The sequence below is a fragment of the Kineococcus sp. R86509 genome, assembly GCF_042466365.1.
Taxonomy (GTDB): domain Bacteria; phylum Actinomycetota; class Actinomycetes; order Actinomycetales; family Kineococcaceae; genus Kineococcus.
Genome location: NZ_JAXHCE010000001.1, coordinates 2573124 through 2685653, shown reverse-complemented (window position 1 = coordinate 2685653; position 112530 = coordinate 2573124). Strand labels below are relative to the sequence as shown.

General features: G+C 72.7%; 125 protein-coding genes, 1 tRNA gene and 1 pseudogene (2 of these 127 running past the window's edge). 65 read left to right on the top strand and 62 right to left on the bottom strand.

Annotated features, from left to right (window positions below; translation table 11 throughout):
• Positions 1-137, top strand: the final stretch of a protein-coding gene (locus SJY07_RS13190; RefSeq protein WP_380159710.1) for a hypothetical protein. Its footprint begins 583 nt before the window's first position; only the last 137 of its 720 coding nucleotides appear in the window; its start codon lies beyond the left edge, outside the window; it ends in the stop codon at positions 135-137.
• A gap of 468 nt (positions 138-605) precedes the next feature.
• Here the strand turns inward: SJY07_RS13190 and SJY07_RS13185 are convergent, their stop codons facing one another.
• The 4 genes from SJY07_RS13185 to SJY07_RS13170 all read right to left on the bottom strand — a co-directional run bounded on the left by SJY07_RS13185 (position 606) and on the right by SJY07_RS13170 (position 3900).
• On the bottom strand, positions 606-1136 hold the full coding sequence (locus SJY07_RS13185; protein WP_380159708.1) for a hypothetical protein: 531 nt from the start codon (positions 1134-1136) through the stop codon (positions 606-608).
• A gap of 150 nt (positions 1137-1286) precedes the next feature.
• On the bottom strand, positions 1287-2264 hold the full coding sequence (locus SJY07_RS13180) for a hypothetical protein (RefSeq protein WP_380159706.1): 978 nt from the start codon (positions 2262-2264) through the stop codon (positions 1287-1289).
• A complete protein-coding gene (locus SJY07_RS13175) occupies positions 2261-3217 on the bottom strand; it encodes an NAD-dependent epimerase/dehydratase family protein (RefSeq protein ID WP_380159704.1) in 957 nt (318 codons plus the stop codon). Before SJY07_RS13175 ends, SJY07_RS13180 begins: the two co-directional genes overlap by 4 nt.
• Entirely contained in the window at positions 3214-3900 is a 687-nt protein-coding gene (locus SJY07_RS13170) for a MerR family transcriptional regulator (RefSeq protein WP_380159702.1), read from the bottom strand. The genes SJY07_RS13175 and SJY07_RS13170 overlap by 4 nt, the downstream gene beginning before the upstream one ends.
• Positions 3901-3985: 85 nt before the next feature.
• Between SJY07_RS13170 and SJY07_RS13165 the strand changes: the two genes are divergently transcribed.
• The 5 genes from SJY07_RS13165 (at position 3986) to SJY07_RS13145 (ending at position 10688) form a co-directional block, all read left to right on the top strand.
• Positions 3986-4408, top strand: a complete 423-nt coding sequence (locus SJY07_RS13165; protein WP_380159700.1) for a PadR family transcriptional regulator — start codon at positions 3986-3988, stop codon at positions 4406-4408.
• Positions 4405-5154 (top strand): hypothetical protein, encoded by a 750-nt coding sequence (locus SJY07_RS13160; protein WP_380159698.1) that lies wholly within the window; start codon positions 4405-4407, stop codon positions 5152-5154. Before SJY07_RS13165 ends, SJY07_RS13160 begins: the two co-directional genes overlap by 4 nt.
• 57 nt (positions 5155-5211) lie before the next feature.
• A complete protein-coding gene (locus tag SJY07_RS13155; protein WP_380159696.1) occupies positions 5212-7380 on the top strand; it encodes a diguanylate cyclase domain-containing protein in 2169 nt (722 codons plus the stop codon).
• Positions 7381-7524: 144 nt separating this feature from the next.
• The gene (locus tag SJY07_RS13150; RefSeq protein ID WP_380159694.1) at positions 7525-10305 is read left to right on the top strand and encodes a PAS domain S-box protein; all 2781 of its coding nucleotides are present in this window, start codon (positions 7525-7527) and stop codon (positions 10303-10305) included.
• Positions 10239-10688: a sensor histidine kinase gene (locus SJY07_RS13145; protein ID WP_380159692.1), complete on the top strand. Its 450-nt coding sequence runs from the start codon at positions 10239-10241 to the stop codon at positions 10686-10688. The genes SJY07_RS13150 and SJY07_RS13145 overlap by 67 nt, the downstream gene beginning before the upstream one ends.
• A gap of 60 nt (positions 10689-10748) precedes the next feature.
• On the opposite strand, the gene SJY07_RS13140 is transcribed toward SJY07_RS13145, so the two are convergent.
• Positions 10749-11954: a Gfo/Idh/MocA family oxidoreductase gene (locus SJY07_RS13140; RefSeq protein WP_328293793.1), complete on the bottom strand. Its 1206-nt coding sequence runs from the start codon at positions 11952-11954 to the stop codon at positions 10749-10751.
• Positions 11955-12092: 138 nt separating this feature from the next.
• Between SJY07_RS13140 and SJY07_RS13135 the strand changes: the two genes are divergently transcribed.
• Positions 12093-12254, top strand: coding sequence for a hypothetical protein (locus SJY07_RS13135; RefSeq protein WP_328293794.1), 162 nt, complete (start codon positions 12093-12095; stop codon positions 12252-12254).
• A 21-nt stretch (positions 12255-12275) separates the two neighbouring features.
• Here the strand turns inward: SJY07_RS13135 and SJY07_RS13130 are convergent, their stop codons facing one another.
• The 5 genes from SJY07_RS13130 to SJY07_RS13110 all read right to left on the bottom strand — a co-directional run bounded on the left by SJY07_RS13130 (position 12276) and on the right by SJY07_RS13110 (position 16058).
• Positions 12276-12557 carry a hypothetical protein gene (locus SJY07_RS13130; RefSeq protein ID WP_380159689.1) on the bottom strand — a complete coding sequence of 94 codons (282 nt, stop codon included), beginning with the start codon at positions 12555-12557 and terminating at the stop codon, positions 12276-12278.
• Positions 12554-12946, bottom strand: a complete 393-nt coding sequence (locus SJY07_RS13125; RefSeq protein WP_328293796.1) for a hypothetical protein — start codon at positions 12944-12946, stop codon at positions 12554-12556. Before SJY07_RS13125 ends, SJY07_RS13130 begins: the two co-directional genes overlap by 4 nt.
• Positions 12947-13184: 238 nt before the next feature.
• Positions 13185-14822 (bottom strand): hypothetical protein, encoded by a 1638-nt coding sequence (locus SJY07_RS13120; protein ID WP_380159687.1) that lies wholly within the window; start codon positions 14820-14822, stop codon positions 13185-13187.
• 185 nt (positions 14823-15007) lie between these two features.
• Entirely contained in the window at positions 15008-15673 is a 666-nt protein-coding gene (locus tag SJY07_RS13115) for an HAD family hydrolase (RefSeq protein ID WP_380159685.1), read from the bottom strand.
• Between the two features lie 109 nt (positions 15674-15782).
• Positions 15783-16058 (bottom strand): hypothetical protein, encoded by a 276-nt coding sequence (locus SJY07_RS13110; RefSeq protein WP_380159683.1) that lies wholly within the window; start codon positions 16056-16058, stop codon positions 15783-15785.
• 180 nt (positions 16059-16238) lie between these two features.
• Here SJY07_RS13110 and SJY07_RS13105 point away from each other — a divergent pair, with 180 nt between their 5' ends.
• The 5 genes from SJY07_RS13105 to SJY07_RS13085 all read left to right on the top strand — a co-directional run bounded on the left by SJY07_RS13105 (position 16239) and on the right by SJY07_RS13085 (position 19981).
• Complete coding sequence (locus SJY07_RS13105; RefSeq protein ID WP_380159681.1) at positions 16239-16559, top strand: hypothetical protein; 321 nt, start codon at positions 16239-16241, stop codon at positions 16557-16559.
• A 275-nt stretch (positions 16560-16834) separates the two neighbouring features.
• Entirely contained in the window at positions 16835-17365 is a 531-nt protein-coding gene (locus SJY07_RS13100) for a SigE family RNA polymerase sigma factor (RefSeq protein WP_380159679.1), read from the top strand.
• Entirely contained in the window at positions 17362-17973 is a 612-nt protein-coding gene (locus SJY07_RS13095; RefSeq protein ID WP_380159677.1) for a hypothetical protein, read from the top strand. Before SJY07_RS13100 ends, SJY07_RS13095 begins: the two co-directional genes overlap by 4 nt.
• A 77-nt stretch (positions 17974-18050) precedes the next feature.
• Positions 18051-18578 (top strand): GNAT family N-acetyltransferase, encoded by a 528-nt coding sequence (locus SJY07_RS13090; protein ID WP_380159675.1) that lies wholly within the window; start codon positions 18051-18053, stop codon positions 18576-18578.
• 866 nt (positions 18579-19444) lie between these two features.
• Complete coding sequence (locus SJY07_RS13085; protein ID WP_328293803.1) at positions 19445-19981, top strand: DUF1440 domain-containing protein; 537 nt, start codon at positions 19445-19447, stop codon at positions 19979-19981.
• A gap of 157 nt (positions 19982-20138) precedes the next feature.
• On the opposite strand, the gene SJY07_RS13080 is transcribed toward SJY07_RS13085, so the two are convergent.
• The gene (locus SJY07_RS13080; RefSeq protein ID WP_380159672.1) at positions 20139-21323 is read right to left on the bottom strand and encodes a hypothetical protein; all 1185 of its coding nucleotides are present in this window, start codon (positions 21321-21323) and stop codon (positions 20139-20141) included.
• Positions 21324-21439: 116 nt separating this feature from the next.
• Here SJY07_RS13080 and SJY07_RS13075 point away from each other — a divergent pair, with 116 nt between their 5' ends.
• A complete protein-coding gene (locus tag SJY07_RS13075) occupies positions 21440-22192 on the top strand; it encodes a hypothetical protein (protein WP_380159670.1) in 753 nt (250 codons plus the stop codon).
• On the opposite strand, the gene SJY07_RS13070 is transcribed toward SJY07_RS13075, so the two are convergent.
• The gene (locus SJY07_RS13070; RefSeq protein ID WP_380159668.1) at positions 22174-22632 is read right to left on the bottom strand and encodes an arsenate reductase ArsC; all 459 of its coding nucleotides are present in this window, start codon (positions 22630-22632) and stop codon (positions 22174-22176) included. The two genes, SJY07_RS13075 and SJY07_RS13070, sit on opposite strands and share 19 nt — an antisense overlap.
• A gap of 143 nt (positions 22633-22775) precedes the next feature.
• Positions 22776-25409 carry a SpoIIE family protein phosphatase gene (locus SJY07_RS13065; RefSeq protein ID WP_380159666.1) on the bottom strand — a complete coding sequence of 878 codons (2634 nt, stop codon included), beginning with the start codon at positions 25407-25409 and terminating at the stop codon, positions 22776-22778.
• Between SJY07_RS13065 and SJY07_RS13060 the strand changes: the two genes are divergently transcribed.
• The 3 genes from SJY07_RS13060 (at position 25397) to proS (ending at position 29039) form a co-directional block, all read left to right on the top strand.
• Positions 25397-26158, top strand: coding sequence for a VOC family protein (locus tag SJY07_RS13060; protein ID WP_380159664.1), 762 nt, complete (start codon positions 25397-25399; stop codon positions 26156-26158). The two genes, SJY07_RS13065 and SJY07_RS13060, sit on opposite strands and share 13 nt — an antisense overlap.
• A 537-nt stretch (positions 26159-26695) precedes the next feature.
• On the top strand, positions 26696-27436 hold the full coding sequence (locus SJY07_RS13055) for a hypothetical protein (RefSeq protein WP_380159662.1): 741 nt from the start codon (positions 26696-26698) through the stop codon (positions 27434-27436).
• Between the two features lie 175 nt (positions 27437-27611).
• Complete coding sequence (proS, locus tag SJY07_RS13050; RefSeq protein ID WP_380159660.1) at positions 27612-29039, top strand: proline--tRNA ligase; 1428 nt, start codon at positions 27612-27614, stop codon at positions 29037-29039.
• A 14-nt stretch (positions 29040-29053) separates the two neighbouring features.
• Here proS and SJY07_RS13045 read toward each other — a convergent pair whose 3' ends face one another.
• Together SJY07_RS13045 and SJY07_RS13040 are read right to left on the bottom strand one after the other, a co-directional pair.
• A complete protein-coding gene (locus tag SJY07_RS13045; protein WP_380159659.1) occupies positions 29054-31447 on the bottom strand; it encodes a diguanylate cyclase domain-containing protein in 2394 nt (797 codons plus the stop codon).
• 76 nt (positions 31448-31523) lie between these two features.
• On the bottom strand, positions 31524-32006 hold the full coding sequence (locus SJY07_RS13040) for an SRPBCC family protein (RefSeq protein ID WP_328293812.1): 483 nt from the start codon (positions 32004-32006) through the stop codon (positions 31524-31526).
• 115 nt (positions 32007-32121) lie between these two features.
• Here SJY07_RS13040 and SJY07_RS13035 point away from each other — a divergent pair, with 115 nt between their 5' ends.
• Together SJY07_RS13035 and SJY07_RS13030 are read left to right on the top strand one after the other, a co-directional pair.
• Complete coding sequence (locus SJY07_RS13035; RefSeq protein WP_380162535.1) at positions 32122-32316, top strand: hypothetical protein; 195 nt, start codon at positions 32122-32124, stop codon at positions 32314-32316.
• Positions 32253-32507 carry a GNAT family N-acetyltransferase gene (locus SJY07_RS13030; RefSeq protein WP_380159656.1) on the top strand — a complete coding sequence of 85 codons (255 nt, stop codon included), beginning with the start codon at positions 32253-32255 and terminating at the stop codon, positions 32505-32507. The genes SJY07_RS13035 and SJY07_RS13030 overlap by 64 nt, the downstream gene beginning before the upstream one ends.
• Before the next feature lie 286 nt (positions 32508-32793).
• Here the strand turns inward: SJY07_RS13030 and SJY07_RS13025 are convergent, their stop codons facing one another.
• On the bottom strand, positions 32794-33789 hold the full coding sequence (locus SJY07_RS13025) for a Gfo/Idh/MocA family oxidoreductase (RefSeq protein ID WP_380159654.1): 996 nt from the start codon (positions 33787-33789) through the stop codon (positions 32794-32796).
• Between the two features lie 92 nt (positions 33790-33881).
• On the opposite strand from SJY07_RS13025, the gene SJY07_RS13020 reads away from it, so the two are divergent.
• The 3 genes from SJY07_RS13020 to SJY07_RS13010 all read left to right on the top strand — a co-directional run bounded on the left by SJY07_RS13020 (position 33882) and on the right by SJY07_RS13010 (position 36488).
• The gene (locus tag SJY07_RS13020) at positions 33882-34901 is read left to right on the top strand and encodes a LacI family DNA-binding transcriptional regulator (protein ID WP_380159652.1); all 1020 of its coding nucleotides are present in this window, start codon (positions 33882-33884) and stop codon (positions 34899-34901) included.
• Entirely contained in the window at positions 34898-35293 is a 396-nt protein-coding gene (locus SJY07_RS13015) for a YchJ family protein (RefSeq protein ID WP_380159650.1), read from the top strand. The genes SJY07_RS13020 and SJY07_RS13015 overlap by 4 nt, the downstream gene beginning before the upstream one ends.
• A 70-nt stretch (positions 35294-35363) precedes the next feature.
• Positions 35364-36488, top strand: a complete 1125-nt coding sequence (locus tag SJY07_RS13010) for a Vms1/Ankzf1 family peptidyl-tRNA hydrolase (protein ID WP_380159648.1) — start codon at positions 35364-35366, stop codon at positions 36486-36488.
• An 82-nt stretch (positions 36489-36570) separates the two neighbouring features.
• Here the strand turns inward: SJY07_RS13010 and SJY07_RS13005 are convergent, their stop codons facing one another.
• Positions 36571-36966, bottom strand: coding sequence for a hypothetical protein (locus tag SJY07_RS13005; protein WP_328293818.1), 396 nt, complete (start codon positions 36964-36966; stop codon positions 36571-36573).
• Positions 36967-37092: 126 nt separating this feature from the next.
• Between SJY07_RS13005 and SJY07_RS13000 the strand changes: the two genes are divergently transcribed.
• The 8 genes from SJY07_RS13000 (at position 37093) to SJY07_RS12965 (ending at position 42810) form a co-directional block, all read left to right on the top strand.
• Complete coding sequence (locus SJY07_RS13000; protein WP_328293819.1) at positions 37093-37572, top strand: DUF2975 domain-containing protein; 480 nt, start codon at positions 37093-37095, stop codon at positions 37570-37572.
• On the top strand, positions 37572-37814 hold the full coding sequence (locus SJY07_RS12995) for a helix-turn-helix domain-containing protein (protein ID WP_380159645.1): 243 nt from the start codon (positions 37572-37574) through the stop codon (positions 37812-37814). Before SJY07_RS13000 ends, SJY07_RS12995 begins: the two co-directional genes overlap by 1 nt.
• Positions 37815-38108: 294 nt before the next feature.
• Positions 38109-38288 carry a hypothetical protein gene (locus SJY07_RS12990; RefSeq protein WP_380159643.1) on the top strand — a complete coding sequence of 60 codons (180 nt, stop codon included), beginning with the start codon at positions 38109-38111 and terminating at the stop codon, positions 38286-38288.
• A 273-nt stretch (positions 38289-38561) separates the two neighbouring features.
• Positions 38562-38945 carry an ATP-binding protein gene (locus SJY07_RS12985; RefSeq protein ID WP_380159641.1) on the top strand — a complete coding sequence of 128 codons (384 nt, stop codon included), beginning with the start codon at positions 38562-38564 and terminating at the stop codon, positions 38943-38945.
• A gap of 129 nt (positions 38946-39074) precedes the next feature.
• Positions 39075-40886, top strand: a complete 1812-nt coding sequence (locus SJY07_RS12980; protein ID WP_380159639.1) for a SpoIIE family protein phosphatase — start codon at positions 39075-39077, stop codon at positions 40884-40886.
• 286 nt (positions 40887-41172) lie between these two features.
• A complete protein-coding gene (locus SJY07_RS12975) occupies positions 41173-41439 on the top strand; it encodes an AbrB/MazE/SpoVT family DNA-binding domain-containing protein (RefSeq protein ID WP_380159637.1) in 267 nt (88 codons plus the stop codon).
• Complete coding sequence (locus SJY07_RS12970) at positions 41436-41948, top strand: PIN domain-containing protein (RefSeq protein WP_380159635.1); 513 nt, start codon at positions 41436-41438, stop codon at positions 41946-41948. The genes SJY07_RS12975 and SJY07_RS12970 overlap by 4 nt, the downstream gene beginning before the upstream one ends.
• Before the next feature lie 82 nt (positions 41949-42030).
• The gene (locus SJY07_RS12965; protein ID WP_380159633.1) at positions 42031-42810 is read left to right on the top strand and encodes a TSUP family transporter; all 780 of its coding nucleotides are present in this window, start codon (positions 42031-42033) and stop codon (positions 42808-42810) included.
• 287 nt (positions 42811-43097) lie between these two features.
• Here the strand turns inward: SJY07_RS12965 and SJY07_RS12960 are convergent, their stop codons facing one another.
• Both SJY07_RS12960 and SJY07_RS12955 read right to left on the bottom strand, forming a co-directional pair.
• Positions 43098-43490: a type II toxin-antitoxin system VapC family toxin gene (locus tag SJY07_RS12960; RefSeq protein ID WP_328293827.1), complete on the bottom strand. Its 393-nt coding sequence runs from the start codon at positions 43488-43490 to the stop codon at positions 43098-43100.
• A complete protein-coding gene (locus SJY07_RS12955) occupies positions 43477-43707 on the bottom strand; it encodes a hypothetical protein (RefSeq protein ID WP_380159630.1) in 231 nt (76 codons plus the stop codon). Before SJY07_RS12955 ends, SJY07_RS12960 begins: the two co-directional genes overlap by 14 nt.
• Positions 43708-44116: 409 nt before the next feature.
• On the opposite strand from SJY07_RS12955, the gene SJY07_RS12950 reads away from it, so the two are divergent.
• Entirely contained in the window at positions 44117-45202 is a 1086-nt protein-coding gene (locus SJY07_RS12950) for a CDP-glycerol glycerophosphotransferase family protein (protein ID WP_380159628.1), read from the top strand.
• Positions 45203-45336: 134 nt separating this feature from the next.
• Here the strand turns inward: SJY07_RS12950 and SJY07_RS12945 are convergent, their stop codons facing one another.
• The 10 genes and pseudogenes from SJY07_RS12945 to SJY07_RS12900 form a co-directional block, all read right to left on the bottom strand.
• The gene (locus tag SJY07_RS12945; protein WP_380159626.1) at positions 45337-45843 is read right to left on the bottom strand and encodes a putative immunity protein; all 507 of its coding nucleotides are present in this window, start codon (positions 45841-45843) and stop codon (positions 45337-45339) included.
• A gap of 263 nt (positions 45844-46106) precedes the next feature.
• A pseudogene (locus SJY07_RS12940) lies at positions 46107-46196 on the bottom strand (VapC toxin family PIN domain ribonuclease); the annotation flags it as partial.
• Positions 46197-46218: 22 nt separating this feature from the next.
• A complete protein-coding gene (locus SJY07_RS12935) occupies positions 46219-46695 on the bottom strand; it encodes a hypothetical protein (protein WP_380159624.1) in 477 nt (158 codons plus the stop codon).
• A 106-nt stretch (positions 46696-46801) separates the two neighbouring features.
• Positions 46802-47311 (bottom strand): DinB family protein, encoded by a 510-nt coding sequence (locus SJY07_RS12930; protein ID WP_380159622.1) that lies wholly within the window; start codon positions 47309-47311, stop codon positions 46802-46804.
• Between the two features lie 153 nt (positions 47312-47464).
• Positions 47465-47899 carry a type II toxin-antitoxin system VapC family toxin gene (locus tag SJY07_RS12925; RefSeq protein ID WP_328293833.1) on the bottom strand — a complete coding sequence of 145 codons (435 nt, stop codon included), beginning with the start codon at positions 47897-47899 and terminating at the stop codon, positions 47465-47467.
• Positions 47896-48357, bottom strand: coding sequence for a type II toxin-antitoxin system Phd/YefM family antitoxin (locus SJY07_RS12920; RefSeq protein WP_380159620.1), 462 nt, complete (start codon positions 48355-48357; stop codon positions 47896-47898). The genes SJY07_RS12925 and SJY07_RS12920 overlap by 4 nt, the downstream gene beginning before the upstream one ends.
• Before the next feature lie 206 nt (positions 48358-48563).
• Positions 48564-48980, bottom strand: coding sequence for a PIN domain-containing protein (locus SJY07_RS12915; protein WP_380159618.1), 417 nt, complete (start codon positions 48978-48980; stop codon positions 48564-48566).
• Entirely contained in the window at positions 48977-49237 is a 261-nt protein-coding gene (locus tag SJY07_RS12910) for a type II toxin-antitoxin system VapB family antitoxin (RefSeq protein WP_328293836.1), read from the bottom strand. The genes SJY07_RS12915 and SJY07_RS12910 overlap by 4 nt, the downstream gene beginning before the upstream one ends.
• Before the next feature lie 300 nt (positions 49238-49537).
• Entirely contained in the window at positions 49538-50275 is a 738-nt protein-coding gene (locus tag SJY07_RS12905) for a hypothetical protein (protein ID WP_380159616.1), read from the bottom strand.
• A gap of 446 nt (positions 50276-50721) precedes the next feature.
• The gene (locus SJY07_RS12900; protein ID WP_380159614.1) at positions 50722-51933 is read right to left on the bottom strand and encodes a hypothetical protein; all 1212 of its coding nucleotides are present in this window, start codon (positions 51931-51933) and stop codon (positions 50722-50724) included.
• A 320-nt stretch (positions 51934-52253) separates the two neighbouring features.
• On the opposite strand from SJY07_RS12900, the gene SJY07_RS12895 reads away from it, so the two are divergent.
• Positions 52254-52961, top strand: coding sequence for a metal-dependent hydrolase (locus SJY07_RS12895; protein WP_380162305.1), 708 nt, complete (start codon positions 52254-52256; stop codon positions 52959-52961).
• A gap of 13 nt (positions 52962-52974) precedes the next feature.
• On the opposite strand, the gene SJY07_RS12890 is transcribed toward SJY07_RS12895, so the two are convergent.
• The 7 genes from SJY07_RS12890 to SJY07_RS12860 all read right to left on the bottom strand — a co-directional run bounded on the left by SJY07_RS12890 (position 52975) and on the right by SJY07_RS12860 (position 59364).
• On the bottom strand, positions 52975-53196 hold the full coding sequence (locus tag SJY07_RS12890) for a LysR family transcriptional regulator (RefSeq protein WP_380159612.1): 222 nt from the start codon (positions 53194-53196) through the stop codon (positions 52975-52977).
• A gap of 101 nt (positions 53197-53297) precedes the next feature.
• Entirely contained in the window at positions 53298-53660 is a 363-nt protein-coding gene (gene mnhG / locus SJY07_RS12885) for a monovalent cation/H(+) antiporter subunit G (RefSeq protein ID WP_380159610.1), read from the bottom strand.
• Positions 53657-53935 (bottom strand): monovalent cation/H+ antiporter complex subunit F, encoded by a 279-nt coding sequence (locus SJY07_RS12880; RefSeq protein ID WP_328293841.1) that lies wholly within the window; start codon positions 53933-53935, stop codon positions 53657-53659. Before SJY07_RS12880 ends, mnhG begins: the two co-directional genes overlap by 4 nt.
• On the bottom strand, positions 53932-54534 hold the full coding sequence (locus tag SJY07_RS12875) for a Na+/H+ antiporter subunit E (protein ID WP_380159608.1): 603 nt from the start codon (positions 54532-54534) through the stop codon (positions 53932-53934). The genes SJY07_RS12880 and SJY07_RS12875 overlap by 4 nt, the downstream gene beginning before the upstream one ends.
• On the bottom strand, positions 54531-56120 hold the full coding sequence (locus tag SJY07_RS12870) for a Na+/H+ antiporter subunit D (RefSeq protein ID WP_380159606.1): 1590 nt from the start codon (positions 56118-56120) through the stop codon (positions 54531-54533). Before SJY07_RS12870 ends, SJY07_RS12875 begins: the two co-directional genes overlap by 4 nt.
• A complete protein-coding gene (locus SJY07_RS12865) occupies positions 56117-56554 on the bottom strand; it encodes a Na(+)/H(+) antiporter subunit C (protein WP_380159604.1) in 438 nt (145 codons plus the stop codon). The genes SJY07_RS12870 and SJY07_RS12865 overlap by 4 nt, the downstream gene beginning before the upstream one ends.
• Positions 56551-59364: a Na+/H+ antiporter subunit A gene (locus SJY07_RS12860; protein ID WP_380159603.1), complete on the bottom strand. Its 2814-nt coding sequence runs from the start codon at positions 59362-59364 to the stop codon at positions 56551-56553. The genes SJY07_RS12865 and SJY07_RS12860 overlap by 4 nt, the downstream gene beginning before the upstream one ends.
• Positions 59365-59459: 95 nt before the next feature.
• Between SJY07_RS12860 and SJY07_RS12855 the strand changes: the two genes are divergently transcribed.
• From SJY07_RS12855 to SJY07_RS12835, 5 genes are all read left to right on the top strand, one after another.
• Positions 59460-59870, top strand: a complete 411-nt coding sequence (locus SJY07_RS12855) for a helix-turn-helix domain-containing protein (protein ID WP_380159601.1) — start codon at positions 59460-59462, stop codon at positions 59868-59870.
• Positions 59867-60703, top strand: coding sequence for a DUF1524 domain-containing protein (locus tag SJY07_RS12850; RefSeq protein WP_380159599.1), 837 nt, complete (start codon positions 59867-59869; stop codon positions 60701-60703). The genes SJY07_RS12855 and SJY07_RS12850 overlap by 4 nt, the downstream gene beginning before the upstream one ends.
• A 107-nt stretch (positions 60704-60810) precedes the next feature.
• Positions 60811-62397, top strand: coding sequence for a methyl-accepting chemotaxis protein (locus tag SJY07_RS12845; protein WP_380159597.1), 1587 nt, complete (start codon positions 60811-60813; stop codon positions 62395-62397).
• Positions 62398-62649: 252 nt separating this feature from the next.
• Positions 62650-63015 (top strand): NAD-dependent epimerase/dehydratase family protein, encoded by a 366-nt coding sequence (locus SJY07_RS12840; RefSeq protein ID WP_380159595.1) that lies wholly within the window; start codon positions 62650-62652, stop codon positions 63013-63015.
• Positions 62967-63554 carry a DUF1731 domain-containing protein gene (locus tag SJY07_RS12835; RefSeq protein WP_380159593.1) on the top strand — a complete coding sequence of 196 codons (588 nt, stop codon included), beginning with the start codon at positions 62967-62969 and terminating at the stop codon, positions 63552-63554. The genes SJY07_RS12840 and SJY07_RS12835 overlap by 49 nt, the downstream gene beginning before the upstream one ends.
• 18 nt (positions 63555-63572) lie before the next feature.
• Here the strand turns inward: SJY07_RS12835 and SJY07_RS12830 are convergent, their stop codons facing one another.
• Positions 63573-64856: a hypothetical protein gene (locus tag SJY07_RS12830; protein ID WP_380159591.1), complete on the bottom strand. Its 1284-nt coding sequence runs from the start codon at positions 64854-64856 to the stop codon at positions 63573-63575.
• 88 nt (positions 64857-64944) lie between these two features.
• Between SJY07_RS12830 and SJY07_RS12825 the strand changes: the two genes are divergently transcribed.
• From SJY07_RS12825 to SJY07_RS12805, 5 genes are read left to right on the top strand one after another with little or no spacing between them, the layout of a single operon-like run.
• Entirely contained in the window at positions 64945-65685 is a 741-nt protein-coding gene (locus SJY07_RS12825) for a hypothetical protein (RefSeq protein WP_380159589.1), read from the top strand.
• Positions 65682-66287, top strand: a complete 606-nt coding sequence (locus SJY07_RS12820; RefSeq protein ID WP_380159587.1) for a hypothetical protein — start codon at positions 65682-65684, stop codon at positions 66285-66287. The genes SJY07_RS12825 and SJY07_RS12820 overlap by 4 nt, the downstream gene beginning before the upstream one ends.
• 53 nt (positions 66288-66340) lie before the next feature.
• Positions 66341-67099: a hypothetical protein gene (locus tag SJY07_RS12815; protein ID WP_380159585.1), complete on the top strand. Its 759-nt coding sequence runs from the start codon at positions 66341-66343 to the stop codon at positions 67097-67099.
• The gene (locus SJY07_RS12810; protein WP_380159583.1) at positions 67096-67716 is read left to right on the top strand and encodes a hypothetical protein; all 621 of its coding nucleotides are present in this window, start codon (positions 67096-67098) and stop codon (positions 67714-67716) included. Before SJY07_RS12815 ends, SJY07_RS12810 begins: the two co-directional genes overlap by 4 nt.
• Positions 67709-68008 (top strand): hypothetical protein, encoded by a 300-nt coding sequence (locus SJY07_RS12805; RefSeq protein WP_380159581.1) that lies wholly within the window; start codon positions 67709-67711, stop codon positions 68006-68008. The genes SJY07_RS12810 and SJY07_RS12805 overlap by 8 nt, the downstream gene beginning before the upstream one ends.
• Before the next feature lies 1 nt (position 68009).
• Here SJY07_RS12805 and SJY07_RS12800 read toward each other — a convergent pair whose 3' ends face one another.
• Together SJY07_RS12800 and SJY07_RS12795 are read right to left on the bottom strand one after the other, a co-directional pair.
• Positions 68010-70448: an ATP-binding cassette domain-containing protein gene (locus tag SJY07_RS12800; protein WP_380159579.1), complete on the bottom strand. Its 2439-nt coding sequence runs from the start codon at positions 70446-70448 to the stop codon at positions 68010-68012.
• A 78-nt stretch (positions 70449-70526) separates the two neighbouring features.
• Positions 70527-71462, bottom strand: coding sequence for an asparaginase (locus SJY07_RS12795; RefSeq protein ID WP_380159577.1), 936 nt, complete (start codon positions 71460-71462; stop codon positions 70527-70529).
• A gap of 111 nt (positions 71463-71573) precedes the next feature.
• Between SJY07_RS12795 and SJY07_RS12790 the strand changes: the two genes are divergently transcribed.
• Together SJY07_RS12790 and SJY07_RS12785 are read left to right on the top strand one after the other, a co-directional pair.
• The gene (locus SJY07_RS12790) at positions 71574-72878 is read left to right on the top strand and encodes a glycosyltransferase (protein WP_380159575.1); all 1305 of its coding nucleotides are present in this window, start codon (positions 71574-71576) and stop codon (positions 72876-72878) included.
• 55 nt (positions 72879-72933) lie between these two features.
• Positions 72934-74028, top strand: a complete 1095-nt coding sequence (locus SJY07_RS12785; RefSeq protein WP_380159573.1) for an excalibur calcium-binding domain-containing protein — start codon at positions 72934-72936, stop codon at positions 74026-74028.
• Positions 74029-74047: 19 nt separating this feature from the next.
• Here the strand turns inward: SJY07_RS12785 and SJY07_RS12780 are convergent, their stop codons facing one another.
• Entirely contained in the window at positions 74048-74965 is a 918-nt protein-coding gene (locus tag SJY07_RS12780; RefSeq protein ID WP_380159571.1) for a threonine/serine dehydratase, read from the bottom strand.
• Positions 74966-75028: 63 nt separating this feature from the next.
• Between SJY07_RS12780 and SJY07_RS12775 the strand changes: the two genes are divergently transcribed.
• Both SJY07_RS12775 and SJY07_RS12770 read left to right on the top strand, forming a co-directional pair.
• Positions 75029-76591: an AtzH-like domain-containing protein gene (locus tag SJY07_RS12775; RefSeq protein WP_380159569.1), complete on the top strand. Its 1563-nt coding sequence runs from the start codon at positions 75029-75031 to the stop codon at positions 76589-76591.
• Between the two features lie 155 nt (positions 76592-76746).
• On the top strand, positions 76747-77037 hold the full coding sequence (locus SJY07_RS12770) for a hypothetical protein (RefSeq protein WP_328293862.1): 291 nt from the start codon (positions 76747-76749) through the stop codon (positions 77035-77037).
• A 2-nt stretch (positions 77038-77039) separates the two neighbouring features.
• On the opposite strand, the gene SJY07_RS12765 is transcribed toward SJY07_RS12770, so the two are convergent.
• From SJY07_RS12765 to SJY07_RS12715, 11 genes are all read right to left on the bottom strand, one after another.
• On the bottom strand, positions 77040-77459 hold the full coding sequence (locus SJY07_RS12765) for a hypothetical protein (protein WP_380159566.1): 420 nt from the start codon (positions 77457-77459) through the stop codon (positions 77040-77042).
• 111 nt (positions 77460-77570) lie between these two features.
• The gene (locus tag SJY07_RS12760) at positions 77571-78164 is read right to left on the bottom strand and encodes a class I SAM-dependent methyltransferase (protein ID WP_380159564.1); all 594 of its coding nucleotides are present in this window, start codon (positions 78162-78164) and stop codon (positions 77571-77573) included.
• Between the two features lie 90 nt (positions 78165-78254).
• Positions 78255-78680 (bottom strand): hypothetical protein, encoded by a 426-nt coding sequence (locus SJY07_RS12755; protein ID WP_380159562.1) that lies wholly within the window; start codon positions 78678-78680, stop codon positions 78255-78257.
• Positions 78681-78736: 56 nt separating this feature from the next.
• A complete protein-coding gene (locus tag SJY07_RS12750; RefSeq protein ID WP_380159560.1) occupies positions 78737-79327 on the bottom strand; it encodes a hypothetical protein in 591 nt (196 codons plus the stop codon).
• Positions 79328-79409: 82 nt separating this feature from the next.
• Complete coding sequence (locus tag SJY07_RS12745) at positions 79410-80216, bottom strand: metallophosphoesterase (protein ID WP_380159558.1); 807 nt, start codon at positions 80214-80216, stop codon at positions 79410-79412.
• 14 nt (positions 80217-80230) lie between these two features.
• Positions 80231-82111: a Stk1 family PASTA domain-containing Ser/Thr kinase gene (gene pknB / locus SJY07_RS12740; protein WP_380159556.1), complete on the bottom strand. Its 1881-nt coding sequence runs from the start codon at positions 82109-82111 to the stop codon at positions 80231-80233.
• Positions 82112-82192: 81 nt separating this feature from the next.
• The gene (locus SJY07_RS12735) at positions 82193-83653 is read right to left on the bottom strand and encodes a peptidoglycan D,D-transpeptidase FtsI family protein (RefSeq protein ID WP_380159555.1); all 1461 of its coding nucleotides are present in this window, start codon (positions 83651-83653) and stop codon (positions 82193-82195) included.
• Positions 83650-85023 (bottom strand): FtsW/RodA/SpoVE family cell cycle protein, encoded by a 1374-nt coding sequence (locus tag SJY07_RS12730; protein WP_380159554.1) that lies wholly within the window; start codon positions 85021-85023, stop codon positions 83650-83652. Before SJY07_RS12730 ends, SJY07_RS12735 begins: the two co-directional genes overlap by 4 nt.
• On the bottom strand, positions 85023-86399 hold the full coding sequence (locus tag SJY07_RS12725) for a PP2C family protein-serine/threonine phosphatase (protein WP_380159552.1): 1377 nt from the start codon (positions 86397-86399) through the stop codon (positions 85023-85025). The genes SJY07_RS12730 and SJY07_RS12725 overlap by 1 nt, the downstream gene beginning before the upstream one ends.
• A gap of 3 nt (positions 86400-86402) precedes the next feature.
• Positions 86403-86885: an FHA domain-containing protein gene (locus SJY07_RS12720; RefSeq protein ID WP_380159550.1), complete on the bottom strand. Its 483-nt coding sequence runs from the start codon at positions 86883-86885 to the stop codon at positions 86403-86405.
• Between the two features lie 28 nt (positions 86886-86913).
• Positions 86914-87618, bottom strand: a complete 705-nt coding sequence (locus tag SJY07_RS12715) for a DUF3662 and FHA domain-containing protein (protein ID WP_328293873.1) — start codon at positions 87616-87618, stop codon at positions 86914-86916.
• Between the two features lie 167 nt (positions 87619-87785).
• On the opposite strand from SJY07_RS12715, the gene SJY07_RS12710 reads away from it, so the two are divergent.
• A tRNA-Leu gene (locus SJY07_RS12710) sits at positions 87786-87869 on the top strand.
• A gap of 55 nt (positions 87870-87924) precedes the next feature.
• Here the strand turns inward: SJY07_RS12710 and SJY07_RS12705 are convergent.
• Positions 87925-88845: an SDR family oxidoreductase gene (locus tag SJY07_RS12705; RefSeq protein WP_380159548.1), complete on the bottom strand. Its 921-nt coding sequence runs from the start codon at positions 88843-88845 to the stop codon at positions 87925-87927.
• An 80-nt stretch (positions 88846-88925) separates the two neighbouring features.
• On the opposite strand from SJY07_RS12705, the gene SJY07_RS12700 reads away from it, so the two are divergent.
• The 7 genes from SJY07_RS12700 to SJY07_RS12670 all read left to right on the top strand — a co-directional run bounded on the left by SJY07_RS12700 (position 88926) and on the right by SJY07_RS12670 (position 93745).
• A complete protein-coding gene (locus tag SJY07_RS12700) occupies positions 88926-89576 on the top strand; it encodes a TetR/AcrR family transcriptional regulator (RefSeq protein ID WP_380159546.1) in 651 nt (216 codons plus the stop codon).
• A 55-nt stretch (positions 89577-89631) separates the two neighbouring features.
• Positions 89632-90063: a PPOX class F420-dependent oxidoreductase gene (locus tag SJY07_RS12695; protein WP_380159544.1), complete on the top strand. Its 432-nt coding sequence runs from the start codon at positions 89632-89634 to the stop codon at positions 90061-90063.
• A gap of 9 nt (positions 90064-90072) precedes the next feature.
• On the top strand, positions 90073-90693 hold the full coding sequence (locus tag SJY07_RS12690; RefSeq protein WP_380159542.1) for a hypothetical protein: 621 nt from the start codon (positions 90073-90075) through the stop codon (positions 90691-90693).
• Positions 90694-90782: 89 nt separating this feature from the next.
• Positions 90783-91721, top strand: a complete 939-nt coding sequence (locus SJY07_RS12685) for a carbohydrate kinase family protein (RefSeq protein ID WP_380159541.1) — start codon at positions 90783-90785, stop codon at positions 91719-91721.
• A 1-nt stretch (position 91722) separates the two neighbouring features.
• Positions 91723-92367, top strand: a complete 645-nt coding sequence (locus SJY07_RS12680; protein WP_328293879.1) for a class II aldolase/adducin family protein — start codon at positions 91723-91725, stop codon at positions 92365-92367.
• Positions 92368-92489: 122 nt separating this feature from the next.
• Positions 92490-92735, top strand: a complete 246-nt coding sequence (locus SJY07_RS12675) for a PspC domain-containing protein (protein ID WP_328293880.1) — start codon at positions 92490-92492, stop codon at positions 92733-92735.
• Between the two features lie 179 nt (positions 92736-92914).
• The gene (locus SJY07_RS12670) at positions 92915-93745 is read left to right on the top strand and encodes an SDR family oxidoreductase (protein ID WP_328293881.1); all 831 of its coding nucleotides are present in this window, start codon (positions 92915-92917) and stop codon (positions 93743-93745) included.
• Between the two features lie 3 nt (positions 93746-93748).
• Here the strand turns inward: SJY07_RS12670 and SJY07_RS12665 are convergent, their stop codons facing one another.
• The gene (locus tag SJY07_RS12665; RefSeq protein ID WP_328293882.1) at positions 93749-95383 is read right to left on the bottom strand and encodes a tetratricopeptide repeat-containing diguanylate cyclase; all 1635 of its coding nucleotides are present in this window, start codon (positions 95381-95383) and stop codon (positions 93749-93751) included.
• Between the two features lie 66 nt (positions 95384-95449).
• Here SJY07_RS12665 and SJY07_RS12660 point away from each other — a divergent pair, with 66 nt between their 5' ends.
• Positions 95450-97099: a P-loop domain-containing protein gene (locus SJY07_RS12660; protein ID WP_380159537.1), complete on the top strand. Its 1650-nt coding sequence runs from the start codon at positions 95450-95452 to the stop codon at positions 97097-97099.
• A gap of 65 nt (positions 97100-97164) precedes the next feature.
• Complete coding sequence (locus SJY07_RS12655; protein WP_380159535.1) at positions 97165-99372, top strand: putative bifunctional diguanylate cyclase/phosphodiesterase; 2208 nt, start codon at positions 97165-97167, stop codon at positions 99370-99372.
• Here the strand turns inward: SJY07_RS12655 and SJY07_RS12650 are convergent.
• Entirely contained in the window at positions 99336-99590 is a 255-nt protein-coding gene (locus tag SJY07_RS12650) for a hypothetical protein (protein WP_380159533.1), read from the bottom strand. The genes SJY07_RS12655 and SJY07_RS12650 overlap by 37 nt on opposite strands.
• A gap of 150 nt (positions 99591-99740) precedes the next feature.
• On the opposite strand from SJY07_RS12650, the gene SJY07_RS12645 reads away from it, so the two are divergent.
• On the top strand, positions 99741-100025 hold the full coding sequence (locus tag SJY07_RS12645) for a hypothetical protein (RefSeq protein ID WP_328293886.1): 285 nt from the start codon (positions 99741-99743) through the stop codon (positions 100023-100025).
• On the opposite strand, the gene mscL is transcribed toward SJY07_RS12645, so the two are convergent.
• On the bottom strand, positions 100022-100447 hold the full coding sequence (gene mscL, locus SJY07_RS12640) for a large conductance mechanosensitive channel protein MscL (protein WP_380159531.1): 426 nt from the start codon (positions 100445-100447) through the stop codon (positions 100022-100024). The two genes, SJY07_RS12645 and mscL, sit on opposite strands and share 4 nt — an antisense overlap.
• 47 nt (positions 100448-100494) lie before the next feature.
• Between mscL and SJY07_RS12635 the strand changes: the two genes are divergently transcribed.
• The gene (locus SJY07_RS12635; RefSeq protein ID WP_380159529.1) at positions 100495-101625 is read left to right on the top strand and encodes a lycopene cyclase family protein; all 1131 of its coding nucleotides are present in this window, start codon (positions 100495-100497) and stop codon (positions 101623-101625) included.
• 3 nt (positions 101626-101628) lie between these two features.
• Here the strand turns inward: SJY07_RS12635 and SJY07_RS12630 are convergent, their stop codons facing one another.
• Entirely contained in the window at positions 101629-102237 is a 609-nt protein-coding gene (locus SJY07_RS12630; protein WP_328293889.1) for a YceI family protein, read from the bottom strand.
• A 78-nt stretch (positions 102238-102315) separates the two neighbouring features.
• Positions 102316-102969: a DAK2 domain-containing protein gene (locus SJY07_RS12625; RefSeq protein ID WP_380159527.1), complete on the bottom strand. Its 654-nt coding sequence runs from the start codon at positions 102967-102969 to the stop codon at positions 102316-102318.
• Between the two features lie 84 nt (positions 102970-103053).
• Here SJY07_RS12625 and SJY07_RS12620 point away from each other — a divergent pair, with 84 nt between their 5' ends.
• From SJY07_RS12620 to SJY07_RS12610, 3 genes are all read left to right on the top strand, one after another.
• The gene (locus SJY07_RS12620) at positions 103054-103563 is read left to right on the top strand and encodes a GNAT family N-acetyltransferase (protein WP_380159525.1); all 510 of its coding nucleotides are present in this window, start codon (positions 103054-103056) and stop codon (positions 103561-103563) included.
• Between the two features lie 204 nt (positions 103564-103767).
• Positions 103768-104016, top strand: a complete 249-nt coding sequence (locus tag SJY07_RS12615; protein WP_380159522.1) for a hypothetical protein — start codon at positions 103768-103770, stop codon at positions 104014-104016.
• A gap of 52 nt (positions 104017-104068) precedes the next feature.
• On the top strand, positions 104069-105913 hold the full coding sequence (locus SJY07_RS12610) for a glycoside hydrolase family 15 protein (RefSeq protein WP_380159520.1): 1845 nt from the start codon (positions 104069-104071) through the stop codon (positions 105911-105913).
• A gap of 10 nt (positions 105914-105923) precedes the next feature.
• On the opposite strand, the gene SJY07_RS12605 is transcribed toward SJY07_RS12610, so the two are convergent.
• On the bottom strand, positions 105924-106298 hold the full coding sequence (locus SJY07_RS12605) for a DUF427 domain-containing protein (protein ID WP_380159518.1): 375 nt from the start codon (positions 106296-106298) through the stop codon (positions 105924-105926).
• 112 nt (positions 106299-106410) lie between these two features.
• Between SJY07_RS12605 and SJY07_RS12600 the strand changes: the two genes are divergently transcribed.
• Entirely contained in the window at positions 106411-107451 is a 1041-nt protein-coding gene (locus SJY07_RS12600; RefSeq protein WP_380159516.1) for a GGDEF domain-containing protein, read from the top strand.
• Between the two features lie 2 nt (positions 107452-107453).
• Here the strand turns inward: SJY07_RS12600 and SJY07_RS12595 are convergent, their stop codons facing one another.
• Entirely contained in the window at positions 107454-107969 is a 516-nt protein-coding gene (locus SJY07_RS12595) for a GNAT family N-acetyltransferase (protein WP_380159514.1), read from the bottom strand.
• Between the two features lie 287 nt (positions 107970-108256).
• On the opposite strand from SJY07_RS12595, the gene SJY07_RS12590 reads away from it, so the two are divergent.
• Positions 108257-108475, top strand: a complete 219-nt coding sequence (locus SJY07_RS12590) for a DUF4287 domain-containing protein (protein WP_328293897.1) — start codon at positions 108257-108259, stop codon at positions 108473-108475.
• 1 nt (position 108476) lies between these two features.
• Here SJY07_RS12590 and SJY07_RS12585 read toward each other — a convergent pair whose 3' ends face one another.
• Together SJY07_RS12585 and SJY07_RS12580 are read right to left on the bottom strand one after the other, a co-directional pair.
• Positions 108477-109043 (bottom strand): cysteine hydrolase family protein, encoded by a 567-nt coding sequence (locus SJY07_RS12585; protein WP_380159511.1) that lies wholly within the window; start codon positions 109041-109043, stop codon positions 108477-108479.
• Between the two features lie 40 nt (positions 109044-109083).
• Complete coding sequence (locus SJY07_RS12580; protein WP_380159509.1) at positions 109084-109374, bottom strand: hypothetical protein; 291 nt, start codon at positions 109372-109374, stop codon at positions 109084-109086.
• Between the two features lie 111 nt (positions 109375-109485).
• Here SJY07_RS12580 and SJY07_RS12575 point away from each other — a divergent pair, with 111 nt between their 5' ends.
• The 3 genes from SJY07_RS12575 to SJY07_RS12565 are packed head-to-tail and all read left to right on the top strand — an operon-like array spanning position 109486 to position 111316.
• Positions 109486-110046, top strand: a complete 561-nt coding sequence (locus tag SJY07_RS12575) for a hypothetical protein (protein WP_380159507.1) — start codon at positions 109486-109488, stop codon at positions 110044-110046.
• Positions 110047-110090: 44 nt separating this feature from the next.
• Entirely contained in the window at positions 110091-110618 is a 528-nt protein-coding gene (locus SJY07_RS12570) for an RNA polymerase sigma factor (protein WP_380159505.1), read from the top strand.
• On the top strand, positions 110615-111316 hold the full coding sequence (locus SJY07_RS12565) for a hypothetical protein (protein ID WP_380159503.1): 702 nt from the start codon (positions 110615-110617) through the stop codon (positions 111314-111316). Before SJY07_RS12570 ends, SJY07_RS12565 begins: the two co-directional genes overlap by 4 nt.
• 3 nt (positions 111317-111319) lie before the next feature.
• Here SJY07_RS12565 and SJY07_RS12560 read toward each other — a convergent pair whose 3' ends face one another.
• Positions 111320-112530, bottom strand: the 3' portion of a protein-coding gene (locus SJY07_RS12560) for a nucleobase:cation symporter-2 family protein (protein ID WP_380159501.1). It continues 169 nt past the right edge of the window; 1211 of the gene's 1380 nt are visible here — the last part of the coding sequence; its start codon lies off the right edge, out of view — the gene reads right to left on this strand; it ends in the stop codon at positions 111320-111322.

The window sequence follows — 112530 nt, the reverse complement described above, 5'->3', positions numbered from 1 at the left end:
CGTTCGAGATCGTCGTGGAAGCCACGTCAGTCCTGTTCAGCGGGCGGGTCGCGAGTTTCGGCGGCGTTGACAGAACCACCTCAGCACGCCACGGGAGGATCAAGGGCTGCGAGGAACCCTCAGCCCGCGTGTCCTGACGGGCCGCCGCGGAACTGTCCGGTCGTTGCGGCTGTCGGTTGCGCGTGGGTGCCCCGGCCGCAGGTGTGGTCGTCGGGAACGATGACGTGGTGACCGAGCACGGCCACTTCGGGCGATCCGTTGCGTCGCCGTCAGCACCGGAGCGCCAGGAAACTCAACTCGATCAACGACTGCGGCCTGACGCGCCACCTGCCGGTGGCGCCCCGGTCACCGGCGGGTCAGGACGTTGCCGGCTGTCGATCTTCGTCCAGAGGAACGCCCTGACCGAACGTCTCGGACCGGCGAGCACCGGTGCGAGGGGGGCTGGTCGTGTCGGGGTCGACACGTCACGACCAGCCCCTGGCCCACACCCGAGGGGGGCGAGGCGCGGGCCGGTCATCAGTTCATCCCGTGACCGCGGCGTTGGCCACCTGACGCTTCGCGCACCGTGCCCACGACCTGGACCAGCTGGCGCTGCGGCCCAGGGTTCAGCGGCTGGACCAGGTGCAGCTCTTCCGTCCAGGCTGAGGTTCCACGGGGAAGGTGAAGCTCTGCAGGAGGTAGCCGTCGGCGGGGGTGGGGTTCAGGAACACCTGAGTGGGGGCTCCGTAGCCGGCTTCGGCGAGTACCTGGCCGTGGGTGTCGTAGGCGGTCAGGTAGGCGGAGCTGCCCCGGGTGGAGCGGTGCGCATCGGGTCGACTGAGGACGTCGGCGGCTCTGGCCATGGCGCGTACCTGCCAGACGTCGAGGATCCCGGCTTCGGGGAGGTGGGCGGTGAGTTCCTTCGCCTGGAGGGCGAGGTCTGCCTGGGCCGCGTCCAGGTCTGAGATGAGTCCCACCGTGTCTGAGTCGTGGTCGAGGATGCTCGTGACGTAGCAGTCGGCGGGGATGTACTCCGCAGAGGCCCGCAGCGATGAGAGCGCCGGTGTGGAGATGTCCTGCTGGACTTGTCCACCGGAGAGGAACAGCAGGGGGAGGGCGGCGGCGACGGTCGTCGTGGTGCGTGTCGCGCTCAGCATGCGTGCCTCTTCGACCGTTGCGTCTCGGTGCTTGAGGGTGCCGCCTGAGTGCTCCCTGCGGGTGAGCGGTCGTGGTCCTCGCCATGACCGTGCACTCCACGACCGTGACGTCGGGGACCGACCCCGCAGGGGTTCCGGTCCCCGGCGCGATCACGTCGGCCCCGGGGTGGCCGCGCGCCGCGCGGGCCGCGGCGCGGGGAGGAGAGCGGGGTGGGGCCGGCGGACCACGAGGACGGTCGTGGTGACGACCGCGGCCAGGGCGAGTCCGCACCCGAGGACCAGGACCACCCCCGTGGGGTGGACGACGGACTGCCCCCGCCACGCCTGGACGGTGAGGAGGACCGTGGCGGCGGCGTAGACCACGGCCGCGGTGAGGCTCAGGTGCCGCCGCGTGGTGGGCGAGTCCGGCCGGGTCAGGCGCCGGCCCGCGGCGCGGGTCAGGAGGGCGAGCAGCGGGAGGACCTGCAGGGCGTGGATCCCGACGAAGTGGGCGACCCGGAAGTCACCGCCGTTCGTGCTCCACCCCAGCAGCGGGAGGCCGGGTCCGCCGTCGGGCACGCCGACGGCGTGGGCCCCGATGATCCCGGTCGGGGCGCTGAGCTGCGCCGGCGTCGGGGCGGTCATGAGGAAGGCGACCCCGATGCCGACGAGCGCGACGAGCACCCCGCCCCGCAGCGCGAGGGTCAGGGCCGGGTCCTCGAAGCGGACGAGGAAGACGGCCGCGGAGGTCACGAACGTGGCGAGGTACATGACGGTGATCGAGACGGCCATCACCGCCCAGACGGTGGCGTGCAGGCCGTTGCTGACGTTGAAGTGGCTGGTGGTGCCGGTCGCGGCGGCCCAGACGATGAGCACCTGCTCGACGACGAGGGTGACGGCGATGACCGTGCCGAGGGCGCGGGTCAGCGAGCGCCACCGGGGCAGGTGGGCGATGAGCCAGGCCCAGGTGAGCGTGTAGAGCAGGATCGAGAGCGAGAACTTCAGCGGTTTCGCCCAGGCCGGGGCGCCGAGGATCTCGCGCGGGTCGACGACGAGTCCGACCGCGCTGACGAGCGCGCAGACGCCCATGAGCGCGGCGACGGTCATCAGCGGGGGGTGCCACGCGTGGGCGCGGCGCCAGGTGGTCACGACAGCGACGCCGTCCGCGGTCGGACCGCGTCGAGGCTCGCGGTGATGCCGTCCACGACGGGGGTGGGGGAGACGCCGAACGTCGTCTCGTAGGCCGTCGAGTCGAAGACGTAGGGGGCGCGGTACTGGTAGCTGAGTTCCAGGGTCTCTCGGGCGGCGGTGTTGACGAGGGCCCCGATCCGCATGGTGGTGGAGCTCATGACCCCCAGGGGGACGTCGGCCGGCGCGGTCGTGCCCGCCGCGACGTCGACGGCCGTCCGGACGTACTGCCGGCCGGTGAGGGCGGGGGCGGTGGGCAGGTGCCAGGTGCGTCCCCGGGCCCGGTCGTCGGTGCCGAGGACGGTGAGGGCCCGGCCGATGTCGGGGGTGTAGGTCAGGGAGTGGGGCTGGTCGGCGTCGTAGAGCCAGGTGCTCCTGCGGCCGGCGGCGACCTTGTCGAGGACGAAGCCGTTGAAGACGCTCGTCGTGGCGCCGGGACCGTAGAAGTCGGCGCTGCGGCCGACGGTGACGTCGACGCCGCGGGCGGCGGCCCGGGCGAGCAGGTCCAGCGCGGCGGCGCGCACCCGGCCCTTCCTGCCGCCGGGTCGGACGGGGGTGTCCTCGGTCATGGGGCCGTCGACGGGGCCGTAGGCGTAGACGTTGTCGAGGTAGACGAGGTGGGTGCCCTGCTCGGCGGCGGCGGCGACGTTGTCCAGGATCACGGGCCACTGCCGGGCCCAGACCCGGGAGGAGTAGGGCAGTCCCGCGACGAGGTAGGCGACGTCGGCGCCGCGCAGGGCCCGGTGGACGTCGCCGTGGTCGAGGAGGTCCGCGACCAGCGGGACGACCCCGTCCACGTTGGTGGGGTGCCGGCCGACGGACGTCGGGGTGTGGCCGGCGGCGACGAGGGCCCGAAGGGTCTCGCGGCCGACGACGCCGTTGCCGCCGAGGACGACGTGGGTCGATGCGGTCATGGCGTGGCTCGTTCCGTGAGGGGGTCGGGGTCGGGCTCGGGGGAGACCGGTCCTGGTGCGGCGACCGGGAAGAGGTGGTGGGTGGCGTTCTCCTGGGCGAGCCGGCGCAGGCCCGCGAGGAGCGGGTCGCCGAGGACGGTCCCGACGACCATGAGCTCGGCGACGGCGTCGCGGCCCTCGCGGTGGGTCAGGGCCCGCAGGTCGGCCTCGGCCGCGGTGGCCGCGGCGTCGGCGTAGGCGTGCAGGTAGGTGTCGGGCGCGTCGAAGTCGATGGCGCGCAGTCCGTCGAGGGCGCGCGCGGCCGCGTCGTAGCCGGGGTTGTCGGCGCTGACGGCCCAGCCGCGGGCGGCGACGACGGCTTCGACGGCGCGCCGGGCGTCGTCGCTGGGGGCGGAGTCCTGGGTGCGGGGGCCGCTCATGGCGTGCTGCGCGACGCCGAAGGTCTCGGCGAGGGGGGCGGAGTCGGTGTCCAGGGCGGTGATGACGTCCTTCGTGGCGGCGACGGAGAGGTTGCCGGTCTCGAGCAGCGCGCGGATCAGGCGGACGCGCTGCACGTGGGAGTCGTCGTAGGACACCTGGTTCGGTGCGGTCCGGACGCCCGCGGGCAGCAGCCCTTCCCGTTGGTAGTACTTGACGGCGGAGAGCGGGACGCCGGCTCGGTCGGCAAGAACGGATATTCGCACTATCGGATAGTAGCACTATCCACTTACGCCGGACCCGGTCGCCAAGTAGGTTGCTTCCCGAGCTAGGTAGTGTCACGATCTTCTGGTGACCACCCCGGAGGATCCCGCCCAGCCGTGGCCGGCGCAGTGGCTGCGCGGAGTCCTGGACCTCGCCGTCCTCGCCGTCATCGCCCGCGAGGAGACCTACGGCTACCGCATCGCCAACGACCTGCACGACCTCGGCCTCGGCACCGTGAAGGGCGGCACCCTCTACCCCCTCCTGGCCCGCCTGGAGGAGACCGGAGCGGTGGACACCACCTGGCGCGAGGGTGAGTCCGGCCCCGGCCGCAAGTGGTACGCCGTCACCGCCGCGGGCCGCGACCGCCTGCACCGGGAGGGCGCCCGGTGGCGCGACTTCGCGCACCTCACCAGCGGACTGGTCGGCGAAGCCGACGAACCGGTCCCCGACCCCGCCCCGCCCACCTCGCAGGACACCCCGCAGAACCTCGACGCAGGAGCGCAGCGATGACCGAACCCACCCGTGCCGCCGACGTCCACACCACCGCTCACGTGTCCCCGGACGCTCGCGCGGTGGAGCGCTACTGCGACGACCTGCTCCTGGCCCTGCGTCTGCGCGACGTCCCCGGGGACCGCATCGGCGCGGTCCTGGCCGAGGTCCGCGACCACCTCACCAGCAGCGGGGAGGACCCGGTCGGGTCCTTCGGGACCGCGCAGGACTACGCCGCAGCCCTCACCCCGGAGGGGGCGGCACCGACGCGGAGCACGCAGCGGCTGGAGACGGCCCGCAACGCCGTGGGTGTGGCCGGTCTGCTGTGGGTGGCCGAGGGCGGTACCGCTCTGCTGTCCGGGGAGCCGGCGGTGCTGACGGAGTTCCAGGTCGTGCCCCCCGTGCTGATCGCGCTGGTCGCCCCGCGAGTGCTCGACGCCGTCGTGCAGGCCCGCCGCCCCGCCCTGTTCGGCTGGGGCACGCTCGTCACCGCCGCCGTGCTCGCCGTCGCCCTCGTCCACGTCTGGACGGGTCCGCTCCTCAGCGTCACCCTGCCGCCGGCGGCTCTGCTCGTCCCCGGTCTGGTCGTCGCGGCGGCGTGGATCGCCACCACGGCCCGTGCGGTGGACCCCGTGGTCGCTCCGCTGCAGGACGCGGTGAGCGCGCGCCGGCAGCGGCGCCGGGGCAGCGCCTCGTTCGTCGCGCTGATGCTGCTCCCGCTCCTCGTCCCCGTCGTGGTCGTCCTGGCCCTGCGCCACCTCGGCTGACCGGTCCGAGCCCGGGACTCGATCAAGGCGGGACCGTCCGGGGCCGATGAGTCGGGGGTGAACCGGGAAGACTGGCTGGCCCTGGCGCAGGCGAGCGTGCAGGAGGACGTCGCCCGGTCCGAGGCCGTCCCGGCGCTTCCCCGACCCGTCCTCGCCCTCCCGACCGCCTCGACGGGTCCGACCCCGCTCCCGGCGCCGGCGGCGGCGCGGCTGGCGGCCCTGCACGAGTACGGCCTGCTCGACGCCCCCGCCGACGACGAGCTCTCCGCCGTGGTCCGGGCGGCGGCGCTGGTGGCCGGGGTCCCGCACGCCACGCTCAACCTCATCGACGAGAACCGCCAGTGCCAGCTGACCACCGTCGGCTTCGACGGCGCGGACTCCGCCCGCACGGACTCCATGTGCGCCCTGCACTTCGAGGCCGGCGAGGTCGTCCACGTCCCCGACGCCTCCCAGGACCCCCGGTTCGCACGCAACCCGTGGGTGGACGGGCGGATGGCGCACGTGCGCCTCTACGCCTCCGCCCCGCTGGTCAGCCCCGCCGGTCACGCCCTGGGCTCGCTCTGCGTCTTCGACACCGTCACCGGCCGGCTCAGCGAGCAGCAGCTCGGCGTCCTGCGCGACCTCGCCGGGGTCCTCGTCGCCCTCTTCGAGCGTCGCCGCCAGGCCCGGCGCGCCGTGGAGGAACGCCGCCAGGCCTTCGAGCAGCGCGAGCAGGCCGCGGAGGCCCGCGAGCTGGCCATGCTGGCGATGAACGAGTCCGAGGCGCGCTGGGAACTCAGCGAGGTCGTCGCCGAGACCATCGAGGTCGGCCTCGTCGTCGTCGACGCCGACGGGCAGGTCGGTTCCCTGAACCGGGCCATGCGCCAGTGGCAGGGCAGGTCCGCGACCCCCTCCGAAGCTCCCGCGACCTTCTTCGCCGCCGACGGGACCACCCCCCTGAGCACCCGTGAGCTGCCGTGGCTGCGGGCCCTGCACGAGGGTGCGGTCGAGGGCGCCGAGATCGTCCTGGCCGCGCCGGGGCAGCCGCGCCGCACCCTGGTGTGCTCGGGACGGGCGATGCGCCGCATGGACGGGACCCCGCTGGGGGCGGTGGTCGCCGTCAACGACGTCACCCACGCCCGGGAACGGGAGCAGGCCCTGGCCGCGGCCCACGCGGACCGGGCGGCCGCGCACACGACCATCGAGGAGGCCCACGCCGCGCTGGCCCGGCACAGCCGACGGGTGCAGGCCCTCGCGGACGCCTCCCGCGCCCTGGCCGTCGCCGCCGACCCGCAGGAGTCCGTCTGCCGGTCGCTGCAGGAACTCACCGGCGCCGACGCGGCCTACCTGCTGCGCCCGGACACCCGGGACGGGATCGCGGGGTTGCGCGCCGTCGTCACCTCGGGCTTCGCCTCCGACCTCAGCTCGCCCCTCGGCGCAGGGGCGGGGGCCGGCGGCGTCTTCTACCGCGACGCCGAGTCCTCCCTGGCCGCGACCTGCTTCGCCACCGCCACCCAGGTCTTCGTCGCCGACGTCGGCAGTGACCCCCGGACCGCCCTGCGCGTCGTCGCCTCCACCGGGGTCGTGTCCGGGCTCTGGTACCCGGTGGTGCTGTCCGGGCAGCGGACCGTGGGTGTCCTGGGGGTGTTCTGGCGGACCCCGCTGGCGGACCTGCCCGAGCACGTGCTGCCGGTGCTGCAGACCCTGTCCGGGGAGCTGGCCCACGCGCTGGAGCGCGCGGACCTCGTGCAGCGCCTGGCCTCGGCCGCGGAACGCGACAGCCTCACGGGGCTGGCCAACCGCCGCCGCTGGGACGAGGCGATCACCACCGAGGTCGCCCGCGCCGCCCGCAGCGGTGAACCGTTGAGCCTGGTGCTGATCGACCTGGACCACTTCAAGGACTACAACGACACCCACGGCCACCTCGGCGGGGACGCCCTGCTGCGCGAGTTCGCCGCCGCCGCCGGCGACTGCCTGCGCGAGGTCGACACCCTGGCCCGGTGGGGCGGGGAGGAGTTCGTCGTCGCCCTGCCCGGCTGCACGGCGGAGGCCGCGGCGGTGGTGGCCGACCGCATCCGCGCCGCGGTCCCGCGACGCCAGACCTGCACCGTCGGCGTCGCGCAGTGGCAGCCCGGGCTGCTGGCCGAGGACGTCGTCGCCCACGCCGACGAAGCGCTCTACCGGGGCAAGCAGAACGGGCGGAACGCCACCGTCGTCCACACCGCGGGAGTTCCGGCCGGCTCGTAGCGGCCGAAGCCGGTGTCACTTTCCGTCACTCCCCGTCGAGGTGGACCCGGTGGCGGACACCCCTACAGCCCAGGGGCGCGGAGGCCGAAGGGGTGAGGGCCACCGGCATCCCGGCTGCGTGGCGCGCTCAGCCAGGAGGCCCCCGTGTCCACCCCTCGTGTCGCACCGCGCCGCTCGGGCGCAGCTGCCGCGAGCGGGGTCCCGCTGACGACGGGGGCGGTCCTGCGCAGCGTCGCGTTCGCGGTCGTGTTCGGCTTCTCGGTGTTCCTGGGGCGCCTCACCCTCATGGACGGCACCAGCCTGAGCCTGGTGTGGCCCGCCGCGGGGGTGGCCGCGGCCTGGTTCTGCGCCCAACGGCGCGCCGGGACCCGCGGGCTGGACGTCGCGCTGCTGTCCGTGACGACGTTCGTGCTGAACACCCTCACCGGCGCCCCTCCGGTGCTCGCGGTGTGCTTCGTCGCCGCGAACCTCGCCCAGGTCCTCACCTTCGCCGTCCTGTTCGCCCGCTGGTGCCCGCAGGCCTGGGGCGCGGGGGGCCGTGAGCCGCTCACCGGCATCGCGCAGCTGATGCGCATGCTCGCCGCCGCGGTGCTGGCCACCGGGGCCGGAGCCCTGCTGGGCCCGACGTCGGTGTGGCTGCTGACGGGGAACTGGTCGTGGCTGACGGCCCTGGTCTGGATGACCCGCAACACCGCCAGCGTCCTGCTCGTCACGGCCGTCGCCTTCCGCGTCGGCTGCGTGCTCACCGCCCGTCGCGACGCCCGGGACGCCCGGGACGACACCCTGGGAGCCGCCCCGCGCGTCCTGGTCCAGGTGCGCTGGCCGCGGGGGTGGCAGCTGGTGGAGCTGGCCGCCGCCCTGGCGTGCTCGGCGGTGGCCTACGCGCTGATCTTCGGCCGCTACGACGGCCTGCCCATCGCCTTCCCACTGGTGGCCCTCTCGGCCTGGGTGGCGTTGCGCTTCGACACCACCATCGTCGTGGTCCACGACCTGGCCATGGGGGTGGTGGCGGTCGTCCTCACCCTGGCCGGCAACGGCCCGTTCGCCATGATCGCCGACGACGCCACCCGGGCCGTCGTGGTGCAGCTCTACGTGGTGATGCTGGCCGTGCTGGGGTTGTCGCTGGCCATGGGCCGCGACGAGCGGGACGTCCTGCTCGCACGGATGACCCTCTCCACCGCCGCCAGCCGGGAGCTGGCCGCCGAGGCCGCCGTCCAGCGCGCGCTGGCCGAGGAGGCGCGTGCCCTGGCCGAGGAGGCCCGCCGTGAGGCGGTGCGCGCCACCGCCGAGGCCGAGGCCCGCGGGGAACTGGCCCAGGCCGTCCTGGAGTCCGTCGAGGTGGGCATCGTCGTCGCCGACGCCGACGGGCACCTCACGATGCTCAACCGCGCCGCGCAGACCTGGCACGGCCTGGACGCCGACGCCGGCCTGGACCCCGCCGAGCACGCCGGGCGCTACGACCTCTTCACCGGCGACGGCACCACGCCCCTGGCGGCGGAGGACGTCCCCCTCGCCGAGGTCCTGCGCACCGGCGGCGTGCGGTCGGCCGAGATCGTCGTCGCGCCCACCGGCCGCCCGGCGATCACCGTGACCTGCTCGGGACGGCGCATGCACCGCGCCGACGGCAGCGCCCTGGGGGCGGTGGTGGCCATGACCGACGTCAGCGCCGACCGCGCTCTGCGTCGCGAGCTGGAAGCCGCCCGCAGCCGGGCCGACGAGCAGGCCACGCTGCTGCAGGCCGCCTTCGAGGCGTCGATGGTGGGCAACCTCCACCTGGCCCTCGACGGCACCGTCCTGCGCGTCAACCCCGCCGCCGCCGCCCTGGTCGGTCGCACCCCCGCGGAGCTCGTGGGTCAGGACTGGAGCCCCCACCTGCACCCCGAGGACCGCGAGGTGCGCCGTGGGGTCCTGCGCGACCTCATCGCCGACACCGCCCGCCGCGCCGCCGACACCGCGGCCCACGGTGGCGACGTCGCGTCGATCCCCGCCGCGACCGTCGACGGGGAGGTCCGCTACCTGCACCGCGACGGGCGCACCGTCCACACCCAGGCCTCGACCGTCGTGGTGTGCGACGCCGCGGGGCAGCCGGCGTACCTGGCCAGCCAGCTCCTCGACGTCAGCGACCGGGCGGCGGCCGAGGAGAGCGTGCGCCGTCAGCGCGACGTCTCCACCCGCCTGCTGCGGGCGCTGAGCGACCTCGGGGAAGGCGTCCTGGTCGAGCACGGCGAGCAGATCACCTACGTCAACGACGCCATGGCGCGCCTGACCGGTCGCCGCACCCCGGGTCTGCTGGCCCTGCCGACGTCCCTGCTGCTGGTGCCGGAGGCGGAGCAGGACGCGTGGACCGCGCGCCGCGCCTCCACCGTCGGGCAGGTCGGCGCCTCCACGCCGCTGGTCACCGCCCTGCGCCGCGGCGACGGGACCGTCGTGCCGGTGGAGGTCACGACCGTGCCGCTGCCCGACGCGGGCGGGCACGCCACCCTGACCCTGGTGCGCGACCTCTCCGAGCGCCTGCGCGCCCAGAGCGCCCTGGCCGCCTCCAACGAGCAGCTGCAGGAGGCCAACCGCCTCAAGGACGACCTCGTGGCGACCCTCAGCCACGACCTCCGCCAGCCGCTGTCGACGACCATCGGGTTCGCGGAACTGCTGCTGGACGACTGGCAGGAGCTGCCCGAGGCCGACAAGCGGCAGTACCTCACCCGCATCCAGAAGGCCGGCCGGTGGGCCAACGACCTGCTCGAGGACATCCTCACGATGGCGCAGCTCGACGCCGGGGCACCCACCCCCGCACCACCCGCGTCCACGTCCCGAGCCTGGTCGCCGACGTCCTCGACCGCTCGGGCCACGACGGGTCGACGGTGGACAGCACCGGCGTCCAGGACCTCACCGTCCTCGCCGACCGCGGTCACCTCGAGCAGGTGCTGACCAACCTGGTCTCCAACGCCGTCAAGTACGGCGCGACGCCGGTGCGCCTGGTCGCCCGCCGCCGCGGCGAGCTCGTCGCCCTCGACGTCGTCGACGCCGGTGCGGGAGTGCCCGAGTCCTTCGTGCCGCACCTCTTCGACCGCTTCGCCCGCGCCACCACCGGGGCCGCGGTGGACAAGAAGGGCACCGGGCTGGGTCTCTACATCGCCCGCGCCCTGGCCAACGCCAACGGCGGGAACCTCACCTACCAGCCCGCCGCCGGGGGTGGCGCCCGCTTCACCCTCACCCTCAACGCCCTCACCGTGGACGCCGCGGACAGCGACGACAGCGACGACAGCGGGGACCCGCGGCGAGCGCTGGAACAGGCGCTCGGGACGTCCTGACGCATCGTGCGGCCACCTCCCACCCGGACGCACGCGCGCCCGGGTGGGAGGTGGCACCGCTCAGACCGGGTCGCCGAAGTCCGGGACGGGCAGGCGCGCGCCGTCCTGCTTCGCCGACTCGTTGGCCACGATCCCCGGGAGGGTGAACCGGGCCGCGACCCACGCGTTGACCGGCGGGTGGACGCGGTCGCGGACGGCCACGACGAAGTCGTCGGCCAGGAAGTGGTGGGCTCCCTCGTGCCCGTTGGGGGCCCCTTCGAACTCCTTCGGCAGCCGGCTGCGGTCGTGCACCTTCGCCGTGCCGGACCGGAAGCTGCTGAGCAGCGCCGGGTCGATGTCGCTCATGTCCTCGGGGACGTCGGAGTGCTCACCGGCCCGCAGCTCGTCGCTGATGTCGACGGTGCTGCCCTTGTGGTAGTCCTCGCCGTCGGACTTCACGGTGACGACGGTGCTGGTGACGGACTGCTCCATGACCTGTTCGGTGCCGTAGAAGCGGAACCGCGACTCCGGACCGTTCCAGTACCCGACGCGACGGAACTCGTTGGTCCGCATGACCCCGCCGTCGGCGAGGGTGAAGAGCGCCGACATGTTGGAGAAGTCGTTGTCCCAGCGCGAGACCGCCTTGTCGAAGACGCCGTCGTCGCGGGTGTCGCTGATGCCGGTGCAGCTGACGCTGACGGCGTGGGTCGGCCAGGCGCCCAGCACGCCGCCGATGGCGTGGGTCGGGTAGAGCATGGGCGGGTAGCTGGCCGTCTCCTTCCAGTCCTCCCCGCCGCTGTACTGGTAGGCGGCGTAGAAGCCGTTGTCCATGTCGTGGACGTAGTCGCCCTCGCCGTAGAACACCCGGCCGAACTCACCGGCCGCGATGTGCTCGCGGGCCCAGACGGTGGCGGGGTTGTAGTAGCTGGTCTCGCCCATCATGTAGACGAGCCCCGTCTCGCGGACCGCGGCCACGATGGCCTCGACGTCGTCGACGGTCGTCGCCATCGGCACCGCGGAGTAGACGTGCTTGCCGGCGGCCAGCGCCTGGCGGACCAGGGGACCGTGCGACCAGCGCTGGGTCATGATGGCGACGGCGTCCACGTCGGAGGCCAGCGCGTCCTCGAAGCTCTCGAAGGACCCGGCGAGGCCGTGGGTCTCGACGTGCTGCTGCGCACGCTCGGGCACGACGTCGGTGACCCACACCTCTTCGACGTCGGGGTGCAGCTGCCACAGAGCGATGAAGCTCCGGGCGAACTGGCCGGTGCCGATGACAGCGATCTTCACGAAGGACTCTCCTGTGAGCCGAGGGGACGAACGGTGAACCCCCAGGATGATCCACACCGTCGCCGGCGGCGAGGTCGGGGGCGTGCGGCGCGCCGCTGCGGAGAGCATCGTGTCGCTCGTGGACGGACGGTGGTGGCGGTGAGCGGGTTCGCCCGGTGGTTGCCCGACGGGGTCGCGCGGCTCGTCCGGGCGCTGCGTCCGGCGCGCACCAGGCCGGTCAAGCAGACGAGGGTGGCGCGGGAGCTCAGGTACCTCGACCCGCCCGACGCGGCTCCCACCGGGGTGCGGGAGCGGCGCTGACGGTTCCGGGCACGCCCCGGCTCAGTGCGGACGTCGCCGGTTCCCGCCGCGCACCACGAGGAACAGACCCCCGACCACGGCCCCGTACGCCCCCCAGCGCAGCGCGACGTGGTTCAGCAGCACGTCCCACGTGTCGGAGCCGCCGGGACCGGAGGGTCGGTGGGCCGCCGCGACACCGTGGAAGGCCACCCCGGCGACGGTCAGGACGACCCCCGCCACCAGCAGCAGCGTCGTCCGGGCCCGGCGCCGCGGGCGGTGGTCCCCGTCGGTGCTCGCCCCCGGATCCTGACGCGCGACCCTCACCGCTCCGCCCCGTCCACCGGCGCGCCCCGCTGGACCAGACCCACGGCGTCGGCCAGCCCCAGCCGCGGGTCGGCCCGGCGCAGCGCGCGCACCTGCTCCACCCGCGGAGCGTTGCCCGCACCGGCCGCGGCGAGGGTCTCGGAGACCCGCTGCGGCGACCACTGCTGCGCGGCCTGCAGGGAAGCCAGCACCCGACGACGCTTCAACGGCAGGGACAGCAGGACGATCCCGACCACCAGCGGGAGCAGCCCCTGCCCCCACTCACCCCGCACGCAGGCGCCGGCGCCGAACCCGACGAGGAGGACTCCCGCCACCGCTGCCGCCCAGCGGACCACCGTCAACGTCACCAGCGGCGACACCCTGGGCTCACCGTCTCCACGTCGGATCACGAGACGACGCTAGCGAATCCGCCCTGGCGCTCGCGGAGACACTCCCCGCCGCTCACCCGGGTGTCGGGCCGGCCACCGCGTTCCCCAGGTCTCCCACCCGGCAGATCACCTCACCGGTCCGCAGCACGCCCAGACCACGGTGTCGTGATCTCGCTGGGAATCCCCGCAAGATCACGGATCAGGAGGGGGAGGTGAGGATGTCACCGCAGCGGAGGACCGGTCCTCGGTGGCGAAGGGCTCAGCGCGGCGAACTCGGGAAGAACCGGGCCGCGGCAGCAGCGAGGACACCTGCACGCTCATCGTCACCAGCGGTGAAGGCAGCCGTCCACAGCGTCTCGGTCGCCGCGCGGAGGGCATCGTCGTCGACGGCTTGGCGGATGACGGGCAGCGTGAAGTGCCACCCGGAGCAGTTGGCCATCCCGTCGACGACGACGAGGTGGTCGCTGACGCGCGGGTCGTCCCCGATCAGCGCCCACTCTCCGCCCTCGCGGTCGAAGGGGGCCGGCAGCGCCCCGCTCCGATCGACCGCGTCCAGAGCAGCCACCACCTGCGGGAGAACGGTGAGCCCGGCGTTCTCGCACGCTAGACGCGCCGCCCAGCGGGCCACCGCGCGCTGCACCTCGGGGTCGGCCGAAGCGATCGCTTCGGCCAGGGCACGGTCGGCGTTCCCCAACGCCCACGCCTGCACCCCGAACAGCCGGGGGCTGGGCAGTTCCCCCTCCCACAGCGAGCGGTGCATCCAGTAGTGCTCGGGGTCGAAACCATCCGGCACCGCCTCCTCCGCCTCCTCCAGCTCCCCGGCCGGCACACGGGGGTCGGGAACCGGGTCCTGGCCGTGACGAGCCGTGGACTCCGCCTCCAGCGCGCGCAGCGCCTCCCCGGCCTCGCGGACCAGGACGTCGACGCGGTCGTCGCCGAAGACGCTGTGAGCGGCGGACAAGGTGCTCACCGCCGCGTCCAGAGCACCACCCCACGTGGCGTGCAGGAGGGTGAAGAGCGCCTGGCCGCTCTGCTCGGTGTCGGAGTGACCGTGGGCGGTGACCGTGCGCCGCGGAGCGCGATCGTCAGCATCCAGCCGGGCGTACATCGCGGCAGGCTCGTCGAAGGGTGCGGGAAGCTCCTCGTCCCGGTGCAGGGCGGCCAGCCCGGCCGCGATCCAGTCCAGTCGGTCCAGGCCCGCCTCGCGGCACGCGCGCTGCGCGGCCCAGTACGCCACGGCCCGCTGGACCCCGGGTTGCGCGGCGCCCAGAGCCTCAGCCAGGTCCCGGTCGCGTTCGACCAGCCACGGCGCACCCCAGACGTCGATGAGCCGCTCGCTGGGCGGGTCGTCTCCCCACACCGCCTGGACGTGCATCGCCCTGGCCTTCACGGGGTCCTGCGTGGTGTGCCGGTAGGCCGCGATCTCGCTGCCCTGCCGCAGGATCACGTCCGGACCGGGCGCTGCGGGCCAGAACACGAGTTCGTAGGAGTCCAGGAGCGGCTCGTCCTCCATCACCACGTCGGCGGCGCTGCCGGCGTCCATGCCCTTGGCGCACAGCCGCACCCGGTAGCCGGGTTCCTCGAGGCGGAAGGTGCACACCGCGTCCGAGAGGCACCCGGCGATGCTGACGTCCGGATCGTCGGGGTGGAAGGAGACCTCGACGGCGTCCTCCCACTCCTCACCGATCGGCGGGGCCTGGTCGGTCACCAGGACACGAAGACCGACGGCGCCGGTGTGCACGCCGACCATCATGGTCAGCGCACCGGGCAGACCGGCTCCCATGAGTCCGTTGACCTGCCCGTCGAACGCGCCGTCGTAGGTGCCGTAGGAGTCCCCCGAGGAGACGTAGGCCTGGCTGTAGGAGACGTGCATGCGTCCCTCGAACACGACGCGCACGCCGACCTCCGCACCTGACACCGTCCACCGCACCCCACGGTGGACCGCGCCGATCGTGCAGCACCGCCACCCCTGAACGCCGCTGATCCACGCGGCACCACTCCAACGCCGCAGCCACGACCACCCGCCACGACCACCCGCCACGGCCGGTCGACGACCTGATGGTCAGGACTGGTCGAGGACGCTCAGCGCCGTGGCGGCGGGTGCGGGGCGTCCAGCCAGGTGCTCAGCAGCGGTACCACGGCGCGCAGGTCGCCTCCCTCGGCCTCCACGTGAGCGGCAGCGGAGGCGGCCGGGGTGGCGTTGAAGGCGATGGCCAGACCGACCGCGGCGAACAGGGGCAGGTCGGAGCGACTGTCACCGACGGCGGCACAGCCCGCCGGTGCCACACCGAGCTCGGCGGCCACGGTGAGGGCGAAGTCCCGCTTCCCCTCCTCGTCGAAGTGTTCGGCGACCTCACCGCTGTAGCGCCCGTCGACCACGGCCAGGACAGGGCCGCTGGCGCGGGTGAAGCCGAACCGCTCACACAGGTAGGTCCCGACCGGCTGCCACGCGAGGGTGGTCAGGACCGGGGCCAGGTCGTGGTCTCGGCACCAGGCCACGGTTTCGGCGATGCCCTCGACCAGCGGCAGAGACTCCAGGAAGCCGTGCACCTGCGCCGGGGTGTGACCGGCCCAGCCGCGGGCGTCGCGGACGGAGACCTCCCGGTTGCTGAACGTCCCGGCGGCGTAGCCCGCTTCCGCCTCGCGCACCACATCGGCATGACCGAGCAGGTCCGCCAGGTGCTGCCCGCTGCTGGTCCGCGGTACCAGGGTCCCGTCGATGTCGAAGAACACCGCTCCACGCACCACGTCTGGAGGCTACGGACCAGATCGACAGCACCTGTGCCGGCCTGGCGAACGTCCGCACACGCCGATCAGGGCGACCTGAGGCACTCCTCGGATCCTGGCCAGAGTCGCCCTACCGACTCCCCACTGCCGGCTTCCGGCGGGCCTGGCGCCTGCGTCGTTGCCACTCCGCGGTCACCAGGATCAGCGAGGGGCAGAAGATCCACAGCGACAGGCGGACGGCTTGCTCGACGGAGGAGTGCAGCGCGAAGAGGGTGACGGCTGCGAAGAGCAAGGCCAGTACGAACGGCACCGCGAGCAGCCACCGTCGACCGGACCCACGCGGCAGGAGCAGGTTCACGCCCCCAGCATCACCCACCGCGAGCCCGCCCAGGTCCTCATCGCTCATGAGTTCCTCGCCACCCCTCCGTCACGTTGAGCTGCTACCTCGACACGTCGCGACTCCTCGGTCATCCCGCGGTGCGCGCGGGCGCAGGCGACGACCGGCCGGGCGGCGGTTCGGTGATCAGGACGTGGAGTCTCTGGTCGGAGCCGGGCAGCGCCGTCGGGCTCAGCGCAGGATCGGTTCGTGGGACGGACACGGGGGAGCTGGCTCGGTGTCGCGGCAGGGGCGGTCCTGGCGGTGGTTCTGACCGGCTGCGGCGGGGGTGGTGACCTGTCCTTCCGCAACGACGGACCCGACGACGTGAGCGTCGTCTCCGACGGCCAGACCTCCACCGTCGACGCGGACGGCGGGATGGTGATCCTCGACGCGGGATGCACGGACGGGGACGTCCTGGTCACCTTCCCCTCGGGCAGGACCGTCACGCTCGCGGGCCCCGTGTGCCCGGACCAGGAAGTCGTCATCCACGACCAGGAGGTCGATCTGCGCACCCGCGCCGACGGCTGAGCCGACTGCGCGGTCATCGTGCGGTCGCCCGGCCGCACCTCGAGGGACGACGGGAACGACGCTGTGATCGCCGGGTCGCGACCTGCCCGGAGCGATCAGCAGGAGACTCAGGCCGAGGAGGACCGACATCGAACCCGGTGCGAGAGAACGACGATCATCCGGTGCGACGAGCACCACGGTCGCGACTCCCACCAGCGCCACGACCACTGCGAACAGCGCGGAGGCGTGCAACCTGGCGGTCGGCCCGTGCGTGCAAGGGGGTAGGAGGTGGGTGCGTGAACGCCACGACGAGTGAGTCCTTCGAGGACTTCGTCGTCGCCTCGGTCCCGCGGCTGCGGCAGGTGGCCTACGCCTGCTGCCACGACTGGCACCGAGCCGACGACCTGGTCCAGGACACCCTCGAACGCCTCTACGTCGTCTGGGGCCGGGTGACTCGGCACGGTGACGTCTTCGGCTACGCACGAGTCGTCCTGGTGCGCCGCTTCATCAGCGAACAGCGCCGCCCGTGGCGACGACGCGAGCACTCCACCGGCCGTGTCGAGGACCACGACGTCGCGGCCACCGACGTGGACACCGGTCAGCGTCTGGACCTGCTGGCCGCACTCGCCGCGCTGCCCCCACGACAGCGGGCGGTGGCCGTGCTGCGCTTCGTCGAGGACGTCGACGTGGCCGAGGTCGCCGAGATCACGGGATGCAGCGAAGGCACCGTCAAGAGTCAGACCAGCCACGCCCGGCGGGCCCTGCAGCAGCGGCTGCGGCCACCCTCGGCACCCTTCGTGCCCACGGACGAGGTGAGTCCCCGATGAACCCTCCCGGCACCCGACCTGGACCGGACGAGGTCGCCGCGCAGCTGCGCGCGGCCCTGGCCGCGGCACCCCCGCCGGCCTCGCGCATCACCCCCGCCGGGGTCACCCGAGGCGGGAGACGCCGCAAGCTGCGCCACCAGGTCCTGCCCCGCTCGCTGGCAGCAGCGGTGGTGGTGGCTGCGGTCACCGGTGGGCTGCACTTCGTCGGCGGGAGCAACGCCGTCCTCCTGCCCGCCTCCAGCGCACCGTCCTACACGCCCTCGGCGACCACGTCACCGGAAGACGTCGTACGGACGTACCTGCAGGCCCTGCAGCGGCACGACGAGTCCACCGCGCGGGCGCTGGAGACCTCGAGGTTCGCCGGCCGGAGCGACTGGGCCGAGGATCCCCCGCAGATCAACGACGTCGAGGTGGGAACCAGCCTCCGTGAAGACCCCACGGGCACCGCAGCCGAGGGGCACGCCCAAGCCGTCTTCGTTCCCGTGACCTTCACCCTGCACGGCGCGGGCGACGAGACCATGCCGGACGGCCCCACGTCGTGGGGTTACCTGCTGATGCGCGACAGCGACCAGGACCCCTGGCTCATCCAGGACAACGGCGACGGCTGAACCACGCCTCAGTCCGTGGACGCCGGCGACTCCACGGTCGTCCCGCGTCCGTGTCGGCAGCACGGGACAGTGGGCGCGTGGATCTCCTGCGCGTCCCCGACCCCGTCCCGACCGACCTCCTCGCCGGCCTCGTGGAGGTGCTGCGGGACGCCGTCCAGGACGGTGCCAGCGTCGGCTTCGTCCGCGTCCCCGACGTCGTGGACGCCGAGCAGTGGTGGCGCCGGTACCTCGCGGGCGGGTGGACGTGGGTCGCGGTCGAGGAGGTGCAGGGAACGACACGGGTCGCCGGGACCGTCAGCCTGCGCCTGGACCAGCCCGAGAACGCCCCGCACCGCGCCGAGCTGACCAAACTGCTGGTCCACCGCGACTTCCGGGGGCGGGGGCTCGCCTCCCGCCTGGTGACCGCGGCGGAAGAGGCAGCTGTGCGAGCGGGGCGAACTCTGCTGGTGCTGGACACCGAGACGGGGAGCCCCGCGGAGGGCATCTACGAACGGTGGGGCTGGCACCGCGTCGGGACCATCGAGGGGTACGCGGTGAACCCCGACGGGGACGTGAGGGGCACGACGTTGTTCAGCAAGGTGTTGGACGAGCCGCTGGATCGGTGAACGACCGACACCAGGGCGTCGAGGCGCACCCGCCGCGATCCACAGCAACGGCTCACTACGCGGTGGCAGGGCGTACCGCCCCAGGGCCTGGTCGAGGTCCCGCCAGCAGGACCAGACCCACCAACGACCTCACGGTCACCCCGCTGACCAGGACGTCGCCGACCTCACCGTCTCGTTCGTGGGCATTCACCGCCGTCTGAACACGCGGCTACGTAGCGGACGTGCACGTCAACGGTGCCGACCTGAGCGGTCTCTGCAACGCGCTGAACGACGTCCTCCATGGACCGGAAGCCATCGAAGCGTGGGAGTTCCAGACGCGCTCAGGAGTCGACCGCGATGCAGCGGTACTGCTGCTCGCCAGGCTGAGCGATGAGTTGTCGACCCGAACTCAGGATGGGTGGTCGGTCGCGGGACGCTCGGTCATGGCGATGTCGTGGCGTTCGCCCAAGCCGTCGCACCCATCGCTGTCACCACGTGATGTCACCCGTGGGTGCGCCGATCCGGTCGTCAGAGCGACCGGATCGGCGCACCCACGTCGTCCCCCACGACGGCAACCGCCCGCTGCCGCGCAACCTCACGGTCATCCCGCGATCTGGGCGCAGTCGTGGACGGTCGGATGATCCTGCGGCCCGCGCCGCTTCACGCCGGGACGTGGTGCGGCAGCACTGCTCCCCGGCACCGGGGCCCGGACCCGGCGTACGCCGAGGGGTTGGAGGATCGGGCACGGGATGCAGGAACGTCACCGGTGAAGCGCTCATCGCCGTCCACGCTCACCGCGCCGCCGTCCAGGCCGACACCGCCGCGCCCCGAGATCCACGGGGATCCACGAAATTGCTTTCGCTGCCTCGATCGGGTAGCCACACCTCGTGAAGACATCGCGGTTCGCGCTCGACGTGGCGACGGGTTTCCTGGCCGGCTGGGTGGCGGTGCGGGCGAAGGCGAAGGCCGAGTCCACGCTGCAGGGCTGGGGCGAGAAGCTCCTCCCGCCCGCACCCGGTCAGAAGGAACTTCCCGGTGCCGACCCCGCGGGCCACGGCGACCGCATGCCCCCCTCGGTGCTGTACCGGCGTCTGGTCGACCTGCGCGGCGGGAACGGCGATGCCCTGGAGGGCGACGACCTGGAGGCGGGCGCCGTCTGGTTCCACCGCGCCCTGGCCTACGGCTACCCCGTCGCCTACTCCGTGGTGTCGCGGCGGGTGCCGCTCGCGCGGGCCGGGGCGGGGACCCTCGGCGGCGCCGCGCTGTTCGGCGCCTTCCACGCGACGCTGCTGCCCGTGATGGGCGTGCAGGCCCCGGTGTCGGACCTGCCGAGGGCGTGGTGGGTCTGGGAAGGCGGGTCGCACGTGGTGTTCGGCGTCGCCGTGGACGTGGTCGTGGGGGCGGTCCGGCGCGTCACGGGCTAGCCGCGATCCTTCGTCGGTCGACGGCTGAGGTCGGCGATGGGCTCCGGCGTGATGCTCCTCGCGCCACGCATGCCCCTGGCGACTTCACCCCCCACATCGAACAGCCTGCAGCCTCACGGTCGTCCCGCGGTGCGCGGGCGCGCTGTGCTGGGTGGGCTCAGCTCGGCAACCGGAAGAACCATCCGTCGGCGGAATCGACACTGCCCTCGGCCCCGGGCAGCACCCGCCCACCCCACCGCACCACGACGTCACCGACGAGTCCCACCGCACGCCCCGCCTCCCGCGGACCAGGCACGGCGGGGAGCTTCGCCCACTCCCCGTCCGGGCCCAGCAGCGCGGTCTGACGATCCGACACCACCAGTACGTCACCACCACCACGGGTCAAGGCCACCGGCTCGGCCATCGACCCCTCACCGGGCAGGGAGGCGAGCTCTTCGACGTGAGCGGTGTCCACGGCGACCGACGCGAGGACGACGTCCTGCCCGAAGGTGACCCCGACCACCCGCCGCCCGTCCCACAACAACTCGTCGAAGCCCACCCAGTGACCCGGTGAGCGGTCCACCGCCCGGCCGGGGTCTCCGTCGACGCCGGCGGCGGGTCCGATCGCCCACTCCGCGACCTGGTCCCACCCGCCCTGCGGTGACCAGGTCACCACTCGCCGGCACGCCTGCTCGTCGGAGCAGCCCGCACCGATCGCCTTGACGATGATCACCAACTGCGTCCCCGTCCACACGCTGACCAGCTCCTGCTGGTAGGCGTCGGGCAACGGCCACGGATCCACCCTCCACCGCCCCGTGTCGGCGTCGAAGGAACCCACGGCCACCGGCTTGCGCACACGGTCGTCCTCGGTGGCGTTCGACCAGCCGGCGACGACGAACGTACGACCCACCCAGCGCCCGCTCTCCCCGGGGGTCAAGGGCAGTGGCGAGGGTGCCTGGGCGACGTCGAAACCCGTGGGCCCGAGCCACGGCTCCAGGAACGGGCCCCTGCCGTAGCTGTCGACCCCGTGCAGTGCCGGCTGCGGGGTCCAGGTACCGGTCGCCGCCGACCAGGACGCGCCGTCGTCGCGGAAGCTGGGGACCGGTCCCGCGCAGCTGCCTCCGTCGCCGCACGGTGCCGGGGTGGGATCGGGGTAGACGTAGCCACCGGCGACGGCGAACTGCCCGTCCCGCACCGTGCTCGCGGCATCACCTCGGGCACTGAGCGGCGCCGGTGCCATCTTCGTCCAGGCGCCGCTCAGGACGGGAACGTCCCACGTCGGCTCCGGCGGCACTGCGGACTCCGGCGCGCTGCGGCAGGCCGTGGAGGACAACGCCAGGAGCGACACCAGCGACCACGCCACCACACCTCGCCCCCACCTCATGGGGAGTGGACGAGACCCGGCGGCGTCGGGTTCCACCCCCCGCATCGGCCCACGTGCTGCGCTCGGCCGACCCCCCCGTGAGGCACTGTGGACACGTGAACCCCAGCGTCAAGACCGCGGGCGGCTGCGCCGGCGTCGCCGTCGTCCTGATCGCCCTGCTGACGGGCTGCTCGTCGTCGACCCGGACCGCAGCCGAGGGGGCCGCCACCGGAGCTGCCACGACCCCGGCCCCCACCACCGCGTCCACCCCACCCGTCCAGGACCCTGACGCGCCGCGCCTGGAAGCGGTGAGCACCACCAGCACCGACGCGACCGTGGAAGCCGACGGCGAGGGGTGCGCTCGGATGGGCCAGGGACGCGCCGCTCACCGCGCCGGTGACGACGGGCCCGACCCCCACGCCCTGCCCGCAGGAGCCACCGACCACCTGCGCCGGGTCTTCGCAGCCTCCACCGACGTCTCCGACGCCACCGCCTACCGCGAGGACGACGGTGACAGCATCTTCATCTGCACCGGCTACACCCTCCGCGAGGACTCCAGTGGAGCCATGTCAGCCGTCATCCCCGTCCCGGCCGCCACCTCGGTGATCGCCACCGTGGCCGGCGCCGGCGGCGGGTACAGCCCGGGTGAGAACGTCGTGGACTACTACGGCTACGCCTCCGACGACGTCGCTCACGTCGTCGTCACCACACCCGACGGCCGGCGGCACCTCGCTGCGGTCGAGGGTCACGTCTGGTGGGCCGCACCCGTGGTGGACGAAGCGGTAGCGGCCCGCTCGCAGGAGGGCACCTGGCAGGCGCTGGACCACGCCGGCGCCGTCCTCGCCGAGGGTCAGACCCGACCCGTCTGACCTCGAGCAGGCGACCCCACGGTCGAGGTGGCGGTGCCGGCGGGCAGCAGGTCAGCCAGGAGCGCCTGGACGCGGGCGCGGATCTCGTCGCGGATCGGACGGACCGCCTCGATGCCCCGCCCGGCGGGGTCCTCCAGGACCCAGTCCTCGTAGCGCTTGCCCGGGTAGAACGGGCACGCGTCGCCGCAGCCCATGGTGATGACCGCGTCGGAGGCCTGCACGGCCTCGGGGGTGAGGACCTTGGGCTGCTCGGCGGTGATGTCGATGCCGACCTCGGCCATGGCCCGGACCGCGGTGGGGTTGATCTGGTCGGCGGGCGTGGAGCCGGCCGAGCGGACCTCGACGGCCCCACCCGACAGGGCCGTCATGAACCCCGCGGCCATCTGCGAACGGCCGGCGTTGTGCACGCAGACGAAGATCACACTCGGCTTGTCACTCACAGATCTCTCCTCGGTCATGGCTCTCACCTCTCGGAAGCTGCTCGCCGGGCCCCTCCGACCTGGCCGCCCGTCCACCACCGGCACCACACCGCCCTCGGTGGTCAGCACGTCCAGCACCTCGGTGTGGCCACGACCGGTCGAACTCATCGTGGACGCTCGGACTCCTCGGCGTCGGGCCGTAGCACCAGCAGGGCGACGTCGTCCTCGACGCGGTCGCCGACCTGGGCGAGCAGGGCATCGCAGATCTGCTCCGGGGGCAGGTGAGCCACTTCAGCCGCAGCACGCGCCAACCAGTCCAGGCCGTCCTGCAGCCAGGCCCCACGCCGTTCGACGAGGCCGTCGGTGAAGAACAGCACGGTCGATCCCGGGGCCAGGAGCAGCTCGTGGTCGGCGCGGGAGGTGGCGGGGTCCAGGCCCAGCAGCAGGTCTGGTGCGGTGTCGAGGTAGCACGTGGTGCCGTCGGGAGCGAGGAGCAGCGGGGGCAGGTGACCGGCGTTGGACCAGCGCAGGGTGCGCAGGCCCGCTGCCTGCTGCGGGGGGCTCGGGTGGACCTGGGCGAGGACGACGGTGGCCATCTCGACCACCCCCAGGTCGTGGGCCGCCTGGTCCAGCACGCTCAGGATCGCGGCGGGCGGTCGACCGAGGGCGTAGCCGATCCCGCGCAGCAGGTTGCGGAACTGCGCCATCGCGGCCGCGGCGTGGCGGTCGTGGCCGGTGACGTCACCGATGACCAGGCTGGTGATCCCCTCGGAGGTCACGAAGGCGTCGTACCAGTCCCCTCCGACCTGCACCTGACTGGCTGCGGGCACGTAGCGCACCGCGACCTGCAGGTCGGCCGGCGCAGTGGGGCCGCTGAGCAGGGAACGCTGCAAGGTCTCGGAGAAGCGGGCGACCTCCGCACCGGCTTCACGTTCGGCGTCCCGGGCCCCGATGCGTTCCAGGGTCTGGGCGACCAGCGTCGCGCAGGCCGCCAGCAGGTCCCGATCGCTCTGCGGCCAGGGGTGGGGGTGGGGGTAGGTCACCGACAGGCAGCCCAGCAGCTGACCGCGCGCGTGCAGCGGGACCGCGGCGGAAGCCTCGACGCCACCGGCGGCGTAGGAGTGCGCCGCGCCGGGGACCGCCGCGAGGCTCTGGGCCCGGTCGGTGTGGAAGAACGGCACCCCGGTGACCGCGGTGCGGACCGCAGGCAGGTCGAAGTCCACCGGCAGACGCCGCAACCGGTCACGGATGCATTGGTCGTAGGCGTCGGTGGTCGTCAGGACCCGCACGTGGGAGTCCCCCGCCTCACGCAGGCACAGGACCGCGCCGTCGGCCTGCAGCAACGACGCCGCCCGCTCGGTGAGCACGGTGACGACCTCCTGCTCGCTGTCGGCCTCGCCCAGGGCCCGGGCGAGGGCGACCAGAGCCGCCTGCTGCGCGGTCGCGGCCCGCTCGGCCTCCCGGGCGGCCAGGCGCTGCAGGGTCTGGGCGCACTGGGCGGCGTAGGTCTCCAGCAGCTCCAGCTGCCTCTCGTCGAACGACTGCGCCTCGCGCCAGCCCAGCGTGAGCACGCCGATGACCGCCCCGTCGGCACGCAGCGGCAGCGAAGCCCACGCCTGGCAACCGGTGACCACGTTCGCAGCCACCACGTGGGGGGAGAAGGCCTCGCACGCCGCCTGGTCGCCCAGCAGCATCCGCTGTCCGGTCCGGGCGGTCACCGCGACCGACAGTTGCGCGTCCACCGGGAGACGGGCGAAGTCCGAGCGGGTGTCCTCGACGAGGTTGTCGGTGATGTAGGACAACAGGTACCCAGGGTCGGTGGGGTCGGGAACGGCGATCGAACTACCCTGCGCGTCCAACGCCGCCAGACCCCGGCGCGTCATGACGGTGACGACATCGCCGATGTCCTCGGCGTCGGCCAAGGCCAAGGCGGTCTCCCCGAGCGCAGCCAGCCGGCGGGTGCTGCGCTCAGCGGCCTCCTGGGCCGCGTGGCGGGCGGTGATGTCGAGGAAGAAGACCGACAGACCCTCCGCTCTGGGCCAGACCCGGATCTCGAACCACGCGTCCAGCGGCTGGGGGTAGTACGCCTCGAAGGCGGCCGGCTCCCCGGTGCTGAGCGCATCGCGGTAGGTGGCCTCGATGACGGTGCCCCGCGCCTGGGGGAACAGGTCCCACACCACCTGCCCCACCGCCTCCTGACGCGTGAACCCGATCAAGGTCTCAGCCGGGCCGTTGACGTAGGTGAAGCGCCAGTCGCGGTCCAAGGAGTAGAACGCCGCCGACATCGTCTCCAGGATCTGGATGGTGCGCGCGGACTCGGCCTGCGTGCCCGCCGCGCCGGGTGCGCCCACCGCCGCGGGCCCGCCCTCCCGTCCTTCGACCACCCCGACCACCGCGGTTACGGTGCCGCCGTTGCCGTTGCCGTTGCCGTTGCCGTTGCCGTTGCCGTCGCCGTCCTGGCCGACCACGCTGCGCCCTCGCACGGCGACACGACGGCGCACTCCGTCGCGACCTGAGATCGAGTACTCGCCGCTCCACGTCCCGGCCGTCACCACCGCTCGTGTCAGAGCGGTGGTCGCCGCGGTGGCCTCGTCCTCGTCGAGACGGGCGAGGAGGTCACCGCCCCGGCCGGTGAAGTCGGCCCGGTCCACGCCCACCAGATCCAACAGGCGGTCATCGACGACCAGCTCCTGACTCGGCAGGTGCAGGACGAAGGTGCCGACCCCGCTGGTCTCGAGCACGAGGTCACTCACGCTCTCCCGCGCAGCCTCCTGCGCGGCGGTCCGTGCTGCGTCCACGCTGCCTCCCGTCCGGTGTCGTGCACCTCGTCGTGCCCAGAGGTCGGGTCCGGACTCACCGCGCCCGCGGTACGGGCGAAGAGCGTCGCACTGAGTCACCGGAGCAATCTTGCCCGCCCCGTCCCTCCAGCGCTCACCACTTCCTCACCCGCCACCACGGCATCCGCTGCGGCTCCACCGCCCTGGCCCCCGCCGACCCTCGCTCCCTGCACCGACTGCGGCGCCGCTACCGCTGTGGTCGTCGAAGTGCACTCGCCCGGAGCAGGAGCGGCGAGACCTCGGCTCGGCTGTGCCAGGTCCTGCTCCTCACAGGACGTCGCGGTCTTCCGGCACCGCCGGAGGAGGCGACGCTCGCGCGGTGTCAAGATCGCTGCGTGCAGCGCTATCCGCAGGGAGAACTCGTCATCGTCCTGGACACCAGTGACCTCGACCGATCGGCGGACTTCTGGACGACGGTCCTGGGTTACCGGCGCGACAGCTACGGAGGAGGGCCCTACCTGAGCTTGAGTCCGTCCGGTGGAGAGGGCGTGGAACTGCTCCTGCAGCGCACGACGGATCGCAAGACAGAGAAGAACCGGGTGCACCTCGACCTGCGGACGGAGGACCTGGAAGCTGAGGTCGCCCGAGTCGAAGCGGCCGGCGGCGTGCTCCTGACGTCCGAGGCTGTCGTCGAGCACGGTTGGCGTTGGCACGTTCTCGCCGACCCGGACGGCAACGAGCTGTGCGTGCTGCAACCGCCCAGCAGCTGACGCTCTCCTCCAGCCGCGGCTCCTCCGGTGCGGGGTCCGGCGCAGGAGGCCTTCGTCACCAGTGCGTGTCAGGTCCCCCGGTCGATCGACCACCCGCTCCGGCGGAGCTGACGTCCCCGCGTCGTCGGACGGCGCCGGGAGCGTCACCAGACACGCCTGGTCAGACTCATCCACCCTCCCGCACGGACCGCGGAGGCAGTTCGAGACCCGCATCGAGCGTCGGGACGCGGATGCCCCCGTCGAGGTGGGGGCATCCGCTGGTCCTCCACCGGCGCGGCGGCCGACAGCTGGATTCCCTGGACGGCTCCGATGCGGTGGAGCAGTGTCAGGTCTTCGCTCGCCGGGGAAGGCCCGCCGAGCATCCACGCGTTCTCTGCGTCGAACCGGTACGCCGCGCCCACCAGCCCACGTCCAGCCGAGCCCTGGCCGCACACCAGCCACGAGACACCGGCCCCGACGACGGCGAGACTGCGGGTGCGTCCCCCACCGACGCGATCACCGGCGAGGAGGCACGGCATGGGTCGACGAGCACGAGCGGTGCGGCGAGTCGCGGGCCTGACCGCGGCCGCGTACGTCCTCTGCGGTTGCGGAAGCACCCCGGGCAGCTCCCCTCCCCCCGAGGACGGCAGCCGACCCGCGCTGGTGCTGACGCCTGCTCAGGAGAGCGCCGTCGCGGCGCTGACCGCGCCGGAGTTCTCCCGTCGCGGGGACCCGCTGGCGCTGCTCGACAGCGTCGCCGACCTCGTGGGTACCACCCTGGCGTGCGACGAGGTCGCGGAGCACCTCGACGTCCCCGTCCCCAGCTTCCCGACGTTGCAGGAACGCGGTTTCACCCCCGTCTGCGGCAGCTCCGAGGGTGCCGCCGTCTTCGAGCACCCGGTCCCCTCGGCGGCCGATCCACCGGCACCGTCGGCGGATCCGGCCGCCGACGTCCACGGCGTGACCGTCGCCTACCTGCCCCCGGGTGTGGACGCCGACGGCACGCCCTTCGCCGAGGCCCGCAGCGAGGGACTGGTGTGGATGACGATCCTCTACGGCGGGGACACCGCCCAGCCGCCGACCGCTGCGGCGACGAGTGAGCCTTCCCGGTCCGACTTCACCCGTCTGCGGTGGCGCAGCGGCACCGTGCTCGGGGTCCAGTACGTGGACTCCGGGGACACCCACCTGGCCTGGCGCAGCACCGCGGCCGACCACGTCTTCGACGTCAGCGTGAACACGTCCGGCGACCCGGTGGCCGGTGTCGCCCTGCTGGCGGACGGGGTGGACCTGCCCACCTGAACCCCGGTGCGGCCGGCGACGCGCACTCAGCGATCGCCAGCCCGCCCGCCCCGGTCTCCTCCCGGTCAGCCGGTGGCAGCTCCAGGGCCCGCGCGGTGCTCGCGGCCGACCTGCGCCACGGTCCCGCGAGAAAACCCGGGCGACGACGGACGCGTCCGACCTAGGCTCGCTGCCCATGGCACCGGTCACCTACGAGCGAGGTCCGGTCCTGACCCCCCGGGCCCAGGACTTCCCGCGCTGGTACCAGGACGTCGTCGACAAGGCGGAACTCGCCGACAACGGTCCCGTCCGCGGCACCATGGTCATCCGGCCCTACGGCTACGCCCTCTGGGAGCGGGTCCAGGCGGAGGTCGACGCCCGGATCAAGCGGGCCGGCGCCGAGAACGTCTACCTGCCGTTGCTCATCCCCGAGAGCTACCTGCAGCGTGAGGCCGAGCACGTCGAGGGGTTCAGCCCCGAGCTGGCCGTCGTCACCCACGCCGGGGGCAAGGAGCTGCCCGAGCCGCTGGTCGTGCGTCCCACCAGCGAGACCGTCTTCGGTGAGTCGATGGCCAGGTGGATCCAGGGCCACCGCGACCTGCCCCTGCTGCTGAACCAGTGGGCGAACGTCGTGCGCTGGGAGCTGCGCCCGCGCCTGTTCCTGCGCACCACCGAGTTCCTGTGGCAGGAGGGGCACACCGCCCACGCCACGCGGGCCGACGCCTCGGCCTACGCCCGCCGCATCCACCTGCAGGTCTACCGCGACTTCTTCCACGACGTCCTGGCGCTGCCCGTGCACGTCGGGCTCAAGACCGCCCGGGAACGCTTCGCCGGCGCCGTGAACACCCTGGCCTGCGAGGCGATGATGGGCGACGGCAAGGCGCTGCAGGTGGCCACCAGCCACGAGATGGGCCAGAACTTCGCGACCGCCTTCGACATCCGCTACGCCGACGCCGACGGCGGGAGGCCCCTGTGCTGGACCACCAGCTGGGGTCTCAGCACCCGGGTCGTCGGCGGGCTCGTCATGGGCCACGGGGACGACAGGGGTCTCGTGGTTCCCCCGGCGCTGGCCCCCACGCAGGTCGTGGTCGTGGTGGTGAAGGAGGACGAGGCCAGCCTCGGCGCCGCCCGGCGGATCCAGGAGCAGCTGTCGGCGGCCGGGGTGCGCGTGAAGGTCGACCGCCGCACCGATCAGGGCTTCGGACGCCGGGTCACCGGCTGGGAGCTCAAGGGCGTGCCCGTCCGGCTGGAGGTCGGACCGCGCGACGTGGGCGAGGGCGTCGTGACCCTGGTCCGCCGCAACAGCGGTGAACGACGGCGTCCCACCCTGGAGGCGGTCGCCTCGCTGGTGCCCGCGCTGCTGCAGCAGGTGCAGGGCGACCTGCTGCAGCGCGGCCGGCAACGCCTGCGGGACCGCACCGCGGACGTGTCCTCGGTGCCGGAAGCGGCCGAGGCGGCACGGACCGGGTTCGGGCGGATCCCGTGGCGCACCCTCGGCGTCGACGGGGAGGCGGAGCTGGCCCGGAACGCGGTGACGGTGCGGTGCCTGCAACGGCCCGACGGCTCCCTGCCCGAGGCCGACGACGAGGACGACCTGGTCGCCGTCGTCGCCCGGAGCTACTGACCGCGACCGAGCCGTCAGGGGTGGCTGAGCGGACGGTTCCCGTGCCGGTGGGCGCGGTTCTTGCCGCCGCGCTTGGCGTCGTACATCGCCTCGTCGGCCTCGGCGAGGACCGCCTCGGCCAGCGCACCCACGCCGTCGGTCCCGTCGGTGTCCTGGCTGCCGCCGATCGGGGTCACGGCGTGCACCCCGGCCGGGACGCAGGCCGACGTCATCCCGATGCTGGCCCCGACGGTGAAGGTGCCGCGCGTCAGCACGACGGGCGCCCGCAGGCTCGCGAGCAGGCGTTCGGCGATGGCCGACAGGTCCTGCTCCTCGGTCAGCCCGGGACAGACGACGGCGAACTCGTCCCCGCCGAGGCGGGCCAGGGTGTCTCCCGGGCGCAGGCAGGTGGAGAAGCGGTCGGCGACCTCGCGCAGCAGGTCGTCCCCGGTGGCGTGCCCGGCGGCGTCGTTGACGGCCTTGAACCCGTCCAGGTCGCAGAACAGGACTCCCACCCTGGTGCGGTCCCGGCTGGTGGCGGCCAGGGCGTGGGTGAGCCGGTCGTGCATCAGGGTCCGGTTGGGCAGCCCGGTCAGGGGGTCGTGCAGGGCCTGGTGCCGCAGGAGGTCCTCAGCGGCCCTGCGGACGGTGATGTCCTCGATCAGGCACAGCAGGTAGGGCTCGTCGTCGGGTCCACCGCTGGTGGCCGCGTTCCACCCGGAGTCGGTGAGGACGGTCGCCGACAGCAGGCCCCAGCGGGTGCTGCCGTCGGCGTGCCGGTAGCGCTTCTCCACCCGGGCCTCGTGGGCCCGGCCGTCGAGGAAGGGGGCGAACGCGGTGACGCACTCGCCCCGGTCCTCGGGGTGGGTCAGGGCGTGGTGGTCGAGCTGCAGCAGTTCCCACGCGGCGAAGCCCGTGAACTCGCTCAACGTGGCGTTGACCTGCAGGATCTGCGCGGCGTCCCGGCCGGTCAGCCCGACGATCATCATGCTGATCGGTGCGGTGTCGAACGCGGCGCGGAACCGGCGTTCGGAGGCGGCCAGGCGGGCCGCGGCGGCCCGTTCGGAGGTGACGTCGCGAGCGGCCAGGACCACGCCCCCGGCCCAGCGCTGCCCGGTGGCCGGGGGCAGCGGGTGGGCGCTGAGGTTCAGCAGCCGGCCGGCGGGGACGGCCGGCGTCGTGACGAGCACGTCCGCGTTCTCGACCGTCTCCCCGCGCAGGGCACGCGAGACGGGCAGGTCCGGTACCGGCCAGGGCCGGCCGTCGGGGTGGCGCATGGAGAAGAACTCCGTCCACCGCTCCTGCGCGAGGTCGAGAGGCAGGTCGGGGAAGAGCGACATCGCGGCGCGGTTGCGCAGCAGGGCCGCACCCCGGGCGTCGTAGACGCTCAACCCGTCGCCGGTGGTCTCGAAGACCTCCCGCAGCAGGGCGGCCTGCTCGGCGGCTTCCTGCTGGGCCCGGCGCAGGCCGGCGACCAGGTCGGCGCGCTCGTCCCGGATCAGGGCCAGGACCAGGGCGGCGAGCCCGATGACGGTGACGAAGGCCTGGGCCAGCAGCACCCGGGTCGCGGGGGAGTCCACCGCGAACGGTCCACGCCCGGCCATGGTCGCGGCCACGACCCAGATCCCGATGAGCAGGACGTGGCCGGTGGTGGTCGTGGTGTGGAAGCGCAGCGCGATCCACATGCTGAACGGCAGCAGCGCGAAGGCGAGCGGCAGGTGCTCGGTCTGGGTGAAGACCACCGTGTACGCGGCGACCACCACCACGGTCGCGGCGACGATCTCCGTGCCGCTGCGCCAGCCGGTCCGCCAGCGCCGGCCCCGGTCCGCCAGTCGCAGGGCGAAGGCGGCGAAGACGAAGGTGCTGGCGGCGTTGCGCACCAGCCACGCCCCGGCCGCCGGGAGCAGCGGGGTGCCGGCGCTGAGGTGCAGCGCGAGCGGTCCGACGCAGGCCGCCGCCGCCGACCCGGCCACCGACCCCAGGACCAGGGCGGTCAGGTCCGCGGGGTTCCGCAACCGCCACGGCGCGCTGCCGCCGCGACGGTGCCAGCGGTACGTCACGAGGCACGAGGTGGCGGCCTGCACGCCGTTGGCCACCGCGAACGCGGCCCCCAGCAGCGCTCCGGCGCCGGTCGCGGCGTTCAGCAGCCCCGAGAGGACGGCTACCGCCGCGACGGTCAGGACCCGGCCACGGCGCTGGTGCCAGCAGCAGGCGACCCACACGAAGCCGACGGCGGCCGCCGGCCAGACCAGCGACAGGGTCGAACCCGGCAACCGGGTCGCCCGGCCCGCCACGACCGCCCCGGCGTAGGCCACCGCGAACGCCAGGTGCATCGCCGCGGGGTGCACCCGCCACCACGTCACGACGGAGGCGTCGATCCGGTCCCCGGTGCCGGGGGCGCTCGGGGTCAGCGGCGCGGGCTTCTCCACACCCTGACGTCGGCAGCGGACCCCCACCGCTTGAGGCGGGCACCTCCGCGACGGCGTGCTCCCGGTGCCGCCACCATCACCCGTGACCTGTCGGCGCGGCCGGTGCTGACCGTTCGAGGTGCGCGGCCAGGGCGCGCAGCCGCCGCCCGGTCTCCCACCGGAACGCCCGCACGGCGACGGCCTCGACGACGCGGGACAGCGGGGCGGGGGCACCGGTGAACGTCAGCGTGTAGACGACCTCGCTGCGCCCGCCCTCGAGGTCGCGGTGGCGCATCGAGGCGGCCCACGCGGCGAAGAACGGCGACCGCGAGGTCAGGGTGACCGCCGCCAGGTCGGGGCGGCGGAAGGTCACGTAGCGCGTGCGGAAGGTCAGCCCACCGAGGGTCCAGCGGGCCTGGCAGACGGCGTCGACGCCGCGGTCGGGAGCGGCACCGCCGACCGTGTACGCCGCGCGCAGCAGGGTGTCCCAGCGCAGCCGGTTCGGGTAGTCGTGCACGACGTCGAAGGCCACGTCGGCGGGGACGGGCAGGACCTGCCGGACCACGGCGTGGGCGCTCACGTCCTCCAGCGTGGCGTTCGGGGGCCTGCCCCGCACGTCCTCGCCGGGTCGGACCGCGTCCGCCCGCCTCGGGGCCCTCGCCCCCGCGGGACGAGGGGCGCAGCGGAGTGGTCGCGTGGATCCCCTCCGTGTCCGCGACCCCGTCCCGGCCGACCTCCTCACCGGCCTCGTGGACGTCCTGCGTGACGTCGTCCCGGACGGCGCCAGCGTCGGCTTCGTCGGTACCTCGAGGGCGGGTGGACGTGGGTGGCGGGAACGGTCAGCCTGCGCCTGGACCAGCCCGAGGACGCCCCGCACCGTGCCGACCTGACCGAGCTGCTCGTCCACCGCGACTTCCGCGGGCGTGGACTCGCCTCCCGGCTCATGGCCGCGGCCGAGGGAGGGGCGGTGCGGGCGGGTCGGACCCTGCTCGTGCTGGACACCGAGACGGGCGCCCGACGGAGGGCCTGTACGAGCGCTGGGGGTGGTGGCGGGCCGGGACCATCGAGGGCCACGCGGTGAGTCCCCGGGGAGAGCTGCTGGGCACGACGCTGTTCTCCAAGGTGCTGCCGGGGGCCGCGGACGTCGTCGGCGGACCCGTGGACCGTCGACGGTGACGCCCGGACCGTCCTGTCACGACGAGGACGGCGGGGTGAGCCAGGCACGGCCGCCGTAGCGGTGTCCCCTCCGGCTGAGCAGCGACCACCGCTGAGACCCCGGTCCGGATGGACGGTGGCCTGCTCGTGGACCTCGCCCGCCTCGGCGTCGAGCGGCACTTCCAGGACCGCACCACCCGTCGGGCGTCCGGTCAGACCCGGACCGGCGTCCCGCTCGCGAGCGACTCCTGCGCGGCGTCGGCGACCCGGGACGCGGCGACGGCGTCCTCGGGTCGGCACAGTTCCCCGTCGATCCCGCGGACGAGGTCCGCGAAGGCGGCGATCTCGGCGCGGTAGGCGTCGGCGAAGCGTTCGGCGAACGTCGTGTGCGGGGTTCCGGTGGGGAACTCGACGCCGGGTTCGGCCGAGCGCAGCGCGCTCCGTTCGTCGAGGCCGACGAGCAGCGACCCGGCGGAGCCCTGCAGTTCCAGCCGGACGTCGTGGCCCGCCCCGTTGTAGCGGGAGGCGGTGACGACGGCGAGGGTCCCGTCGTCGAGGGTGCAGACGGCGAGGGCGGTGTCGACGTCGCCCACGGCCCCGATCTCGGGGTCGCCGTTGTTGCTGCCCCGGGCGTAGACCTCGACGACCTCCCGGCCGGTGATCCAGCGGATGACGTCGAAGTCGTGGACGGAGCAGTCGCGGAACAACCCGCCCGAGGTCGCGAGGAACGACACCGGCGGCGGGGTGACGTCGCAGGTCACGGCCCGGATCGCGTGCAGCCAGCCGAGCTCGCCGGTCGAGTGCGCGCGTTTGGCCTCGAGGTAGCCGGCGTCGTAGCGGCGCTGGTGACCGATGCGGACGACACCGTCGTGGGCGGCGATGAAGTCCAGGACGGGCAGCGACAGCGCGACGTCCGGCGCGACGGGTTTCTCGGAGAACACCGGGATGCCGGCCTCGACCCCGGCCCGGATGAGCTCGGGGTGCTGCGCGGTGCCGGTCGCGACGATCAGACCGTCGATCCCGGAGGCCAGTAGGGCGTCGACGTCGACGGCGGCCTCGACCCCGAGTTCGTCGGCCACGGACCGCGCGCGGACGGCGTCGACGTCGGCGACGGTGAGCCGGCCCACGCCGGGGGTCGTGACGACGTTGCGCGCGTGCATGACGCCGATGCGGCCCACGCCGGCGAGGCCGAGGTGCAGGTCGGACAAGGGGACTCCTTCAGGACGTCATCGTCGTTGGACCGGTCCAACGCCCTCTACGATCGACCCACCACCAACCCGATGTCAAGGAGCGTAGAGGCGTGAGCGATCCGGGGGGACGACCCACGATCCGCAGCGTCGCCGCGCGCGCCGGGGTCTCCAAGTCGCTGGTCTCGCTCGTGCTGCAGGAGAGCCCGAAGGTCTCGCCCGAGCGCCGCGCCGCCGTGCTCAGCGCGATGGACGAACTCGGCTACCGCCCCGACCCGACCGCCCGCAGCCTCGCGCAGGGCCGCACCCGGGCCGTCGGGCTCGTCCTCGACGACCTGCGCAACCCGTGGTTCGTGGACGTCCTCGACGGCCTGCGGCCCGTGCTGCGCGCAGCCGGGCTGCGGCCGGTGCTGGCCGAGGTCCGCAGCGAACCCGAGGCCCCGCAGACCTTCGCCGACCTGCGCGTCGACGGGCTCGTCGTCATCGGCACCCTGCCCGACCTCACCCTCGTCGAGGAGGTCGCGGTGCACCTGCCGGTCGTGCTGGCCGGCACCCGCACCCCGCCCGGGACCGACCTCGACGTCGTCGCCGGGGACGACCCGGCCGGGGTGGGGCTCGTCGTCGAGCACCTGCTCGCCCTCGGCCACCGCCGCATCGCCCACGTCGGCGGGTCCGGGCCCGTCGGCCGGCTGCGCCGCGAGGCCTTCGAGGCGGCCGTCCGGGCCGGCGGCGGGACACCCCTGGTGGCCGTCGCCGAGATGACCGAGGACGCCGGTCACCGCGCGGGTCTGGCCCTGCTCGGCGACGCCCGACGTGCCGCCGAGCGGCCGACCGCCGTGCTCGCCGCGAACGACGCCTGCGCCGTCGGGGTCCTCGCCGCCGCGGCCGACCTCGGCCTCGACGTCCCCGCCGACGTCTCCGTCGCCGGCTACGACGACACCTCGCTGGCCCGGCTGCGGGCGGTGTCGTTGACCAGCGTCGACAACGCCGCCCGCGAGGTCGGCCGGATCGCGGGGGAGCGCCTGCTGGCCCGCCTCGAGGACCCCGAGCTGCCCGTCGGCCTGCGGCTGGTGGCCCCGCGTCTCGTCGTGCGCTCCACCACCGCCCCGCCGCCGGGCAGGATGACGGGGTGACCACTCCCGAGGGACCGTGCCCGTGCGGCTGGGGCGAGCCGTTCGCCGGGTGCTGCGGCCGGTACCTGGGGGGCCGGGCGGCGCCGACCGCGGAAGCGCTGATGCGCTCGCGCTACACGGCCTTCGCCGTTGGCGACCGCGAGCACCTGCTCCGCACCTGGGACCCCGCCACCCGACCCGACGAGCTCGACCTGGACCCCGGCGTCGAGTGGCGCCGCCTCCTCGTGCTCGCCACCACGGGCGGTAGCCCCTTCGACGACACCGGGACCGTCGAGTTCGAGGCGCACTACCGCCAGGCGGGCCGCCGCGGTGTCCAGCACGAGAACTCGGCCTTCACCCGCGTCGCCGGCGTCTGGCTCTACGTGGGGCCGGTGGAAAACCTGGTCGCGTGATCGCGCTCCGGTTGAAACTCTGAGTCACGGGTAAGAGCGTTGAGCACCATCCGCGATGAGGAGGAGTCCCGTGAAGCTGGACTGGCTCAAGGACCTGGCGCTGGACCCCGGTCCGCACGTGTCCGTCTACGTCGACGCGACCCGCGATCGGGCGACCGGCGCCCACGACATCGACCTGCGCTGGCAGGACGCCCGGTCGGCCCTGGCCGGCCAGGGCGCCCCCGAGACCGCGTTGAGCGCGCTCGACGCCGTCGCCACCGAACCGACCGGGGTCGGCGGCCACGTCGGACGCGCGATGCTCGCCACGAAGGAGGGGCTGCAGCTCGACGTCGTGCTGCTCGCCCCGCCGCTGCGCGAGGAGGTCAGCACCGGTCCCGTCGCGCACCTCATGCCGCTCGTGCGGTCGAAGGCGGACGACGTCCGCTACGTGCTCGTCGAGCTCGACCGTGCCGGCGCCGACATCACCCTCACCCGTACCGGTGCGGTCCAGGGGGCCGAGGTCCACACCGTCGAGGGGGGACATGACCTGCTGCACAAGGGATCCGGGGACAACCGCGCCGAGCACCGCTACCAGCGCTCCGTGCAGGACTCCTGGGACCACAACGCCGCCGCCGTCGCCGCCGACCTCACCGACCTCGTCCGCCGCGAGCACCCCGAGGTCGTGCTGCTCACCGGTGACGCGAAGGCCGCCGCCGCGCTGCGCGAGAAGGCCCCCGCCCCGCTGCGGGCCCTGCTCCGCGACGTCAAGGGCGGCTCGCGGGCGGCCGGCACGCACGAGAAGGCGTTCACGGCCGCCGTCACTGAGGTCCTCGACGTCGTCCGCTCGGCGCGGCGCCAGACCGTCGTCGACGACTTCGTCCAGGAACGCGGCCGGGCGGGCCGGGCCGTCGAGGGGATGGCCGCGGTCGTCTCCGCCCTGCGCCAGGGGCAGGTGGCGACGATGCTGCTGCTCGACGACCCGAGCTCGACGGAACTCCTCTGGGCCGGCCGGGGACCGCTGGAGATCAGCACCACGACGATGGACCTGCACGCCATGGGTATCGAAGACGCCGTGCAGGTGCGCGCCGACGCGGCCCTCGTCCGCGCCCTGGCCGCCTCCGACGCCGAGATCCACCTCGTCCCGCTCCCGGAGGAGGACGGTGAGGCGCCCCTGGTCACGATGGCCGACGGCATCGGCGCCCTCCTGCGCTACTAGGGCCCGTCCTGCGGGTCGTGGACAGCCGTGATCCTGCCCGGAACGCGGGAGCACGCAGCTCGCGGGTGACCGCGACGTCGGGCTACGACGCGTCGGCGGTCAGGTCCAGGGCGCCGGGGAAGGCCAGAGCGAAGGTGACGCCCCCATCGGCTTCCAGGCTGGTGGGGGTCACCTCGTCCTGGGTGATGTGCAGGCCGAACTCGGGCATCGAGACGTCCACGGTGTACGTGCCGGGGCCGAAGGTCTTGGTGATGCGGCCGGCGTCGTCCAGGGTCGCGGTCCCGACCGCGCTGCCGCCGGCGAAGAAGGTGACCTCTGCCCCCGCGGCCGGTAGGTCTCGACATTCCTGCTGGCGGCACAGGTGCAGGGTGGTCTCCACCGTGACCTCGCCCGTCTTCTTCCCCGAACAACCGGCCGAGGCGGCGATCAGCAGCAGGGGGAGCAGGAGCGGGAGCGCGCGGCGTGCGGGGTGGTCCACGTGAGCAGAGTGGCAGGACGGCAGCCGGTCCACCGGGGAACGATCGTGCGCGAGCAGGTTGGGCCATCTACGCCACCGACGCTTGTATCTATTGCTCTTCGATAGATACCGAGTGATGATCGACAGGTGAACGGCCGCGTCATCAACGCCCTGCGTCTCTGTCTCGTCGTCCTGGGTCTGGGTGCCCTCTTCGGTCAGGTCGTCTACGTCCCCGTCGCCGCCTCGCAGTCAGCGCAGGAGCACCCCGAGCTGGCCTACCTGGCGGTGCCCTACGCGATCGCGATGATCGTGGTCCTGGTCTGCGTGCAGGCTGCACTGATCGCGGTGGGGAAGCTGCTCGCGATGGTCGAGCACGGATGGATCTTCAACCCGGAAGCCCTGCGGTGGGTGGACGTCATCATCGTCTCGGCGGCAGCAGCGACCGTCATCACGGTGGCGACCGTGACTCACCTGATCAGCTGGGTCGGGGTCGGCGGTCCGTTCGCGGTGCTGGTCCAGGCCGCGTCGTTGGTCGGTGGAGTGAGCTTCGTCCTGCTGATGATCGTCATGCGCGGTCTGCTGGCTTCGGCGACGGTGCTGCAGAGCGAGATGGCCGAGGTCGTCTGATGGCGGTGGTCGTCGACCTCGACGTGATGCTGGCGCGGCGGAAGATGTCGGTGGGTGAGTTCTCCCGCCGGATCGGTTTGACGCCGGCGAACGTGGCCGTGTTGAAGAACGGGCGGGCCAAGGCGGTGCGGTTCTCGACCCTGGATGCGACGTGCCGGGTGCTGGAGTGCCAGCCGGGTGACGTCTTGCGCTGGGTCCCGGACGCTGTCGACGAGGTCGCAGAGGCGATACCGGTCGACTGAAGCCGATCGCCCGTCGCACCGTCGAGCACGCCCCACGCTGGCGGAATGACCATCCGCTCCCCGGCGGTGTGCGGGTGATCGTCGTGCTGGACTCGCTCGCTCATCGCACGTGCGCGACGTCACCGGCAGTCAGGACCACCCGTAGCGCGGGATGACCGTGCGGTCGGTGGTGCCTGCGCGGGGCCTGCTGAGCGCCGAAGTCGTCCGGGTGCGCTCTGGTGGTACGAGCAGTGATCATCAGCGCCACGATGTGCCTCAGCTCGGCCTGTCGCCTTCTCGCCACCAGGAGCATCCATGACCAGCAAGCAGCGCACCTACACCCTCATCGGAGCCGTCGTCGGTCTCGTCGTCGGGTTGCTGCTCTACACCGGCGACCGGTCCACGGCAGCGGCGGTCGCCCTCGCGGTGGGGCAGGCCGTCGTCGCGGGCGCAGTGGGCTACTTCCTGGCCCGGGACGGGCAGAAGACCCGCTGAAGCCCGGGCGATGAGCCCGAGCACCCGCTGTCGACGTTCGCCCTCTCGTGTCGAGGGCGTCGACGGGCTGGACCCGGTGGCGGCTGGTCGAGGATCGGGTGCGCACTCGGCGAACGCGTGGGGTGGGCTACGACTGCCTTCCCGTGCGCACCGGATCGCGGGATGACCGTGCGCTTCGCGCGCACCGAGGGACCGCCCGACGAGCGGGAGCGGTAGTGACTGATTGTTACGTCGAGCCGACCAAGAGTAGGAAGCCGTGGGAGACTCACTGTCGTGTGCACGATCACCCCGTCCGCGAAGGTGATCTTGCCGCTTGACTCCCATGCCCCCAAGGTCGCGCGCAACTTTCTGACTCAGGCCCTCTGTGTGGCGCACCACGCTGGAGTGCGTGACGAAGCTGAGCTCCTGGTGTCCGAACTCATCACCAACGGGGTCCGCTACGGAGCTGCGCCCCTGGTGATGCAGCTCATCTGCGAAGGCCCAGCAGGGCTACGGATCTCAGTCAGTGATGCTGGCCCCGGCGAGCCAGCGCCCCGCCAGGCCGGCATCGACGACGAGAGCGGACGGGGGATGACCTTGGTTGACGTCCTCAGCAAGGAGTGGGGCGTCGAAGCCAGCGAGGCAGGGAAGACGGTCTGGTGCTGTCTTGCCTCATGAGTGGGCCAGCCACCCCGCCGCAACCGGAACATCGAGGCAGATGACCGCCAGCGTCGGCGACACCGACCAGAATGGCCGTGACGAGCCTGGCATGGCGCCAGATCATCTGGTGCGTGAGGAGTCCGCGTGATGAGCGAGCAGCCGGTGAACACAGCCTCCGAGGTGGAACGGCTGCGCCTGGAGCAGATCCTCGATGCCATGGCCGTGGGCTACCTGGCCATGGACGCTGACTGGCGCATCACCTACGTCAACGCTCAAGCCGTCAAGGCCCTGGGTCTGCCTCGCGAAGGACTGGTCGGCGGCATCATCTGGGAGCTGTTCCCCGCCACAGTCGGCTCCGACTTCGAAGCCGGCTACCGCCGCGCGGCTGAGACCGGTGAGCTGTTCACCTTCGACTCCTACTACCCCGCCCCCCTGGACGCCTGGTACGAGGTACGCGCTGTCCCGGAGAACGGCGGCGTGGCGCTGTACTTCCTCGACATCACCGCCCGCAAACACGCTCAAGACATCGTCGAGCAGTCCGCGCTGCGCCTGCAGTTGCTGGCCACGGTGACCACCGAGCTGACCGAGACCTTGGACGCAGAACAGGCCGTAGCTCGGCTGGCGCAGCTGGTCGTACCGACCCTGGCTGACTGGTGTGTCATCACCCTCGTCGAGGACGACACCGCAGCCAGCACCCCCACCACCGCCCGGGCCTCGCGGACCGTGGACCTACGCCGTGGGTTGCGCGATGTGGGCTGGTGGCACCGCGATGAAGCCGCCCGCCCGCTGGTGCAGGCCTACGCCGCGCACCGCATCAGCGAGCTCAACGACTCGGCTTTTCTGCTCCAGGCCCTGCGTGATGCCCGACCGGTCCTGGTCACCGATTCCACCGCCGCCATGACCGCAGTCCTCGACCCTGACGGCCAAGCCCACCGCCTGCTGGCCCAGCTCGCACCGCATTCCTCGGCGATCTTCCCGCTGCGCGGGCGGGGCCGCACCGTGGGGTTGATGACCCTGTTCAACAACGCCGAGCGGTCCCCAATCGCCGTCGAAGAAGTAGCAACAGCTGCAGAGGTCGCTGCCCGAGCGGGCCTGGCGTTGGACTCCGCACGCCTGTACCGCCAGCAACGCAACCTCGCCGAAGGTCTACAGCGCTCACTGCTGACCGCACCCCCGGAGCCCGACCACGGCCAGCTCGTCGTGCGCTACCTGCCGGCCGTCGAAGCCGCCCAAGTGGGTGGGGACTGGTACGACGCGTTCTTGCAGCCCGGCGGAGCCACCGTGTTGGTCATCGGTGACGTCGTGGGCCACGACGTGCAAGCGGCTGCGGCCATGAGTCAGGTCCGCACGATCATGCGCGCCTTCGGTGCCCTGGGCGATGACTCCCCAGCAGAGATCCTGGCCAAGACCGACCGGGTGATGGCCAACCTGCAGGTGTCGACGACAGCGACCGCCATCGCGGCCCGCGTCGAGCAGACCCTGGACGAACGCGCCCGTGGGGTGACCCGGCTGCGCTGGACCAACGCCGGGCACCCACCGGCGATGGTGATCCATGCTGACGCCAGCGTGCAGCCCCTGGTCGGGCTCAGCACCGACCTGCTGTTGGGCGTCGTGCCCGACGTTGAGCGCGACGAGTCCGAAGTCGTCCTCGATCGTGGCGCCACGGTCCTGCTCTACACCGACGGCCTCGTCGAGCGCCGCGATCAGTCCCTGCAGGTGGGACTGGAACGCCTGCAGGCAACGCTGGAGGAGCTGGCCGCTCAGGATCTCTCACTCGATGATCTGCTCGACCACCTGCTGAAGCAGATGGTGCCTGCGCACCCTGAAGACGATGTGGCGCTCATTGCGGTCCGTTTGCATCGCCAGGATCGGCCCCGCCCCGTCGAAGCTGGTCCTCAACGAGTGCCGGATCACGTGCCTGCGGAGCCGACCACCCCTGCAGGTGACCCGACCAACTAGGCCCGTGTACGCCGTCTTTGGTATTCGGTGTCTCTTGCCGCCAGCGGGCCTAGACGTCACGAGTGCACGCGCTTGTCGACGTGTTTCGTAATAGGAGCGCTTCCGTGTCCCACTGATGATGATCTTGCGGACATCGACATGACCGCGACGTCACCGACCACGCACAACGCGGGATGACCGTGGAGTCGCCTGGTCTTGTCGCTGTTGGTCTGGATCGGTGAAGCAGGCGGCCGCAGGGAGTGGGCCATCGAGACGCTCGTCCCACCAGCGAGCGCATGGTGGGCTCATGAGGGCGCAGGCATTAAAGATCGACTCCAAGCGGCGAACAGTCGTGCCCGCCGAGGTCCTCGCTGCGGCAGGCATCACCGAGGGCTCCGAGCTGATCCCGCGCGCCGAAGGTCCTGGCCGCATCGTCCTCGAGACCCGCGCTGCCATGCAGGCCCGTGTTCGTGCGAAGTACCGACGCACGGGTGGCGGCGTGTCCACTCAGCAGGCGTGGGCCGAGTACCACGGCGAAGAGACCGATGCCCTCGCCGAGAAGGGTGTCGAGTGAGCGAGGGTTCTCGCGCCGTCATCGCCAGCTCACCGCTGGGAACACCGCTGCTGCTCGACGCGTGCGCCGTCTTGTCCTGGCTCGATCCGGACGCTCAGGAGACGGCTGACAGTCGCGCCCGCATCGACGACGTGTTCGCGGCCGTCGACCTGACCGTCGTCAACGTCACGGTCCCCACCGTGGTCGAGGTGGCGACCGTCCTCAGTCGGAAGTTCGAACTGGAGGAGGAAGCGCGCAGCATCGGCGAGGATCTCAGCAGTGCAGGGATCCACATCGTCCCGTTCGGCCTCGCAGAAGCCGCACACATCGCGGAGGTCCTCCACGCGGAGAAGGTCACCCGGCAGGCCGAGCTGGATGCGGGCCGCGAGGTCGGACGACTCTCGCTCGGCGACCGCATCGCCATGGCCGCCGCCGAAGCCCGAGGCGACTCGCTCGTGACGACGGACCAGTTCGTGATCCAGGTGTCAGAGCGCATGGGGTCGAACCCCTACGACTACCGCGCCGGCTGAGTCGTGCAGCACGTTGCGAAGGCGCCACGGTCGAGAGCAACGGTGTGCTTCCGCGAGTTGCAGGGTCCGCGCGGACGGCGGGATGACCGTGCGGGACAGCGGCCGCTGCGCGGTCTGGGACGATCCCGCGGTGCTGATGGGCGAGGCCGTGTGGTTGACGGTGGCGGTAGTGGTCTGCGTCGGCGTGGCCTCATCAGCGCAGGTCCTCAGCGGTATGGGGTTCGCGCTGCTCGCCGGACCTTTGCTGGCACTGGCCCTGGGCACCTCTGACGGGGTGCGCTTGAGCGTGGCCCTGTCGATCGTCCTCAACGTCGTCGTCTTGGCCGGCTCGTGGCGCCTGGTGCGCTGGGGTGATGCGCTGCGCCTGCTGGTACCCGCGGCGCTGCTGGTCCTGCCCGCGCACCTGCTCAGCGCGCGACTGGGCGGGATGTGGACGTCCGTGGCGGCTGGGGTCGCGGTTCTGGTGGGGGTGGGGTTGATCGCTTCGGGGCGACGGGCGGGGTGGGTGGACGGCCCGGCTGGTGCGGTGGCTGCGGGGGCGGGCAGCGGGGTGCTCAACGTCCTCGGTGGGGTCAGCGGGCCGCCGGTGGCCCTGTTCGTGGCCCATCGTGGTTGGGAGCCGAAGGTCAGCACCGCGACCCTGCAGGCGTACGCCTTGCCTCTGAACGTGGTGACCCTCGCCGTCCTCGGCCTGCCCGCGGTCCAGCTGGGCAGCCTGCTGGGAGCCGGGGTCGGTCTGGTGGTGGGGGCCGCGTGTGCGTGGCGCTTCGTGGCGCGGATCAGTGCTGCCACGGTGCGCAGTCTCGTTCTCGTCCTCGCCGCGGTCGGTGGGGTGCTGCTCATCACCCGCGCCCTCACCTGAGCCAACCATCCGGCGGTTCACCGGACATCGTCAAGCCCGCGACGTCGCTGCCGGCTCCGGACCGCGCACACCGCGGGATGACCGTGACGTCGGTGCAGCGGGGCGACCCCCGTCGTGGGGGAAGACGTGGGTGCGCCGATCTGGTCGCCCGGGTGACCGTTTCGGTTCACCCACGGGTGACCTCATGTGGTGACAGCGGTGGGTGCGACGGCCAGGGCTGAACGCGCAGCCATCGGCATGTGCGGATGTCGATGACTTCTTGCTCGGCGGTACGTGGGGCACTGGGGTCAGCGCAGGACCTCCACCTCGCAGGTGATGCCCGGTGCACGGGACAGGCGGGCGTCGGCGGTGACGAGGACGACGTCCAGGGCCTCGGCCAAAGCGACGTAGGCGGCGTCGTAGCTGGTGACGGTGTGCCTCAATTCCCAGCAACGACGCAGCAGCGGCCGGTGACCGGCGCGGCGCAGGGGCAGGTCGACGAGGTCGTTCAACGCCAGGTCGGCGCGGCGATCGGGGAGGCGTCCGCCCGCAGCGGCGCGGCGCAGGACGGAAGCCACCTCCAGGTCGATCACTTCGGGGGCGGTGAGCACCTCGCTTCGTAGACGGTCCCGGGCCCGGTCTCCGTCAGGTCCGTCGTCGGCCAGGGCGGGAGCGAGGACGCTGGCGTCAACGACGATCACGGTCGTCGTGCACCGCTGTCACGGCGTCACGGAAGGACAGGCTGCCGCCGGCTCGGCCGCCGGCGCGCTCGAGCACTTCGTCGAGGGTGGGGGTGCTGGCGTCCTCGACGAGCTTGGTGAGGAGGTACTCCTGCAGGGACTGGTGGGCCCGGGCGGCGCGGCGGCGCAGGACGGTGTGCGTCTCGTCGGGGACGTCCTTGATCTGAACGCTCGGCATGGCGCCATTTTGGCGCTACCGATGCCAATGTGCAATCGCGAGGCCATCGTCATGAGCGCGACAGCGCGGTCATCGGCGCTTCCGTGCGTTCGCGACGTCAGTCCTCGGTCGTCCTCAGCAGGCGGTGGGTGGCACGTCGGAGCTCGGGCAGGACGATCGTGAGCCTCGCAGCCCTTCAACGGATGCACCGCTGCGCGGGGTGGCCCCGCTTCCCGCGCCTGACCCGATGACCGAGCACGAGGCGCCGGGTCGGGTCTCTGGCGGTCGCGACCCTCGACCACGGTGGAGCTCGGTCCGCAGTCGGACCACCAGGTCCTCACCGGCCTGCACGAACCCTGTCGAGCGGTTAGCGTCGGCGCACAGCGCGGGACATCCCGCCCGGGACGAGCACGGTGGGGGCGGGAGATCGGTGAAGGTCGTCTGGAACGCTGACAACGGCCGCTACGCCGACAACCCGCGGGCGCTGCACGAGGCCTGGACCGCCCGCGGCGGTGACGGCGTCGACCACCTCTGGCTCGCCTCCTCCCGCCAGGCCGCGACGTTCCCGCCCGGCGTGGCGACCGTGCCGATCGGGACACCGCAAGCCGTCGCGGCGCTCGAGGCGGCGGACGTGCTGGTCTCGAACACGCACATCCAGCTCGACCGGTGGCGCAAGCGACCCGGGGCGGTGTACCTGCAGACCTGGCACGGGACACCGTTGAAGCGCATCCACCGCGACGCCGCGTTCCAGCCCCCGGACGACGTCATGGCCGAGCTGGACGACGACATCGCCCGCTGGGACCTGCTCGTCACCCCGAGCGCCGAGGGGACGCGGTTGCTGCGGGCCGCGTTCGCCTACCGGGGCCGGGTGCTGGAGACCGGCTACCCGCGCAACGACGTGCTCTCCGCGCCCGACCGCGCCGCCCGGCGCGCTCGGGTGCGCGCCGAGCTCGGCCTCGCGGAGGGCACGACGGCCGTCCTGTACGCGCCCACCTACCGCGACGACGAGGCCGCCCCGGGCGTCGACGCCCCGCTGGGGCTGGACGTCGGGGCCCTCGCCCGGCGCCTCGGCGACGACGCCGTCGTCCTGCTGCGCCTGCACCACTACATGGGCCACCAGAGCCGTCCCGCCGGCGGTGGGCGGGTGCAGGACGTGGGCGCGTACCCCGACATCTCCGACCTGTACCTGGCCGCCGACGTCCTGGTCACCGACTACTCGTCGTCGATGTTCGACTTCGCGGTCACGGGCAAGCCGATCCTGGTCTTCGCCTACGACCTCGCGCACTACCGCGACCGGCTGCGCGGCTTCACCCTCGACCTGGAGGCGGAGGCGCCGGGCCCGGTCCTGCTCGACCAGGAGGCGCTGACCGCGGCGCTGCTCGACCTGCCCGCGGTGGCCGCTGCGCAGGCGGGACGCTACGCCCGGTTCGTGCAGCGCTTCTGCGCCCTGGAGGACGGCCGTGCCAGTGAGCGCGTCCTGGAGGCGCTGTGGGCCGAGGGTCTGCCGCCCGGCTGACACCGCCGACGGGACTCGCCGACCGGACGCGGCACCGACGGCATCGTGGGGGTCGCGCCCGGACCACGAGCACGCCGCCCGACTGCGCGTGTCCGCCCTCCGCCCCGTCGGCCAGACCGCACCGCGAGGTCTCGTCAGTCGTCGAAGACGGACCAGCAGATCGCGTCGCGTCTGGCTTGGTCCTCGAGCACCAGCTCCCGGATGCGCTCCGGGAGCCGCTCCCGCTGCCAGTCGCGCTCCAGCCGTCCGGTGGGATCGGCCGTGCCCGCTGCCCGTGCCGCCTTGATCGCGTAGGCGGCGGCGCCGAGGTCGTGCTCGGGCACGTGAGGCACGCACGCGGCCTGGCCGGCGGCGTAGGCGGCGCAGCGGGCAGCCCCCCGCAGCGGGCGAGCCGCTCCCATCGCGTGCCCACCGCGAGCTCGGGCGTCCATCATCTGCACGCTGCCCCCGGCCCAGGCGCGTGCTGCCTCGATGGCCTCGCGGGGGCGGGTGTCCGCGGGCTGTTCGACCTCGAAGAGGTGCAGCACGTGGTCGGCGCAGTCAGCGGCCCACAGGGCGATGAGCCGGTGGTCCTCGTCGGTGAGTTCTCCGCCACGGCGGATCGTGACCAGTCGCGGGTCGCGGACCTTCGGGAGGATCACGTGACCAGCGTGCCAGCAGCGGGGCAGCCGGGGACGACCTTCCGGTACAGCCGGCGGTCATCGTCGTGGGTGGACGTCGCGTGCGGCACTGAGGTCAGCGCACGACGTCCACGTCGCAGGTGGTGCCCGGTGCACGGGACAGATGGGCGTCGGCGGTGACCAGACGATGTCCAGCACCTCGGCCGGCGCGACGTGGGCGGCGGCGTAGCTGGTGAGGGTGGGGCGCAGTTCTCGGCAGCGGTGCAGCGGCGGCCGGTGAGCGCCTCGCCGGGCAGACGATCCCGGGCCCGGTCTCCGTCGGGTCCGTCGTCGGCCAGGGCGGGGGCGAGGACGCTGGCGTCGACGACGATCACGGTCGTCGTGCACCGCCCGGGATCACTCGGATGCCGTCGCACCGGCCTCGTGCGCTCGGTGGGTGGCGCCGCTCAACGGGGCGTAGGCGTAGAGGTCGGACCTGCGCTCGTCGTCGCCCGGCCTGGCAACGGCGGGCAGCGGCGGCAGGCCGAGCTGCTGACGCAGAGACGGGCAGGAGGGATCCACTCCGTGGTTCCCGTAGTGCACCTCGATGCCGGGCAGCTGCCGCTGCAGTTCCAAGGCCAGCTGCAACCCTTCCTCGGCCCACTCCGCTTCGCTCTGCTCGGCCCGCCACTGGAAGTCGGTGACCGCCAGCTGGCCGTAGGTGTCGTTCCACGCGCTCAGGCGGGCGAGCAGGGCGGCGTCGGCGCCCATGTCGACCAGGACTGAGGGGTCCAGGCCACCGACTTCGCCTGGTGAGTTGTCCCAGACGTAGGCGTCCTCGACGTGCTCCGCAGCGATGGAGATGACCGTGGGCCGGTACGGGTCGGGTGGCACCTCCGAATCGTGGCACCTCCTGAGCCACAGCCCGCAGATCGTCATGACCGCGAGGTCGACGACGCTCTGCGCCGCCATGTCTTCGAGCAGTCTTGGGTACGGCCGGTCATGGATCGAGTTGAGTGGCTCCGTCGGTGAGTTCACGGCTGATGTCGAGATGGCCGCTGTGTCGAGCCGACTCCTGCAGCAGGTGCATCAAGACCCAGGCCAAGGTCGGATGGACATCGGTGTCTCCGTAACTGCGCGCCGAGACCGCAGCAGGAACAGCGGAGCGGAGAATGCGCAGGGAGTTCTCGTGCTCGGAGCGGTAGTAATCCTGAATGAGCTCCGGGGTGTCGTCCTCGGTGATCTCCCATTCCTGCTCTTCGGTCCCTGGCCAGGAGAAGTCCACGTCCTCGCCCGCGAAGACGTACCGCATCCAGTACCGCCGGACTGAGGCTGAGTGCTTGACCATGCCCAGAGCCGACCAGCCGGAAGGAACCACCGGTGTGATCAGCTGCGCTGCGTTCAATCCCTGGAGTCGACGCAGCAGCACGTCGCCGTACCAGGCGAGGTAGGCCACACCCAGGGTGAAGGTGTCGGGGTTGTCGGCTGCTGGTTCTCCGGCGAAAGGCATGGCGTGAGGGTGTCAGCGTGCTGAACACCTGACCAGACGTCCATCGGGTCTGCTGCACTGATCTTGCGGACATCGTCCTGACCGCGAGCTCGCCGGACCACTGGCGATCGCGCACACCGCGGGATGTGCGTGCGGTTGTCGGTGTGGGGTCTCCTACGGTGCGGTGACGGTGAACGGGGTGACGGCGATGAGGGCGGCCATGTCGTGGAAGTCGCCCAGGTTGTTGGTCACGAGTTCGAGGTCGAAGGCGTACGCGGTTGCGGCGAGGTAGGCGTCGACGACCTGGATGCGGAGCTGCTTCTTCGTTCCGCCGGCCGCAAGGATGGTCGCGGCCACCTGTCCGCAGGCGTCCACGACGGTGTCGTCCACGGGGAGGGCGTTCGGCCACAGGCGACGCGCGATGGTGAAGTCGGTGAGGCGTTGCTGCTGAGCCGGCCCGGAGGCCACGGCGATGCCGAACCGGAGTTCGGCGAACGTCATCTGTGAGACGTAGGTGGGCTGGCCGGAGTTGATGCTGAAGGTCGACCCGGTCGGGGCGCGCAGGATGTCGATGAGGACGTTGGTGTCCAGGAGGTAGCCAGCGGTCACTGCTGCTTGGACCTCTCCTGGGCGATCTGCCCGGTGAGGTCATCTAGTCGTGGGCCAGGAGCGACGACCCGATGGCGGTCGGCGATCGCCTGGTCGCGGGTCGGCGGGACTCTCGTCGCGGAGTTCGGCTCCTCGGGCCGACGTGGCGGCGTGGTGTCGGCGGCTGGCTCGTCGTCGCGTCCTGCGTAGGGATCACGGGCGACCGGGTCCAGGGTCGCGGCCACCTGGCGGTTGAACTCGGAGTGGTCGAAGGGGCCGGCGGCGGCGTTGAGGCTGGCGGCGGCGCTGAGGGGGATGCCGCTGAAGGCGCGCAGGCGGTCGGGGACGGGGGCGATGGGCGTGATGTGGGCGACAGGTCGTCCGTGGTTGGTGATCGTGTAGCCCTCGCCCGCGTCTTCGAGCTCTCGCAGGATGCGTGCGTATTCGTTGCGCAGTTCGCGGGCGGTGATGGTCTTCACACCCCCACTGTAGCCAGTTCTGGCTACGCCGGGTAGGGCGATGAGGACAGCCCTCCAAAGCGACTGACGAGGCGCCGAAGGTCGTCGGCGGGAAGGGCGATGCGGGCTCGACGGTGGTGCATCACCCACGTCACGTCACGATCTCGCGCGGACGGCGGGATGACCGTGAAGTCGACCCGATCGATTCGAAGCCGGCCTTGTTGAAGCTAGGCAGTGGGTGTTTCCCGTGGGACGACACGCTCTTGCTGCAATGAGCTGACCTGGGCGATCAGCTCGAAGTCCTTGTCCAAGTGCAGAAGCGTCAACTCGTGTTCAATAGCCGTGGCTGCGAGCAGGAGGTCCACCGGACCTGGTGCCCGGTGCCACCCTCGGTGGGTGAGACGTTCCTGCAGGTCTTGCGCTCGGGTGCTGATCTCGGCACTGACCTCGATGACGGTCATCGCCTCGGTGACGTCGGCGATGACCTCGCGGTAGTCCTGGGGGGATCGGGCGGAGAACCCGATCTCCAGGACGCTGGGTCGAGCGATGTTCAACAGGTCCTCGCGTAGGAGGTCGTTCAGCCGGGCGGCCACGACCGGTTGGTCCCAGCGGGCGTGGGCGGACTTGTCGAGCAGGAAGCTCACGCGGCGCCTTGCGCTCGGTCGTCGGTGCCCGGTGCTTCGGCGACCTCTCCGGTGGCCTTCGAGTGCTCCTGGAGCAACGGGGCGAAGTAGCCGCTCTCGGCGCGGGAGATGAGACGTTCGGCCGCAGCGCGGCGACGTTCTTGGCGCAGGGTGGTGCGCAGGGCGGCTTCAACGGTGTCCCGTTTGGTGGTCGTCCCGGTGATCGCAGCCACCTGGGCGAGCAGGTCCTCGTCGATGTCAATGTGGGTCTTGCTCATGGCGGGCCCCCTCGGCGTATGTACACGTCGAAGGTAACTCTTGTACATGAGTGTGTCCACGGCCACTACACAAGCCGTGGGCTGCGGGTAGCGAGGACTGCGAGGACCTCCTCGGTGGACGCCTCGGCTCGCGCATGACCGCGCAGATCGCGGGATGACCGTGCGTTCCGCGCGCACCATGGGGTGACCGTGCAGCCTCCTCCGCTACCGCGCCCTGATTCGTTACTCGGGTGGCGCCTCCTCCTCGCCGAGAGGTCACATGCTGAGGGCGACCTCTGGTTCCGCAGGGGGAATGAGAGCTCAGCTGGACCAGGGGGTCGAGGCAATGAGCCTCTCGTGGGCGGGTCGCATCCCACGAGCCTTCATTACCCGCACAGACTGGAGGTGAGGAAGTTCCAAGATTGGAGTGTAGTCAAGATCGTCTATTGCCATGGTGTGAAATACCAAGCGCTGAAGTTGAGGTATGTTCCTCAGGAATGAAGCTGACTTGAAGTGCGCAACTCGGCTAGAAATCCAATTCCCTCCCAATTCCAAGTCGACCACGCTGCGCATCGCCCCGAGGGGTGCCAGGTCGTCAGCCAAGCGGAGCGACTCGATGAGCAATCTTTCGACACGTTGAAGCTCGGACAGGGGGCCGAGGTCTGTGACTTTCGACGCCCCGCCCAGCCGCAATTCTTTGAGGTCGTGCATATCTGAAAGGATGCCGAGTTCTTCGTAATCGCCCCATTTGATCCTGAGCCCCGTCAGTTGCGACTGTCCCTGCAGCGCAGTGAAGAGTCGACGCGGAGTGCGAGTGACCAGGTGTAGTTCCTCGATGGGCGAAGGGCCGCTCGAGAAGTACTCGACCCACTCTGTCACTACCTTCCTGGCCGCGCTGGCGGAGTAAGCGTTTCCCAGTTGAGTCGCGGCGAGTCTGACCAAGCGCTCGCCTGAGTAATCGCTCAACCGGGTGATTGTTGCAACCTCAATTGTGGGAGCTGTCTGAAGCGGCTTGAGGTGCGACACGTGGGGCCACGGGGGGCCTTCGCTGGCGGTCATGTCTCGACCGTAGCCTGGTGGATTCTCCAGGTGGTTGGTTCCAGACCATCCAGACCACGAGATGACCGCGCGACCACCGTGACCTCGTGAAAGCTAATGAGGCACGATCATGCCGGGCTCCTCGGCTGCCCTGATCCTCAGCGGAGCAACAGGAGCACTGGCCCTGCTGACCTGCATCGTTATTCAGGTGCTCAGCCGGCAGCCTGTGATTAGCGACTTCCGCATCATCTGGGACGTTCTGGGCCTGATTGGCTTGGTGTTGCTCATCGCATCCGTTTGGCTGTTGAAGCGACGCACGCGGTGGCTCGTGGAGGATCGTCGCCTTCGGCGACTGAACTACCCGCCTCAGCTGACCATCCGGTCTTCGCCAGATCCGGGCGGTCGACGACCTCCGCGACAGCGGATGGCCGGTAGGTCGTGGCGGAGTGTGCAGCTCATCCTGGTGATCAACGCGAGGGGTGGTAGACCCACGCGCTCCGGGTGGGCGTGATGGCTTCCTCGCCGACGGTGGGCACGGCGCGGCTGCCCAGGACGAGGAGTCCCTGGCTGGTCCACACCGCAGGACCAGGTTCCTCAGCGGCGCGGTCCTTCTCCGGTGCCGGGACGGGTGTCCAGGTCCGGGTGGTGTCGTCGTAGGTGGAACCGCGGGTGGCCACGCGCGCCCCAGCGGTCGCCTCCACCGGCCACCCCCGGGAAACAGACCCGGGATCGGGGGGTTGGGGTACGGACGTCCAGGTGCCGGCGGGCAGGGTCAGCGCCCCGCTGTAGGGGACGAGGCGCCCGTAGGAGCCGTCCAGGCCGGCGTCACCGCCGGGGGTGGCGTCGAGAGCGCGTTCACCGGTCCACGTCCAGTTCCCGCCGAAGAGCTGATCACTGTCGGGTAGGCGTCGCCAGGTGGAGGACGTCGAGTCCAGCAGGGCCGCGTGAGCCAGGGGAGGTGGGTCGGTAGGGCCTGAGCGGGCGACGTCGCTGGCCACGAGCAGCAGCCCGTGGGGGGTGGCCAGTGCCTCGCGGAAGACCATGGAGTCCAAGGGGTCATCGGGCAGGGGGAGCCACTGGCCGCCGTCGCCGTGGGTGAGGTCGTAGGTGGAGTCGGGAAGCTGCGGGGGCGGCGTCTCTCCGGGGGCTGCGAAGGAGCCGGGAGCCAGCGCCAGCAGCTTCCCGTCGAAGGCGGTCAGGGAGTAGCCCGGGCTGGAGTTCGCCGGGTGGCCGGGAGGCAGTGGCAGTTGTGTCCAGTCGTCTCGTCCGGCGTCGTAGACGAGCAGTGCGTCGTCGGCCAGGACGTAGACCCGCTGGCCGACGACCGTGTGCGGGCTGTCCAGGATCCCCTGCGGAGCCGCTGCGGTGCGCCGCCACCGGTTCTCGGTGGGGTTCCACGCCACACCGTCGCGGTGAGCGCTCGATGAGTCGTAGGCGTTGAAGCAGGGGGTGTCCGAGTCGGAGGGGCACGCCGGCTCGCTGGACCCTCCGAGGAACAAGGCTTCGCTGCCGGTCCACGCCGTGACCGCGTTCCATCGTGGGGTCGTCGGCGGTTCAGGCACTGCAGACCAACGCCAGGCGTCGGTCACCGGAACCCCCTCGGCGGCGTCGGCAGGCACGGCTTCGGGCTCGCTCGAGCCGGCGTCGGCGCTGACGCAGGCGGTGAGGGACAGGAGCACCGCGAGTGCACCGGTGCGCAGTACGGTCCGTCGTCACGGCGGAGGCTCGTCGGCGTACCTCGCGACGCCCTCGGTGGCGGTCTGCGGGTCGTGGCTCACTCCTCCAGACTGCCTGACGATGCCTGCTGATGACGGCCTGGAGCCTTGTTCGCGAGGAACCTCCCGCTCCTCGGCACGAGTGGCGAGTCGGGCGACCGCCCTGGCGCCACGTCACGGTCCTGCGGAACCACCTCGACACCCCGGACCTGCACGCTCGGTATGGATCTCGACGCACCGTCGGTAGGCTGACCCCAGCTGATCTTGGAGGTTGGACGCACGTGATGGGCCCGGCGCACGCCGCCAGCGGGTTGGCGGCAGGGGCTCTCACCCTCGGCCTCGCGACGCACGTCGGCGTCGACGCCCCCCTCGAGCAACTCGCCTGGGTCGTGGGCTGGGGCGGGTTCGCCTACCTGCCCGACCTCGACCAGAAGGGCTCCACCGCGGGCTCCATGTGGGGACCGCCGACGAGGCTGCTCTCCCGCGCGATCGGGGCGCTCGCCGTCCGCCACCGCGGCGGCACCCACGACGTGATCGTCGCGCCCCTCGTCTTCGGGGTCCTCGCCGCCCTCGCCGCGGACCACCGCTGGTCCGCCCTGGTGGTGCTGGCGCTCGCGATCGGGCTGGCGTTGCACGCCGTCGCCCAGCTCGTCCCGGGCAACGCCGAGAAGACCGCGCTCGGGAACCTGCTGATCTCGGGGCTGGGTGCGTGGTGGCTCACCGCGCAGGGGGTGGTCCTGCCCTGGCTGCCCGTCGCGGTGGCGGGTGGGATCGTCGTCCACATCGCGGGTGACGCGTTGACCACCGACGGTGTCCCGCTGCCCTTCACGACGTGGCTCCGCGGACGCAAGCGGACGGTCGGCCTGCGGCTCTTCGACGCGGGGCGCGGTCCGGAACCGCTGCTGCAGTACCTCGTCTTCCCGGCGTTGACCCTGCTGGGTCTGGTGCGCCACGTCGGCCCGGTCCGGGAGCTGCTCGCGCCGCTGCTGTGACGCTGCGTGCGGGCTACCTGCCCGGCAGCATCCCCGCGTCCCGGGCGGCCGCGACGACGGCGGCCGTGCTGGCGACGCCGAAGCGCCTCCGCAGGTCGGCGACGGTGGAGCTCACGGCGGTGGGGGACAGGTCGAGTTCCGCGCCGGCGGTGGTCAGGGCGCGTCCGTCGGCGACGAGTTCGAGCAGCCGGACCTCGGTCCGCGACAGCAGGGGAAGCTGGTGGTCGCCGGTCACTGGTCGCTCCCTGTTGCCGTGGGCCTCGACCGTGACGCTACGTCAGGGTCGGGTGACCGCACCAGGGGGCTCGGCCCACCCGCCCGCTGGACGGCGGTTCCTCAGGAGGATGAGCGTTCCTCCTCCGCCAACCGTTCGGCGAGCTCGTCCCGGTCGAGCATCGCCGGGTCGACCTGACCCGTCCGGTACGCCGCGCGCCCCACCATGTGCGCCGCGACCGGCACGGTCAGCAGCTGGAACGCGCCGATCGCGACGAGCGTCGCGACGTCGGTCCCCTGCCGCAGCTGCAGCCCGACCCCGGTCAGCGCCAGCAGCACCCCGAGCACCTGGGGTTTCGCGGTCGTGTGCATCCGGGCCAGGACGTCGGACAACCGCAGCAACCCGATCGCGGCGAGCAACGTGAGCAGGCACCCGAGGAGCAGGCACACCGCGGAGACCACATCGGCGATCAGCGACCAGTTCACCGTTCACCCCTCTCTTCCGGAGATTCCTTCGACGCGTAGCGCGCGACGCTGACCGACCCCACGAAACCCACCAGCGCGAGGACGACGATGACCGGCAACGTCGTCGCGTGCCGGTTCGCCGCGGCCTCGACGCACAGCGCGATGACGACGATCGCGACGAGGACGTCGAGCGCGACGACCCGGTCCAGCATCGTCGGACCCTTCGCGACCCGCAGCAGGGCGAGCAGCGCCGCGATCGTCAGCATCGCCAGGCACGCTCCGACGACGACGGTCATCGCGGACTCCTCTCGCACAGGGCGGCCGAACCGTCCGCGCGGCAGCGGTCCAGGTACTCGGCGTAGGCCGCGGGTTCGGCGAAGGTCGTCATGATGCGGCGCTCGGTGAGCAGGACCTCGCGGCGGATGCGTTCCCGGCCCTCCTCGCCGGTGACGCCCAGCGCGTGGATGTAGATGGACCCCTGCCCGCCCTGGGCCGACGGGGCCCCGATCTCGACGACGACGCTCCCCGGGACCAGCGACACGAGTTCCGCCGTCATCGCGACGAACAGGTCGGAGCCGCTGTGCAGCGGGACGCGCACCACGGAGTTGCGCGGCTGGCGGCCCGGCCGCACCGCGAGCCACGCGACCTGACCGCTCGCCGCGACCAGGTCGACCAGGAACCGGGCGAACAGCGCGACGATCCGCAGCGGGCGGATCCGCATCCCGAAACGCACCCGCGGCAACGGCAGGACGACCGTGACGAGCAACCCGAGCAGGGTTCCCGAGATCACGTTCGCCCACGACACGTCACCCCACAGCAGCAACCACAGGACGACCAGCCACACCAGGATCGGCAGGCTGACGCGTTCGCGCAGCGAGGTCACCGTCGCGCTCACTCGGCGACCTCCGGGACGCGGTCGTGCAGGACGGTGGACGTGTAGGGCGTGCGGTCCAGCAGGTCGCGCGCCGCGCGGTCGCTGATCCCGAACAGCGGGCCCGCGACGAACGTGATCCCCACCCCGACGAGGACGAGCGCCGCGGTCGGCACCAGCATCCCGACCGGCGTGCGGACCCCGACCTCGGTGGCCGTCGCCAGACCGGTGTTCCCGGCGTCGTCGGGGTTGTCGTCCGGATCGACCAGGGGTTCCTGCCAGAACGCCCGGTTCCACACCTTGGCGATCGCGTACAACGTCAGCAGGCTCGTGACCACGCCCCCCGCGACCAACCCGTAGGCCAGTGGGGTTCCGACGTCGACGCCCGCCTGGAGCAGGCCGAGCTTCCCGAGGAACCCCGAGAACGGCGGGATCCCCGCGAGGTTCATCGCCGGGACGAAGAACAGGACGGCCAGCAGCGGGGCCTTCTTCGCCATCGCCCCGAGGGAGTCCAGCGACGTGCTGCCGGAGTGGCGTTCGACGAGACCCGTCACGAGGAACAGCGTCGTCTGCACGGTGATGTGGTGCGCGACGTAGAACACCGCACCGGACAACCCGGCCGTCGTCCCCAGTGCGATCCCGAACACCATGTACCCGATGTGGCTGACGAGCGTGAACGACAGCAGACGTTTCACGTCGTTCTGCGCGACCGCTCCGAGGATCCCGACGACCATCGTCGCCAGCGCCACCCACATCAGCAGGGTGTTCGCCTCGCTACCGGGGAAGAGCAGCGTCTCGGTCCGGATGATCGCGTAGACGCCGACCTTCGTCAGCAACCCGGCGAACACCGCGGTGACCGGCGCGGGCGCCGTCGGGTAGGAGTCGGGCAGCCAGGCCGACAGCGGGAACACCGCGGCCTTGATGCCGAACCCGACGAGCAGCAGCAGGTGCAGCACAAGACGCACGTCGGGGTCGATCTCCTGCAGCCGGACGGAGAGTTCGGCCATGTTCACGGTGCCGGTCGCCATGTAGACCAGCGCGATCGCGGTGAGGAACACCATCGACGACAACAGGCTGACGACGACGTAGGTCGTCCCCGCCCGGACCCGGGCCTTCGTCCCGCCGAGGGTCAGCAGGATGTAGCTGGCCGCCAGCAGGATCTCGAACCCCACGTAGAGGTTGAACAGGTCCCCGGACAGGAACGCGTTCGACACCCCGGCCGAGAGCACCAGGTACGTCGGGTGGTAGATCGAGACGGGTGTCCCCTCCTCGCCGTCGGCGACACCCTGTGCGAGGGAGTACACGAGGACGGCGAGGGTGACGACGGAACTCACGACGAGCATGAGGGTCGACAACCGGTCGGCGACCAGCGGGATCCCGAGGCGGGCGGGCCAGCCCCCGACGTCGATGGAGTAGGTGCCCGTGCCGCGGTCGGTGAGGACGAGCATGGTGATCGAGGCGATCACGACGATGCTCAGCGCGGTGACGCTGATGGTGCGCTGCGCCCGCGGCCGCCGCGCGAGGGCCAGCGTGAGGCCCGCCGCGAACAGCGGCAGCACGACGGGCAGGGGCAGCAGGACGCGCGGCCACTCGGTCGCCCAGTCGGTCATCGCGAAACCCCCTCTCCCTCTTCCTCGCTGGTCTCGTGGGTGTCGTCGTCGTAGCTGCCGGACGTCTCGTCGAGCTCGGCCCGCCGCACGATGCGGCGGTCCTCGACGTCGTCCTGGACCTCGTCGTGGCCGTCGATCTGCCAGCTCCGGTAGGCGAGCGCGAGGACGAACGCGACCATCCCGAGGGTGATGACGATGGCGGTCAGGACCATCGCCTGCGGCAGCGGGTCGCTCATGTTCTCCGCCGTCGTGCCCCCGCCGAGGATCGGTGCGCGGCCGGGCCGGCCGCTGGCCACGAGGTAGAGCACGTTGATGCCGTTGCCGAGCAGGACGACCCCGATGAGGACGCGGGTCAGCGTGCGTTCCAGCAGCAGCGAGACGCCGCTGGCGACGAGCACCCCGGAGATGACGATCAGCGTCAGGTTGGGGCTCACGCGGAGACCTCCTCCTCGATCTGGCGGTCGATCTCGGCGCCCAGGCTGCGGATGACGTCGACGACGAGGCCGATGACGAGCAGGTAGACCCCGACGTCGAAGAACACGGACGTCACGAGCTTCACGTGGCCGAGGACGGCGACGTCGAACTGGATGATCGCGGTCTGCAGGACGTTCCCGCCGAGCAGGATCCCCACGAGGCCGGTGCCGGCCGACAGGAACAACCCGCAGCCCAGCAGCCAGCCCGCGTTGATCGGGACCGCGGTGTTGAACTCGTAGCGACCGCCCGCGAGGTAGCGGACGACGAGCGCCAGCCCCGCCACGAGCCCGCCGGCGAAACCTCCGCCGGGGGCGTTGTGCCCGGAGAACACGAGGTACAGCGACAGCACGAGGATCGCGTGGAACGTGAGCCGGGTGACGACCTCGAAGACCACCGACCGGCGTTCCGGCGAGACGGTGCTGCCGGCCGGGAGCCAGTTGGCGAGCCGGCTGCGCTGCGGCGCGTCGGGGGCCTCCTCGTGGTGCGCGGCGAGGGCCCGGTCGATCGAGCCCATCCGGCGGCGGAACACCAGGCTCGCGACCCCGGTCGCCGCGACGAGCAGCACCGAGATCTCGCCCATGGTGTCCCAGGCGCGGGCATCGACGAGGGTCACGTTGACGACGTTCTTGCCGCCGCCGTACTTGTACGCGAACTCGGGCAGCGCGATCGACGTCGGGGTCGCGATGCGCGCCCCGGAGGCGACGAGGGCGAAGCAGGAGGTGCAGGTCCCGACGGCGATCCCGATCGCGATCCGCACCCAGCGCGTTCCCACCAGCGGCCGGGACGAGAAGAACGGGGGCAGCCGGCGCAGCGCGAGGACGAACACGACGAGGGTGATCGTCTCGGCCAGCGCCTGGGTGAGCGCGAGGTCCGGGCCGGCGTGCAGCACGAACAGCAGCGTGACGCCGTAGCCGGTGACCCCGGCGAGCATGACCGCGCGCAGCCGGCGGCGGGCCCGGACGGTGAGGACGGCGGCGGTGACGACGACGATCCCGACGAGCACCTGCCCGGCGTTGTCGGCGAGCACGACGTCCGCCGGCCACGGCCGGTTCCAGAACAGCGCCCCGCCCGGCACGATCACGACGACCAGCAGGATCGAGGCCAGGTAGATCGGCAGCGAACCACGCTGGGTCGCGCCGGTGACCTCGACGGCGACGCGGTCGACGGCGTGGACGCTGCGCCGGTACGCGCGGTCCGCCCCGACGGGGTGGGGCATCCGGGCCTGGAACCGCTCCACCGCGGAACGCCCCAGGAACAGCGCGGCGGCCAGCGCGAACGTCAGGACGGTCAACCCCAGGGTGGGCGTGAACCCGTGCCAGAGCGCGAGGTGCTCGGCCTCCTCCCCGGAGTTCTCGTGGGCGACGAGCGCGGCGGGGCGGTCGAGGAACCCCGCGAGCGGTCCCATCAGCAACGTCACGGCGGCGAGGACCAGCGGGGCGGCGATCAGCCCGGCCGAGGGCCGCGGGGCGGTCGAGTCGGGGACCCCGGGTTTGCGGCAGAACGTGCCCCACACGAACCGCGCCGAGTACGCCGCGGTGAGCACGGACCCCAGGACCAGCACGGCGAGGATCCACGGCCGGTCGTGCGTGAACGCCGTGTACGCCGCCTCCTTCGCCACGAACCCCGCGGTGATCGGCAACCCGGCCATCGACGCCGCCGCGACCGTCCCGACGACCGCGAGCAGCGGCATCCGCCGTCCGAGCCCGGAGAGTTCGCGCAGGTCGCGGGTGCCGGTCTGGTGGTCGACGATCCCGACGACGAGGAACAGCGCGGCCTTGAACGTCGCGTGGGCGACGAGCAGGGCGATCCCCGCGCTCGCGGCGGCCTGCGTACCGGCCCCGACGAGCACGACGAGGAACCCCAGCTGGGAGACGGTGCCGAAGGCCAGCAGCAGCTTCACGTCGTGCTGGCGCAGCGAGCGGTACCCGCCGACGAGCATCGTGGCCAGCCCGAGCCCGATCACGGTGGTCTGCCAGGCGGGGAGTTCTGCGGCGGCGGGCGCGAACCGCGCGACGAGGTAGACGCCGGCCTTGACCATCGCGGCGGCGTGCAGGTACGCGCTGACGGGGGTCGGGGCGGCCATCGCGGCGGGCAGCCAGAAGTGGAACGGGACCAGGGCGGACTTCGAGACCGCACCGACCAGCACGAGCACGACGGCGACCGTCGCGGCCGTTCCCGTCGGGAAGTCCGCCAGCAGTTCCGACATCCGGTAGGTGCCCGCGCTCTGGCCCAGCACGATCAACCCGACGAGCATCGCGAGCCCGCCCAGCGTCGTCACGACGAGGGCCTGGGTGGCGGCGCGGCGCGCCGCCTTCTTGTGCGAGTCGTAGCCGATGAGCAGGTACGAGAACACCGTCGTGAGTTCCCAGAACACGTACAGCTGCACCAGGTCGTCGGCCAGGACGAGGCCGGTCATGGCGCCGGTGAACGCGGTGAGGACCGCCGCGAACCGTGCGGTCCCGGGGTCGTCGCGGTGGAAGTAGCTGCCGCAGTAGAACAGCACGAGCGCGCCCACGCCGCCGACGAGCAGGATCAGGACCCAGGACAGCGGGTCGAGGCGGAACGCCAGTTCGGCGTGCAGCGAGGGGACCCAGGGGACGACGAGTTCCGGGCCGTTCCCGGCCAGGACGGCGGGGCCCTGGACGGCGGCCCAGACGGTCGTGGCGGTCGGGGCGAGGGCGAGCAGGGTGAACGCGCGTCGGTCCAGCCACCGCACCAGGGGCACGGCGAGGACCGCGGCGACAGCGTGGACGATCAGCAGGGTGAGCACGGCCGGTCCTCACGATCGGGGGGCAGGTCGGTTCGCACAGCCTACCCCCAACTTTCGTTCTGTTCGATTCGAGACGATCCTGTTACCGTGGCGAGGTGTCGTCCACCGTCGCCTGTCACGGCGCTGAGGTCACCGTCCGCCCCGCTCTCGAGGGGCTGACCGGACTCGCCGAACTGCTTGCCGCGCAACCGGACAGTCCCCTGGTGCTCAAGATCGGACGGCGTTCCGCCGCGGTGCCCGCGGAACTCGCCGCCGCGTTGCGCGAGGCCGTGATCGCCCTCTCCCACGGCGAGGCCGTGACGCTCACCCCCCACGAGGCCCTGCTCACCACCCAGGAGGCCGCGGAGGTCCTCGGCGTCAGCCGGCCCACGATGGTCCGGTTGCTCGAGTCCGGCGCCCTGCCGTTCACGAAACCCGGGACCCACCGCCGGGTCCGTCTCGAGGACGTCCTCGACTACGCCGAGCGCCAGCGCCACCTGCGCACGCCCGGACCCCGGCCCGCGTGAGGCTCACGGTGCGCCGCGCACGGGCCGGTGACCGGGGGGTGCGACGGGTCCGACGGGTCCTCGTGCTGGGGTTGGCCGGCGTCCTCCTCGCCGGGTGCGGCACCGCGAAGGACGACGCGCCGGTCGACCCCACGCTCGACGCCCTCACCGTGAAGGGCCGCGCCGCCAAGACCGGCTACTCCCGCGAGGAGTTCGGCAACGGCTGGGTCGACACCGACCACAACGGCTGCGACACCCGTGACGACGTCCTCGCCCGCGACCTCACCGACGTCACGTTCAAACCCGGCACGCAGGACTGCGTCGTCCTCACCGGAACCCTCGACGACCCCTACGGCGGCGCGACGATCTCCTTCACCCGCGGTCAGGGCACCAGCGAGGCCGTGCAGATCGACCACGTCGTCGCGCTGTCCGACGCCTGGCAGAAGGGCGCACGGTCCTGGGACGCCGCGAAGCGCGTCGAGTTCGCGAACGACCCGCTGGAACTCCTCGCCGTCGACGGCCCGACCAACTCGGCCAAGGGTGACGGTGACGCCGCGACCTGGCTCCCCCCGGACCGGGGTTACCGCTGCACCTACGTCCAGCGCCAGGTGGAGGTGAAGGCCAAGTACGGGTTGTGGGTCACCCCGGCCGAGCGGGACGCCATGGCCGGGGTCCTCGCCGACTGCCCCGCCACTTCGACCGCCACTTCCACCGCGACCGCCACCTCTGCGCCCCCGGTGGCGTTCGCGAGCTGCGCCGCCGCCCGCGCCGCCGGGGCCGCCCCGCTGCACCGCGGCGACCCCGGGTACAGCACCGACCTCGACGGCGACGGGGACGGCACCGCCTGCGAGTAGTCGGGCCACGATGGAACTCCTCCGGCGCTCAAGGACGTCCGTCGCGGTGTCGAGGCAACCGTGGACCGGGTCACCCGACCGGGTGACGACGTCGGAGGTCCCCGGTCATGATCCGTACTCTGCGCAACCTGAAGGTCGCGGCGAAGCTGTTCGCCGGTTTCGGCGTCGTCTGCGTCCTGCTCGTGGTGCTCATCGTCGTGGGAACGACCCGCCTGGCGACCGCGCAGGGCCACCTGTCCGACCTGTACTCCTCCTCGATGGCCTCGGTCAGTGCCGTCGACGACGTCAAGGCCAGCTTCCTGCAGATGAACCAGGACCTCTCCAACGTCGCCCTCGCCGAGGACGACGCCTCCACCCAGGCCGCCGAGCAGGCCATGACCGGTGACGACCAGACGAGTGAGAAGGCCTGGAAGGCCTACGAAGCCAGCGGTCCCGGAGCCCCGGCTGAGCTGCGCAAGACCGCGCGGGACCTGCTGGACCAGCAGGACCAGGCCCGCCCCGGCGCGATCGGCCCCGCCAAGTTGACCGACCCCAGCGAGTTCATCGCCTACCGCGCCCAGAACCTCGACCCCCTGACCGACAAGGTCCTCACCGTCCTGGACCAGTTGGGCGCCGCCGAGGACAAGGCCGCCGCCGCGACCCGTGACGCCGGAGCGAGCGCGTACCACTCCGCGGTGGCGTTGATGATCGGGCTGGGCGCGGCATCGTTGCTCTTCGCCGTCGCCGTCGCGGTCGTGATCGCCCGCTCCATCGCCATCCCGTTGGCCGAGGTTGTCATCGTCATGCGCGGACTCGCCCAGGGGCGCCTGGACCGGCGGATCCAGCACGAGAGCGAGGACGAGGTCGGCCAGCTCGCCGAGGCCACCAACACCTCCCTGGACCACCTCAGCGACCTCGTGCGCCAGATCACCGACAACGCGACCAGCCTCTCGGCCTCCTCGGAGGAGCTCACCACCGTCGCCACCCAGCTGTCCTCCGGCGCGGAAGAGTCCTCCGCCCAGGCCCAGGTCGTCTCCGCCGCGACCGAGGAGATCAGCGCCAACATCGGCACCGTCGCCGCCGCCGGTGAGCAGATGACCGCGGCCATCAACGAGATCGCCACCTCCACCGCACAGGCCTCCCAGACCGCGGCGACGGCGGTCGCCGCGGCCGACGACGCCGGGGCGACGATCGAGCGGTTGGGCACGTCGAGCCGGGAGATCGGCGACGTGGTCAAGCTCATCACCACCATCGCCGAGCAGACGAACCTGCTGGCGCTGAACGCGACCATCGAAGCGGCCCGGGCCGGGGAGATGGGCAAGGGATTCGCCGTGGTGGCCGGGGAGGTCAAGGAACTGGCGCAGCAGACGGCCCGGGCCACCGAGGAGATCGTCGCCAAGGTGAACGCCACCCAGGCCGACGCCCACGCCGCAGCCGAGGCGATCACCCAGATCGGGGAGGTCATCGCCAGCATCGACGGGCTGCAGTCCACGATCGCGGCGGCGGTGGAGGAGCAGTCGGCCACCACCTCGGAGATGGTCCGCAACGTCACCGAGGTCTCCGGCGGGTCCCGGGAGATCTCCGCGAACATCTCCGGCATCGCCGCGGCCGCGGAGCAGACGACCACCAGCGCTCAGCACACCGCGACCACGGCCGCGGACGTGTCCCGCGCCGCGAGCGACCTGCAGTCCCTGGTCGGCCGTTTCACGCTCTGACCTGCTGTCGGACAGCACCTCGGGAGGGTCCGGGCGCGGGGTGGCCGGTTCTCGCGCCCGACTCGCAGCGACCGTCGGGCCCCGCCCGTCAGCGCGTCGCGGACCACGGGGAACAGGTCCCCCCCGCAGTGGACGCCCTCGACGCAGGCGTCGATCCCGTCGGTGGTCCGGACCCGCTGACGTCGGCAGCGACGGGGGTCCAGAGGTTCCGCAGTCGTGCGCACATCCGATCACCTCCCCTAACCTGCGGTGGTGAAGATCGTCATCGCCGGCGGGTCCGGCGCCCTGGGTCGACGCCTGAGCGCGCACCTGACCGACGCGGGTCACGAGGTCGTCGTCCTCACCCGCCGACCCGTCGACGGTCCGCACCGCCAGGTCGGCTGGGACGGGCGGACGCTCGGCCCGTGGGCGCGGGAACTCGAAGGGGCCGCGGTGGTGAACCTCGCCGGCGAACTCGTCGACCGCCGCCCCACCACGGCGAACGTCGACCTGCTCACCTCCTCCCGCGTCGACCCGACCCGCGCCCTGGCCGCCGCGGCGGCCACCCTCGACGAACCCGTTCCGTGTGGGTGCAGGCCAGCACGCTGGCCATCCACGGTGACGCCGGGGACCGCATGATCTCCGAGTCCTCCCCGCCCGCTGACGGCCCGCCCCAGATGGCGGGCGTCGCCACCGCCTGGGAATCCGCCGCCACGGGGGTCAACGCCCGACGTCAGGTGGTGCTGCGGACGAGCATCGTCCTCGACCGGGGGACCCCCGCGCTGGACCGGCTCGCGTGGCTGACCCGGATCGGCCTCGGCGGCCGGGTCGGCAGCGGCCGGCAGTGGTTCAGCTGGATCCACGTCGACGACTGGCTGCGGGTCGTGTCCTGGTGCCTGGGTTCCGAGGAGCCCCCCGAGGGCGTGGTCGTGGTCACCGCCCCGAACCCCGTGCGCAACGCCGAACTCATGCGGAGCCTGCGCCGGGTCCTGCACCGCCCACCGGCCCCGCCGACCCCCGCGCCGCTGCTGCACGTGGGCGCCGTGCTGCTCCGCACCGACCCCGCCCTCGGGCTCACGGGCCGCCGGGCGGTGTCCGCGAAGCTCACCGCCGCCGAGTTCCGCTTCACCCACCCGCACCTGGACGGGGCGCTGGAGGACCTGCTCGCGCGTCGGTGACGGCAGCGCCGCCCCGGGTCACGCGGGAGGGGTGAACGTCACCACCGCCTCCGCGGGCACGTCGGGGTAGGGACGGGGCCGCCCGCCGCGTTCCACCTCCAGGTCGATCCCCCCGGCGAGCAGCAGTTCGCGACCCGTCCACACCGCCGCGGTCTCCGTCCGGCGCGGCCAGGGACCGTCGGTGATCTCCGTCCACTCGTCCGCGGCCGGGTCGTAGGCCGCGCCCAGCGGACCGGTCGCGGGGTTGCAGACGCCGCCGTAGTCCGACGAGTGGTCGTCCGAGCCGTCGCCGTCGGTGCACCGGCCCAGGTCCCGCTCGCGCGCGCCACCCCACACCAGCAACCGGGTCCCGGCCCAGACCACGACCGGTCCACCCTTCCCGGTTCCGCTGCCCAGCAGCGGGATCGGCCCGTCCGCGCCCCGGTGCCACCGGTCGCTCGAGGGGTCGTAGGCCAGCGCCCCGGCGAGCGGGTCGTAGGCCAGGACCTGCGTCCCCGTCCAGACCACGTCGCTGCCCGGCACGAGGACGGGCCCGACGGCGACGTCCCGCCACGCGCCCGTCGCCGGGTCGAAGGCCAGCCCGGCCTCGACCGTCCCCGCGGTGGACGTCTCGCTGGACCACACCATCCACTCCGCACCCGTCCACACGCTGTGGGCGCTCGCGGAGGCGTTCTCGCCCCCCGGCCTGGTCACCTCCGCAGCCGGTGCGGGCAGCGCCGTCCAGGCCGGATCACCCGGCCGCAGACTCCACCCGCCCTGCGCCGGCGACCACACCAGCACCTGGTCGCCGGCCCACGCGCTCGTCGCCACCGCGGCGTCCGCGGGCCACGGCAGGTCGGGCAGCCTCGTCCAGCGACCGCCGGCGGGACCGGGCGTGAACAGCGCGCTGCTCCGCGCGTCCCCCGGCCGGCTCTCGCACTCCGCCAGGGGATCACGGCCACCTACCAGCACGGCGCCGCTGCCCGTCCAGAGCAGGTCGGCGTCCTGCCGGGGGCCGATGGGCGACGGCGCCATGGCCGTCCAGGTCGTCGTCCCCGGGTCCCACGCCGCCCCGTCGGGTTGCGGGGTGGAGGAGCAGCCGTCGGTCCCGACCGGCAGTCCACCCCAGACCAGCGCCTCCGTGCCCGTCCACACCGCGGCCTGACCGCGCCGCAGCACCGGGGCCCGGACCGGCGGGGCCGGGAGCGCCGTCCAGCCGCGGGTGTCCGGGGCAGGCGGTTCGGCGGACCCGCCGCCGCCCGAACACGCCGCCGCCACCGGCAACGTCACCAGACCCACCGCCGGGAACCTCCACGTCCGCACCCCCCGATGGTGACGGGTGCGCGCTCCGCTCCGCAGCGCTCTGCTCCGAGCCGCCCCTGCGAGCGCCCCGGATCACTAGGGTCGGAGGGTGTCGCAGGAGACCGTCGAGCACCCGCCCCGCACTCCGCGTGCCCTGACCGTGTCCGTGTGGGCGCTCGCCGTCGTGGGCCTGGCGCTGCCGGTGCTGACCGTCGGGGTGTACCAGCACGTGCTGGCCGGCGCCCTCGACGCCCAGTACTTCACCAGTTCGAGCTCGGACGAGTACGGCAGCTCGATCGTCACCGAGGCCCCCGGGGTCACCTTCTGGGACCGGTGGACCCTCGTCTCCTACGTCGTCCCCATCGACCGGGTGCTGCTGGCCGCGACGGCGGTCTGCGTCCTCGTCGCGGCGGTGCACGTCGCGGCGGGGAACCGGTTCCCGGTGCCGCGTCCCTGCCGGTGGGTGGCGGCCGCGGGAGGTGCGGTGTCCGCCCTCGTCGCGCTCGCGGTGCTGGGGGTCACGGTCGCCGTCTCCCAGCGGTCCCCGGAGGACGGCGGCTACTTCACGCCGACGACGGGGCTGGTGGAGCTGGTCCTGCCGGTGTCGGCGATGGTCGCGGTCGTCGTCTTCGGGGTGGTCGCGGTGATCGTGCTCGTGGGCGGTCCCCTCCCGTTCGTCGAACGCGACGCCGAGGACCCCGAAGACTCCGAGGAACCCGCGAAACTCGACGAACCCCTGGAACTCACGCAGGCCCCGGTGCCGGTGGAGCCTGAACCCGTCGAGGTCCCCGCCACGTTCCCCCGCCCGAGCGCGGAGGACTACGCCCGGTACCGCAGGCCCGGCGCATGAGCGCCGACCTCGGACCCCTCGGACCCGACGAGCTCGACGACGTCGAGACGGGACGGTCGGGCTCCCGCTGGTCGTGGGTGTTCTGGCTGCTCCTCACCGCGTCCGCGACACCGCTGGCCCTGTCCGTCGCTGCGGCGCAACGGGTCCTCACCACTCCCGACGTCGTCGAGGAGGCCAGCGACCTGCAGCGTCCACCCTCCGTCTTCACCGACCGCTGGGGCACGCTGCTGACCTACGACCCCCTGAGCTGGCCCACGGCGATCAGCGCGTTCACCCTGCTCGTCCTCGCGGCGGTCGCGGTGAGCGGACGACCGGAGTGGCTGGTCGTGGCCCGGCGGCGACTCGCCGTCGGAGTGCTCGCCGCGGGGTGCGCGCTGTGGGCGCTCGGGACGACGGCGGTGTCCGCCTGGGCGGAGTTCCGCGGGCCGACGGCGCGGCAGCAGGACGGCGACGCGCAGGGGTACCTGCGGGTGGTCCCGCTGCAGTGGCTCCCTGCGGCCGGCCTCACGCTCCTCGCGGCCGTCGTCGCGCTCGTGGCGCTCGGGCTCTGCCTCGCCACCCGGCCTCGGAGGGCGAGCGGTGGGGAACCCGCGACCGACTGAGTCGAGTTCCGCGGAGCGGCCCGTTCGCCACCGACGATCACTAGGGTCGGAGGGTGTCCCAGGAGATCCACGACCCGCCCAAGACGCCGCTCGGGCTGCACGTCGTGGCGTGGGCGCTCGCCGTCGTCGCCGCCCTGCTGCCCGTCCTGCTCCTGGTGGTCGACCAGCGCGTGCTCAGCGGCGCGCGGGACCGGAACTACTTCCTGAGCTACACCTCCGACGGGTCCGGGAACGAGTCGACGTCGCTGCAACCGGACATCTCCTTCTGGGACCGGTGGAGCGTCCTCGACTACACCGCCCCGCCGGACCGGCTGCTGCTGGCCTCCGTGGCGGTCTGCGTCGTGGTCGCGGCCCTGCACCTCGCGGGGGGACGGCGGTGGCCGCTGCACCGCGGCTGCCTCCGGCTGGCGGTCGGGGCGGGGGCGTTGTCCGCCCTGTGCGCGGCCGTGGTCTTCGTCGTGGACGTCCTCCGGTTGCAGGTCCCGCAGGACGACCGGCGCTGGTACTCGACGACGTCGACCCTGCTCGACATCGCGTGGCCGCTGTCGGCGCTGGGGACGGTCGTGGTGTTCGGGGTGGTGGTCGGCGTCGTGCTGCTGGGTGCTCCCGCCCCGCGGGTGGAGCCGGACCGCGCGGCGGCCGACGACCCCGGCGAACCGGAGCCCGCGCTCGTCGTGGTCGACGCCGAGGAGGTGGGCGCGGCCGACGAGGAGGCACCGGAGGAGCGGGAGCCCGTCGTCGTCGAACTCCCGGCGGCGTTCCCCCGCCCGACGGCCGAGGAGTACGCCCACTACCGCCGGCCCGGCGCATGAGCTACGACGTCCCGTCCCCGCTCGACGAGGACCTCGAGCCGGACGACCGGGGCGACCGGTGGTCGTGGGTCTTCTGGGTCCTGCTCGGGACGGCCGCGCTGCCGCTGTTCCTCGCGGTGGCCTCGGTGCAGCACCTCCGGGCCGACGCGTCGGTGATGGCGCCGTACCTGGCGGGTCCGGGCTACCCCTCTGCGGTCTTCTCCGACCGGTGGGAGCTCGTCGAGTCGCTGTCGACCGTGGGTTCCGCCGGGCCCCTGACCGCCGTCGCCGTCGTGGTCCTGGCCGGGGTCGTCGCGAGCCGCCGGCCCGGCTGGCTGGTCGCGCCCGGGGCGCGGTGGGCGGTCGCCGCGCTGGGCCTGGCGTGCGCGCTGTGGACGGCGGCCACCGCCACCCTCTCGGCGTGGGCGGCGCTGGGAGAACCGACGGCGCGTGAACTCGCGGAGGCCCAGGACGGTTCGCCCCCCACGACCTGGGTGGACTGGGCTCCGGGAGCCGCTCCGCAACTCTTCGCGGTCGTCCTCGCGCTGGCGGCGGTCGTCCTCTGCGTCGTCAGCCGCGGACCTGGCCGTTCCCGCCCCGTCGACTCCCCGGACCCGCCACGATGGCCCGATGAGTGAACTCGACGGTGAGCGCGGCTGGACCGACGACGACGCGGCCTGGTCGAACCCGGTGGAGAGGAACCTCGACCGGCTGAAGAACTCGGCCGTCGCGGGCACCGTGCTCGGGGTCCTGCTGGGGTTCATCGCGGTGGCCGTCCAGCAGAACGGGAGCGCGGGCACCGGGGAGGTGTCCTGGGGTGCGGTCATCACCTTCGTCCTCGCCCTCGGGTCCGTGGCCTGGGGCGGTCTCGCGGCCCTCGCCTACTGGTCCTGCGGGGCCCTGCTCGCCGGCCGGACCCCGCAGGACTGACTCAGGAACCCACGTAGGCCGCGAGGTGGCGGCCGGTCAACGTGGAGGCGTCGGCGACGAGTTCCGCAGGGGTCCCCTCGAACACGACGGTTCCGCCGTCGTGCCCGGCGCCGGGGCCGAGGTCGATGATCCAGTCGGCGTGCGCCATGACGGCCTGGTGGTGCTCGATGACGATGACCGACTTCCCCGAGTCCACCAGCCGGTCCAGCAGGCCCAGGAGGTGTTCGACGTCGGCGAGGTGCAGGCCGGTCGTGGGTTCGTCGAGGACGTAGGTCGCGCCCTTGCCGCCCAGGTGCACGGCGAGCTTGAGGCGTTGACGTTCACCGCCGGACAACGTCGTGAGCGGCTGTCCCAGCGTCAGGTACCCCAGCCCCACGTCGGCGAGCCGGTCGAGGATCGCGTGCGCCGCCGGGGTCCGCGCGTCCCCGGAGCCGAAGAACTCCTCGGCCTCGGCGACCGACATGGCCAGGACCTCGGCGATGTTCTTCCCGGCGAACAGGTGCTCCAGCACGGCGTCGTCGAACCGGCGGCCCTCACACTCGACGCAGGTCGTCGCCACCCCGGCCATCATCGCGAGGTCGGTGTAGACCACCCCGGCGCCGTTGCAGGCCGGGCACGCCCCCTCGGAGTTCGCGCTGAACAGGGCGGGTTTCACTCCGTTCGCCTTCGAGAACGCCTTGCGGATCGGTTCCAGCAACCCGGTGTAGGTGGCGGGGTTGCTGCGGCGCGAACCCCGGATGGGCGCCTGGTCCACCGACACGACGTCCGCCCCCGGCGGCAGCGAACCGTGGATCAGGGAACTCTTCCCCGATCCCGCGACGCCGGTGACGACGGTGAGGATCCCGAGCGGGACGTCGACGTCGACGTCCTTGAGGTTGTGCTGCGAGGCGCCCCGGATCGGCAGCGAACTCGTCGACGTCCGGACGGTGGGCTTCAACCGGGCCCGGTCGTCGAAGTGCCTCCCGGTGACGGTCTCGCTGGCGCGCAGACCGTCGACGCTGCCCTCGAAGCACACCCGGCCACCGCCGGTGCCGGCCCCGGGACCGAGGTCGACGACGTGGTCGGCGATCGCGATCGTCTCGGGTTTGTGCTCGACGACGAGGACGGTGTTCCCCTTGTCCCGCAACTGCCGCAGCAGGTCGTTCATGTTCGCGATGTCGTGCGGGTGCAACCCCGTGGTGGGTTCGTCGAACACGTACGTGACGTCGGTCAGGGCGGAACCCAGCTGCCGCACCATCTTCACCCGCTGCGCCTCGCCCCCGGACAACGTCCCCGACGGGCGTTCCAGCGACAGGTAGCCCAACCCGATCGCGGCGAACGAGTCGAGGGTTCCCGTGAGGGTCTCCAGCAGCGGTGCGACGGAGGGGTCGGTGATCCCGCGGACCCACCCGGCGAGGTCGCTGATCTGCATCCGGCAGGCGTCGGCGATGCTGACGCCGTCGATCCTCGACGAGCGGGCGCCTTCGCTGAGCCGGGTCCCCTCGCACTCCGGACAGACTGCGAACGTCGCGACGCGTTCGACGAAGGCGCGGATGTGCGGCTGCAGCGAGTCGACGTCCTTGGACAGCATCGACTTCTGGATCTTCGGGACCAGACCCTCGTAGGTGAGGTTGATGCCGTCGACCTTGATCTTCGTGGGTTCCCGGTAGAGGAGGTCGTGCGACTCCCTCTTGGTGAACTTCGCGATCGGCTTGTCCGGGTCGAAGAACCCGCAGCCGCTGAAGATCCGCCCGTACCAGCCGTCGACGCTGTAGCCGGGGATCGTCAGCGCGCCCTCGTTGAGGGACTTGGACGCGTCGTAGAGCTGCGAGAGGTCCAGGTCGGAGACGTTGCCCAGGCCTTCGCACCGCGGGCACATCCCCCCGGTGCGGGAGAAGCTGGCCTTCACGGCCTTCACGGCCTTCACGGCCTTCACGGCCTTCACGGCCTTCACGGCCTTCGTCGCGGCGCCCTTCTGCACGGTGACCGCGCCCGAACCCGAGACCGAGGCCACGTTGAACGAGAACGCCTGCGGCGATCCGATGCGGGGTTCCCCGAGGCGGCTGAAGAGGATCCGCAGCATCGCGTTCGCGTCCGTCGCCGTCCCCACGGTGGACCGGCTGTCGGCGCCCATGCGCTGCTGGTCGACGATGATAGCCGTCGTCAGACCCTCGAGGACGTCGACGTCCGGACGGGCCATCGTCGGCATGAAACCCTGGACGAAGGCGCTGTAGGTCTCGTTGATGAGGCGTTGCGACTCCGCCGCGATCGTCCCGAACACCAGCGAACTCTTGCCGGAGCCCGACACCCCGGTGAACACCGTCAGCCGGCGCTTGGGGATCTCGACGCTGACGTCCTGGAGGTTGTTCTCCCGGGCCCCGTGCACCCGGATGACGTCGTGGGTGTCCGCGGCGGGTTCCGTCCCGGCCTTCGTCGCGGCCTGCTTCGTGACCCTGGCCATCGTGTCCCCGTCCCTCGCCCCGTCGGTTCCACGCCAACGCTAGCGGGGAGCGGGAACGGAGGGCTTCTCCGATCGCGATCAACCGCGCCGCGCGAACTCCCGGGCGAGGTCGCCGCTGCCGGAGCGCAACAGTGTCGCCAGCAGGACCCGCGCCTGCCCGGACCGCAACCGCCCGGCGGGGACGGCGCCCACCGCGGCGAGTTCCGACCCGCCGCCGCCCGCGCCGTAGCTGGAGGCGACCGGGCCGATGGGCACCCGGGTCGTCACGACGACACCCACGCCGGCCGCGACCGCGCGCGCCACGGCCGCCACGACGTCCGTCGTCGCGTTGCCGGACCCCAGACCCTGCAGCACGATCCCGCGCCCACCCAGCCCGCGGACGGCGTCGACCAGCGCGCCGTCCGTGCCGGGGGAGACGGCGACGACGTCGACCCGGGGCCAGTCGCCGGTGCCGGTGGCCGCGACGGCCCGGGGGAGCGCCCCGTCGGGCGCCCAGAACGCGTCGAGGTCGGTGGTGTGGCGCTTGGCGAGGCCCGCCGCGGCGTGCACCCGGCCGCCGAACGCGACGAGCACCCCCCGGCCTCGGGCCCGCGCGTCGACCGCGAGCCGCAACGCCTCGGCCACGTTGGCGGGGGCGTCGGGTTCGGGGTGGTCGGCGGTGCGCTGCGAACCGGTGAGGACGACCGGACGCGGGTCGTCGTGGTGCAGGTCCAGCAGGTACCCGGTCTCCTCCAGGGAGTCGGTGCCGTGCAGCACCACGACGCCGTCGACGGCGGGGTCGGCCAGGGCCTCCGCCACCCGCGTGCGGATCGTCCACGCCTGGGCCAGCGTGATCGTGGAGGAGTCCACGCGCAGCGCCTCGACGACGCGCACCCGGACCCCGAGCTCCTCGGCCGCGGACCCGAGCAGGTCGGCGCCGCCCAGGGTGGGACTGCTCACGCCGTCCCCGTCGACGGTGCTGGCGATCGTCCCGCCGGTGGTGATCACGACGACGAGGGGGGATCGGTCCGGCACGGTGCTCCTCGGGTACTGACTGACGTTGCCGACATCTGCCGACGATGGACCCGAGAACTCTTCCACGTCGGGGCCCTTGACCCGACCTCGGCGAGTGAGAAGGCTCTTGGGGTGGCCTCCGTCCTGCTGACCAGCCTTCCCGTCCAGGGGCACCTGGGGCCGGTCGTGGCCGTCGCGGCGGACCTCGTGCGCCGCGGTCACCGGGTCCGCGTCCTCACGGGGGCGGCCTACCGCGACCGGGTCGAGCGGGCCGGCGCCGACTTCCTGGAACTCCCCGCGCACGCCTACGCGGGCGACCTCGACCACCCCGAGCGGCGTCCCGGCAGCAGTGGTCCGCAGGCCCTCGGCCACGACCTCGAGACGCGGTTCGTGCGCTACATCGGCCCGCAGTTCGCCGCGGTCGAGGCCGCGCTCGCCGACGAACCCGCCGACGTGCTCATCACCGAACTGCTGTTCATGGGCGCCTACCCGCTCATCGTGCGCGAGGACCGTCCGCGCGTCCTGCTGCTGGGGATCAGTCCGCTGCCCGTCGAGGGCGGCGGCACCGCGCCCTACGGGCTGGGTCTGGCGCCCGGGCGCGGACCGCTCGTCCGGATGCGCAACGCGGCGCTGAAGCAGCTCATCGACCGGTGGGTCTTCGCGAGCCCGCAGCGACTGCTCGTGGAGGAGTTCCGCCGGCTCACCGGCCGGGTCCCGGCGACGTCGATGTTCGACGCGCCGTTGACGATGGACGCCGTCCTGCAGTTGGGCCCGCCCGGTCTGGAGTACCCGCGCCCCGGCCTGCCCCTGACCGTGCGGTTCGTCGGTCCGTTGCCGACTCCCGCTGCGCACCTGCCCCTGCCGGAGTGGTGGGACGACCTCGACGACGGCCGCCCCGTCGTGCACGTCACCCAGGGGACGGTGGCGAACGGGGACTTCGCCCGCCTCCTCGTCCCGGCGGTGCGGGCCCTCGCCGAGCGGCCCGTGCTCGTCGTCCTCACCGCGGGCGGACGACCGGAGGCGGAACTGCGGGAGGCGTTGGGCGAGGTCCCGGACAACGTCCGGACGGCGAGCTTCCTCGACTACTCGACGTTCCTGTCGAAGGTGTCGGCGTTGGTCACCAACGGCGGCTACGGGACGGTCACCCAGGCCCTCGCGCACGGGGTGCCGCTCGTCGTCGCGGGGCGCACCGAGGACAAGGCCGAGGTCGCCGCGCGGGTCGCCTGGTCCGGCGCCGGGATCGACCTGCGCACCGACCACCCGTCGCCGCGGCGGATCGACGACGCCGTCGGCCGCGTCCTCGGAGAACCCCGGTTCCGCCGGGCCGCCGCCCGCCTGCGGGACGAGATAGCCGTCGCCGGCGGTCTCGACGCCGTCGACGAACTCGTCCGTTCCTCCTCGGCCCGTTCGCCGGACACCGCGACCACGGAGTTCTAGAGTGCGATGAGTAGCTGAGAGACCGCTCAGCGTCATGTGTGAGGGAGTGCACCGCGTGCGCGAGGTACTGGCGGCGACGATGGGGTTGCTGGCGCTGACGGGTTCGCTCGTCCAGGGAGTGGCTCCGGCCTCGGCGGCGGACTGCCTGACGGGTCCCGTCGCGGACCGCTACGCCGCGCTCGGCGGCACACCCGGTGCCCTCGGGGCCGTGACCGGGTGCGAACTCCCGACGGCCGACGGCCGGGGCAGGTTCTCCACCTTCCAGCGTGGCGCCATCTACTACAGCCAGGCCTCGGGAGCGTGGGACGTCTCGGGTTCCTTCCGCGACCTGTGGGCCTCGACGGGTTTCGAGAACGGTCCCCTGCACTACCCGGTCTCCGGTGAGGTGGGGACGCGTGGTGGCGGCGTGTTCCAGAACTACCAGGGCGGGACCCTCTACTGGTCTCCCGCGAGCGCCGCGCACTCGGTGTCGGGTGCGTTCCTGGCGTTGTACGGCAGCCTGGGCTACGAGAGCGGGTTCCTCGGTTTCCCCACGAGCCAGGAGGTCCCGGTCCGCGACGGCGGGGTCTTCCAGGTGTTCCAGGGCGGCGTGGCCTACTTCTCGCCCACGTCCGGTGCGCACACCGTGTCGGGTTCCTTTCGCGACCTCTACGGAACCCTCGGCTACGAGAACGGCTGCCTGGGCTACCCGACGTCGCAGGAACTCCCGTCCCGTGACGGCGGGGTCTACCAGCAGTTCCAGGGCGGGGTCGCCTACTGGTCGCCGTCCTCGGGCGCGCACGCGCTCTGCGGGGACCTGCTCCGCGCCTACGGGTCGACGGGGTACGAGAACGGGTTCCTCGGGTACCCGACGAGCGACGAGTACGGCATCGCCGGCGGGCGCCGGGTGGACTTCCAGCACGGGTACGTCGAGTGGTCCCCCTCGACCGGCGCGCGCGTGACCGGTCCCGCCGTGCCGGTGGTCACGACCCCGCCGCCGAGCACGCCACCACCCACCCCGCCGCCGCCGCCGCCGAGCACGCCACCCGCGGCCGTCTACTACGCGAACTGCGCCGACGTCCGGGCGCACGGGGCGGCCCCGCTCTACTCCGGTCAGCCCGGCTACCGGTCGGGTCTCGACCGCGACCACGACGGCGTCGCCTGCGAGTGACCGTGGCGCGGGGCGAGGCTCAGAGGGTCGAGGGGTCGGTGTTCGCCCCGCACACCACGACGGCCACCCGCTCGCCCTCGGCGGGTCCGTAGGCGCTCACCCCGGCCCACGCCGCGGCCGCCCCGTGCTCGGCGACGACTCGGAACCGCGACCACAGGTCCGAGCGGGCGGCGGTGATCGACGCGTCGTCCACGAGCAGGCTCACCGGGTCGCTCCGCTGCGCCAGGTCGAACGCGATGGCGCCGACGCTGCGCGCGCCGAGGGAGTCGGCGGCGACCCCGGACACCGCGACGTCCACCGGCTCACCCGCCGCCAGCGCCCGGTGCAACGTCGGGGCGCCGACCGGTTCGACGGCCACCACCCGCACCCGGCCCTCCAGCGCGGCGGCGACCCCGGCGAACAACCCGCCACCCCCGACGGCCACCACGACGGTGTCGACGTCCGGCACGTCCTCGAGCAGTTCCAGCGCCAGCGTCCCCGCGCCGGCCGCGATCTCCGGCTGGTCGTAGGCGTGGCAGAACACCGCCCCCTTCGCCTCCGCGAACCCGACCGCCGCCTCGTAGGCCACGGCGTACTCGCTGCCCACCAGCCGCACGTCCGCGCCGAGCGCACCCAACCGCGCCACCTTCACCGCCGGTGCCGTCTCCGGCACGAACACCGTCGCCGGGACCCCGAGTTGCGCCGCCGCGTAGGCGTGGGCCAGGCCCGCGTTGCCGCCCGAGGCGGCGACGATCCCCCGCGAGGGGTCCAGCTCACCCCGCTCGCGGGCCGCGAGTTGCCGGTTGAACGCCCCCCGCGCCTTGAAGGACCCGGTGTGCTGCACCTGCTCCAGCTTCAGCCACCGTCCGGGGCCGATCCCCAGGACGGGGGTCCGGCGGATCCGGCCGGTGATGCGGGTCGCGGCGTCGTGCACGTCCTGGGCGGTGATGGTGTCCACCCCACCGATCCTGCCCGCCGCCCCGTGGGACAGTTCCGGCAGGTACCGAGCGACGGAGGACGCGTGAGCGAGTTCGACGAGGCGGGGCTGCTCGCAGCCGCGGCGGCCTACGAGAAGGCCCTGCACGAGGACGACCTCGAGGAACTCGACCGGCTCTTCGCCCCCGGCGACCCCACCCTGCGCGCCGAGGGCGGGGTCGCCGTCGTCGGGCACGCCGCCATCTCGGCGTTCCGCGCCCGCCGCGGCGGCGCGCCCCGCCGCTGGCTGCGCCGGGTCCACGTCCGCTGGAGCTCGCCCACCGACGCCCTCACCGTCTCCGAGACCGACCGCCTCGACGGCGGTCGTGGCCTGCAGACCCAGCTCTGGCACCTCGGCGAGCAGGGGTGGCAGGTGGCCGCCGCCCACGTCTCCGGCGCCCCCACGACCCCACCCGTCCACCCCGAGGACGACCCGGCCCGCTGGCGCACCGGTGGCGACGGCGAACCCCTCGTCCGCGGCAGCGGCAGCGGACCCCTCGCCGGGGTGAGGATCGCGGTGAAGGACCTCGTCGCCGTCGCCGGGCAGCGGATCGGTGGGGGCGTACCGCGCTGGCTCGACCTCGCACCCGTCGAGGACGCCAACGCCCCCGCCCTGCAGCGCCTCCTCGACGCCGGCGCCGTCGTCGCCGGCATCGCCCACACCGACGAGCTCGCGTTCTCGCTCATGGGTACCAACGCCCACTACGGCACCCCCCGCAACGTCGCCGCCCCCGGCCGGGTTCCCGGCGGGTCCTCCTCCGGCTCCGCGGCCGCCGTGGCCGCCGGCGCCGCGGGACTCGGGCTCGGCACCGACACCGCCGGCTCCCTGCGCGTGCCCGCCTCCTTCAGCGCCCTCTACGCCTGGCGGCCCACCCACGGACTCGTCGACATCGGCGGCGTCCTGCCGCTCGCGCAGTCCTTCGACACCGTCGGCCTGCTCGCCCGGGACGCCGCCCTGCTCGCCGACGCCGCCGATGTGCTGCTGCCCCCGGCCGCCGTGCAGCGCCCGCAGGCGTTGCTGCGCAGCGCGACCCTGCTGGGCCTCGCCGACGAGCCCACCCGCCTCGCCGTGGAGGCGGCGCTCACGGCGCTCGCCGTCCAGACCGGTCTGCCCGTCGTGGACCTCGCCGACGACTTCACCCCGGCGGAGGTGTCGGCGTGGACGGCGGCCTTCCGCACCGTGCAGGCCGCCGAGGCGTGGGCGAACGACGGCGCCTTCATCACCGCCAACCCCGGCGCGCTCTCGCCCCCGGTCGAGTCCCGGTTCCGCGCCGGCGCCGACGTGGGCGCGGAGCAGGTGCGTGCCGCCCGCCAGGTCGTCGAGGGGACCCGGGCGAGGCTGGACGCGGTGCTGGCCGAAGGGTTCCTCGGCCTGCCCAGCACGGCCACCCCCGCCCCGGCGCTCGACGCGACGCCCGCGGAGTTCGAGGCCGCCCGCGCCGGCACGCTGCAACTTTCCACACTGGCCTCCCAGACCGGTGTCCCCGCCCTCGGACTGCCGTGGGGTCGCGTGGGTGAGCTCCCCGTCGGGCTCTGCCTGCTCGCCCCGCACGGGAGCGACCGGTCGTTGCTGGCGCTGCTGGCCGAGGTCGCGCCCGCACGTCGCTGAGCGTGGTCGCCTGTCCGGGAGGGTGATGGCGTGGGCCATCTGGTGTGATCTGGGCCCGCGACGTGTGGCCGAGGGTGACGCGTGCCGATGGGTGTCAGGTGACCTGCCGACCGGCGGCGGGTCGCGGCCACCCGCACGAGGCGCCGAGGAGCACGATGAAGACAGTTCTGGCCATCGAGACGATCCGTCCGATCGGCACCCGCGACCTCAACGGGTTCATCTCGGGGATCTCCGAGCGCGTTCCCGGGTGCTTCGTGTCCCAGGGACCCAGCGCCAAGGGCAAGGTGACCGTGACGATCCTGTCGCCGCAGGCCGTTCCGCTGGAGGTGGCCGAGCAGGTGCTCGAGTCGCTGCCGGAACTCTGCGACGCGATCAGCGCGATCACCCTGGAGGAGGCCGTCCGCCGGCCGCCACGTCGTGGCGCGCCGGTGCCCCAACCCGCCTGAGCTCACGAGATCCGGGTGAGCTCATCACCCACCAGGAGGTGGACCCCCAGCACGCGCACTCCTTCGCGTGCGGCGGCCGCCGTGAGCTCGGCCGACCAGGACAGGTCGGCGGCGTGCACGCCGGCGGGGGCGTCGCGGACGACGGCGAAGGCGACCGTCCCGATCCCGGCGGTCTCCTCCTCCAGCAGGTGCGTCAGCACCCCGGCGAGGTTGTCGGCGAAGGACCGGTCCGGGAGGACCGGGACCTCCTCGACGACGACGAACGGGGGCCGCTGCCGCCCGTCCGCGTCGAGGACCTGGACCCACAGGTCCGTGGCGGTCTCCGAGCTCGGCGGGAGGTCCGCGGCGATGAGGCGCCAGCGGTCGGTGAGGTCCGCGGGAGTCACCACGGGCGGGAGGTCGGTGGGGTGCGAGATCGACATGCCGACCAGCCTGAGCGACCCCCGCACCGACCCCCGTCCCCGTCCACAGACCGATCCCCAGGGTGGGGACGACACCGGCCTGTGGACACCGCGATGGCGTCGCTGACTCCGTCAGCGCGAGCTGCTCACCAGGTACCGGTCGTCGGTGATCTCCTTCCCCCAGAGCGCCGCGTCGGACAGGGACCGCACGTCGGCCTGTTCGCGCACTCCGAGGACGAGTCGTCGGCAGTCCTCGGCGGAGATCCCCGCCCCCGTCGACCAGCGGCCCTCGACCAGCAGCAGCCGACCGCCGGGCGCGAGCAGGTCCACCCACCTCGCCAGGGCGGCGGCCGGGTCGTCGAAGGCCCACAGCACGTGGCGGGCCACGACGACGTCGAGCGAGCCGGGCGCGAGCGGAGGACGGGCGGCGTCCCCGACGGCGAAACCCACCGCGAGGCCGGCCGCGGCTGCCTTCGTGCGGGCCAGCGCGACCATCGCGGGGGACAGGTCCACCCCGAGGACGTCGTGGCCGGCGCCGGCCACCAGGACCGACAGGCTCCCGGTGCCGCAGCCGAGGTCGGCGACGCGGGACGGGGCGGGAGGCAGCAACGGCAGCAGGAGTTCCGCCCACGCCGCCCGGACCGCCGGGTCCCGCAAACCGTGGTCGGCCTCGTCGTCGAAGTCCGCGGCCTGCTCGTCCCAGAACTCCTGCGTCCCGGCGCTCACCCCGCGATCGTGGCACCCGCCGTGTGGTCGCCGCTCCCCACCGCGGACGCGTGCAACGGTTCCGGCGGCCCCTCGCCGCCGACGACCCGGTCAGCGGGAGGCGGTCAGGGCGTCCGCCAGGTGTCGTGCGTCGGGGAGGGGCATCGCGACCAGTGGGAGCCTCCGGCCGTTCGCGAGGACGGCGGAGCTGTAGCCCTTCCGACGGCTGCCCGGCCGGACCTCACGGACGTCGTGCCACGGGACCGCCGTCCGGCGCCGGAAGGACTGCTGCCACACCAGCCCGTCCTCGAGGACGAACACGGCGTCCGGTCGGCGCCACTGCTGGAGGAGCAGTGAGCCGAAGACGACCACCTGTCCCACCGCGAGCCCGACGTCCCAGCCGTCGGGGTGGTTCAGCAACCGGTGGACCGTGCTCGCTGCGATCAGGGCGACGGCCCCGGTGACGACCCATCGCAGCGCTCGCCCCAGGTGGACGCGGTAGACCGGCTGCAGTCCGGTGAGGTCGGGGCGTGACACGGCCCCACCCTGCCAGCGCGGACCCGTGGAGACTCCGCCGACCGGGCGAGGGTCCCTCAGACGCTGCGCAGCAACCGGTTTCCGTAGTGAACCATGTACGTCCCGTAGCTCGCGGTCGCCAGCGCCGTGGCGACACCCACCCAGGCCCACACCTGGTCGCGCGAGGCCGCGCTCAGCGCGAGGACGCCCACGACGCCGACGAGGGTCACCCACGTCGCCAGCCACAGGTCCAGGCGGCGCTGGAACACCCACGCCATCGGGTAGAAGTGCAGCCCGACGATCAGCGCGATGACCGGGAGCACGTACTCCGCGTGCCCGGTGCCGTTCAGCACCCCCGCGGCGACACCGATCAGCAACCCCTCGGCGGCGAAGACGATCCCGAAGGTGCGCCCGCTGCGACGCCGGTGCTCCTGGTCGACGGCGTCGAGCTCCCGGGGCATCGAGCGCCCGGCCCGGACCAGCCGGACGGCCTGCACCAGGAACACCACCGCCGCCGCCGCACCCAGCGCGGTGAACGCGACCGCTGCGGGCCGGTGGCCGGCGTAGAGCGAGTCACTGGACCACCAAGCGGTGAAGACGGCCATCAGGACCAGCCCGCCCGCGATGCCGTGGGCCAGGGCGCGAGGAGGGGGCGTGGTGTCCGGCACGCCCGCACGCTAGCGGAGCACCCTGGCCCACCGCCCGTGATCGTGCAGGGAATCCCCGCGAGATCACGGGGATCGGGGGGAGTCAGGCGGGGACGCCCGCCTCCACGGCGATCCGGGTCACGGTCGCCTCGTCGAGCACGAAGAGTTCCTGACCGTCCCCGGGCGTGGTCACCATCAGGACGGTCGCGCGGACGCCGTCGTCGTCGAGTTCGACGAGCAGGGCTCCGCTGCCGCGCACGGCCCGTTCCCGCCCGGCGGCGACCAGGACGTCGGTGCGGTTCGCGACGCCGGGCGCGACGAACGCGGCCAGCCCCGAGGGGTAGGTCGCCGCGAAGGGGTGGTGGTAGTGCCCGGACAGCACCGCCCGGACGTCGGAGCCCTCGAGCACGGCCAGCAGCCCCGCGGGGTCCTGCAGCCGCAGGGCCTCGTGCAGGACCGTCGGCGCCGGCAGCGGGGAGTGGTGCACGACGACGACGGAACCGCGTGCGGCGGGCGTCGACAGCTCGGCGCCCAACCAGGACAGCTGCTCCGCGGAGAGCTCGCCGTACCCCCGCTGCGGTACCGAGGAGTCGAGGACGACGATCCGCAGACCGTCGACGACGTGCACGGCCCGCGTCGGCCCCAGGACGGCGGTGAACGGACCGGGCAGGTCGTGGTTGCCCATCGCGAAGACAGCGACGGCGCCGTGGTCGGACGCGAACCGACCGACGAGGTTGCGGGCCGTCTCGTAGGAGGCCGGCGACCCGTCGTCGGAGACGTCCCCGGAGACGACGACGGCGTCGAGGGGACCGGTGCCGTGCAACGACTCCAGCACGTGCCCGAGCGCCGCCGCGGTGTCGACGAGGCCCTGGTACAGGGCCCCGGCCGCCATCAGGTGGGTGTCGGACAAGTGCAGGATCCGGGTCACTGGCCGTTCCCGTCCCCCGTGGGGGTGCCGACCGCACCCGTCTGCGAACCCGAGGACGTCGGACTGCTCGACGGTGACGCGCTGGCGGTGGGGGAGTCGGTCGGCGATGACGTCGGCGACTCCGTGGCGGTCCGGTCCGGCGCGACCGTGAGGTTCACCAGGGTCCGGACGTCGACGCTGGAGTCCGGCGACACGTCCTGGGTCACGACCGTGCCGGGGTCGGCGTCGGTCGGGACCGTCGTCTCCGTGGAGTTCGTGCTGAGACCCAGGTCGCGCAACTGCTTCACGGCGTCGGCGAGCGGCTTCCCGGTCACGTCCGGCACCGTCACCTTGCCGCTGGCGATGGTCAGCGCGACGGCGCTGCCCTTGGGGACTGACGCCTGGGCGGCGGGGTCGGTCGAGATGACCTCGCCCTTGTCCACGGTCGGGCTGTCCCCGGTGGTGACGTCGCCGACGCTGAGGCCGACCGCGGTGAGGGCCGCGCGAGCCTCCTCCTGCGTCTTTCCGGACACGTCGGGGACGACGGCGGCGTTCGACCCGGTCGAGACGACGAGGGTCACGCTCGTGCCGACGGTCAGCTGCGCACCCGCCTCCGGGTCGGTGCTGATGACGTTCCCCTCGGCGACGGTGTCGTCGGCCTGCTGGGTCACGGTCGTCGTCAGCCCGAGCCGGGTGAGCTGGGACTCGGCGTCGGCCTGCGCCGAGTTCACGACGTCGGGCATCGCGACCGTCGCCGGCGCGGAGGACGTCTGCTCCCCGCTGCCGCCGCCGCCGTCGTTGTTCAACAGCGCCGCGCCGACCCCGCCGATGCCCAGCACGAGCGCGACGATGAGCAGCACCCACGGCCAGCGCCTGCGGGCGGGTTCGTCCTCGTAGGGCGGGTCGCCGTCGCTGACGCGCGGCAACGCACCCGTCGGCGGGCTCACCGGGACCGGGACCGCCACGGGCGGGGTCACGGTGGTCGCGGCGGTCGGGGGAGCGGCCTCGAACGTCTGGGTGGCGAAGCTCGCCCCGCGCAGCGGACGACCCTCGACGGCCCGGCGCAGGTCGTCGGCGAAGTCGGCGGCCGACTGGTAGCGGTGCTCGCGGTCCTTCGACAACGCCATGAGGACGACGTGGTCGACGGCCGGCGGGATCTGGGGGGCCAGCGCCGACGGCGGCCGCGGCTGCTCGGAGACGTGCTGGTACGCGACGGCGACCGGCGCGTCGCCGGTGAAGGGCGGGCGGCCGGTGAGGATCTCGTAGAGCAGGCAGCCGGTGGAGTAGAGGTCGCTGCGGGAGTCGACCTGCTCCCCGCGCGCCTGCTCCGGGGAGAGGTACTGGGCGGTGCCCATCACGGCGGAGGTCTGCGTCAACGTCGCCGAGGAGTCGCTGACGGCCCGTGCGATGCCGAAGTCCATCACCTTGATCTCGCCCGCCGGGGTGATCATCACGTTGGCGGGCTTGATGTCGCGGTGGACGATCCCCATCCGGTGGGAGTACTCCAGCCCGTTCAGGATGCCCTCGGTGATCGAGAGGCACTCCTCGATGGCGAGCGGGTGGTCGGTGCGCAGCATGTCGCGCAGCGTGCGGCCCTCGACGTACTCCATGACGATCCACGGGAGCTCGACCCGCCCGCCGCCGGGTTCCACCGTCGTGTCGGCGCCGGTGTCGTAGACGGCGACGATCGAGGGGTGGTTCAGCCCGGCCGCAGCCTGCGCCTCTCGGCGGAACCGCGCCTGGAACGAGGGGTCCCGGGCCAGGTCGGAGCGCAGCAGCTTCACCGCGACCATCCGTCCGAGGCGGGTGTCGCGGGCGACGTGGACCTCGGCCATCCCGCCGCGGCCGAGCAGTGAGCCGACCTCGTACCGGCCGCCGAGCACGCGCGGTGCCGGCACCCCCTGGCCAGTCGTCGTGTCCGTCACAGCTCTCCCCGTCCCGCGTCTGCTCCTGTTGATCCTGCCCGGCGAGCGTCCGTCTCACCCATCGAGCGCCGCTTCCATGACCGTCTTGGCCACCGGCGCGGACAACCGTCCACCGTAGGCGCTCTCGGTCGACCCGCCGTCCTCGATCACGACGGCGACGGCGACCTTCTTGCCGCCCTTCTCCGCGAAGGAGGTGAACCAGGCGTAGGGCGGCAGGCCCGCACCGTGCTGCGCGGTCCCCGTCTTCCCCCCGACCGTGGCGCCGTCGATCTGGGCCCGGGTGCCGGTCCCGGAGGAGACGACGAGCTCCATCATCTGCTGCAACGTCTTCGCCGTACCGGAGCTGACGGCGCGGCCGAGCTCTTCCGGCGCGGGTTCCTCGATGACGTCGGCGGAGTCGGAGTCGCGCACGTTGGCGATGAGGTTGGGCTTCATGACGACCCCGTCGTTGGCGATGCCGGCCGAGAGCATCGCGACCTGCAACGGCGTCGCGACGTCGCTGCCCTGGCCGATCGCGGAGTAGGCCAGCAGCGGCCCGGCGACGGCGTCGCCCGTGGGGTAGCGGCTGGTCGCGACGGAGGTCGGGATGGACAGCGACTGCCCGAACCCGAACTTCGCCGCCTGCGACTCGATGGTGTCGGCGCCGAGCTTGAGGCCGAGCGAACCGAACGCGGTGTTGCAGGAGATCTTGAGGGCGTCGGCCAGTGACACCTTGTCGCCCGGGCCGCAGGCGGTGCCCTCGTCGTTCTTCAGGGTGTTGCTGGTCTGCGGCAGTGCGAGTTCCTGCGGTCCGTCGAGCTGGGTGTCGGCGGTGTAGTCGCCGCTCTCCAGCGCCGCGGCGGCGGTCACGAGCTTGAACGTCGACCCCGGCGGGTAGAGCGAGCCGGTGGCCCGGTTGATGAGCGGGTCGTCCTCGTCGGCGTTCAGCGACTTCCAGGACTGCGCCTCGGCGTCACCGTCGTGGGTGGCCAGGGTGTTCGGGTCGTAGCTGGGGCTGGAGACCATCGCGAGGATGTCGCCGGTGTCCGGGTCCAGCGCGACGACGGCCCCCTTGCGCCCGTCGAGGGCGTCCCACGCGGCCTGCTGGACCTTGGGCCGCAGCGTCAGCGTGACGGAGGCGCCCTTGGGCTGTTCGCCCGTGAGCAGGCTGGAGAGGTTGCGGTAGAACAGCTCGTCGGCGGACCCGGCGAGGACGTCGTTCTCGGCCCGCTCGATGCCCGAGGTGCCGTAGCGCAGCGAGTAGTACCCCGTCACGGGCGCGTACAACTGGCCCGCGGCGTAGGTGCGCAGCCGGTCGTACTGGTCGTCGGACGTCACGCTGGACGCGATCGCGGCCCCGCCGTCGACGAGGATCGCGCCGCGTTCCCGGCCGAACTCCGCGTAGAGCTGCCGCGAGTTGCCCGGCATCGCGTTGAGCTGGTCGGCGCGCAGGAACTGGATCCACGTCGTCGAGGCGAACAGCGCGAAGAACAGGAAGGCGACGACGAGGGACAGGCGTCGCAGGGGCCGGTTCACGGGATCCTCACCGCCTGGGTCGCACCCGTGTCGCCGTCGGGGCCGTTGCGGACCTCCGCGGCGGGACGACGGGCGAGGTCGGAGACCCGCAGCAGCAGGGCCACGACGATCCAGTTCGACACCAGCGAGGACCCGCCGGCGGCGAGGAACGGCATCGTCAGACCGGTCAGCGGGATGACGCGGGTGACGCCGCCGACGACGACGAACACCTGCAGGGTCACCGAGAACGCCAGACCGGCGGCGAGCAGCTTCCCGAACCCGTCGCGGACGCCGATCGCGGTACGCATGCCCCGCTCGACGAGCACCACGTAGAGGATCAGGACGGCGAACAGCCCGACGAGGCCGAGCTCCTCCCCGAGGGAGGAGTAGATGAAGTCGGAGTTGGCGTACGGGACGGTCTGCGGACGGCCCTCACCGAGGCCGGTGCCGAGCAGCCCGCCGTTGGCCATGCCGTACAACCCCTGCACGAGCTGGAAGCTGGAACCGGTGCGGTTCTCGGCCGTGAAGGGGTGCAGCCAGATGTCGACGCGGGCCTCGACGTGGCCCATCGTCCGCGCCGCGAAGACCGCGGCGGCGGAGAACATCAGCAGCCCGAGCACGATCCAGCTGACCCGCTCGGTCGAGACGTAGAGCACCGCGACGAACAACCCGAAGAACAGCAGGGACGTCCCGAGGTCGCGCTGCAGCACCAGGATGCCGATGCTCGCGACCCACGCCAGCAGGATCGGGCCGAGGTCGCGGGCGCGCGGCAGCTGCAGGAACAGCACCTTGCGACCGGTGAGGCTCAACGCGTCCCGGTGCACGACGAGGTAGCCGGCGAAGAAGATCGCCAGGCAGATCTTCGCGAGTTCCCCGGGCTGGAAGGTGAACCCGGCGAGACCGATCCAGATCCGGGCGCCGTTCACGGTGCGGCCCAGGCCGGGGACCATCGGCAGCAGCAGGAGGACGAGACCGGCGACGGCCGCCGTCCAGGTGTAGCGGCGCAGGATGCGGTGGTCGCGCACGAACACCAGCACGACGCCGGCGGCGATGATCCCCAGCGCCGACCAGAGGAACTGCCGGGACGCCGAGGAGGTGTCCAGCGCCTCGTCGAGGCGGTGGATCATCACCAGCCCGATGCCGTTGAGCAGGGTCGCGACGGGCAGCAGCAGCGGGTCGGCGTGCTTCGCGCGCCAGCGCAGGACCAGGTGCAGCAGGACCGCGAGACCCCCCAGACCGCCGGCGTAGGCGAAGAGGTTCGGGGGTAGCGCCCCGTCGATGGTCAACCCGACGACGGCCCAGGCGCCGCCGGCGATGACGACGGCGAGCAGCACGAGCAGCAGTTCCACGTTGCGGCGGGTGGTGGGGTAGACGGGCAGCACGGTCGCCATCAGCCGGCACCTCCGCAGTCCTCGGGGGTCAACGTCTGCGTGGGGCTCGCGCTCGGGGTCGCGCTGGGAGAACCCGTGGGTGCGGTCGTGGGTGCGGTCGTCGGCACGCTCGCGGGTGCCGTCGTGGGCGTGGGCGTCGGCGTGGTGGCCGCGCGGCAGGCCGCGGCGAGGTCCTCGAGGTTCTGCACCGTGTCGTGGGCCCCGGCGAGGTCGCGCGCCGAGATCCTCGCCTCGACGCGGGTCGACCAGTAGGTGGGCAGGTCGGAGACGGAGATGTCGGTCGACTCCAGCACGTGCGACGTGGACAACGGGCCGATGTCCTGGGTGAGGCCCTGGTAGACCGCGACGGTCTTCCCGTCGACCCCGATGAAGTACTGCTGCTGGCTCCACCGCCAGCCGCCGAAACCCCCGGCGACGAGCAGCAGGACCAGCAGCACGGGCCCGGCGATCCAGCGGCGGCGACGCCGTCGGCGTTCGCGCTCGGTCAGGGGCGGCTGATCGTCGTCCTCCGAGTCGTCGCCGGAGTCCTCCTGCCGCGCGCGCAGGGCGGCGGCGCGGGCCGCCGGGGTCCCGGCGGCGGAGGAGCGGCGGGGACGGTGGAACGCGGCGGCGCCCACGACCTGCGGGGTGGTGGAGGGCGGTGGCCCGCCCCCGAGTTCGACGACGTCGGCGACGATGCAGGAGATGTTGTCCGGACCCCCACCGCGCAGCGCCAGTTCCACGAGGCGCTGGCACGTCGCGTCGGGGTCCATCCCCGCGGCGAGCGTCTCGGTGAGGGTCTCGTGGCTGACGACGCCGGACAGCCCGTCGCTGCAGAGCAGGTAGCGGTCGCCCGGCTTCGCCTCGCGGACCGAGACGTCGGCCTCGTCGTCGTCGCGACCGGTGAGGACGCGCATGATCACCGAACGTTGCGGGTGGCGTTCGGCCTCCTCGGGGCTGATGCGGCCCTCGTCGATGAGGCTCTGCACGTAGCTGTGGTCCTTCGTCAGCTGCGTGAGCTGACCCTCGCGCAGCAGGTAGCCGCGCGAGTCGCCGATGTGGGCGAGGACGAGTCGACTGCCCGCCCGCAGGATCGCGGTGACCGTGGTGCCCATCCCGGACAGGTCGGGTTCGTCCTCGACCCGGCGGCGCAACTGCCCGTTGGCGGCGTCGAGGGCGGTGTGCAGGTGCTGGGCGGCGTCGTCGCTGCCGTGCGACTCCCCGTCGAGGACGGAGAGCTCCCCGACGGCGAGCGAACTCGCGACGTCACCGCCGGCGTGACCGCCCATCCCGTCGGCGATCACGAGCAGGTGCGGCCCGGCGTAGCCGGAGTCCTGGTTGTTGCTGCGTCCGAGTCCGACGTCGGAGCGCGCGGCGTAGTTCAGCGCGATGGCCACGGGCTACCTCCGGAGTTCGAGCACGGTCTTGCCGATGCGCAACGGCGTGCCGGGCTCGAAGGGGGCGGGGGTGGTCAGCTTCTCGCGACCGAGGACGGTTCCGTTCGTGGACTGCAGGTCCTCCACGACCCAGCCGTCACCGGCGGGGTTCGCGGTGATCCGCACGTGCTTGGTCGAGGCGTACTCGTCGTCGAGGACGAGCGTGCAGTCGGCGCCGCGGCCGATGAGGACGGCGGCCTGGCCGAGGCTGAGCGTCGTCCCGCGCAGCGAACCCTCGGTGACGACGAGGGTCGCCCGCTTGGGGCGCACCGGTTCCGGGGGCTGGGCGGCCTCACGCGACGGCTTCGCCTTCGCCCGTTCCGTCCGGCGCGTGGTGACCCGCGTGCCCAGCAGGTCGGCGCGCAGGACGCTGACGATCGCGAGGACGAAGAGCCAGATGACGATCAACAGCCCCAGTCGCAGGACGGTGAGGGTCAGTTCGCTCACGGAGCCGTTCCCCTCGCCGCGCCCGGGGTCACGTCCAGCCCTCGTCCCGGCGCGCGGAGTGGAACACCAGCTTGGTGCGCCCCACGGTGATCGTCGTGCCGTCGAAGAGGTCCATCGAGGAGACCCGTTCGCCGTCGACGAAGGTGCCGTTGGTGGAGCTGAGGTCGGACAGCCGTGCACCCTGGCCCACGACGCGGATCTCGGCGTGGCGGCGTGAGACGCCCGGGTCGTCGACGACGACGTCCGCGTCGGAACCGCGGCCGATGACCGTCACCGACTCCGCCAGCACGTAGCCGCGCCCGTCGACCTCTAGTCGCGGCCGGCCCGCGTCGGCGGTCTTCGGGGTGGACGGGGCGACCCGGCCCTTGACGGTGGAGGAGAGGACGCGGAAGACGCCCGTCTCCAGGTCGTCGGCCTCGTGGAAGTCGACGCGGACCGGGCCCACGAAGGAGTAGCGCTGCTTCTCGGCGTGCTGGGTCACGGCCGCGACGAGCTCGTCGGCGAGGGTGTCCTGCCAGGAGGCGATCTTCTCGTGGTCGGCGGGGCCGAGCTCGACGATGAAGCTGTTCGGGACGAGCGTGCGCCCGCGGGACAGCACAGCCGCCCGGTCGTCCAGCTCACGGCGCAGGGCGCTCGCGACCTCGACGGGCTGCACCTCGCTGCGGAAGGCCCGCGCGAAGACGCCGTTGACGGCGCGTTCCACGCCACGTTCGAAGCGGTCCAGGACTCCCACGTCGAGCCTCCTCCCAAGATCGTCACCGATGGTCCAGCCCTCGGCATGGTAGCCGGGACGCCCCCTCCTGCCGGTGTGGACGCGGTGCACGCCGGTGGAGCTGTCGTGATGGGCCGTCCCGCCCGTGTCCTCCGGACCGTCCGGGGGCTGGTACGGTTTAGATGTCTGCGCGAGTGGCGGAATAGGCAGACGCGCACGGTTCAGGTCCGTGTGCCCGAAAGGGCGTGGGGGTTCAACTCCCCCCTCGCGCACAGATGGCGAAGGCCCCGGTCGAGAGACCGGGGCCTTCGTCGTTCCCGGCCTCCCTCACACGGGGACCGTTGCGCCCGGCCCCACCCGGACTCCGGTGAGGGACTCCCCGATCGCCCACGCGACCCTCGGCAGGTCCTGCCCCCTGGCGCTGCGCGGGATCGCCACCTGCTTGCTCGGGCCCACCAGCCCGAGGCGGGAGGGCCCGTAGAAGCCACCCTGCTCGGCCGCCGGGTCCGCGGCGGCGAACAGCAGCGGTTCGGCGCCCTGCCACGGTTCCTGCGAGGGGATCACGGTGTGCCGCACGGGCGGGAGGTCCACGGTGCGTCCGAGGTTGCGGCCGGCGGTCTGCAGGTTCGTGCGGGTGTAGCCGGGGTGGGCGATCGTGCTGAGCAGACCCCAGCCGTTCTCGCGGGACAGCTCGGCCAGCCGCAGACCCAGGAGCGTGTCCGCGAGCTTCGACTGCGCGTAGGCCAGCGCCGGGCGGTAGCGCGCGGCCCAGTTGAGGTCGCGGACGTGCAGGCGCCCGATCCCGGCGGCCGCGCTCGACATGGTCGCGACCCGCGGCGCGGGTCCTTCCAGCAGCAGCGGCAGCAGGTGCACGGTCAGGGCGAACGGCCCGAGGAAGTTCGTCCCGAACTGCAGCTCGAAACCGTCGGCGGTGAGGGTGCGCTGCGGCGGGATCATCACGCCGGCGTTGTTGACGAGGGTGTCGAGGCGGCCGTCGGCGTGGATCCCGTCGGCGAACTCGCGGACGCTCGCGAGGTCGGCCAGGTCCAGGCGCCGGACGGTGAGGTCCGCGCCGGGCACCGCCTCGGCGATCTCCCGGGCGGCGGCCTCGCCCTTGGCGAGGGTGCGGACGGCGAGGACGACGGAGGCCCCCGCGCCGGCGAGGCGCTTCGCGGCCTCCTTGCCGGTGCCGCTGTTGGCGCCGGTGACGACGATGCGGCGCCCGGACTGGTCGGGGACTGCGTACACGGTGACTCCTGGGGATTCGTGGGACCATCAGACCGGTGGTCTGTTGGAAAGGTAACAGACCGACGGTCTCTAAGGAAGTCATGTCCCAGCAGTCCTTCGTCCGTGCGCGCACCGACGACCAGCGCGCCGCGCGCCGCGAAGCGATCCTCACGACCGCGGGGGAGTACCTCGACGAGGTGCGGGTCGCCGACCTCGGCCTCAACGAACTCGCCCGCCGCGTCGGCCTGGCCAAGTCGAACCTGCTGCGCTACTTCGAGTCCCGCGAGGCCGTGCTGCTGGAACTCCTCGACCGTGCCCACGCGGAGTGGCTGGACGCCCTCGAGCAGCGCCTCGACGGCGACCAGGACCCCGAGGTCCTGGCCCTCGCCATCGCCGAGACCGCCGCCGCCCGCCCCCGGTTCTGCGAACTCGTCTCCGCCTCGACCGGGATCCTCGAGCACAACGTCTCCGCCGAGGTCGCCGCCGCCCACAAACGGGCGTCGCTGCACCTCGCGCGCCGCCTCGCCCGGCTCGTCGGCTCCGACGACGGCCCCCGCGCCATGGCGGTCACCGGTGTCGTCCTGGTGACCATCGCCGGGCTGTGGTCGATGTGCCGCCCGTCGGAGGGGATGCTCCAGGCCTACCGGGAGAACCCCGAGCTCGCCGTCTTCCGCATCGACTTCACCACCGGCGTCCGCGAACTCGTCGCGACCTTCCTCGCCGGACTGGCGGTCCGGGAACCGCGGCTCTGAGGGTCGCTCCACCGGACCGCGGGAAGAACGGCGCCCGCCCCGGACTTCCTCCCCCATGACGGACCCGCAGAACGACCTGCTCGACCTCGTCGCCTCCACCCGCAACAGCGTCCTCGTGACGCTGAAGCGCGACGGGCGACCGCAGCTGTCCAACGTCAGCCACCACCTCGACCGCGCCACCGGCCTGATCCGCATCTCCATCACCGCCGACCGCGCCAAGTCCAAGAACCTCGAACGCGACCCGCGCGCCAGCCTGCACGTCACCTCCCCGGACTTCTGGAGCTGGGTCGTCGTCGAGGGCGACGCCACGCTCTCCGCCGTCGCCGAGCGCGAGGACGACGAGGCCGTCGAGGAGCTCGTCGACCTCTACCGGGCGCTCGCGGGCGAGCACCCGGACTGGGACGACTACCGCCGCGCGATGGTCGCCGACCGGCGACGTGTCGTCCGGCTGCCCGTCGGGCACGTCTACGGGCAGCCGCCGCAGTAGCTTCGGCGCATGGCCGTCATCCACCAGGCGCAGCTCACCCCCACCAAGCTCGAGGCGTTGTCCGACTGGCTGCCGCGGCAGCCGTGGAGCGGGGTCGCGGCCGGCGCGGAACTGCTGCAGGTCGGCCGCTTCCGCTTCGACGACCCCGCCGGTGAGGTCGGGGTCGAGACGATGCTGGTGCGGGTCGGGGAGGGCCCGGTGCTGCAGGCGCCGCTGACCTACCGCGCGGCTCCGCTCGAGGGGGCCGAGGAGTTCCTGGTCACGACGATGGACCACTCCGTCCTCGGACCGCGCTGGGTCTACGACGCCGTCGGCGATCCCGTCTACGCCGACGTCCTGCACCGCGCGATCGTCACCGGGGGCACCGAGGCGGACATCCAGGTCGCCGTCGACGGGCGCTTCGAGCCCGGCCCCAAGTTCGCCACGGCCCGGGGCAGCGGATCGGCGTCGGACGCCCCGACGATCACGTCGGTCCAGGTCGCGACGGTCGGCGCGGTCACGACGATCACGACCGCCGCAGGTGACCTCGTCGTGCAGCGCGTGCTCGGCGGCGACGTGCCCGCCGGTGAGACCCTCACCGCGTCCTGGGGCGACGACCACTCCGCCGTCCTCGTCACCACCCCCTCCTGAGCCTTGCGGGCGGGAGGGGATCCTCCGAGACTGGCGCGGAAGATCACGAGGGCGGATCGTCGTCGACCGTCCCGACGAGAGGACGTTCGATGCCGCAGGTCGTCTCCTTCGGAGCGCACATCGCCGACGCGCTGGGGTGGCCGTTCACGGCCGTCCCGCCGGGACAGCAGCTCGCCCCGCTGGAGCAGATCCGGTTCACCGTCGCCGGGACCGCGGCCGCACCGGCGGTGAACCTCGCGAAGCTCGGCGTCGACGTGGCCAGCGTCGGCCGGGTCGGTGCGGACACCATCGGTGACTTCGTCCGCACCACCATGACCGGCTACGGCGTGAACGTCGACCACCTGCTCACCGACCCCGACCGGCAGACCTCGGCGAGCCTGCTGCCGATCCGCGCCGACGGTTCCCGGCCGGCGCTGCACGTCATCGGCGCGAACGCGGGGCTGCGGGAGGAGGACGTCCCCTGGGACGTCGTCGCGCAGGCGGAGGTCTTCCACCTCGGCGGGTTGTTCGTCCTGCCGGGCATCGACGGCGAACCCGCCGGGCGGATCCTTCAGCGCGCGAAGGAACTGGGGTTGACCACCACCGTGGACTTCCTCATGAGCCCGCGCCCGGACGCCGTCGAACTCCTCGAACCCGTCCTGCCCCACGTCGACTACCTCATGCCGAACATCGAGGAGGCGGGGTGGCTCGTCGGCACCGAGGACCGCGCCGAGATCATCACCTGGTTGCACGGCAAGGGGGTCGGCTGCACGGTCCTCACCCTCGGCGGCGACGGCGTCAGCGTCGCCCGCAACGGTGAGGCGGAGACCGTCGTCCCCGCGTTCGACGTCGATGTCGTGGACACGACCGGCTGCGGGGACGCGTTCACATCGGGTTTCATCTCCGGGTTGCTGGAGGGGCTCGACCTGATCGTCGCCGCCGACCGCGGCTTGGCCTGCGGCAGCCTCGTCGCCACCGGGCTCGGCTCCGACGCCGGGATCGTCGACCTCGCCCAGGTCGAGGAGTTCCGCCGGGCGGGGCGGGCCTGACGTGCTGGAGCGCGAGCGGGGAGAGGTCGTGGAGTTCGCCCGGCGGATGGTCTCCGACGGTCTCGTGGTGGGCACGTCGGGGAACGTGTCGGTGCGGGCGGGGGAGTTCGTCGCCGTCACCCCGAGCGGAACGGACTACGGGACGATGACGTCGTCCGACGTCGTGGTGGTGGACCTCGCCGGGGAGGTCGTGGCGGGTTCGCTCAGACCCACCTCGGAACTCCCGCTGCACCTCGTGGCCTACCGCGAGCACGGGGCCGGAGCGGTCGTGCACACCCACTCCCCGGCCGCGACGGCGCTGTCGTTGCTGCGCGACGAACTCCCGCCCGTGCACTACCAGATCGCGATGTTCGGCGGTTCCGTCCTCGTCGCCCCGTACGCCACGTTCGGCACGGAGGAGTTGCGCGACAACGCCTCCCGGTCCCTGGAGGGTCGGAGCGCGGTGATCCTGAAGCACCACGGGACCCTCACGACGGGCGGGGACCTGCGGGGTGCCTACGACCGGGCGCGGCAGCTGGAGTGGTTGTGCGACGTCTACCTGCGCGCGGCCGCCGTCGCGGAACCCGCGGCACTCCCGGCCGACGAGATCGAACGCGTCGTGGCGAGGTTCGCCGACTACGGCCAGCCCCCGACGGCCCGGGGGTAGGGAGCCAGGGTCGACTCGGGGATCGTTCAGGGTTCGTCCCCGATGTCGGGGTGACCCGGTGGCGGCACGGTTGAGCCATCGGCACCGCACGGTGCGGAACGCCACGACGAAGGAGCACCACCGTGAACGCCATCCACACCGGCTTCGCCCGCCAGGGACTGTCCCGCCCCCAGGACCGCCGTCTCCTCGGCGGGGTCTGCGCCGGCCTCGCCGAGCGCTTCGGGCTGGACCCCTGGGTGATGCGCGCCGTCTTCATCGCGACCCTCGTCGTGATCCCCGGCAGCCAGGTGCTGATCTACCCGGTGCTGTGGGTGCTCATGCCGTCGAAGGGCGTGGCGACCGTCCCCACCGGCTACCCGGCCGGCTGACCCCCGGGGCGGCGTCCCGTCCGGACGCGTGGTGGGTGCACGTGTGGGTGTGACGATCCGGGCGCCAGGGCGACGTCTTCGGCGCACCCACGGCTCACTCCACGTGGTGACACCGATGGGTGCGACACCCAGGCGCAGTGGGGTGACCACACGACGCCCGGCGGTGGCAGTCTGGAGCCATGGACCTCATCGCAGTCACCGGCGCCACCGGAGCGGTCGGCGGCCGGATCGCCCGGGCGCTGTCCTCGGCCGGTGTCCAGCAGCGACTCGTCGTGCGTGACGCCTCCCGCGCCCCGGACCTGCCGGGGGCCGGGGTGCGGACCGCGAGCTACGGCGACGCGAAGGCGCTGAAGCACGCGTTCCACGGGGTCCACACGCTGTTCTTCGCCTCCGCGGCCGAGGACGAGCACCGCCTCGACCAGCACCGCTCGGTCGTGGAGGCCGCGGCCGCGGCGGGGGTGCAGCGGGTCGTCTACACGTCGTTCCTCAACGCCGCCGCGGACTGCACGTTCACCTTCGGTCGCGACCACTTCGCCACCGAGGAGATGCTGAGCGCGGCGAAGTTCGGGACGACGTTCCTGCGCGACTCCTTCTACTCCGACATCCTCCCGGAGTTCGTCGTCGACGGAGCGCTGCGCGGCCCGGGCGGAGCGGGCCGGCTGGGCGCGGTCGCCCGCGCCGACGTCGCCGAGGTCGCGGTCGCCGCCCTCCTCGACGACGCCCACGCCGGCCGCAGCTACGACCTGACGGGTCCGCAGGCGCTGACGTTCTCCGAGATCGCCGCGACGATCTCCCGCGTCCAGGGTCGGGAGGTCACCTACGTCGAAGAGACGCTGGAGGAGGCCTACGACGCGCGGGCGGGTTTCGGCGCGCCCGACTGGATGGTGGAGGGGTGGGTCAGCACCTACACGGCCATCGCGAAGGGTGAGCTCGACGTCGTCTCGGGCGACGTCGAGGCCGTCACCGGTCACCCCGCGCGCAGCCTCGAGGACGTCCTCGGCGGACGGTGAGGGTCAGCGGACGGTGAGGTACCGCGTCAGCACGCGGTCGCGTCCGGCGGCCTTCGCCGCGTACAGCAACTCGTCGGCCGCGCGCAGCAGGTCGTCCGCGCCCTGCGCGCCTCCGACGCCGGTGAGGATCGCCCCGATCGAGACGGTGACGTGCAACCCCGGCGCCACTTCGTCCCAGCAGGTCTCGGAGACCTTGCGGCGCAACCGGTCCAGCCGCGACTGCATCCCGTCGGCGAGATGGTCGACGCGTTCGGGGCCGGACAGCAGGCAGACCAGGGCGAACTCCTCGCCCCCGATGCGGGCGAGCACGTCACGACGACGGACCTCCTCGCGCATGATCACCCCCAGCCGGCGCAGGACCTCGTCACCCACGGCGTGACCGAACGTGTCGTTGACCCGTTTGAAGTGGTCGACGTCGAGCAGGGCGACGCAGACGAGGTCGCGCTCGCAGGCACCCGCCAGGAGTTCCGGCAGGGCGACGTCGAAGGACCGGCGGTTGTCCAGACCGGTCAGCGGGTCCTCGTGGGCCTGACGACCCAGCGACGCCGCCTCCTGGCGCAGCTCGCTGAGTTCCACCGTCTGCCCGAGGAGACGGGCCCGCACCTCCGCCGTCTGGGTCCGTTGCGTCGTCTCGAGGTCGTGGAAGCGGCGGTAGGCGGCCAGGGCCTCGCGGAACTGTCCGAGTTCCTCGTGGCACTGGGCGGTGTTGTGGAACGCGCGGGCGAGCACGCTCGCGTCGTGGACCTCCGTGGCCAGGACGACGACGTCGTCGAACCGTTCGACCGCCTCGGCGAACGCGCGGCGGCGTTGCGCGTCCATCGCCAGGGTCTCCAGCACGCCCACCTCCAGGCCGCGGTACCCGTGCTCACGGGTGAGGGTCATGGCGGTGGCGAGGGTCGTCTCGGCGACCTCGGCGTCGCCCAGGTACGCCGAGAGGGTTCCGGAGTTCAGCAGCGACAACGCCTGCCGGTAGGGGTTCCCGACCTCGTCGGCGAGGACGAGCGCGCGCTGGGAGAGGTCGACCCCGCGGTGCAGCCGGTCGGTGTCGACCTCGCGTCCGGAGTGCGCCTCCTGCACCACGAGGTCGGCCGTGTTCGTCAGGAGGCAGAACACCGTCTCGCTCGACACCCCGCCACCGGCGATCTCCTCCGAGGCCCGGTCGAAGAGTTCCGCGGCCGCGGCGAAGTCGCCCATCGCGGACCGGATCGTCCCGGCGCGGTTGAACGTGCCCGACCGCAGTTCCGGGTCGTCGAGGGTGACGGCGCGTTCGATGCTGCGCTCGATCGACTCCAGCGCCTCGTCGTAGAGGGCGAGGTTCAGGTAGGCGAAGGACAGCAGGTTGAGGGCGTCCACCTGCCCGCCCCGGTCCCCGAGCCGTTCGGCGACCAGCACGGCCTCGTTGCCGGCGCGGGCGGCGTCCTCGACGTCGCCCAGGCGCAGGGCCTGGTTGCAGACGAGCCGCAGGGCCAGGGCGAGAGTGGCGTCGTCCCCCGCGGCGGCGGCGATCACCACCGCCTGCTCGGCCAGCAGTCGCCCGCCGCGGTAGTCGCCCCGGGTGCGGGCAGCCTCGGACCGCGCCAGCAGGTCCGACGTGTCGTCGGCCGCTGTCGCGTCGCCCTGGGCACGCTCCGTCAGCACCCTGACAGCATCGACCACGGGCGGCTGACCTTGACAGTGCCCCACCCGGAAGGATCATTGGCCCGCGTGGATCTGCACGAGACCCTGGAGCGACTCGACGGGGGCCCGTACGCCCGGTACCGCTCGCTGACCGGTCGGCCCTGGCCGCTGGCCCCGGGGATGACGGCGACGCTGACGCACCCGCAGGCCGACCCGTTCGCGCCACCGTCGCGGTGGGAGGTGCGTCTCGCCGACACCCCGTTCGCGGCGCTCGACCTGCGCCCCGCGGTGCGGCGGCGGGCCCTCGCGGGGTTCCTCGCCCGCTCGGCCGCCGCCCCGCGATCCGCCTTCCGCGTCGACGCCGGCGGTCAGGAGGTGCTGCAGCGCAGCAGCTTCGAGGTCTCCGTCGACGGGAGTGCGCTGCTGCGCCTCGGTTACCACCTGCCGGGTCCACGACGTCGGATCGACGGCCGCACGGCCGCGGCCGACCTCGCCCGGGAACTCCCCGACCTGCTCGCGGACCACGTCCTCGGCGTCGACCTCGCTGCCGCCCGCGCGTTCGTGGACGCGGTCGAGGACGCCGACCACCTGCGTCGCGCCCTCCCCGGACGGGGGCTCGTCGCCTTCGTCGCCGACGGAGCGGTGCTGCCGCGGGCCAGCGGGGTCGACGACCGACCCGCCCGTGGGGCCGTTCCCTTCGCCTCCCCGGAGTCGCTGCGGGTGAGCGTCGACCTGCCGCACCGGGGGGCGACCACCGGCATGGGGATCCCCACGGGCGTGACCGTGATCGTCGGCGGCGGCTTCCACGGCAAGTCGACGCTGCTGCGCGCCCTGGAGAGCGGTGTCCACGATCACGTGCCGGGCGACGGTCGCGACCTGGTCGTCACCACCGGTGACGCCGTCGCGATCCGCGCGGAGGACGGTCGCAGCGTCACCCGCGTCGACGTCGGCGCCTTCGTCACCGGCCTGCCGGGCGGGCTGGACCCCCGTGACTTCTCCACCGCCGACGCCTCGGGATCGACGTCGCAGGCCGCGGCGACCCTGGAGGCGCTCGAGGCCGGGTCGCGGTTGCTGCTGATCGACGAGGACACCGCGGCGAGCAACCTCATGGTCCGCGACGCCCGGATGCAGGAACTCGTCGCCAAGGCCTCCGAACCGCTGAACCCCTTCGTCGACCTCGTCCGCTCGCTCGGCGAGGACCACGGCGTCTCCACCGTCCTCGTCGTCGGCGCCTCGGGGGACTACCTCGACGTCGCCGACCGGGTCCTGCTGATGGACTCCTACCGCTGCACCGACATCACCGCCCGGGCCCGCGAGGTCGCCGCCCGCCCGACCGGCCGGGTCGTCGAGGCGGGCCGGTTCCCGCCCGTCCGCGCCCGCGTCCCGGAACCGGGCAGCGTCGACGCGACCGCGAAGGGGAGGCGGCGGATCTCGGCCGTCGCCACCGACACCCTCCGCTTCGGCGAGCACGACGTGGACGTCCGCGCCGTCCGCCAGTTCACCGACGCCGGCCAGGTCACCGGGGCGGGGTTGGCCCTCGACCACGCCGTCGCGGCCGGTCACCTCGACGGCCGGCGCACGCTGGCGCAGGTCCTCGACTTCCTCGACGCCGACCTCGCCGGTCCGGTCGCGGACTGGGTCGACGGTTCGCCCTCCGACGTCGCCGTTCCCCGCCGGCACGAGGTGGCCGCCGCCCTCAACCGGCTCCGCGTCCTCCGGGTCCGCCACCTGCGCTGACCCGGGGCCCCAAACCCACCGATCGGCCCAGCCAGAACCAAGATCACCCCGTCGATCCCTTCCCGGTGACGAACAGCCCGGCACGACCGGACGCCCGGGTGACGGTCGTCGCCCTGGCCTGCGTCGCCGTGGGCGCGGCCCTGCTCCTCCCGGTGGACCGGCCCGTGTCCTCCGCGCTGCTCGCGGGCGCCCACCTGGTGGCCGTCCTGGTCCTCGCCCGCGGGGCGCAGCGCCGCACCGACGACGTCGTCTGGCGCTGGTTCGCGGGCGCGGCCGTCGTCGTGGGCGTCCAGCCGGTGCTCGCCCTCGTCACGGGCGAGCGGAGCCTGGGGCTCCTCGGCGGGTGCGTCCTCGCGGCCATCCCCCTCGCCTACCAGGGGTTGGTGCGCTGGAACCGCTTCCGCACCTACACCTCCGACCCCGGCGACTTCCTCAACGGCCTCAGCGCGGTGCTGGCCTGCACCGGCGCCGGGATCGTCGCCCAGCAGCGCTTCCACGTCCTGCCGGCCGGGTGGCCCGACTGGAAGGTGCAGCTGTGGCTGCTGGTCGCGGGGTCGATGGTCATCCTGCTCGGGACCGCCCTGACGGTCGCCGGCGTCGGCGGCCTCTCCCGGGACCCCCGCATGTGGCTGATCCTGGTGGCGCTCGCCGGCGTCGGACTCGTCAGCTCGACCCTGCGCGGGCACCCCGGCGACGCCGTCCGCGGCCAGGCCGCGTGGACGCTCGCGTTCCTGGTCATCGCCTACGCCTCCACCCGTCGCGGGCGACCGGTCCCCGTCGCCGCGACGAGCCAGGCCCCGGCGGTCGGCGCGCTCATCGTGCTCGCCCTCGCCGTGGTGGTCCTCGTCGCCGACGGACGGGCCGGCGGCTGGCACGCGACGGCCTACGCCTCGGTCGCCATCCTCGGCATCACCTTCCGCGTCGTGCACCTGGTCCGCGAGCTCGCCCAGCTGGCCGAGTCGCGCCACCAGGCCCTCACCGACGAGCTCACCGGGGTCGGCAACCGGCGCGCGCTGGTCCGCGAACTCGAGGACCTCGTCGGGCGTGGTCTGCCCGCGGCGATGCTGCTGCTCGACGTCGACCACTTCAAGGAGGTCAACGACCGGCAGGGCCACCACGCCGGCGACGACCTGCTGCGTCGCGTCGCGGTGAGCGTGCGGCGGGCCCTGCCCGTCGACGCCGTGCTCACCCGCATCGGCGGTGACGAGTTCGCCGTCGTCATGCCGGGCCGGGACGAGGACCAGGCCGTCGAGATCGCCGCCACGGTGCACCGGGCCGTCGCCGCGCAGGTCGAGATCGGGCTCAGCATCGGGGTGCGGTCGCTGCCCGCCGGGGGTTTCGACCCCGACCGGTTGCTGCGCCAGGCCGACGCCGCGATGTACACCGCGAAGACCGCCGGCGGGGGTGTCAGCCTCTACGACTGCGAGGTCGACGCCCGGCTGCGCGACCGGGCCGCGCTGGTGGCCGACCTGAAGGCCCTCGTCGGCGCCGGGGAGCAGCAGATGCGGCGCGAGATCGCCGTGCACTACCAACCGCAGCTCGACGTGGTGACCCGTCGGGTGGTCGGGGTCGAGGCCCTCGTCCGCTGGCAGCACCCCACGCGCGGACTGCTGCCCCCGTTGACCTTCCTCGACCTCGTCGAGGAGCACGGTCTGATGGACGCCCTGACCGCGCACCTGCTCCAGCGGGCGGTCGAGGAGTCGAGGCCCTGGAGCGACGGCGGCGTGCCGCTACGCATCTCGGTGAACCTGTCCGCGTCGTCGCTGACGCACCCGGGCCTGCTGTGCCTGGTCGACCGCGTCCTCGAGCAGACCGGTCTCGCCCCGGGCCGCCTCGTCCTCGAGGTGACCGAGACGACCCTCATGGCCGATCCCGACCTGGCCCTCGCCGTCACCCACGAGCTGACCCGCCGCGGGGTCCAGCTGAGCATCGACGACTACGGGACGGGCTACTCCTCGCTGGCCTACCTGACCGACCTCCCCGCGACGGAGCTCAAGCTGGACCGCGCCTTCACGATGCGCGTGCTCGCCGAGCCCCGCACCGCCGAGATCGTCGAGGCCACCGTGGCGCTCGCGCACCGGCTGGGGCTGCGCGTCGTCGCGGAGGGGGTCGAGGACGAGGCGACCCTGACGGTCCTGCGGGGTCTCGACGTCGACGAGTCCCAGGGCTACCTGCACGCGCGGCCGCTACCGCCGGCGGAGTTCGCGGCCTGGCTGGCGGCCGGAGCGCGGCGGGATCAGGTCGTGGGGGCGCCCGCGCCGCGCGGGGTCTGACCCTGCTGGTTACGACCGAACTGGCCACCTCCCGGGAACCCGGACTGCTCCCGGGTGGTGCCGCCGGCGGCGTCCCCGCGGGTCGCGGCGTACGCGACCCCGCCGGTCAGGCCGGTGACGACGACGACCGTCGCGATCGCGACGACCGGCTTCTGCCACCACGGCGACCGGCCCGGCGCGGTGGGGCCGGCGATCGGCTGGGGGAACGGCTCACTCACAGGGGACTCCTCGGACGCGGTGCTCACCGCCCACAACGGCTGGTGTCCTCCGACGTTCGGCACCGATCCTGTGATCTCGCCCAGGACGGGGTCAGGACGAGGTGGGAACTCCCGCGTGCGGGGGCACGCTCCAGCCAGCAGGGTGGGCGGATGAGCACCGAGAGCACCGACAGCAACGAGAGCACCGATCAGGTCGACGTGTTCGACAACGCCGAGGTCCACGCCGTCGAGGAGGGCGGCAGCCGCGAGAACGCCCGCTCCTCCGACTCCGGCCCGATCCCCAGCCCTGCCCGCGACCCCCAGGACCCGTTCGGCCTCGAGGACGACGTCGCGGACGGGACCGGTGCGGGCGACCCGACGGCCGGGGTGCAGATCTCCGCGGAGGACCTCGCCGAGGCCGTCCCCGGCGACGACGGGCCCACCGGGACCCGCTAGTCCCTGGTGTTCAGGGTCGGCGTGGTCCCGCCGGTCTGGCGGGCGAGCAGGTCGCGGATCTCGGTGAGCAGCAGGACGTCCTCGGACGGCGCCTTGGGCTCCGCGACCTCACCCCGCTTGCGCAGGGCGAGGAGCTTGTTGACCGGCAGGACGATCACGAAGTAGACCGCAGCCGCGATGACCACGAAGTTGATGATCGCCGCGATGATGGCTCCGAAGCGGAACTCCGCGTTGTTGAGTTCGACGATCCACAACTGACTGGTGTCGGGAGCGCCCCCGATGGCCGCGATGAGCGGGGTGATGAGGTTGTCCACGATGGATTTGATGATCCCCGAGAACGCCGCCCCGATGACCACCGCGACCGCCAGGTCGATGACGTTGCCCCGCAGGATGAAGTCCTTGAAACCGTTGACGATGTTCACGCCAGTTCCCTTCTCGAGCTCAGTGGTCCGTGAGGAACCCTAGGGGCATGGCTGACACGCGCACCAGGCTCACGATCGTCGGCCTCGGCGCGGCGGGCTCGAGCCTGGCCTGGCGTCTGGCCGGCACCGACGTCCCCTTCGACGTGGTCGAGGCCCCCCGCGGCGCGACCCAGCGGACCCAGGACCGCACCTGGAGCACCTGGGGGGCGAGCGGTCCCGGCCCGTTCGGTCACCTCGTCGCCGCGTCCTGGCCCCGGGTCCGCGTCGTCGGGGAGGACGGGACCGTCACCGCTGACCTCGGCTCGTGGCGCTACCGGATGCTGCACTCCACCGACCTCGACCGGGCCGTCCGCGAGCGCCTCGCCGCTCACGGGGTCCCCGTGCGGGAGGAGGTCGTCGACGACGCTGCCGCGTTGGGGGGCCGCATCGTCGACACCCGACCCGTTCCGGTGCCGCGCACGGGTCGCACGCTGTTGTGGCAGCACTTCCTGGGTCACCGGGTCCGCACCGCCCGCCCGGTCTTCGACCCGCGCACGGTCACGCTGATGGACTTCCGCACGCCGCAGCCCGCGGGCGGGGTCGCGTTCGGCTACGTCCTGCCGACGTCGCCGACGGAGGCGCTCGTCGAGTACACCGAGTTCTCGGTCGACCTGCTCACCGACGAGCAGTACCGGGACCGGCTGGGTTCGTACCTGGAGCGCGCGGGGATCGGTGCGCACGAGGTGCTGGGGGAGGAGCGCGGGGTCATCCCGATGACCGACGCGCGGTTCCCGACGTCGGGCGACCCGCGGGTGCTGCGCTGGGGGGCGAACTCCGGTTCGGTCCGGCCCTCGACGGGCTACTCGTTCACGGCCCTGCAGCGCCAGGCGGACGACCTCGCCCGGCAGGCGGTGCGGGGGGAGGGGCTGCGGCTGCCGCCGGCGCACCGGCCGCGGCACCTGCTCATGGACTCCCTCGTCCTGCAGGCGATGGCCACCGGCCGGGTGGACGGTGCCCGGTTCTTCGTGGACCTGTTCCGGCGCAACCCGGTTCACCGCGTGCTGGGTTTCCTCGACGGCTCCACGAGCCCCGTCGAGGACCTCCGCCTGATGGCGACGTCCCCCCGCGCCGCGATGCTCCGCACCGTCCTCGCCCGTGGTCCCGCTGGGTTTCCCCGCAGGATCACGGGCGGGAGGTGAGGGTCAGGCGTTGAGGACGGCTTCGATGTCGAGTTCGAGGTCGACCTTGTCGGAGACGACGAGGCCCCCGTTGTCGAGCTTGGCGTCGAAGGAGAGGCCGAAGTCGCGACGGTTGATGGTGCCCTTGGCCGAGAACCCGGCTCGGGTGCCGCCGTAGGCGTCGGGGCCGAAGCCGGAGACCTCGAGGCCGAGGGTGATCGGCCGGGTGACGCCCTTGAGGGTCAGGTCGCCGGTGAGGACGAAGTCGTCGCCGTCGTGGGTCAGCGAGGTGGAGCGGAACGAGGCGGTGGGGTGGTTCTCGATCTCGAAGAAGTCGCCGCTCTTGATGTGACCGTCGCGCTGCTCGTTGAACGTGGTCACGGTGGTGACGTCGACCTCGGCGGTGACGGCCGAGCCGGCCGGGTCCTGGCTGGTGACGATCTCGCCGGACACGGAGCCCAGGCGGCCGCGGACCTTGCTGACGGCCATGTGGCGCACGGTGAAGGACACCTCGGAGTGCGAGGCGTCGATGGTCCACGTCCCGGCCAGGTAGCCGGGGACGACGGGCAGTGCGCCCGTCGTCGTCGTGGTGGTGGACTCCGCGTCCTTGGTCTTTCCGCCGAACCAGCCCATGGTGACCTCCGCTAGGTGTTTGCAGCTTCAACTGCTCACCAGTGACGGTACACGGAGGTCGTTCAAGCGTCAACTACTTCAGACGACGGTGCCCCGTTCGAAGAACCAGGTCACCACGAGGGCTCCCGGGTCCACGACCCCGTCGACCACGGTGTGCCGGGTCCCGTCGGCCGCGGCGCGGTAGGCGGCGTGCAGAGCGGCCACCGCCGGGACGTCCGCGACGTCGGCCCCGGCGAGGGCGTCGGCGGCCGGCGCCATCGCGTCGACGAGCGACCCGGCACCCGGTGCGGGTGCCCCGGCGCGCTGGACGGCGAACATCCCGGCCCAGGCCGCGTCGGCCAGTTCGTGGGTGCCGGCCTCGCGTCCGCAGGACCGCGCGAACTCCGCGAACCACGGCCCGAGCAGGGTGGGGATGCCGGGGACGGAGGCGAACCCGACCGCGACGGCGTCGAACACGTCCGCGGCCAGGACCGGTGGCGTCTTCGCCAGGATCGCGTCGGCGGCGCGGGCCGCCTCCTCGAGTTCCGGGCCGAGGCCGCGCAGCTCCTCCCCCCGGGAGGACACCTGCTCCTCGAAGCCTCGCCACCAGGCCAGCACGCGTCGCACGTCCAGGTCGGCCGCCCGCGTCCCCGCGACCGCTGCGACCCGGTGTCCGTCCTCGCGCAGTTCCAGGACGTTCTCCGCCTCGGTGGCGACGTCCGTCGCCACGCGGGTCGTCTGTCGTTCCTTCACGGTGCACCTTCCTCAACGCCGAGGATCACGCTCCGAACGAGCGTGGCACGCGGTGCGACGGATCGCCACCTCTAGTGTGGCAACGTGGACGTGGTGCTGAGGGGGGTCGACGAGGCCGACTGGCGGCGCTGGCGCGACCTGCGTCTGCGCATGCTCGAGGACACCCCGCTCGCCTTCGCCGAGACCCTCGAGACGGCCCGCCACCACGACGAGGCCGAGTGGCGCTTCCGCGTCCGCCGCACCCGCGAACCGGGGAGTTCCACCGTCGTCGCCCAGGCCGGCGAACGGTGGGTGGGCACCATGAGCGCCTTCACCCACCCGCAGGAGGGACTGTTCCTCGTCTCCGTCTTCGTCGATCCCGCTCATCGGGGTGCGGGGCTCGCGGACCGGTTGCTCGCCGAGGTCCTGCGCTGGGCGCGCAGTCGCCCCGGGGCCACCCGCATGACGTTGCACGTCCACGAGGACAACCCGAGGGCGCAGGGTTTCTACCGGCGCTGGGGTTTCCGCGACACCGGTGTCCGGGTTCCCTACAACCTCGACCCGACGCAGGACGAGGTGGAGATGCGCCTGGACTTCGCCGACCCCGGTCGCTGACTCCCCGGCGTGTGTTCCCGGGTTCCGAGGTGGTGCTGGGGCCCTCCGGGACCTGATCGTCCCGGCCAGGACGCCGCAGATTCCCGGAGGTCACGGAGAGTAGTCTCAAGAACAACTCCTCAGTGCTCAAGCGTGCTCAGGAACCCGCCGATGCTCGGGTTGTCGGTGACACTCAGTCCCGACCCTGACTGACTGGAGCTCGACGTGACCATGCCCCGCACGCTCGCCGCCGTCCTCGTCTCCGGTGCTCTCCTCGCCGGCGGCGCAGCCCTGGCGCCCGCCGCGTCGGCCGCCGGGAACCCCACCGGCACCACTGGTCACCTGCGCACCGTCACCACCACCGTCACCACCACCGTCAAGACGGCCGCGAAGGTCACCGCGACCACCGACGGCCACCTGCGCTCCGTCACCGACGGCCACCTCCGCTCGATCACCGCGGGTCACCTGCGCTGACACGCCGGGCCCTGTGTCCATCCGGGTGCTCCGCTCGGGAGAAGATGGGCCAATGGCCAGGATCGAGGACTACGCGCTCATCGGTGATCTCCACACCGCCGCGCTGATCGACCGCACCGGATCGATCGACTGGCTCTGCTTCCCGAGGTTCGACTCCCCGGCCTGCTTCGCCGCGTTGCTCGACACCCCGGACGCGGGACGCTGGCGACTGGGACCCGTCGGTGGGGCCACGTGCAGTCGCCGCCGCTACCGCGGCAGCTCGCTGATCCTGGAGACGGAGTGGGACACCCCGGACGGCACCGTCCGCGTCACCGACTTCATGCCGCCGCGCGGCAACCACCCCGACGTCATCCGCATCGTCGAGGGCCTCGAGGGCGAGGTCCGGATGAGTTCCGAGCTCGCCCTCCGCTTCGACTACGGGTCGATCGTGCCGTGGGTCCGCCGGCGCGGCGACGAGCTCGAGGCCGTCGCCGGACCGGACTCGGTCTGGTTCTGGAGCACCACCGACATCCAGGGGCGCGACCTCACGTCCGTCTCCGACTTCGTCATCACCGAGGGTGAGCGCGTCCCGTTCGTCCTGACGTGGGGCAAGAGCCACGAGAAGATGCCGCACCGCCCGGACCCCTTCCACGCGCTGCAGGACACCCTCGACTTCTGGGGGGACTGGAGCCAGGCGGAGACCGTCGAGGGGCACTGGGAAGAGGCCGTCACGCGGTCGCTGGTGGTGCTCAAGGCGATGACCTACGCCCCCACGGGGGGAATAGTGGCCGCGGTCACGACGTCGCTGCCCGAGGAGATCGGGGGCACCCGCAACTGGGACTACCGCTACTGCTGGCTGCGCGACGCCACCTACACCCTGCAGGCCATGCTGCTCTCCGGCCACGTCGAGGAGGCCGGGGCCTGGCGCGACTGGCTGCTGCGGACGGTCGCCGGCGACCCCGGCGACCTGCAGATCATGTACGGCCTCGACGGCACCCGGCGCCTGCCCGAGATGGAACTGCCGTGGCTCAAGGGCTACGAGGGCTCCTCCCCGGTCCGCATCGGCAACGAGGCCGCCGGCCAGCTGCAGCTCGACGTGTGGGGCGAGGTCCTGGACAGCCTCTTCCTCGCCCGCCAGGCCGGCCTGGAACGCGAGGACGACTCGTGGAACCTGCAGAAGGCCCTCATGCACCACCTCGAGGCGCGGTGGCAGGAGGCCGACAACGGTCTGTGGGAGATGCGCGGCGACCGCCGCCACTTCACCCACTCCAAGGTCATGGCCTGGGTCGCGGCCGACCGGATGGTGCGCAGCGTCGAGGAGTTCGGCCTGCCCGGACCGGTGCAGCGCTGGCGCCGCGTGCGGGACGAGATCCGCGCCGACGTCCTCGCGAACGGGGTCTCCCCGACGACGGGGACGTTCACCCAGTCCTACGGTTCCGACAACCTCGACGCGAGCCTGCTGCTCATCCCGCGCGTCGGTTTCCTGCCCTTCGACGACCCCCGCGTCGTGGCGACGGTCGACGCGATCCAGCGCGACCTGACCCAGGACGGGCTCGTGATGCGTTACCGGACGGAGGAGTCCGGCGACGGGTTGCCCGGTTCCGAAGGGGTCTTCCTGGCCTGCTCGTTCTGGCTCGTCGACGCCCTGCACGGCATCGGCCGGACCGAGGAGGCGCGGGCGCTGTTCAACCGCCTGCTGTCGCTGCGCAACGACGTCGGGCTGCTGGCCGAGGAGTACGACCCCGTCTCCAAGCGTCAGCTCGGCAACTTCCCGCAGGCCTTCAGCCACTTCCCGCTCGTCGTCGCCGCCCACCACCTCACCAGCGGTGACGGCGGCGGACGCAGCGACGAGGTGAGCGACGACGTGTCCGACGGGGTCGAGGAGACCCTCGGCGGCGAGGTCCCCGCCCACTCCTGACGCCTCGGGGTCAGTCCTCGACGGTGACCGAGACCCGGTCCGGGTAGAACGCCACGTGGCCGGTGATCGGGGCCACCGCGGGGGAGGCGTCCTCGTAGGTCCAGACCGCGTCGGTGAGCTCCGCACCGTCCACGGTCAGCGAGTAGTACGACGCCTCACCCTTGTAGGGGCACCACGACGTCGTCGCCGTCTTCGTCAGCAACACCGGGTCCAAGTCGGCCAGCGGCAGGTACTGCACGGCCGGGTAGGTCGACTCCTGCAGCGTCTGCGCCGACGTCGAGGTGGCGACCACGGTGTCGCCCACGCGCGCGACGACGCGCCCGGACGTCGGGGTGACGGTGATGGGGTGGTCCGGTCCGGGGGTCTTGTGCTGGCGAGTGCTCATGTCCAGGGCAACCCCCGGACGAGCCGCCCTCTTCCGCCGCGCCACTGCTCCGGAAGGACGAAGTTCGTCACCGGGGGGTTGAGACGTCGGACCCGGTGCCCGATACCGGAACGTGGACTCAACTCCCCGCACCGTCGGTCGGAAGGGTGCCCTGCTGTGGTCGCTGAGTGCCCGGAACCCGCGCTCGGCCCGCCTGTGGGCGGCCGTCGCGCTCATGACCACGATCGTGACCTGCCTGGTCTCCGGTGCCACCACCATGGGCGGACTGCACTCCGCCAAGATCATCGCCCTGCTCGGCCTGGGCGCGCTGTCGGCGGTGCTGCTGAGCCTGCCGGTCGAACGGACGGCGCCGCTGGTCGTCCTCGCTCCCCTCGCCGGGGTCGGGGCCGTCGTGTGGCTCGACGTGCTCAGCCACGACGCGGGGGTCACCGGCCAGGTCTTCTTCGTCGTCCCGGTCGTCTGGGCGGCCGCGCAGCTCCGGTTCGCGGGCGCGCTCGTCGTCACGGTCGCCACCCTCACGGGCGAGGCGGTCGTCGTCTTCACCTTCCTGCCCATCGACCAGGCCGTGACCGACTTCGCCTACCTGACCGTCCTGCTGCTGCTGGTCGGTGGTGTCCTCACCCGGGCCGGGGCCGCCCAGGAACGGCTCGTCGAGCAGTTGCGGCTCCAGGCCGGCGTCGACCCCCTCACCGGGCTCGTCACCCGCCGGGTCCTGGACTCCGCCACCGAGGCCGCCGTCCGCGCCACCGGGAACACGGCCCTCGTCGTCATCGACCTCGACCGGTTCAAGGCCGTCAACGACACCTTCGGCCACCTCGGCGGGGACGCGGCGCTCGCCCACGTCGCGAACCTGCTGACCGGCTGCTGCCGCGACGGCGACGTCGTGGCCCGGATGGGCGGGGACGAGCTCGCCGTCCTGATGCTGGACTGCACGGCCGAGACCGCCGCCCGTCGCGCGCAGGCGTTCGTCGACGTCGTCCGCCGCACGCCCCTCCAGCTGCCCGGCGGGGTCGTCGTGCCGCTCTCGATCAGCGCCGGGCTGTCGTCGATGACCCTCGGGGTGACCCGCGCCGAGGACCTCTACGCCCGCGCCGACTCCGCGCTCTACGAGGCGAAGCGGGCCGGTCGCGACCGTCTCGCCCACGCCGCCTGAGCTCAGCGCAGCCCGACGGCGTCCAGGCGCCAGAAGACCGCGTCGTAGACGAGGGTCCCCGTCATCCACTCCTCGTGGCCGTCCAGCAGCACGACCTGGAACGCGGCCGGTGGGATCCGCAGCGACGGCCGCCGGAAACCGAGGTCCGCACCTGCGCGGAACCCCAGCCGCGAGTAGTACCGGGGATCCCCCTCGAGGAAGAGCGCCGGGAACGTGGTCGCCTCGATCGCCGCCGCCACCAGGGCCTTCCCGACCCCCCGCCGCTGGTGCTGCGCCAGCACGCCGAGCGGGCTGAGGACCCCGACGTCGACCAGGCGCGGGGGCGCGTCGAGCAGGTTGCGACCGACCATCACGTGACCCACCACCGCGCCGTCCACCTCCGCGACGAGCGAGACCGGGTTCCCGGCGCGCAACGCGTCGGCCAGCTCGGCGACCTTCGCGCCGTGGTCGCCGAACGCGGCGAGGTGGACGTCACGGACGGCGTCGTGGTCCCGGGGTTCCTCGGGTCTGATGAGCACGACGGAGATTCGAGCAGACCGGTACCGACCCGTCGAGGGGTTTCCGTTCCCCGGGCGACCGCGGGGTGGACCCGCGGCGTGCGGTCCCGTCCCGCGGAGGGCGCACCCATCGGTGTCACCACGTGGAGTGAGGTGTGGGTGAGATGCATCCGGTGCCGGGGCGACCCCTTCGTCACACCCAGAGGTGCAACCACGCCCACGTGACACGCACGGCATCATCGGCGATGAGTCCTGGTGCGGCGACGAGTCTGCACAGCGCAGAGACCACGAACCGACAGGAGCCGACCGTGCCCGAACCCGTCAAGGGCCCCGCGTCCTACTTCCCCGCCATCGAGGCGAAGTACGGCCACCCCGTCGCGCACTGGCAGGAGGCGCTGCGTGAGCGCAGGGCCGAGCAGCCGGGGGTCAAGCACATGGAACTCGTCGCCTGGCTGAAGACCGAGCACGGCATGGGCCACGGCCACGCGAACGCGCTGGTGGCCGCCACCCCGGCCGAGGACGCGTGAGTCAGACGGCGAGGGGCGCGCCGAACTCCACGTCCGCGGTCGACACCGTGCCGGCCGTGCGGCCGGGGGCGCTCTGGAAGCTCCAGTAGAGGTTCGTGTGCGCGATGACCTGCTCCGGCGGGGGCGCGCCCCACTCGCCGAGGTCCTCGGTGGTGTGCGCGTCGCCCACGAGGGTCACGTCGTAGCCGCGGGTGAAACCGCCGTGCAGCGTCGAGCGGATGCAGGCGTCGGACTGCGCCCCCGTGACGATCAACCGGCCGACGGCCCGTTCGGCCAGCACGGCCTCGAGGTCGGTGTCCTCGAAGGCGTCCCCGTAGCGCTTGTGCACCAACGGTTCCGCCGGGTCGGGGACGAGCTCGGGCACGAACTGCCACTCCTCGGAGCCCAGCGGGAGTTCCTCGCTGGAGTGCTGCACCCACACGACAGGCACACCGTCGGTGCGGGCGCGCTCGAGCAGGCGCGAGATGTTCGCGACGACGTTCTCGGTGTCCACGCTCGCGCTCATCACCCCCTGCTGGACGTCGATGACGAGCAGGGCGGTCTCGGAGCGGTCCGGCAGGGTCGTCACGGCACGACGTTAGGACTCCCCGCGGGGCGGGCGGAACCCCTCAGAGCGGACGGATCACCGCGTGCGGGGCGAGCACCGGGGGAGCGACCGGAGGGACGACGTCCCACGGCTGGAGGACGTCGCCGGACCCCGGGCCCTCGTCCGGACCGAGGAGGCCCTGCGCCGGCGCCGGCAGCACGTACAGCGGGTGCTCCAGGTGCAGGACGACCGGCGCCACCGGCCGCGGAGCGGCCTGCGCGGGAGCCGTGTCGTGGTGCTGGACCAGGCCGAGGACGGCGGAGGCGAGCGCGGCGGCGCCGCCGATCACGGCGAGCGTCGTGGTCTGGCTCATGGCTGCTCCTCTGGGCCGAACGGGTGAGTCGCCCCCGTTGTCGGCATCGACGCGCCAGAACCTGAGCCGGTGTGGAACCGTTGCCGGGTGAGGCGACGGCTGGGTGGGGTGGTGAGCGCCGCCGTGGTCCCGCTCGCCGCCGCCGTCGCCGTGTGGTCGCCGCTCGGGAACGCGTTCCCCGCCGAGGCGACGCGAGCGCCCCAGGCCGAGGTCGCCAGGCCCGCGACCCTGCGGACGACGGCCGGGCAGTGCGTCTGGGAACTGCAGCGGGCGGACCCCTACTCCGTCCTCGCCGGCGGGGAAGGCTCCCTCGCGACGTCCGCCCTCTACCGGTTCGCCGACGGCGAGACGCACTTCTGCGTGGCCTTCGCCGCGGGCAGCGTCGACAACCGCGTCGAGGTCGACTCCCTGGGCCGGCAGGTCCTCTGGGGGTGGGTGAAGAACCAGGACGGCTCCTTCGACGCCTCGCTGTTCGGACCCCGGAAGGCGGGCTACGCCCGGGTCGTCGTCTCCACCCCCGACGGCCAGCAGTACCAGACGATCTTCCTCGACCGGTACTGGTGGACCCCCGTGCACGTCGCGGACCAGTCCCTCCTCGACGACAGCCGGTGGACGGCCTACGACCGCTACGGTCGCCTCGTCGGCCAGGGGCGCGTCTCCACCGACTACTGAAGCGCTGGTGTGGAACGTTCGTCCTCCTGAAGCGTCCTGAGGGTGTGAGAGCAGTCAGCGACGCCCCCGCAGAGGCGACCGTCGAGCGGGACCCCGAGGCCCAGTACCAGGACCTCTTCCGCCGCCACTTCCGCGCGACCGTCCGGCTCGCCCAGCTGCTGGGCGCCGACGACGCCGAGGACGTCGCCCAGGAGGCGTTCGTCCGCCTCCACGAACACCGACGGCGACTGCGCGACCCCGCCGCGGCCCTCGCCCACGTCCGGCGCACGACCGCGAACCTCGCCACCTCCCGGCTTCGCCACCTGCGCGTCGTCCGTCGCACCCCCGGCGAGGTGCCCCGCACCGCGGTCTCCGCCGAGGAGACCGTCGTCGCCGCCGAACAGGTCGACGAACTCCGCACCGCGCTGGGGAAGCTGTCCGCCCGCCACCGCGAGGCCCTCGTCCTGCGCTACTGGCTCGACCTCCCCGTCGCCGAGGTCGCCGACGCGCTCGACGTGCCCGTCGGCACCGCCAAGTCCACGATCTCCCGCGCCCAGGCGGCGCTCGCGAACCTGCTGGAGGAGCGACCGTGAACGATCTGCAGAAACTCCTCGACGCGGTCGCCGTACCGATCGAAGCCGCGACCGAGGACCAGTGGGCGCGCAACCGGGAACTCGTCGGTGCTCGCCGTCGTCGGCGCCGGATCGGGGGTGGTGTCGTCGCCGGTCTCGCCGCCGCGGCGGTCGTCGCGATCGCAGTGACGTGGAACCCCTCGGGAAACCCCCTCTCCGTGCAGCCGGCCGGTCCGGTCCGGGCGCAGGTGGTGGACCCGTCGACCCTGACCCCGTTGGCCGAGGACTGCGCACACAGACGCGGCGTGTACACGGACGTCACGGCGCTCGCCGGCGCGACCAGCGCCGCGGGACGAGGGGTGCTCTACGAGGTCGCGGGTGGTGAGACGCGATTCTGCGTCTCCCTGGACGGGGGCGCCGTGGACGGGCCGATCTCGGACGACTTCCCCGGCGACCAGGTCCTCGGGGGCTGGGTCGGTGCCGGGGATTCCGACCCCGCCACGGCCTCGGTCTTCGGACTCCGGGGGAGCGACGACGCCCGCGTCGTGGTGTCGACCCCGGACGGCAAGGAGTTCGAGGCCGCGTTCTTCGACCGGTACTGGTGGACGCCGGTGCCCGTCGCGAAGGCGACGGACCTCGACGAGACCACCTGGGCGGCGTTCGACCGGCAGGGACGACTCGTCCACCAGGGCCGTCTGTCGAGGGCCCGAACGGGCTGAGGTTCAGTGGCTCCGCGTGGCGACCCCGGCCGCCTCGGCCGCGGCGCGGGCCTGCTCCTCGGGGGTGTGCGTGCTCGTACAGAGGATCCGGTGCAGCACGATCGCGACGATGGCCCCCGAGGAGATCCCGGAGTCGAAGATGGTCTGGAACCAGTCGGGGGTTCGGGCGTAGATGCCGGGGTTGACCGTCGGCAGCAACCCGACGCCGAGGGCCACGGCGATCATCAGCAGGGCCCGACTGTCCAGCGTGCAGGACGCGAGGGTCCGGATGCCGCTCGCCGCGACCATCCCGAACAACGCCACCCCGGCCCCGCCGAGGACGGCGACGGGAACGGAACCCACGACGGCGCCGAGCTTCGGCACCAGGCCCAGGACGACGAGGATCCCGCCCGCGAACGTCGCGACGTAGCGGGAACGGACCCCGGACAGGCTCACCAGCCCGACGTTCTGCGCGAACGCCGTGTAGGGGAACGTGTTGAACACCCCACCGAGGACCGTGGACAACCCGTCGGCGCGCAGTCCGTCGGCGATGTCGCGGGGTTCGAGGCGCTGGTCGACGATCTCACCGATGGCCAGTACGTCGCCCGTCGTCTCGGTCATGATGACCAGCGCGACGACGCACATCGCGATGACGGAACCCACCTGGAACGAGGGGGCGCCGAACGCGAACGGTGTCGAGATCCCGAACCACGCCTGGTCACCGACCCCGGTGACGTCGACCTTCCCGGCGATCGCCGCGACGACGGTTCCCACGACGATCCCGAGCAGGATCGCGATTCGGGCGACGGCGGGCGGGGCGAGGCGTTCGATCAGCAGGATCGCGACCAGGGTGAACAGCGCGAGCAGCAGGTTCGACGGGGCGCCGAAGTCGGCGGCACCCGTTCCGCCACCGGCCCAGCCGGCGGCGACGCTCATGAGCGACAACCCGATGAGCAGGATCACGGTGCCGGTGACCAGCGGCGGGAAGAACCGCAGGAGCTTCGAGAACACCGGGGCGAGCACCACCATGAACACGCCGCAGGCGATGACCGAACCGTAGATCGCGGCGACCCCGTGCTGGGTGCCGATGGTGATCATCGGGCCGACGGCGGCGAAGGTGCAGCCCTGCATCAGGGGCAGCCGGACCCCGAACCGCCAGAAACCCACCGACTGGACGATGGTCGCGATCCCGGCCACGAACAGGTCCGCCACGATGAGGTGGGCGAGGTCGTCGG

Bases quoted from the DNA above. Each gene is read 5' to 3' on its own strand.
- SJY07_RS12800 (WP_380159579.1), bottom strand. From the start codon at position 70,448: ATGGCCAGGGTCACGAAGCAGGCCGCGACGAAGGCCGGGACGGAACCC.
- SJY07_RS12905 (WP_380159616.1), bottom strand. From the start codon at position 50,275: ATGACCGCCAGCGAAGGCCCCCCGTGGCCCCACGTGTCGCACCTCAAG.
- SJY07_RS12685 (WP_380159541.1), top strand. From the start codon at position 90,783: ATGCCGCAGGTCGTCTCCTTCGGAGCGCACATCGCCGACGCGCTGGGG.
- SJY07_RS13175 (WP_380159704.1), bottom strand. From the start codon at position 3,217: ATGACCGCATCGACCCACGTCGTCCTCGGCGGCAACGGCGTCGTCGGC.
- SJY07_RS12695 (WP_380159544.1), top strand. From the start codon at position 89,632: ATGACGGACCCGCAGAACGACCTGCTCGACCTCGTCGCCTCCACCCGC.
- proS (WP_380159660.1), top strand. From the start codon at position 27,612: ATGGCACCGGTCACCTACGAGCGAGGTCCGGTCCTGACCCCCCGGGCC.
- SJY07_RS12635 (WP_380159529.1), top strand. From the start codon at position 100,495: ATGGCTGACACGCGCACCAGGCTCACGATCGTCGGCCTCGGCGCGGCG.
- SJY07_RS13185 (WP_380159708.1), bottom strand. From the start codon at position 1,136: ATGCTGAGCGCGACACGCACCACGACGACCGTCGCCGCCGCCCTCCCC.
- SJY07_RS12910 (WP_328293836.1), bottom strand. From the start codon at position 49,237: ATGAGCAAGACCCACATTGACATCGACGAGGACCTGCTCGCCCAGGTG.
- SJY07_RS12580 (WP_380159509.1), bottom strand. From the start codon at position 109,374: ATGAGCCAGACCACGACGCTCGCCGTGATCGGCGGCGCCGCCGCGCTC.
- SJY07_RS12770 (WP_328293862.1), top strand. From the start codon at position 76,747: ATGAAGACAGTTCTGGCCATCGAGACGATCCGTCCGATCGGCACCCGC.
- SJY07_RS12955 (WP_380159630.1), bottom strand. From the start codon at position 43,707: ATGCCGAGCGTTCAGATCAAGGACGTCCCCGACGAGACGCACACCGTC.
- SJY07_RS12820 (WP_380159587.1), top strand. From the start codon at position 65,682: ATGAGCGCCGACCTCGGACCCCTCGGACCCGACGAGCTCGACGACGTC.
- SJY07_RS12605 (WP_380159518.1), bottom strand. From the start codon at position 106,298: ATGAGCACTCGCCAGCACAAGACCCCCGGACCGGACCACCCCATCACC.
- SJY07_RS12975 (WP_380159637.1), top strand. From the start codon at position 41,173: ATGAGGGCGCAGGCATTAAAGATCGACTCCAAGCGGCGAACAGTCGTG.
- SJY07_RS13095 (WP_380159677.1), top strand. From the start codon at position 17,362: ATGAACCCTCCCGGCACCCGACCTGGACCGGACGAGGTCGCCGCGCAG.
- SJY07_RS12630 (WP_328293889.1), bottom strand. From the start codon at position 102,237: ATGGGCTGGTTCGGCGGAAAGACCAAGGACGCGGAGTCCACCACCACG.
- SJY07_RS12810 (WP_380159583.1), top strand. From the start codon at position 67,096: ATGAGCTACGACGTCCCGTCCCCGCTCGACGAGGACCTCGAGCCGGAC.
- SJY07_RS12895 (WP_380162305.1), top strand. From the start codon at position 52,254: ATGGGCCCGGCGCACGCCGCCAGCGGGTTGGCGGCAGGGGCTCTCACC.
- SJY07_RS12995 (WP_380159645.1), top strand. From the start codon at position 37,572: ATGGCGGTGGTCGTCGACCTCGACGTGATGCTGGCGCGGCGGAAGATG.
- SJY07_RS13110 (WP_380159683.1), bottom strand. From the start codon at position 16,058: ATGAGCGATGAGGACCTGGGCGGGCTCGCGGTGGGTGATGCTGGGGGC.
- SJY07_RS13160 (WP_380159698.1), top strand. From the start codon at position 4,405: ATGACCGAACCCACCCGTGCCGCCGACGTCCACACCACCGCTCACGTG.
- SJY07_RS12990 (WP_380159643.1), top strand. From the start codon at position 38,109: ATGACCAGCAAGCAGCGCACCTACACCCTCATCGGAGCCGTCGTCGGT.
- SJY07_RS12930 (WP_380159622.1), bottom strand. From the start codon at position 47,311: ATGCCTTTCGCCGGAGAACCAGCAGCCGACAACCCCGACACCTTCACC.
- SJY07_RS12870 (WP_380159606.1), bottom strand. From the start codon at position 56,120: ATGACCGACTGGGCGACCGAGTGGCCGCGCGTCCTGCTGCCCCTGCCC.
- SJY07_RS12730 (WP_380159554.1), bottom strand. From the start codon at position 85,023: ATGGCGACCGTGCTGCCCGTCTACCCCACCACCCGCCGCAACGTGGAA.
- SJY07_RS12845 (WP_380159597.1), top strand. From the start codon at position 60,811: ATGATCCGTACTCTGCGCAACCTGAAGGTCGCGGCGAAGCTGTTCGCC.
- SJY07_RS12880 (WP_328293841.1), bottom strand. From the start codon at position 53,935: ATGACCGTCGTCGTCGGAGCGTGCCTGGCGATGCTGACGATCGCGGCG.
- SJY07_RS12965 (WP_380159633.1), top strand. From the start codon at position 42,031: ATGACCGTGCGGGACAGCGGCCGCTGCGCGGTCTGGGACGATCCCGCG.
- SJY07_RS12805 (WP_380159581.1), top strand. From the start codon at position 67,709: ATGAGTGAACTCGACGGTGAGCGCGGCTGGACCGACGACGACGCGGCC.
- SJY07_RS12980 (WP_380159639.1), top strand. From the start codon at position 39,075: ATGAGCGAGCAGCCGGTGAACACAGCCTCCGAGGTGGAACGGCTGCGC.
- SJY07_RS12610 (WP_380159520.1), top strand. From the start codon at position 104,069: ATGGCCAGGATCGAGGACTACGCGCTCATCGGTGATCTCCACACCGCC.
- SJY07_RS12700 (WP_380159546.1), top strand. From the start codon at position 88,926: ATGTCCCAGCAGTCCTTCGTCCGTGCGCGCACCGACGACCAGCGCGCC.
- SJY07_RS12765 (WP_380159566.1), bottom strand. From the start codon at position 77,459: ATGTCGATCTCGCACCCCACCGACCTCCCGCCCGTGGTGACTCCCGCG.
- SJY07_RS12670 (WP_328293881.1), top strand. From the start codon at position 92,915: ATGGACCTCATCGCAGTCACCGGCGCCACCGGAGCGGTCGGCGGCCGG.
- SJY07_RS12690 (WP_380159542.1), top strand. From the start codon at position 90,073: ATGGCCGTCATCCACCAGGCGCAGCTCACCCCCACCAAGCTCGAGGCG.
- SJY07_RS12645 (WP_328293886.1), top strand. From the start codon at position 99,741: ATGAGCACCGAGAGCACCGACAGCAACGAGAGCACCGATCAGGTCGAC.